Source organism: Pseudomonas sp. LF-5 (genome assembly GCF_037626295.1).
Lineage (GTDB): Bacteria > Pseudomonadota > Gammaproteobacteria > Pseudomonadales > Pseudomonadaceae > Aquipseudomonas > Aquipseudomonas monsensis.
In genome coordinates, this window is record NZ_JARKMT010000008.1 from 1 (window position 1) to 113,123 (window position 113,123).

Below are 113,123 nucleotides of genomic sequence, written 5' to 3' on the forward strand. Positions count from 1 at the left end.
AACCAGGCAAGCCGCATCCCGTTTGAAATCTGTCGAAAAATATCGTCTAGTCAAATGCCACCTCTTCGCTGGGCGTAGATTACCGCCCTTTAAGGGTGTCCAGAATCATTAAGCCAGATCACAGCCCCGCTCCTCACCTAAAGAGTGCGATTTCCCCCTCCCTACGCTAACCTGCGGCCATGTTTTACGAGGTCGACTATGCACATTCATATTCTGGGTATCTGCGGGACTTTCATGGGCTCGATGGCTGTGCTGGCCAAAGAGCTGGGCCATCACGTGACCGGCTCCGATGCCAACGTCTATCCGCCGATGAGCACGCAGCTTGAAGCACAAGGCATTCAACTGACGCAAGGCTATGACCCGGCCCAACTCGATCCGGCACCGGATCTGGTGGTGATCGGCAACGCCATGTCCCGCGGCAACCCGGCGGTGGAATATGTGCTGAACAAAGGCCTGCCATACGTATCCGGCCCGCAGTGGCTGGCTGATCACGTGCTGCAAGGTCGCTGGGTCTTGGCGGTGGCCGGTACGCACGGCAAGACCACCACCAGCAGCATGCTCGCCTGGGTCCTGGAACACGCCGGCATGAGCCCGGGGTTCCTCATCGGTGGCGTGCCGCAAAACTTCTCGGTGTCGGCCCGCCTGGGCGGTACGCCGTTCTTCGTGATCGAGGCCGACGAGTACGACAGCGCCTTCTTCGACAAACGTTCGAAATTCGTCCACTACCGCCCGCGCACCGCGATCCTTAATAACCTTGAGTTCGATCACGCGGACATCTTCCCGGATCTTGCGGCGATCGAGCGGCAGTTCCACCATTTGGTGCGAACCATTCCGAGCGAAGGCCTGGTCATCCACCCGACCACCGAACCGGCCTTGCAGCGCGTGATCGAAATGGGTTGCTGGACCCCGGTGCAGACCACCGGTGCCGGCGGTCAGTGGCAGGTCAAACTGCTCAGCGAAGACGGTTCGGCGTTTGAAGTGATGTTTGAAGGTGTGTCGCAAGGCACCGTCGAATGGGAGCTGACCGGTCAGCACAACGTCGCCAATGCCTTGGCCGCGTTGGCGGCGGCACGGCACGTTGGCGTGGTTCCATCAATGGGCATCGCCGGGTTGAGCGCGTTCAAGAACGTCAAACGCCGCATGGAGAAAGTCGCCGAGGTGCGCGGCATCACCATCTATGACGATTTCGCCCACCACCCAACCGCCATCGCCACCACCCTCGACGGTCTGCGCAAGCGCATCGGCGACGCACCGCTGATCGCGATCATCGAGCCGCGCTCCAACTCGATGAAGCTCGGCGCGCACCGTGACGGTCTGCCTGACAGCGTGGTCGATGCCGATCAGGTGATCTGGTACGCCCCGGCCAACCTGGGTTGGGATCTGGCGGGCACCGCCGCACTGTGCACGGTGCCGTCGATTGTCAGCGATTCCCTCGAAGGCATCATCGAACGAGTGAAGAGCCAGGCCCAGCCCGGCACTCACGTGGTGATCATGAGCAACGGCGGCTTCGGCGGCCTGCACGGCAAACTCGCCGAGGCGCTGAAATGAACACTCTTTCCCAGGATGGCGGCCCGGAACGCATCACGCTGGCCATGACCGGCGCCTCTGGCGCGCAGTACGGTTTGCGCCTGCTCGATTGCCTGGTGCGCGAAGATCGCGAGGTGCACTTCCTGATCTCCAAGGCCGCGCAACTGGTGATGGCCACCGAGACCGATGTCACGCTGCCACCCAAGCCGCAGATGATGCAGGCGTTCCTCACCGAATATACCGGCGCGGCTGCCGGGCAGATTCGCGTGTATGGCAAGGAAGACTGGATGTCGCCGGTGGCCTCGGGCTCTGGCGCACCGGCGGCGATGGTGGTGGTGCCGTGTTCCACCGGTACGCTGTCGGCGATTGCCACGGGCGCCTGCAACAACCTGATCGAGCGCGCTGCCGATGTCACATTGAAAGAGCGTCGCCAGTTGATTCTGGTGCCGCGCGAGGCGCCGTATTCGAGCATTCATCTGGAGCACATGCTCAAGCTGTCGAACATGGGCGTAACCATTCTTCCTGCGTCGCCGGGCTTCTACCACCAGCCGCAGACCATCGACGACCTGATCGATTTCGTCGTCGCACGGATTCTCAATCTGTTGGGCATTCCGCAGGACATGCTGCCGCGCTGGGGCGAGCATCATCTGAGCAGCGATGAATAAGCTGCTGGCAATTGTGCTGGCGCTGCAACTGACCGGGTGCGCCACTGTGCGCACGCTGGATGCGGCCAAGCCGGGGGCGCCGGTGGTGTATTCCGGCACGCGCCTGGATTTGTACGCGCTGAATGGCGGGTGTTGTGCGATGGATCGCTTCGGCGCTGAGGCGCCGAGTTATCCGGGGGTGGACCTGCCGGCGAGTGCGTTGCTCGATACGTTGTTGTTGCCGTTGTCGTTGCTCACCGTGATCGGCGTGAGTTTTCAGGCGACTGGCGGATTGTAGGGGAGTGCTGCGCACTTCATCGCCAGCCTGCTGGCGATAGCGATTTCAGGTTACTTGCCCAATTTGCGTAGCTCATCCGACTCGATCACCCGCACCCCATCCTGCTCTTCCAGCGCCAGGCGCCACATCGCCCGGGCCAGCTGGCAGGCTTCGATGCCGCGGTATTTGCCTGGAATCAGTTTGGAAAACGGCGCGGCGAGTTGTTCGCCCAGACGCGGTTCGGCGCGATCACCCAATAACAGCGATGGCCGGCAAATGGTCAGCTGTGGCCAGTCTTGCGCACGCAACGCCTGCTCCATTTCACCTTTGACCCGGTTATAGAACACCGACGATTTCGGATCCGCGCCAATCGCGCTGATCACGATCAGGTGCCGCGCACCCATCTCCCGCGCGCGTTTGGCGAACGCCACGACCATGTCCAGATCTACCGCGCGAAACGCTGCTTCCGAGCCGGCCTGTTTGATGGTGGTGCCGAGGCAGCAATAGGCGATGTCGACGCGGCCACTGAGTTGCGGCAGAAACGCCTGCGGATCGCCCACCGGGTTTTCCAGGTGTGGATGTTCGGCCAAGGGTCGACGGGAAGGGGCGAGCACGCGTGAAATCGTTGGCTCGTTGAGCAAACGGTCGAGTAGATGTTCACCGGTCAAACCGGTGGCTCCGGCAAGCAATACGTGCTGAGGCGTCAAGTACATGGTGTCTCTCCCTTGATACTGTTCAGCTTAGTTGCTCTTTGTAGCTCCGTCGTTCAACGCAGCACTTTGCAATGCTTTTCTTGCTTGCTGTTTGCGCAGCAGTTGCCAGTGTGACAGCACGGCTTTCGGCGCCCAGATCTGTGGCTCCGAGGCTTCGAAATTGTCCGCCAGTTCGCGTTCGGCGACGGTGGCCCTGGCGAGTTTGAAGGCTTGCTCCAGATCGTCGGTCTGGTTCAGCGCCTGGGCGAACAGCGCGTCGCCGAAGTAGGTGAAGTTGGCTTCTTCCGAGCAGCCGAAGGACACCCGGTCGGCGCGCGACGCGGTCATGATCAGCGTGTGTTCGTCCTTGAGGGCGGGAATGAAACCGCCGGAGTAACACGACGAGATCACGATGATCTTGTCGCGGTTTTTCAGCGGTGCCAGCACGGCGCTGAGTTCGTCGGCGGGCAGGTCGGCCAGCTCCATGCGCGGCTGGTCGAGCACCAGTTCATGCTCGGCGGTGCCGTGGCTGGTCAGGTAGATGAACAGCAAGTCTTCCGGGCCGCTGCGTTCGGCCAGTGTCTGCGCGGCGCGGCGCAGGTTCTCACGGGTGGCCATCGGTCGGTCGCCGAGATGGTCGCGGTGGTTGACCAGGCGGATCTGACCGTAGGCGCCGAAACGTGTGTTGAGCATGTTGGCCACGTAGTCTGATTCGCGCAGAAACACGCTTTGCTTGCCATCGCCGCCGAGGGTCAACGTGTACAACTCGACCGCTGGGGTCGAAGCGGGGATGGCGGCCAGCGCGTCATCGAGCAGACGTCCCTGGGCGAGCAAGCCGAGTTCAAGGGTATCGGGCAGCAACTTGCCATCGGCATCGCGCACGCGCTGGCCGTTGATCCAGGTGCCGCTCATCACGGTGCCATCGGTGAGCACCAGGGTGCCACGTCCCGCATAGCTGTCGTTGTCGAAGCCGCCGATGTAGAAACTGCCGTCGGACAGGTTCAAGCGCCCCTGACCGCTGAAGCGCCAGTCGCTGAACGCACCGATGTAGTGGCTGCCGTCGGCACCGATCAGTTCGCCCTTGCCGGTCAGCGCGCCTTCCTTGAACTGGCCGAGCCAGACATCGCCGTCAGCGTTTTCGTAACGACCTTTGCCGTGCAGTTGATTGTTCTTGAAGCCGCCGACATAGATGTCGCCGTCGGCACTGTTGAAGGTGCCATTGCCCTCCAGCTGACCATTGACGAAGTGGCCACTGAACGAATTGCCGCTGGCATCGCCGCGCTGGCCTTCGCCGTTGGGCTTGCCGTGGGCGAACTGGCCTTGATAGGAACTGCCGTCGTCCATTTCCAGGCGGCCGAGCCCCGAATATTGATCGGCCTTGAACTCGCCACGGTAGGTCATGGCGTTTTCTTTCAGCGTACCTTCGCCGTCGCGCCGGCCCTGTTTGAAACCGCCGGTGTAGCTGCTGGCATTGGTGGTCAGGCTGCCCTGGCCATCGAACAATCCCTGCTGGAACTGACCGCGATAAACCTCGCCATTGCTGCCGTGCCATTCGCCCTGGCCATGCCACTGGCCCTTGTCGAACTGCCCGGCGTACCAACTGCCGTTGGGATAGTCGACGCGGCCCTGACCTTGCAGCAAGCCATCGACCAGCTCACCGCGATAGCGCCCGCCGTCCGGCAGACGCGCATCCGGCGGCAACAGCGATTCGCCGTCGCCGCAAGCGGCCAGCAACAGAGTCAAGGCAAGGGGGGCAAGAGTCGCGAGTGAGCGCATAGCGGGATCCGGGCAATTAGGCGACCGAGTATGCCGCAGCTGTGTGACCTAATGCAGCCGGTAAAACAGTGTTGACGCGAAACAGCGTGCGCTGCTTCGCATCCAGAACCATCAGACGAAGCAGAGCGACAGTGGCTCGGCGATATAGGCCGGTTTGTCCGAGCCTTCTATCTCCAGTGTCGCGGTGGCCTTGAGCAGCCACTGGCCGGGTTTTTTCTCGGTCACTTCGCCCAGATCGACCTTCAGGCGGACCTTCGAATTGACTTTCACCGGCTGGATGAAGCGCACGCTGTCCAGACCGTAGTTGACCACCATCTTCACGCCTTGCGGCAGGATCAGGATGTCTTCCATCAATTTGGGGATCAGCGACAACGACAGGAAGCCGTGGGCAATGGTGCTGCCAAATGGCGTTTGCGCGGCTTTGACCGGGTCGACGTGAATGAACTGATAATCACCGGTGGCTTCGGCGAACAGGTTGATGCGTTCCTGATCGATAGTGAGCCATTCGGAACGTCCGAGTTCCTTGCCGACATAATCTTTGAGCTCTGCAACGGGAACATAGGGCATTGAGACTCTCCTTGGGTTCATCGGTTTTATAGTTTTTCAGGTGGGGGATTTGACCGCCCTGCGAACCACTGTAGATCATCATGGCGATTTGCTCCGGTCAACCGACCATGCTTTTGGCGAATGCCGATCCATAGCGCAGGCGTGCTTATAATGCTCGGCGCTTTTTGTCGGAGATGTCAGATGTTGTTACGTGGCCTGACCCTGCTGGTGCTGTTTCAATTGCTCGGCACGGCGCTCAATCACTTGCTGTTGCCGGTGCTGCCGGGGCCGATCATCGGCCTGCTGTTGCTGCTGGTGTTCCTGATCGTTCGCGGGGAAGTCGGCGAGCCGTTGAACCTCGCGGCCGGCAGTCTGTTGCGCTATCTGCCCTTGCTGCTGGTGCCGCCAGCCGTGGGTGTGATGGTGTACGCCTCGGCAATTGCCGCGGATTTCTGGGCGATTGTCGGCGCACTGGTGGTGTCGCTGATTCTGTCGATGGCCTTCGCCGGGGTCTTGATGCAGCGTCTGGTCCGGCGTCATGTACCGCCATCGGAGGAATCCTGATGCTCTTCGACTGGCACGGCGCCTGGGCGTCGGTGATTCACCATCCGCTGTTCGGCATCGGCATCACCCTCGGTGCTTATCAACTGGTGCTGGCGGCGTTCGAGAAAACCCGCTGGATCTTTCTGCAACCGGTGCTGGTCTCCATGCTGTTGGTGATTGGGGTGCTGGTCAGTTGCGGCCTGACTTACGCCGAGTACCGCAAGAGCACTGAGATCCTCAGCATTCTGCTGGGCCCGGCGACAGTGGCGCTGGCGGTGCCGCTGTATCTCAACCTCAAACGCATCCGCCAATTGTTCTGGCCGATTTTTACTACGCTGGTGATAGGTGGTGTGGTCGCGACGGGCATGGGCGTGTTGCTCGGCTGGTGGTTCGGCGCCGAGCACATGATCCTGATGACCATGGCGCCGAAGTCGGTGACCTCGCCGATTGCCATGCTGGTGGCCGAGCAGATCGGTGGCGTCGCGGCGCTGGCGGCGGTGTTCGTGCTGATCACCGGGGTGATCGGCGCGATCTTCGGCCCGGCACTGTTGACCCGCCTTGGCGTACACAGCCCCGAGGCGCGCGGCATGGCGTTGGGCATGACAGCCCACGCCGTCGGCACCTCGGTGGCGTTGCAGGAAAGTGATGAGTGCGGCGCCTTCGCGGCGCTGGCAATGAGTCTGATGGGCGTGGCCACGGCGGTGTTCCTGCCGTTGGCGGTGTCGATGGTGGTCTAAGGAAATGTCTATGAGCCTGCCGCTTTTTCCGCTGAACACAGTGCTGTTTCCCGGTTGCAATCTCGACTTGCAGATCTTCGAGGCGCGCTACCTGGACATGATCGGTCGTTGCATGAAACAGGGCGGCGGCTTCGGCGTGGTGTGCATCCTCGACGGCAGCGAAGTCGGCCTCGCGCCGCAGGGTTTTGCGCTGGTCGGCTGCGAAGCGCTGATCACCGATTTCCAGCAGCAGGACAACGGGCTGTTGGGGATTCGCGTGCAGGGCGGGCGCCGCTTCCATGTGCTGCGCACCGAAGTGCAGCGCGACCAATTGATTCTCGCTGACGTCGAGTGGCTGGACGACGAGCCGGAGCAACCCTTGCAGGAAGAAGACGCCGACCTGGTGGCGCTGCTCAAGGCCCTGGCCGAGCATCCGATGGTCGAGGCGTTGAACATGGGCACCGACGCGCCTGGTCAGCAGTCACTGGCCAATCAGTTGGCCTACCTGTTGCCCTTTGCCGAAGAAGACAAGATCGACCTGCTGCAACTGGATGATCCGCAACAGCGCCTGGATGCCATTCAGGCACTGCTGGATGAGTTGCAAGGTGAGTTATTCGCCTGAGCTGCGCATCAGGCGATCAGTGCGCGGTTTATCACCAGGTCTTGCGGTTTGATGCGATAGCTCAAGTCGCTGTCGATGCCCCAGTAGTCCTTGCTCGCGTTGTAATAGATATGACCGCTTTTTTCGGCGGTGGAGCCGATGTTCAAGACGAACACCTGCGAAGCCAGTTCGTGGCGTTCCCGGTGTTGCCGGATGTCCTCCAGCAGCGCCGCCAGCGTGGCATAGCCCCGGGCTTCGATGACGTAGAGCTGCAACACTTCGAACAGCAGCGACACTTCATAAATGTTCCCGGATGACGTCGCCACACTGATGGACTCCACGGGGGTTTCTTCGTCGATGTCGGGCAATTCGATCAACACGCTGGCGACATGCAGTTCATTGCCACTGAGGCGGATATCGCTGCGGGTGACCGTTTCGGTCATCCGTGTGCTGTAGAACGTCCAGGTCGACGCGTTGGCGGTCCTGGCCTGAGCGCCGGGGGTCGACAGGCTGATGATCGCGTTGCTCGACGGATAGACGTCGTAGATTGAGCTTTGACCCTGTAGGGCGTACTTGCCCTTATGCTGCGTTGAATTGATGTCGACCTTGCCGGGATGCACGGGCAGCAGATGGCGTTCAGTCACCTGTGGACGGTTGAACAGATAGCGGCCATGCCGCGGTTTCAGACACTCCGGTGCTGGCCGTGACTGGTAACCGGGGGCTGCGGAATCTGCGATATAGGAAAGGGCTGGCGGCACGAGGCGATACGATTCGCCATCCTTGAACACCAGCACTACGTCATGCCGGGTTTCGATGCCGGCGGCCATGCGTCCACCACCGACGTCGGTTTTATTGTCGGATCGCTCGCCCACCACATTCGATAGAAAAACAGCTTTTGCTAGCAGTTGCAGCCGGATCGTGAAAGCGCTGTAGGTGAGGTAAGAAAACCCCGATACGCCCTTGTTGCTGTCAACGCTGTAAGTGATGCCGAGGCCAAGCAACTCGGTACTGTTGTAGTCGAGGTGAATGACGCTGGACGTTCTGGCCGTGCCGTGTGGCACGCTGAAGTCTACTCTGCGGTTGTTGCGCGACATGAAGTAATGTTGCGGTTGCGCAGCCTTGGGCTGTAGAACACCGCCGTTGATGATGCAGGGGGCCGGCGGGCGGCTGCCGTTGACGGTCACGATGACTTCCGTCGTGTGGGGTAACAGGTCCTGCAGCAGCGCCGGCAGGACCGGCAATAGCTCGTAACCATCAGACGTGATGAAACGCAGCAGGTTGTTGATCACCTGACGTTGACCATTGAGCGTTCTGTAGACGTTCTCGATGGTCAGGGTGTGCTCCGGCAGCTCGCCGTCTGCGCCCCGTCGTGAAGTGATGACCAGCGAGGTGCCGACAATTCGCCATTGTTGAATGTTCTCTGCTGGCCAGCCGAGTTCGATGTGACTGATCTGTTGACCGTTTTCGACAATCGTCGCCTCGATGGACGTCTCGGCGATGTAGTAGCGATCGGTCCCCGCGCCGCCGTCGACGTTGACCTGCGCACCGCGAATGACCAACTTGTCGTCGCCTGCTCCGGCGGTCACGGTGTCGTAGCCATTGGCAACGATGACATTGGCGCGATCATCGCCTGTCACCTTGCTCGAACCCTGCCGCAGGGTCGAGATGTTCTCGATGTCCTTGATCTGCGCCACGCTGATATCGGCGATTTGCGGGTCGCCACTGCGCAGTGCGACCTCTCCGCTGGGCAAGTGGACGTCATGGCCGACAAAGCGGGTTTCACGCCTGGGCCGTGCCCCTTCGAACGCCAGCAGGTCGGTGCCTGAACTGCCATCAAGGATGCTGGTGCGTGCTGGCCGCACCGCTCTGTCGAACTCGGTCTCGGCGACCTCGAAGAGGAAGGTGTCGTCCTTGTCACCACCGGTCAGGTTTTTGGCGTCGGTGCGATAGGTAAAGTAGTTGGGTTTGTTTTTCACCCCGACCACCCGGTCGTAACCGTCATCCAGGCGCCACAACACGCCTTTCCCGTCGCCGGCCTCACCGCTGACGACGCGCTCGAGGCTGGGTGGCAAACCGTCGCGCGCATCAATGTGGTCATCGCTGGAAACTACCACCGGCTCGTTCTCGATTTTGAACGGTTGTTCGCCGGCGCTCGCGTCCCACTGGTGGCGCCATACGTTGATCGGGCGTAACTGGACATTGAAGCTGCCGTTCACCACGTGTTCGATATAGTTTTTATAGGCTCCCTGCAACAGGGCGGTGGCCGAGGCCTGCTGTTGCTGGCGGTGGTCGCCGGTGGCCTTGGCGATCCTGAACCGGTCCATCACGTCCTGATCCAGCTCTTGATGGGTGAAGGCAAACCAGCCCGAACGCAGACGCTCATGGAAACCCAGCTCGATGTAGTCATCAATGTCATCGACAACCCGCGCGGCGCGGTAGATTTCCGCACCCAGTACCAGTACGGCTGCCGCGGCCAGGCCAAGGGGGCCGGCAACGCTGCCGAAACCGGCGAGCGCCGCCAGGCCCAGGGCGATGCTGATTCCCGCACCGGCCACGCTGAGTCCGCCGCTGACGTAGTGATCCTGCGCTGCCTTGCCTGTCGTGCCCGCCGCCGCGTTAAAAGCCTTGACCGCACCAATGATGTCGAAGGGCAGCGTGATGGCGCTGGCAAACAGGCCCGCGCCGCGACTCAGGGTCTTGCCGATGCTGGTGGCGGGAAACCGGTTGAACACCGTCGCGCCACTTTGGAACATTGCCTCGCCACCCTTGCTCAAGCCCCGCTCGATGATCAGCGAGCCGATTTCACTGCTGATGCCGCCGGCATTGAACGCGGCTTCGCCGAGATCGCCGACCTTGATCGCCTCGGTAATCCCGATCAGGCCGCTGTAGATGCCGTAGGCCTGCAGACCGACGCCGGCACCGCTTTGCAAATAACTTTTGCTGCGGTTGACCCAGCCCGGCATGTGCTCAAGGGAATCGACGCGATGGATGTCGATTTTTTGTGCCGAGCCCAGCAGTTTGTCGAAGCGCGCCATCGGGTTGCCAGGTGCAAGAGGCGTGGAGGCAATGAACAGCGGTGCGGCAGTGGGTGAGCGTTTGCAGGCAATCTCGAAAAACAGGGTGGCGACTTTGCTGCTGTCGGGGTTGTCCGTGGATTTGATGCGCGATTCGACCTGAGCCGGATCGAAACCCAGCGCATCGAGAAAGGTTTTGTCGGCGGCCTCCAGGTGGGCATTGGCGCCACTGATGTGTTCGCCATTCACTGTCGCGCCCATGGCTTGCAGTTCCACGCGGCTGATCGTGAACTCGCCGATGCGCAGCGGCCCCAGGCGTTTGTCGAGCGTCTTGAGTGCAAGAGGCGCAGGGTTCTGCACAGGGCGGGCGGGCGGCGGTGTCAGCGGTGGTGCGCTGGGGACGATTTCAACCTGTCGCGAGACCGGCGCATGGTGGTTGGCCGAAGTACTGATCGGCGTGATGTGAATGACTGCATCGAGGGTGGGTTCCACTGATGCTGTAATAAGTTTCGCCATTATTTAATCCTTTAAAAACAGGCGTGGTCGGACACCGGTGTTGGAATCGGTATTCCGTTGGGAAAAATTGTAGTGTGAATATAAAGGTTGAAAGTTGAGCGGTGCAGTTAGTTGGTTTCTTGATATTTAAATAAGATGTTAGTTCTGCTGTGGTCGTATGTCATAGGGTGGTCGTCATGAAGTCTGCCCTCAGTATCGAGTTGTTTAAATTTCGGGCCAGACGATGTCATCGGCAAATTCATTTTTATTGCCTGAAAGCCGAAGTATTGGATCACCCAAGGCCTCGACCTTGTCGATCAACGCGTCATACTGGTTTTTATTGGACGTGCCGAAGTGGGTCGATTCTTCTATGAAATCCGCACGGTCTCCCGCCGCCTGATCAATGTCTTTGACCTTGGCCGCTTTCGTCATTTCCGTGTTCAACAACCAGACCCGCTCTGCTTCGATACCCTTGGTGGTGACAGACACCAGACCTTCGTACTCGTCATCGGGAAACCAGCTGGCAGTGTCCTCAACCTTCGAGTTGAACAGATGATTTTCTTCGTGCGGCACGACCTCCAGACCTCGGGTATCCAGTACGTAAAGAAACATGACCGTCTGTTTTGTCCGGGTCGCAATGTAATCGCGGTCATGATCCCAGGCTACCGGGCTATCGGGATCATCCGACCACTCAGCAGATTCACTGCTGTCGGAATCACTGTCGCTGGCGTCGGATTTCAGTTTGCCCGGGTGTTTGTTCGTCTGGCTGTTGTAGAGCAGGTATTCGGGATCGGGCGCACTGGCGTAACCGATGCCCTCCTTGAGACTGAACGTGGAGCTGATCGGTTTTTCGGTCGAGGCGCCGGGGCTGTGGCGGTAGCGAGGCAGCATGGTGTCGTCTCTGGCGATCTCGAAGGGCGTGCGATCATCGCCTCTGAACATTGCCGGGACATCGGTGCGGTACAGGCAATTGTTCTTGTTGCGCCGATAACCTGCTTTCGCCAGGAGTGCCTCGCGCACGGCATCGGTCATGCTGGTTTCGGGGTCATACCAGGGGTGTCGGGCGCCGCGTTTCAGGTTCAGTTCATTGACCATGTCGCGGGCGAGGGCGTCGAGACGCTGCGGACTGCCAGGGTCTTCAACCAGGCGTTTGTGTGATTCGGCCCACTGCGGGATTTTCAGTTCTGTACGCAAGTCTCGTTGCAGGCGAGACAACTGACTGGGCAACAGGTTGTAAGACTGCAACCACTTCTGGCGTTGATCCGCACTCAAGGTCGGATGCAACTGACTCAGGGCGTTTTGCAGCAGATCGGTGACGGGGTTTTCGGACTTCGTCGGCTTGAACTGTTTTGCTGGCAAACCAGAGGCCTGAGCCATTTCGCTGGCAGTGTCTGCGGGACGTTTCAGGGGGGACTGGCGTTGCTCGGTCAGGCGCCAGGTAGGCTCTTCGGGATTTTTGTAGAGGATCGGGCCGGAAGGTGTTCGTTCGGTGAGCATTTTCAGCCGATAAACCCCGAGGGTTTCATCCAGGCCGGCGTGCGCGGTGTGCACCTCACCGTCATGCTCGACATCGACGAATTTGCGTCCGACCACGTAGCGAAAACCCTCGCCGTCAGCAGCTTGCATGCCGCGCAGGAGAGGTGTGGCGCTCCAGTATCGGTCCACCGGACTGTTGGCCGTTGCCTGGCCGGCGTTCCGGTTGGGGAGCGCAGTCACTTCAACCGTCGGCGGCAGGGCGTGACTCACACTCTGCTCTGGATGACGGGGCCGAAACGGGTTTGTCGTGTCTGGCGTGCCAAAGGGCCTTGATGCAAGAGGGATCGAAGTGCCTGGCGGGTTGTCGGAGCGATGCGCTATTGGTGTTGTTGTCTCTGTACTTTGCGAAGTTGAAGTCGAATGTTTGCGCGGTATTTTAGGACTCATGGAATGCTCATTATTAATAGGTGTTTAAATTTATTAATGGTTAATGCGTTCAGTTGCTGTTCTGTTCAAGTAATTTTTCTTCGGGGTGGAGTCAGTGTCATGCTTTTTAATTTAATGGATTTTTGCACTGGTGAAGTGTTGGTTGTGAAGATGTTTAATTTAAATATGTAACTTGGTTTTTTGTTTAATGCGCAGCAGCCACTCACTTGAGTCAATCAAGAGCAACTGTCAGAACGGAGCGGGGGGGAGTGCGGCGCCACTCCCGGCGTCAATGCGCAGAGAGTGGCGAGAGAGGGGCTATCAGTAGGCGTAACGCAACATCGTATGCGGCAAATGGCGCAGGACGAAGAGGCTGAACAGCAGCACCAGTGCCGGAATGATCAGCCACCAGATTTTGTACGGCATCGCACCGAGGGGAGCCTTGCGCTGGCTCAGCCACAGACTTGCCGCACACACGCAGCTCGCCAGCATCGCGCCAGCGAGAATGTCCGTCGGCCAGTGCGCGCCCAGATAAACCCGTGAAAGGGCAATCGCCAGCGCAGGAATGCAGCCGAGTAGCAGCCAGGTCAGGCGCAGTCGGGGCGGTTGTCCACGTCCGGCAAGGACGGCCAGAGTCAGAAACAATGCAAACGAGCCGGAGGCATGGCCGCTGGGCATGCTGTAGCTGGTGATCGGGTCAGTCAGCACCTCCGGGCGTACACGGGCGAAGAATAGCTTGGTCGCGGTGTTGGCCAGAGCGGTGCAGAGCAACGTGCCGCCGGTGAACAGCGCCTGTCGCCATTGCCGGCACAGCAACAGCAGCACGGTCAGCAGGGTGCTGAACATCAGCATGTTGCGGAATTCGCCGATGAGGGTGAGCGTCACCGCGATTTCATCCAGCATCGGCTGACGATGCTCCTGCACCAGGGTCATCACCCCTTGATCGAGCGCATTCAGATAGGGATAGCCGATGAACAGGCCGATCAGAATCAGCAGGCTCATGCTGCTGATCCAGAGGGTTGCCCGGCGGTGACGGCGCAGACTGCTGTTCACACTGAGGCCAACCATGACCGCGATGCTGGCGGCGACAATGCCCGCTTCCAGCCAGAAGCCTTCGGGCAGCGGCAAGCGGATGGCCGCACCGGTGGCCCAGCCCGGCAGCAGGTAAACCAGGCTCCACCCGGCGGCGGCCAGCAGGCTGACGGCGGCAAAACGCGGGAACGGCATATCGCACATGCCGGCCACCATCGGCAGCATCGGCCGCAACGGACCGATAAAGCGGCCGACCAACAGGCTGGCGATACCGTAGCGCTGGAAATAGGTTTCCGCCCCGGCCATCCATTCCGGGTGGTGGCGCAGCCCCGGCAGGCGTCGGATGTTCTGGTGGAAATGCCGGCCAAGGAAGTACGAGATTGCATCGCCGAGAATCCCGCCGAGAAAACCCAGCAACAGGGTTTCGCTCAACGACAGCGCGCCGCTGCCGGCCAGTACGGCGACAGCAAACAGTAACACCGTGCCAGGGACGATCAGTCCGGCGATCGCCAGGCATTCCACAAGGGCCACGATAAACACCGCTGCGGCCAGCCACTGGGGATTGGCCGCCAGCCAACCGGTCACGCTATCGAGCCATGGGCCCATACAAAAAACTCCATCAAATATTCAATCGGCTCGCTGGGGGAGTGAGCCTGCTCGCGAAGAGGGTGTGTCAGTTGAATCTCTTTTGGCTGACCCTCTGCTTTCGCGAACAGGCTCGCGCCCGCAGGGAATTCCTTTTAGTTCAGACCTGCTTCTGACCCCGACAGCAGGAAATAGTCGCGCCCTTCGACCTGACCCCGGCGCAGCGGGTTCCGTGTGCACCATTGCGCATAGCTGGCGTCGACGAAGCGGTACATCAGGTGTTCGTCGCGGCCATGGGGGATGCCCAGTCGCGTCGTCTGAATGATGTGGGTCGGTGTCGGTCCAGTGTCTTCCACCAGGAGCATTTCATGATCGAAACGCCTGGCGTCCCACACCGGTACCTTCAGGCCAAGAGCCTTGCACAGCAATGTCTGCCCGGCGCAGAGTTTTTGTGACGGGCGCGGACGACCCTGTGCATCCGGATTGTTCAGCAGCATCTGCGCCAGGCTCGACTGCCCGCTGATGTCATCGACCCACGGATACGCCGATTTGATCAGCACGGCATTGCCCGGCCCTTGCGCGCTGAAATTCAGTGAGTCGCCGCCACGGGCGTAATACATATAGATGTGGCCGCCATCCAGAAACAAAGCCTTACGCTTTTCTGTGTAACCGAGGGATGCGTGACTGCCTTTTTCCGCGCAGTAATACGCTTCGGTTTCGATAATCCGCGCACTCAGCCACAGACTGCCGACACGATGACGGATGACTTTGCCGAGCAGATCCTTTGCCAGCACTTGGGCGTCTCGGTCGAAAAAAGCGTCCGGGAGCCCCAGCGGCAGGCTTTCGGCGTGGTTGCGAGCGGTCAGGTTGGACATGGCAGGCAAGGTTTATCCAGGCTGAAGAGGTCGTAATGATAACAATGCGCGGCTTAACTACGGCTTAACGTCGGTGATTCGCCGTTCATTTCGACCATCCGCCCGTCACCGCTGTTAGTCCCGGGACGCGACAGCTATAATCTGCCGCTTTCCTCTTTGCCAAGACCCCAGCAGACCATGACTGAGTCCGTTCTTGACTACATGACCCGATTGGGTCGCGCCGCCCGCGAAGCCTCCCGGGTCATCGGCCGTGCCAGCACTGCGCAGAAAAACCGCGCCTTGCAGGCTGCTGCCAATGCTTTGGACGCCGCTCGTGCCGAGCTGGCTGCAGCCAATGAGCAGGATCTGGCCGCCGGTCGCGCCAATGGTCTGGAGCCGGCATTGCTGGAACGCCTGGAACTGACTCCGGCGCGCATCGACGGCATGATCGTCGGCTTGCGCCAGGTCGCTGCACTGCCGGACCCGGTCGGCGCGATCCGTGACATGAGCTTCCGTCCGTCGGGCATTCAGGTCGGCAAGATGCGCGTGCCGCTGGGCGTGATCGGGATCATCTACGAATCCCGTCCCAACGTGACCATTGATGCCGCGAGCCTGTGCCTGAAGTCGGGCAACGCGACCATCCTGCGCGGTGGTTCTGAGGCGATTCATTCCAATCGGGCGATCGCCGCGTGCATCCAGCGCGGTCTGGCCGAGGCCGAACTGCCGGCAGCGGTGGTGCAAGTGGTCGAAACCACCGACCGTGCCGCGGTCGGCGCAATGATCACCATGCCCGAGTACGTCGACGTGATCGTGCCGCGTGGTGGCCGTGGTCTGATCGAGCGCATCAGCCGCGATGCGCGCGTGCCGGTGATCAAGCACCTGGACGGCATCTGCCACGTTTACGTCAGCCAGCACGCCGACCTGGCGAAAGCCCAGCGCATCGCGTTCAACGCCAAGACCTATCGCTACGGGATTTGCGGGGCGATGGAGACGTTGCTGGTCGATCAAACGGTTGCAAAGGATTTTCTGCCGTCGATGGCGGCGCAGTTCCGCGAAAAAGGCGTCGAACTGCGTGGCTGCGAGCGCACCCGGGCAATCATCGACGCCGTGCCGGCCAGCGAAGACGACTGGAGCACCGAATACCTGGCGCCGATCCTGTCGATCCGCGTGGTCGACGGCCTGGCTCAGGCCATCGAACACATCAACCATTACGGCTCCCATCACACCGATTCGATTGTCAGCGAAAACCTCGCTGACACCCGCCGGTTCGTGGCGGAAGTCGACTCGGCGTCGGTGATGATCAACACCCCGACGTGCTTCGCCGATGGATTTGAATACGGATTGGGTGCCGAGATCGGCATTTCTACTGATAAGCTGCACGCCCGCGGCCCGGTGGGCCTTGAAGGACTGACCTGCGAGAAGTACATCGTGGTCGGTGATGGCCAGTTGCGCGGCCAGGCGACGGTCTGACTTGACCGACCTCGACCTGACAGCGCCGCAAACCGGCAGCGAGTCTCGCCCGCGACGCATCGGCGTCCTCGGCGGCACATTCGACCCGGTGCACATCGGGCATTTGCGCGGCGGGCTGGAAGTCGCCGAAGCGCTGGCGCTTGACGAGTTGCGCTTGACGCCCAGCGCGCGGCCGCCGCATCGCGATACCCCGCAGGTGTCGGCGCAGGATCGGCTGGCGATGGTCGAGTGCGCGGTGGCCGGAGTGCCGCCGCTGGTGGTGGACGCCCGCGAATTGCAGCGGGACAAGCCGTCCTACACTATTGATACCCTGGAGTTGATGCGCGCCGAAATGCCCGCCGAGACCCAGGTTTTTCTGCTTTTGGGCTGGGACGCATTTTGCGGCCTGCCCACTTGGCACCGCTGGGAAGAGTTGCTCCAGCATTGCCATATCCTGGTGCTACAGCGCCCGGACGCCGACAGCGAACCGCCGGATGCCTTGCGCAACCTGCTGGCAGCGCGTTCGGTGAGCGACCCGCTGGCCCTCAAAGGGCCGAGTGGACAGATTGCATTCGTCTGGCAGACACCGCTCGCGGTTTCCGCCACCCAGATCCGTCAACTGCTGGCCAGCGGTAAGTCGGTACGTTTCCTGGTGCCCGACGCGGTCCTGGCCTACATCGATGCGCACGGTCTGTACCGTGCGTCGAACTGAACAAGGCGTGCTTCACGGATACGAATCCACGTGTCGCCAAGCCGCCGAATATATGAGCAAAACGAGTTTTATATGACTGACAAAGACCAAACCAAAGTTAAGCGCAAAGGCACGTTCAAGAGCGCTCCGCTGCCAGAAGCGGTCAACACCAACGAGCCGCTCAAGGGTGACGAGCTGGTCAAGATCGCTGTAGCCGCTCTGGAAGACGTCAAGGCGCAGGACATCCAGGTTATCGATGTTCGCGACAAGCAGAGCATCACCGACTACATGATCATCGCCACCGGTACGTCCAATCGCCAGATCAACGCGATGCTGGACAAGGTCCGTGAAGAAGTCAAAAAGCAGGGCGCCAAGCCGCTGGGCGAAGAAGGCAAGGGCGACAGCGACTGGGTACTGCTCGACCTCGATCTGGTCATCGTGCACATGATGACCGCCTCGGCGCGTCAGTTCTACGACCTGGAGCGCCTGTGGGCCGGTGCCGAGCAAAGCCGTGCGGCAGACGCCAAGCACCACAGCCCGGAAAACACCCACGAGCATTTCACCAAGCTCAACAAAGACCAGTTCTAAGGGATTGCTGTGCGACTGCGACTGATCGCCGTCGGTTCACGCATGCCCAAGTGGGTGGAAGAAGGCTGGCATGAATATGCCAAGCGTCTTCCGTCCGAGCTGGCGCTGGAACTGGTGGAAATTCCGCTCAATACCCGTGGCAAGAATGCCGACGTGGCCCGATTCATCCGTCAGGAAGGCGAAGCCATGCTGGCCAAGGTCGGGCAGAACGAGCGGATTGTCACGCTTGAAGTCCACGGCAAACCCTGGAGCACCGAGCAACTGGCGGTCGAACTCGACCGTTGGCGGCTGGATTCGCGCACGGTCAATTTCATGGTCGGTGGCCCGGAAGGGCTGGCACCGGAAGTCTGTGCCCGCGCGGACCAGCGCTGGTCGTTGTCGCCGCTGACGTTGCCGCACCCGCTGGTGCGGATTCTGATCGGCGAACAGTTGTACCGTGCCTGGACCGTGCTGTCCGGTCACCCTTACCACAAGTAAGCCTGCCCTCATGTCTCAGCCGATCCGCATCAAGGACCACGAAAAGGACGCACGCCTGGTGCGTAGCCGCGTCGTGTTCGGGGCCGTTGCGGTCATGCTGTTGATCTGCGTATTGATTGCGCGGCTGTACTACTTGCAGGTGATTCAGTACGAGTACCACTCGACGCTGTCGGAAAACAACCGTGTCCATGTGCAGCCGATTCCGCCGACCCGTGGCCTGATTTTCGACCGCAACGGTGTGGTGGTGGCGGACAACCGTCCCAGCTTCAGCCTGAGCATGACCCGCGAGCGTTCCGGCGACTGGCAGCAAGTGCTCGACGTGATCGTCGAGGTGCTGCAGCTGACGCCCGATGACCGGGTGATCTTCGAAAAACGCATGCGTCAGGGGCGCCGGCCGTTCGAGCCGGTGCCGATCCTGTTCGAGCTGACTGAAGAGCAGATTGCCCGGATCGCGGTGAATCAGTTCCGCCTGCCGGGTGTGGAAGTGGTCGCGCAACTGGTCCGTCACTATCCGCAGGGTGCGCACTTTGCGCATTCGGTGGGGTACATGGGGCGGATCAACGAGAAAGAGCTGAAGACCCTCGATCCGGTCAACTACAGCGGCACGCACCATATCGGCAAGACCGGCATCGAACGCTTCTACGAGCCGGAATTGCACGGCCAGGTGGGTTACGAAGAGGTCGAGACCAACGCCCGTGGCCGCGTCCTGCGCGTGCTCAAGCGCACCGATCCGATTCCTGGCAAAGACATTGTCCTCAGCCTCGACATCAAATTGCAGGAAGCGGCCGAGGCCGCGCTGGGCGGGCGTCGTGGTGCCGTGGTGGCCCTCGATCCGCGCACCGGCGAAGTGCTGGCGATGGTCAGCCAGCCGAGCTTCGACCCGAACCTGTTCGTCACCGGCATCAGCTTCAAGGCTTACGCCGAGTTGCGCGATTCCATCGACCGGCCGCTGTTCAACCGGGTCTTGCGCGGCCTGTACCCGCCGGGTTCGACGATCAAACCGGCGGTGGCGATTGCCGGTCTCGACTCCGGTGTGGTGACGGCCTCGAGCCGGGTGTTCGATCCGGGCTACTACATGCTGCCCAACTACGACCACAAATACCGCAACTGGAACCGCACCGGGGACGGCTTCGTCGACCTCGATACGGCGATCATGCGGTCCAACGACACCTACTTCTATGACCTGGCGCACAAGCTCGGGATTGATCGGTTGTCGTCCTACATGAACAAGTTCGGCATCGGCCAGAAGGTCTCGCTGGACATGTTCGAAGAATCCCCCGGCCTGATGCCGTCCCGCGAATGGAAGCGTGCGACCCGCAAACAGGCGTGGTTCCCCGGCGAAACCCTGATTCTCGGGATCGGCCAGGGCTATATGCAATCGACCCCGCTGCAACTGGCCCAGGCCACGGCGCTGGTCGCCAACAAAGGTGTGTGGAACCGTCCACACCTGGCCAAATCCCTCGAAGGGGTGAAACCGGTGGACACCAACCCGATGCCGGACATTGTTCTGCGCGACCCGTCGGACTGGACCAAGGTCAATCACGGCATGCAGCAAGTGATGCACGGCGCCCGTGGCACCGCGCGCAAAGCGGCGATCGGCGCGCAATACCGCATCGCCGGCAAATCGGGTACCGCTCAGGTGGTCGCAATCAAGCAGGGCGAGAAGTACGACCGCTCCAAGGTTCAGGAGCGCCACCGCGACCATGCCTTGTTCGTCGGTTTTGCCCCGGCCGATGATCCGCGAATCGTCGTCTCGGTGATGGTCGAGAACGGTGAGTCCGGCTCCGGCGTCGCTGCGCCCGTGGTGCGTCAGGTCATGGACGCCTGGCTGCTCGATCAGGACGGACGCTTGAAGGCCGAATACGCCAGTCCAATCAGTGCGGAGGCTACGGCCCGTGATGAATAATTTTGATCGCATGCTCTCCAGTGAGGATGTGATGCGTCGCCGAGCGACGTTGCTGCAAAGACTGCATATCGACGGCCCGCTGTTGATCCTGTTGCTGATCCTCGCGGCCGGCAGCCTGTTCGTGCTGTATTCGGCCAGCGGCAAGAGCTGGGACCTGCTGGCCAAACAGGCGACATCGTTCGGCATCGGCCTGGTGTCGATGATCGTCATTGCCCAGTTCGAGCCACGGTTCATGGCGCGTTGGGTGCCCCTCGGTTATGTGGTCGGGGTGGTGCTGCTGATGGTGGTGGACATCATGGGCCACAACGCCATGGGGGCGACCCGCTGGATCAACATTCCCGGGGTGATCCGCTTCCAGCCGTCGGAATTCATGAAGATCCTGATGCCGGCGACCATCGCCTGGTACCTGTCCAAGCGCACGTTGCCGCCACAACTCAAGCATGTCGGGATCAGCCTGATGCTGATCGGCGTGCCGTTCGTCCTGATCGTGCGCCAGCCTGACCTTGGTACGTCGCTGCTGATTCTCGCCGGCGGGGCGTTCGTGCTGTTCATGGGCGGGTTGCGCTGGCGCTGGATTCTCAGCGTGCTGGCGGCGGCCGTACCGGTGGCCGTCGCCATGTGGTTTTTCATCATGCACGACTACCAGAAGCAGCGAATCCTGACCTTCCTCGACCCGGAAAGCGATCCACTGGGCACTGGCTGGAACATCATTCAATCGAAAGCCGCCATCGGCTCCGGTGGCGTGTTCGGCAAGGGCTGGTTGCTCGGCACCCAGTCGCACCTGGACTTCCTGCCGGAAAGCCACACCGACTTCATCATTGCCGTACTCGGCGAGGAGTTCGGTCTGGTCGGTATCTGCGTGCTGTTGCTGATCTATTTATTGCTGATCGGCCGGGGGCTGGTGATCACCGCTCAGGCGCAGACACTGTTCGGCAAATTGCTCGCCGGTGCGTTGACCATGACGTTTTTTGTTTACGTTTTCGTCAACATCGGTATGGTCAGTGGCCTGTTGCCGGTCGTGGGGGTGCCGTTGCCGTTCATTAGCTACGGCGGAACTTCGCTGGTGACGCTGCTGTCAGCGTTTGGGGTTTTGATGTCGATCCATACCCATCGCAAGTGGATCGCACAGGTTTGAATAAGGTGAAGAGTTCAATGCAAGTTATGCGTGGCTGGGCGACTCGATGCGCGCCGCTGGTTGGCCTGATGGGCCTGCTGGGCAGCGTGCAGGAAGCGCTGGCCGGCGAATACGAAGGCTCGCCGCAGGTGGCCGAATTCGTGGGTGAAATGACCCGCGACTATGGTTTCGCCGGTGAACAGCTGATGGGGGTGTTCCGCGAGGCAGAGCGCAAGCAGTCGATTCTTGACGCGATCTCCAAGCCCGCCGAGCGGGTCAAGCAGTGGAAAGAATACCGCCCGATGTTCATCACCGACGCGCGCATTGCCCGGGGCGTGGACTTCTGGCGTCAACACGAGGCGACGCTGGCTCGCGCTGAACAGGAATACGGTGTGCCGGCACAGGTCATCGTGTCGATCATCGGCGTCGAGACCTTTTTCGGACGCAATACCGGTAATTTCCGGGTGATCGATGCCTTGTCCACCCTCGGTTTCGACTATCCTCCCCGTGCCGAATTTTTCCGCAAGGAACTGCGTGAGTTCCTGCTGCTGGCGCGTGAAGAACAGGTCGATCCCCTGACCCTCAAAGGCTCGTACGCCGGGGCGATGGGATTGCCGCAATTCATGCCGAGCAGCTTCCGCGCCTATGCGGTGGATTTCGATGGTGACGGCCATATCAATATCTGGAATAACCCGGATGATGCGATCGGTAGCGTCGCCAGCTATTTCAAGCGCCATGGCTGGGTGGCCGGGGAACCGGTGGTCAGCCGGGCCGATGTGCGTGGCGAGCAGGTCGACGAAGGCCTGACCACCGGCATCGAACCGACGAAGACCGTCGGAGAGTTGCGGGCGCTGGGCTGGTCAAGTCATGATGCGCTGCGCGATGATATGCCGGTTACTGCATTTCGCCTCGAAGGCGACAACGGCCCTGAATACTGGATGGGCCTGAAGAATTTCTACGCGATCACGCGTTATAACCGCAGCGTGATGTACGCCATGGCCGTACATCAACTGTCTGAAGAGCTGGTAAAAGCACGGGGCGTCAAGTAATGCGGGCATTGCCTAACAATAAACCCCTGAAGCTGGTGGCATTCGCTGCGTTGGCGGTGCTGGTCGCCAGTTGTTCGACCAGCCGTTCCCCGACTCAGAAAACCTCGAATACTGCAGTGCGGGCGCAGCCTGGCCTGGACATCAACCGTGCGCACAAAGACGGCGCGCCGTGGTGGGACGTCGATGTGTCGCGCATTCCTGATGCCACGCCGACCCTGCACACCGGTCCGTACAAGGCCAACCCGTACACGGTGCTGGGCAAGACGTACTTCCCGTTGCAGGAATCCAAGACTTACGTCGCCTCGGGCACCGCGTCGTGGTACGGCACCAAGTTTCATGGCCAGAACACCGCCAACGGCGAAGTGTATGACCTGTACGGCATGAGTGCCGCGCACAAGACTCTGCCACTGCCAAGTTACGTTCGGGTGACCAACCTGGACAACAACAAGAGCGTGATCCTGCGGGTCAACGACCGTGGGCCGTTCTATTCGGACCGGATCATCGACTTGTCCTACGCCGCCGCCAAGAAGCTCGGTTATGCCGAAATCGGCACCGCGCGGGTCAAGGTCGAGGGCATCGACCCGCAGCAGTGGTGGGCCGCCAAGGGCCGTCCGGCGCCGCTGATGCTCAACGAGCCGCAAGTCGCGCAAACTAGCGCGCCGACCATCACGGCTTCGGCCGGTACCGTCGAGCAATGGACCCCGCCGCCGCAGCAACACGCCGCGGCCGTCGTGCCGGTTCAGCTTGATGCAAAAAAAAACGCTTCTGCACCAGCGTCTGGCCAGTATCTGCAGGTGGGCGCGTTCGCCAACCCGGACGCTGCAGAACTCCTGAGGTCGAAGCTCAGCGGGATGGTGAGCGCTCCGGTGTTCATCAGCTCGATCGTGCGCAATCAGCAGACTCTGCACCGGGTACGCCTGGGGCCGATCGGTTCGCCGGGTGAAATTGCCCAGGTGCAGAACAGTGTGCGCCTGGCCAACCTTGGTTCGCCAAGTGTGGTCAGCGAGTAATACGTAGACTTGATTGACGGTTCACTTGCGGTATTGGGGGGTGAACCAGGTTGTTGGCTCGTCGAAGAACAAAAGCCCGGCAAGGGTGACTGGAGTGAGCAACTGAACACGCGATGGCCCGTTAGAAGGCTGTCTGAATAGTTTTGCCTTCGGGCAAGTTTCCATTAGCGATTTCGAGAGACGGATGAACATCACCACCTTTGCCAAACGCCTGTGTCTGCTAGTCCCGCTGCTCCTCTCGCCAGCCGCCTTCGCGGCCGAGATGATGCCGTCGCCACCACAACTGGCTGCCAAGGCCTACGTTCTGATGGATGCCAGCAGCGGCAACGTGCTGGTCGAAAACAATGGCGACCAGCGTCTGCCACCGGCCAGCCTGACCAAACTGATGACCGCGTACATCGCTACGCTGGAAATCCGTCGCGGCCAGATCGGTGAAAACGATCCGGTGACCGTCAGCGAAAACGCCTGGCGCACCGGCGGTTCGCGGATGTTCATCAAGGTCGGTTCGCAAGTCACCGTCAGCGACCTGCTGCACGGCATCATCATCCAGTCCGGCAACGACGCCAGCGTCGCACTGTCCGAGCACATCGCCGGCAGCGAAGACGCCTTCGCCGACCTGATGAACAAGACGGTCACCGACTTGGGCATGACCAATACCCACTTCATGAACCCGACCGGTCTGCCAAATCCTGAGCACTACTCGTCGGCTCACGACATGGCGATCCTCGCTCGCGCGATCATCCACGAAGACCCGGCTCACTACGCGATCTACTCGCAGAAAGAGTTCTTCTGGAACGGCATCAAGCAGCCTAACCGCAACCTGTTGCTGTGGCGCGACAAGACCGTTGACGGTCTGAAAACCGGTCACACCGACGAAGCCGGCTACTGCATGGTGTCCTCGGCTGTACGTGACGGCCAGCGTCTGATCGCCGTGGTGTTCGGCACCAACAGCGAAGTGGCCCGCGCCGCCGAGACCCAGAAGCTGCTGACTTATGGTTTCCGCTTCTTCGAAACCCAGACCTTCTATCAGAAGGGCACCGAACTGGCTCAGGCCCCGGTGTGGAAAGGCACCACCAATCAAGTCAAGGCCGGCCTGGCTGAAGACCTGACCATGACTCTGCCAAAAGGCCAGCTGAAGAAGCTCGCTGCCAGCATGACCATGAACCCGCAACTGACCGCGCCAATCGCCAAGGGCGACGTGATCGGTAAAGTCGAAGTCAAACTGGAAGACAAGGTGGTGCACAGCGCTGACCTGATCGCTCTGGATGGCGTCGAGGAGGGTGGTATCTTCCGCCGCATGTGGGATAGCATCCGTCTATTCTTCTACGGCTTGTTCAACTGATTTGTGTTGACCTGCATGGCCCCGCCCCGATCCGGTGCGGGGCCATGTGCGTTACCACGGCTTGCGCTCTAGAGGCCGTTACGCCATGACCGATACCGAAGTAAAGGCGCCAAAGATCGAATTTCCCCAGACCGATTATCCGATTAAGGTGATCAGCGACACGGGCGTCGGCAACAAAGACAAGATCATCGACATCGTCAAGAAACACGCGACCATCAATGATGAGCGCATCGACGAGCGTCAAAGCAGCAATGGCAAATACACCACCATCCAGTTGCACATCGTCGCGACCGATCAGGATCAGCTGTACAACATCAACAGCGAACTGCGGGCTTCCGGTTTCGTGCACATGGTGTTGTGATGCCGGGCACGCTGGGCTTTCGCGAACTTGGCCAGATGGCTTACGAGCCGGTCTGGCATGCCATGCAACGCTTCACCAACGAACGCGGCAGCAATGCCGCCGACGAAATCTGGCTGGTCGAGCACCCTCCGGTGTTCACCCAGGGCCAGGCCGGCAAGGCTGAACATTTGCTGCTGCCGGGCGATATCCCGGTGGTGCAGGTCGATCGCGGCGGGCAGGTGACTTATCATGGTCCCGGCCAACTGGTGGCCTACCTGCTGCTGGACGTGCGCAAGCTGGGTTTCGGCGTACGCGATCTCGTCACGCGCATGGAACAGTGCCTGATCGAACTGCTGGCCAGCTACGGCGTGACCGCCGCAGCCAAGCCGGATGCTCCCGGCGTCTACGTCGACGGAGCGAAAATCGCTTCTCTGGGTTTGCGGATTCGCCACGGTTGTTCCTTTCATGGCCTGGCCCTGAACGTGGATATGAACCTGGAACCGTTTCGACGGATTAATCCCTGCGGCTATGCCGGGCTGGCGATGACCCAGCTGAGCGATCACGCAGGATCGATTGAATTTGCCGAGGTAAGTGCCCGGCTGCGCGCGCAGCTCGTCAAACACCTCGACTATGCTGAGCAGACGACCCTGACGGGCGGAATCGACTGATATGACTACTGATGCAGTGCAAACCATGATCCCGACGCTCGACGTGACCGAGCGCCCGGCCCCGCGTCCCAAGGTTGAAGCCGGCGTCAAGCTGCGCGGCGCCGAGAAGGTTGCACGCATCCCGGTAAAGATCATTCCGACCACCGAGCTGCCGAAGAAACCTGACTGGATTCGTGTGCGCATCCCGGTTTCCCCGGAAGTCGACCGAATCAAGAGCCTGCTGCGCAAGCACAAGCTGCACAGCGTCTGCGAAGAGGCATCCTGCCCGAACCTGGGCGAGTGCTTCTCCGGCGGCACCGCGACCTTCATGATCATGGGCGACATCTGCACCCGTCGCTGCCCGTTCTGCGACGTGGGCCACGGTCGTCCGAAGCCACTGGACGTCAACGAGCCGGAAAGCCTGGCCATCGCCATTGCCGACCTCAAGCTCAAGTACGTGGTGATCACTTCGGTTGACCGCGATGACCTGCGTGACGGCGGTGCCCAGCACTTTGCCGACTGCATCCGCGAAATCCGCAAGCTGTCGCCGAACGTGCAACTGGAAACCCTGGTCCCGGACTACCGTGGCCGCATGGACATCGCCCTGGAAATCACTGCTGCCGAGCCGCCGGATGTGTTCAACCACAACCTGGAAACCGTGCCGCGCCTGTACAAGGCTGCGCGTCCGGGTTCGGACTACCAGTGGTCGCTGACCCTGCTGCAACGCTTCAAGCAGATGATGCCGCACATTCCGACCAAATCCGGCCTGATGCTGGGCCTGGGCGAGACGGACGAGGAAGTCATCGAAGTCATGAAGCGCATGCGCGAACACGACATCGACATGCTGACCCTCGGTCAGTACCTGCAACCGTCGCGCAGCCACTTGCCGGTGCAGCGTTTCGTGCATCCGGACACCTTCGCCTGGTTCGCCGAGGAAGGCTACAAGATGGGCTTCAAGAACGTCGCTTCCGGCCCGCTGGTACGTTCGTCGTACCATGCCGACGAGCAGGCGAAACTGGTCAAGGCCGAGCTGCTCGGTTCCTGATTCTGCGCTGAAGGCTGCATCAAATACCCGCTTCGGCGGGTATTTTTGTTTGGGTTGTTAACCTCTGAACCTTGTGGCGAGGGAGTTGGCTCGCGCTGGAGTGCGCAGCCGTCCCGAAGATCTTGGTGGCGCTGCGCAACCCGGCAGGAGCCAGCGCCCTCGCCACGAATTATTGAGTGAGCTCACCTCTTTTGTTTGTCTCTTTACCTGACTACTGTGTCCGCAAGACTTTACACAGGGAGACCCATGGATGACTGTTCGACCGACACATACCCTCGTTGCGCACAGACCGGTGCCGGCGCTGCCATCTGAGGGGCTGATTGGCGTGATCGCCCCCGCAGGGCCTGGTGCGCTGAACACCGAAAAAGCCGTGCAGTGGATGCGCGCCCGTGGTTATGCATTGAAGGTGTTTCCCGGGGTCTACGAGAAGGACGGCTATCTGGCCGGCAGTGACGACGTACGCCTCAATGACCTGCACGCTGCATTCGCCGACCCCGAGGTCGACGCGATCATCTGCCTGCGCGGTGGCTACGGCACGCCGCGTCTGCTGGACCGGATCGACTACGACCTGCTGAGCCGCCATGCCAAGCCGTTTGTCGGCTACAGCGACATCACCGCGCTGCATCTGGCGATCAGCCGTTATGCCGGCTTTGTGACCTTCCATGGCCCGCTGCTCAATGCCGACCTGTTGGGTGACAAGGAGCCACCGACCGTCACGTCATTCTTCGCCATGCTGCGCGGTCAGGTGAAGGCGGGGAGTGTGCTGAGTCATCCGGTGGCCTATCCATTGACCACTGTCGAGCCGGGTATTGCTCATGGGCGGCTGCTGGGCGGTAATCTGGCGATGATTGCCTCAACGCTGGGTACGCCATACGAAATCGACGTGGAGGGCGTGATTCTGTTGATCGAGGACGTCAACGAGCCGCTGTACAGGATCGACCGTTTGCTCACGCAAATGCGTCTGGCCGGCAAATTGGCCCGATTGCGTGGGGTACTGGTCGGTGACGTCGCTGGCGTGGATAGCGACGCGTTGAACCGCCTGCTCAAGCAGACTTTTGAACCGTTGCGAATCCCGGTGCTGTCCGGTTGGCGCAGCGGGCATTGTGATCCGAACCTGACACTGCCGATGGGGGCGCTGGTGAGGCTGGATGCGGGGAAGAAGGAGTTGATGTTGGAGCAGGATGTGGTCACCCGATAATGTGTGGGTGAAGCAAACAGATCGCAGCCCTCGGCAGCGCCTGCACGGTAAACATCAATCCCGTGCAGGCGCTGCCGAAGGCTGCGATCTTTTGATTTTGCTTTACTGCGTGCGCAGGCTCTCGAGCAACTTGTGCGTCGGATACCCGTCCGCCGGCCAGCCAAACGACTGCTGGGCACTGCGGATGGCCTTGCGCGTGTTGGCGCCGATGATGCCGTCCGCCGTTCCGGCATCGTAGTTACGCGCGCTCAGCAGGTTTTGCAGCTCGATGCGTTCGGTGCGGCTCAGCGGCAGGTCATCCTTGGGCCAGGTGCCATTGATCAGGCCGCCACCGTCGAAGCGCTCGGACAACAGGCTCACCGCCAGAGCATAGGACGACGAGTTGTTGTACTTGAGGATCGCCCGGAAGTTGTCGAGGATCAGGAACGCCGGGCCACGATAGCCTGCCGGCAGCAGCAGGGCCGCGGACAGCTGTTCCGAACCGGCTGGCGCCTGACCGCCATTGGGCAGGATTACCCCCAGTTGACGCCATTCGGCAACGCTCTTGCGAATCGCGCCATCGGCCAGGGTGTAATTGAAACCGCTTGGCAGTTGCACTTCAAAGCCCCACGGCTGACCACGCTGCCAGCCGGAACTTTGCAGATAGTGCGCGGTGGAGGCCAGGGCATCGGCCGGACTGCCCCAGATATCGCGGCGACCGTCACCGTCGAAATCCACCGCATGGGTGTTGTAGGTGGTCGGAATGAATTGGGTCTGCCCCATCGCTCCGGCCCACGAACCCAGCATCTTCTCTGGAGTGATATCGCCTTGTTGCAGGATCTGCAGGGCGGCGATCAATTGTGCATGGGCAAATGCCGGGCGACGGCCTTCGTAGGCCAGGGTGGCCAGCGAGTTGATCACCGACTTGTTGCCCTGGAACTGACCGAAATTGCTTTCCATCCCCCACACCGACACCAGTGCCTGGCGGTCGACGCCGTAACGCTGTTCGATGCTCTGCAGAATGTCGGCGTACTGGCTGATCAGCGCCTGGCCCTTGCGCACCCGCAGCGGCGATAAGGCGCCGTCGAGGTATTCCCACACTGGCCGTGAGAACTCCGGCTGACTGCGGTCGGCTTTGATCACGCTGGCATCGAAGCTGACATTGGCGAACGCGCGATCGAACAGGTCGGCGCGAATACCGGCGGCCAGCGCATCCTTGCGAAAACCCGCCTGCCATTCGGCAAAGGTCTGGGTCGGCTGGAGATCGAGAGGGTCGGCGGACGGCACTACCGGCGGGATGATCGCTGGGGCCGTGGCGACTGGGGCGGCTTGCAGGGGTTGCGCGTCGGCGGCGGTGGGTTTTTCCGCACAGGCGACAAGCAGAATGAAGCTGGAGGCAGCGATCAGCTGGCGAACGGGCCAACGACGGGAAAGACTAAAGGGCATGCACAGTTCCAGAGGATACGGATCAGGTGCAGACCTTAACATGACCAGGGGGTGCTGCGCTTCAGGCGGCCAGAAAGTAAGAAGCCTCCCAGTTGTCAGACTGGAAGGCTTCGCGGCGGTAGCTGCCTTTACCCTTGGCTGGTCGTTCCTGGCGGCTGCGGAACAGGGGTTGGGCGACGATGGATTTGGCCTTGTTCGGGCCATGTTTCGATGGCTTTTTGCTCATGAGGGCTCTCTCGAGTGAGTGGGTTTTGCGCGGCAAATAATCTGCCGATGTTGGGCGTCTGTCCAGTTCCTGTTATGTGGGAATGTGTTGACGCTTTCGCGAGCAGGCTCGCTCCCACATTTGGAATGCATTTCAATGTGGGAGCGAGCCAGCTCGCGAATGGTCGTTATGCGGTAGGACAGGTTATTCGGCGGGAAGTGTCAGGCGTTGGCCAGCCATCAACAACGCCAACCGGCTCAGGCTCATCCACGGCGAACCGGCAGCCTGGCCCTTGATCTGTGCATCTATACGCTGGGCTTCGAGTAGCAACTGCGCCCAACGTGGCGCCGAGTAGCGTTGCAGGGCCTTGCTCATCAGTGGTTTGCGCTTGTCCCAGACCGGGGGCTTCGCCTGACTGAAGCACTTGTCCAGCGGCGTGCCCTGGCTGTATTGCAACGAGATATTGGCCAGCAGTCGCAGTTCCCGCGCCAGCGCCCAGAGAATCACCGGTGGCTCGACCCCTTCACCGCGCAGGCCTTCGAGCATACGCAAGGCGTGAGCCGGTTCGCCATTGAGTACGGCATCGGTCAGGCCGAACACGTCGAATCGGGCACTGTCGGCCACAGCGGCCTGCACGGTTTCGACGGTGATCTGCCCACCTTCGGCCATCAGCTTGAGCTTTTCGATTTCCTGTGCGGCGGCGAGCAGGTTGCCCTCGACGCGTGCGGCAATCAGTTCGACCGCGTCCTGACTCGCCGACAAGCCGGCCTGCGACAGGCGCTGACGAATCCAGCTCGGCAACTGGTTGGCGTCCACCGGCCAGATCTGGATGAATTGAGTCTGCTGACCTTCGACCAGCGCCTTGCCCCACTTGGTTTTCTGCGCGCTGCCATCGAGCTTGGGCAGGCTGATCAGCAGCACCGTGTCTTCCGCAGGGCGCGAGCAGTATTCGATCAGCGCGGCAGCGCCCTTGTCACCGGGTTTGCCCGAAGGCAGGCGCAGTTCCAGCAGGCGTTTCTCGGCGAACAGCGACATGCTGGCACCGGCCTGCAACAACGTGCCCCAATCGAAATTGGCGTCGGCAGCGAATACCTGGCGTTCGTCGAAACCTTGCTGGCGGGCCGCACTGCGGATGGCGTCGGCAGCCTCCTGACACAACAGCGGGTCATCGCCGCTGATGATGTAAACGGGCGCAAGCGTGCCTTGCAGGTGTTTGCCGAGTTGAGCGGGAGCGAGCTTCATGGGAAATACCGAACGGGGCGCCTGAGCGCCCCGATCCTCTTACTGCTGCGGTATTTCGAGCGGCGACTGACGCGGGGTTTCCGCTTCAGCCTTTTGCGCGGCTTCCAGCGCATCGGCTTCAGCCTTGGCCCGTGCGTTGGCGGCTTGTTGCAGTTGCTGCAGTTGAGCCGACGTCAGCTGTTGCAGACGCAGCATCATGCGCTGAATCAGCTCGCGACGGGTTTCACTACGCGCTTCGTTGGCTTCCTGATCGGAGCCGACGAGGTTGTTGCCGTCGTGGATAAATACCTTCTGCACTTCAAGCTTGTCGCTCAACAGCGAAAGGTTCTTGTCGCCACGGATGTCGTAGCTCAGCACCGTGCTGACCTGATACTCGCCCGTACGACCGGCGCCGGCGTAGCTGAGGATGCGTTGGCTTTCCTGCTCGTCAGCCAGGTACAGCTTGTACGGTGCACCGCTGTAAACCTTGACGCCACTGGACTCCAGCGTCTGACGCAGCTGGGTGACGGTCTCGCCATAAGCGTTGCGGGCGCTCAGGTCGAGCTCCTTGAGCGTCAGTTCATTGGTGCCGGTACCGCGCAGCTGGAAACCACAGGCGCTCAACAGGACGGCAAGGCCCATCACCAGCAGATTGCGTTTGATCATTGTGTTGCTCCCCTTGAAACCATGTGGGCCGACCGTGCGGCCCGAAAGGTTTTACTTGGCGCCGGACAACACCGGCGCCCGATCCAATTAGCTGGCGACGATATTGACCAGTTTCCCGGGCACTACGATCACTTTACGAATAGTCAGGCCGTCGACGAAACGCAGTACGTTTTCGTTGGCGCGGGCTGCCGCTTCCACTTCTTCGCGCGTCGCGCTGGCCGGCATGTCGATCTGCCCGCGCAGTTTGCCGTTGACCTGGATAACCAGGGTCAGGCTGTCCTGCACCAGTGCGCTCTCGTCCACAACCGGCCAGTCGGCGTCGATCACTGCGTCGGCGTGACCCAGTTGTTTCCACAGTTCGTGGCTGATGTGTGGCGTGATCGGTGCCAGCAGCAGCGTCACGGCTTCCAGGCCTTCGTGAATCAGCGCGCGATCCTGTTCGGTGCCTTGTGCGGCTTTTTCCAGCACGTTCATCAGCGTCATCACCTGAGCGATGGCGGTGTTGAATTTGTGATTCTGGCCGACGTCATGGCTGGCCTGTTTGATGGCCAGGTGAGTCGCGCGGCGCACGGCTTTCTGCTCATCGTTCAGGCTGGCGACGTCCAGTTTGCCCGGCAGGCCCTGAGTGACGTGGGCTTGCGCCAGACGCCAGACGCGCTTGAGGAAACGGTGCGAGCCTTCAACGCCGGAGTCGGACCATTCGGCGCTCATGTCTGGCGGCGAAGCGAACATCATGAACAGGCGGCAGGTGTCTGCGCCGAACTGATCGATCATCGACTGCGGGTCGACGCCGTTGTTCTTCGACTTGGCCATTTTCTCGGTGCCACCGATTTCCACCGGCAGGCCGTCGGATTTCAGTTTGGCACTGATGACCTTGGCTTTGCTGTCGCGTTCGAGCTCGACGTCGGCCGGGTTGAACCAGGTGTAGGCGCCATTGGCTTCGCGACGATAATAAGTCTCGGCGATCACCATGCCCTGGGTCAGCAGGTTCTTGAACGGTTCGTTGGAACTCACCAGGCCTTCGTCGCGCATCAGTTTGTGGAAGAAGCGCGCGTACAGCAGGTGGAGAATGGCGTGTTCGATACCGCCGATGTACTGGTCGACCGGCAGCCAGTGATCGGCTGCGGATTTTTCCACCAGACCGCCTTCGAAGTGCGGCGAGGCGTAACGGGCGTAGTACCACGAGGACTCGACGAACGTGTCCATCGTGTCGGTTTCACGCTTGGCCGGCTGGCCGCATTTCGGGCAGCTGCACTCGTAGAACTCGGGCATGCGTGCCAGCGGCGAACCGGCGCCGTCCGGCACCACGTCTTCCGGCAGTACGACGGGCAGTTGATCTTCCGGCACGGGTACGTCACCGCAAGCATCGCAGTGGATGATCGGGATCGGGCAGCCCCAGTAGCGCTGACGGCTGATGCCCCAGTCGCGCAGGCGGAACTGAGTGCGCGAGGCGCCGAGGTTCTTCTTGATCAGTGCGACTTCCATGGCGTCGAAGGCGCCCGCGAAGTCCAGGCCGTCGAACTCGCCGGAGTTGATCAGCGTGCCGTGCTCGCCGTAGGCGTCCTGCCACGGCGCCGGGTTGGTGTCACCGGAGCTGGTGCGTACCACCGACTTCACCGGCAGGTTGTACTTGTGGGCGAATTCAAAATCACGCTCGTCGTGAGCCGGTACTGCCATGACGGCGCCATCGCCGTAGTGCATCAGTACATAGTTGGCTACCCATACCGGCAGTTTTTCGCCGGTCAGCGGGTGCTCGACGAACAGGCCGGTCGGCAGGCCTTTCTTCTCTTGGGTGGCGACGTCGGCTTCAGCCACGCTGCCGCCCTTGCATTCGGCGATGAACGCTTGCAGCTCAGGGTTGTTCTGCGCTGCGAGGCTGGCCAGGTGGTGTTCGGCAGCCACGGCAACGTAGGTCGCGCCCATCAGGGTGTCCGGACGGGTGGTAAAGACTTTGAGGGTGCCTTCTTCGCCGATCGAGTCGACGTTGTACGGGAACTGCACCTCCATGCCGCGGGATTTGCCGATCCAGTTGCGCTGCATGGTCTTGACCTGTTCCGGCCAGCCCGTCAGTTCGTCGAGGCTCTCCAGCAGCTCATCCGCGTAAGCGGTGATCTTGAAGTAGTACATCGGGATTTCGCGCTTTTCGATCAGCGCGCCGGAGCGCCAGCCGCGACCGTCGATCACCTGTTCGTTGGCCAGAACGGTCTGGTCGATCGGGTCCCAGTTCACGGTGCCGTTTTTACGGTAGATCACGCCTTTTTCGAACAGGCGAGTGAACAGCCATTGTTCCCAGCGGTAGTAATCCGGTTTGCAGGTGGTCACTTCACGGGACCAGTCCACGGCCAGGCCCAGGCTACGCAGCTGGGACTTCATGTAGGCAATGTTTTCGTAGGTCCACTTGGCGGGGGCCACGTTGTTCTTCATCGCGGCGTTTTCTGCCGGCATGCCGAAAGCGTCCCAACCCATTGGTTGCAGAACATTCTTGCCTTGCATGCGCTGATAGCGGGAGATCACGTCGCCGATGGTGTAGTTGCGCACGTGCCCCATGTGTAGCTTGCCGCTGGGGTAAGGGAACATCGACAGGCAGTAGTAGGTTTCCTTGCCTGGCTGTTCACTGACTTCAAAGGACTTTTGCTCGTCCCAGAACGACTGGGCGGCGGCTTCGATTTCACGGGGCTGATATTGTTCGTGCATGGCTACTTTTGTACTGGATAGGGGTGGCCTAATCCTCTTCAACGCAGGTTCCGGGGTGGCCCGGACGAGCTGGAAGTGGAATTACAGGAAGCGCCGTAGCATACATGACCGCGCTCGGCCTAGGGAAACCCTGATTACAGCTGTTTGGTCCGGCAAAACCGTGGCGAGGGCCGTTGGTCGCGGCGTGCAGCCGGTTTGTACAGCGAAGCTAAGCTCTAAGTGGGGAGTGAGTCTTATCTTCAATGAGGTGAGGGATGGTGGAGCAACGGAAAAAAAACGTAACGAAACCCGAGTTGTACGAAAGGCTGATCGACCGTCTGGGTGTGGCCCTGGACACTTTGAAAACCGCTGACCGGCTGCGCGATGAGCGCCCCCTGGAACTGGAATTGCGTGGCTTGAGCCCCGCCGAGTTCAAACTGGTCAAGGCCTATCTGGATCGCAGTGAACGTGAAACGCATGGATGCCTGTCACAAGCAGTGAAGCAACTCGATGCAGCACATTCGGCCAAGGTCATCTGGCTCAAGGACAAGGCACCCCGCAGAGAGACCGACAAGGTTCGTTCTCTGCAGGCCAAGTAAGCGCATGGCAGGTCAAGAACCGGATCTTTTTCAACAGGATCCCACCTATTGGTTGTAACGCTCTATTAACACTTTTAGGCTTCGGGCATCTGTGGAGATGCCCGATGCCTTTTCGTTATTTCATCAAACAACTTTTATTGCCGCCCGGCATCCTTTTGCTGCTGTTGCTGGCCGCGTGGTGGCTGCGCCGCTCGCGGCCGCGCCTGGCTGGCGTGTGTTTCGCCATTGGCTTTGGTGGAATGTGGCTGATGAGCCTGCCGGTGGTCGTGCAGTGGGGCGCCAAGGCGCTGGAGCGCGAACCGCCGCTGGCCCGTGGAGAATGGGCAACGCTGGCGCAGCGGGCCGATGCGATCGTGGTGCTCGGTTCCGGGCGCGAGCGCGGTGATCTGGCCTGGGGAGAGGATCAGCCGACCGGCGTGGGGCTTGAGCGTCAGCGTTATGCCGCGCGACTGGCCAAGGCGTCCGGGTTGCCGATTCTGACCACGGGTGGCTTGCATTACGGTACGCCGCCGACCGAGGCGAAGTTGATGGCGGATTCGCTGCGCGACGACTTTGGCGTGACGGTGCGTTGGCAGGAAGGTGAGAGCCGCACTACGTGGGAAAACGCGAAGTTCACCGCCGATATCTTGCTGCCGCAGGGGATCAAGCGTGTGGTGATCGTGACACAGGCCTGGCACATGCCGCGGTCGGTGTGGAGTTTTCAGCAGGCGGGATTTGAAGTGGTGCCAGCGCCGGTCGGTTTTCTCGGGACCGATAACGCCAGGCCGTTTGGTGGCTGGCTGCCGGAGTTCAAGTCGATCTGGCAGAGCGGGCAATTGCTGAACGAAGCGGTAGGGCAGGTGGGGTATTCGCTGTTTTACCGCTGAAGATCAAAAGATCACAGCCTGCGGCAGCTGCAACAGGGAAAATACAAGTCCTGTGTAGGCGTTGCCGCAGGCTGCGATCGTTTGCTTTAGAGCGTTTTCGACATCCGGCTGGCCATCAGTGCCCAGCCAAACAACAGCAAGCACACGATGATCAATGGCCACGAACGCCATTGCAGGTACGGCGTCAGGTTGTGCATCGGCACCACTTCACCGTACAGAATGCCCTGTTCAAACTGCGGAATCTGCTCGGTGATCTGCCCGAACGGGTTGATCAGGCCGGTCACGCCGTTGTTGGTCGCGCGGATCATCCAGCGCCCGGCCTCGAGTGCACGCATCTGCGCCATCTGCAAATGCTGCAACGGGCCAATCGAGGTGCCGAACCAGGTGTCGTTGCTGATCGTCAGCAGCAGATCGCTGCGCGCTGACAGGCTGGCGGCAAATTCCGGATACACCACTTCGTAGCAGATAAACGGTGCGATTTGATAACCCTTGGCCTGTAACAACGCCTGATCGGCCGGGCCGCGGGCAAAGTCGGACATCGGCAGGTCGAAGAATGCGATCAGCCCGCGCAGTACATCCTGCAACGGCACGTATTCGCCGAAGGGCACCAGTTTCTGCTTCAGATACGTGCCATCGCCTTCGCCGACCACGGTGATGCCGTTGAAGAAGCGTTTTTCATGACGAACGGTTTCGCGGATCGGTACGCCAGTGATCAGCGCCGATTTACGCTCGGCGGCGAAGGTGCCCATCATGGTCAGGTAGCCCTCGGCGGACTCCTTCAATACCGGCACGGCGGTCTCCGGCCAGATCAGCAGATCCACCGGTTTCGAGCGGAAACTCAGGTCGCGGTACAGGGCCAACTGCGCATTGAGTTCGGCCGGGTCCCATTTCATGCTTTGTGCGACGTTGCCCTGAATCGCGGCAACGCTCAATGGTGCGCCGGACGGGCTGGTCCAGGCATGACCTTTGAGCGCAATGCCGGCCACCCATGGCCCAACCAACAGCACCAGACCGGCAGCGATAAAGCCTTTGCGCCTGGTTTGCAGCAGGCGTGAAGCGTTATAGATCAGCGCCGCTGTCAGTGCCAGAACGAACGACACCAGCCACATCCCGCCAACTGGAGCGAGCCCGGCCAAGGGGCCGTCGAGCTGGCTGTAACCCGAGTACAGCCATGGGAAACCGGTGAGGAACCAGCCGCGAAACGCTTCCTGGCCCACCCACAACGCAGCAAATGCCAAGGCATCGGCCACCGGTGCTTCATTGCGGCGCAACCAGCGCGCCCACAACCAGGCCGGCAGGGCAAAGAACCAGGCGATCGCGGCGGTAAACAGCAGCATCAGGAACCCCGCCAACAGCACCGAAGCACCACCGAAATGGTGGATGCTGTAATAGATCCAGCTGGTGCCGGCGCCGAACAGGCCGAAACCGAAGCACCAGCCGCGGCCCAGTGCCTGGCGCGGGCTCAGCTCGCGCAAACCGGCATAGAACAGGCCGACCGCCAGCAAGGCCAGCGGCCAGATGTTGAAAGGTGCCAGAGCGAGGGTGGTGATTGCACCGGCCGCCACGGCCAGCAGGTTACCGGGCCAGCCGGGGCGGGTTGTCCAGCGCATTTCAGTCCTTAGATTTCTTACCGGGCGATAGGGGTCAGTCGCAGCAAATGAATCCGACGGCTGTCGGCGTTCAGGATGCGGAAACGATAGGCGCCGATTTCAGTGATTTCATTGCGTTTTGGCAAGTGCCCGAATGCGCTCATCACCAGGCCGCCGACGGTGTCGAACTCGTCATCGGAAAACTCGCTGTCGAAGAACTCGTTGAAGTTCTCGATCGGCGTCAGCGCCTTGATCAGGAAGTCACCGCTGGGCAGCGGCTTGATGTAGCTGTCTTCTTCGACGTCGTGCTCGTCTTCGATGTCGCCGACGATCTGTTCCAGCACGTCTTCAATGGTCACCAGACCGGCCACGCCGCCGTACTCGTCGATGACGATGGCCATGTGGTTGTGGTTGGCGCGGAATTCACGCAGCAACACGTTCAGACGCTTGGACTCCGGCACGAAAGTGGCCGGGCGCAGCAGGTCCTTGATGTTGAAGCTGTCGCCGTTCTCCTTGAGGATCAGCGGCAGCAGGTCCTTGGCCAGCAGCACGCCCATCACGTCGTCATGGCTTTCACCGATGACGGGATAGCGCGAGTGGGCCGAGTCGACCACGGCCGGGAGGAATTCACGGGGTGTCTGGTTCGCCTTGATGCTGATCATCTGCGAACGCGGGACCATGATGTCGCGCACTTGCAGGTCAGCCACCTGGATGGCGCCTTCGACGATGGCCAGCGCTTCGCTGTCCAGCAGTTTGTTCTGATGTGCATCGCGCAGCAGCTCAAGCAGCTCCTGACGGTTCTTCGGCTCGTGGGCAAAAGCCTGGGTCAGTTTACCCAGCCATGACTTCTGCCCGTTGCTCGATCGATCTTCGCTCATAGCGATTACTCTGAATCCTTTGTTGTAACGATAGGGGATGTTTCGGTTTCGTCGTCCGCGTACGGATCGGGATAGCCCAGTTCGGCAAGCAACTCGCGTTCCAGTGCTTCCATTTCTTCGGCTTCGTCGTCATCTATATGGTCGTAACCGAGTAGATGCAAGCAGCCGTGAATGACCAGATGTGCCCAGTGTGCTTTAAGTTCCTTGCCCTGTTCGGCGGCTTCGCGCTCGACCACCGCCACGCAGATCACCAGATCGCCGAGCAGCGGGATGTCGAGAAACTCGTCGGGCACTTCGGCCGGGAACGACAGGACGTTGGTCGCGTAATCCTTGTGGCGCCAGGTGTGATTGAGCTCGCGGCCTTCTTCCTCGTCGACCAGACGAATGGTCATTTCCGAGTCGGCGGTGCGCTGGCGCAGGGCCAGTTCGCACCATCGGCGGAAGTCGGCTTCACTCGGTGCGCTCGCTTCGGTAGCGATTTGCAGGTCTAGCTCAAGCATCGCGCGAGGTTTCCTTGGCGGCTTCGGTGCGGGTCTCGAAGCGCTCGTAGGCTTCGACGATCCGCTGCACCAATGGATGGCGCACGACGTCTTTAGGCTGGAAGTGCGTGAAGCTGATGCCCGGTACGTCCTTGAGCACTTCGATCACATGATGCAGGCCGGACTTGGTGCCACGCGGCAGGTCGACCTGAGTGATGTCGCCAGTGATGACCGCAGTCGAGCCGAAACCGATCCGCGTCAGAAACATCTTCATCTGTTCGACGGTGGTGTTCTGGCTTTCGTCGAGAATGATGAAGCTGTTGTTCAGCGTGCGGCCGCGCATATAGGCCAGCGGCGCAACTTCGATCACCTGACGCTCGATCAGCTTGGCCACGTATTCGAAGCCGAGCATTTCGTAGAGTGCGTCGTAGAGCGGGCGCAGGTACGGGTCGATCTTCTGTGCGAGGTCCCCGGGCAGGAAGCCAAGTTTTTCACCGGCCTCGACTGCCGGACGCACCAGCAGGATGCGGCGGATCTGCTCGCGCTCCAGCGCATCGACGGCGCACGCCACGGCCAGATAGGTCTTGCCGGTACCGGCCGGACCGATGCCGAAATTGATGTCGTTGCCGAGGATTTCCTTCACGTAGCGCAACTGATTCAAGCCACGTGGGCGAATCATGCCTTTCTTGGTGCGCAGGGCAACGGAGGCTTCGGCTGGGGCGTGATTGTCCAGCTCGACGACGGCTGATTCCTGCAGGAACAGGTGCACGAGATCCGGCGACAGCTCGGTACCCTTGGTTTCCCGGTACAGGCGGCGCAGCAGATTTTCCGCAGACGTGGTGTGCTTGGGGTCGCCGATCAGTTCGAACTGGTTTCCGCGGTTGCGGATCTCGATGGCCAGGCGCTGTTCGATCAAGCGCAAATGCTCGTCGAATTGCCCGCACAGATTGGCGAAGCGGCGAGCCTCAAAGGGCTCGAGGATAAAACGATGTGGTTCTATGGGTGCGTTCAAGGTCGTATTTAGCCGCCCTGGGGCAATTAAGATGAAATCAAGGATAACGCCAGAGGCCTGGGTGCGAAAGCTCTTAAATTGATGAGCACAATCTCAGTAACAGTGCAGTCCACTGTGGGAGCTGGCTTGCCAGCGATAGCGGTGCAACAGGCGACATATTTGTCGGGGCTGATGGCCTTATCGCTGGCAAGCCAGCTCCCACAGGATTCTCTGTGTTCCTGATATTTTTTTACTGGATCAGCGAGCCGCGCAGCGAGTGCGGTTGTGCCGCGTCGATGTGCACATCGGCAAACTGCCCGATCAGGGTCGGATTGTCGCAGCGGAAGTTGACGATTCGATTATTCTCGGTGCGCCCTTGCAGCTCGCCAGGGTCTTTCTTCGAATAGTCGGTCACGAGAATGCGCTGGATCGAACCGACCATTTGTCGGCTGATCTCGAAGCCTTGCTGATTCAGGCGGTGCTGCAAGGCGTTCAGGCGTTCTTTCTTCAGCTCTTCCGGAGTGTCATCGGCCAGATCGGCTGCCGGAGTGCCCGGGCGCTGGCTGTAGACGAACGAGTAGGAGAAGTCGAAGCCGACATCGGCAATCAGCTTCATCGTCTGTTCGAAATCTTTCTCGGTTTCGCCGGGGAAACCGACGATAAAGTCCGAACTGATGCAGATGCCCGGCACGGCGGCGCGCAGTTTGCGCAGCTTGGACTTGTATTCCAGTGCGGTGTGGTTGCGCTTCATTGCCGCGAGAATCCGGTCCGAACCCGATTGCACCGGCAAGTGCAGGTGTTTGACCAGTTCCGGCACTTCGGCGTGGGCCTGGATCAGGCTGTCGGAGAACTCCAGCGGGTGTGAAGTGGTGTAGCGGATGCGGTCGATGCCATCGACGGCGGCGACCACACGGATCAATTCCGCCAGATCGGCCAGGCGCCCGTCATGGGTCAGGCCGCGATAGCCGTTGACGTTCTGCCCGAGCAGGGTCACTTCCCGCACGCCGTTTTCGGCGAGGTGGATGATCTCGGCGATCACATCGTCGAACGGCCGGCTGACTTCTTCGCCACGGGTGTAAGGCACCACGCAGAACGTGCAGTACTTGCTGCAGCCTTCCATGACCGACACGTAGGCGCTAGGGCCGTCGATGCGCGGCTCGGGCAGGTGGTCGAATTTTTCGATTTCCGGGAACGAGACGTCGACTTGCGGCAACTTGCTGCTGCGTGCGGCGTCGATCATTTCCGGCAGACGGTGCAGGGTCTGCGGGCCGAACACCACGTCGACGTAAGGGGCGCGATCACGGATCGCCGCGCCTTCCTGGCTGGCCACGCAACCGCCAACGGCGATCACCATGTCCGGGTTGGCCAGTTTCAGTTCACGCCAGCGGCCGAGCTGCGAGTACACCCGATCCTGGGCGCGTTCGCGGATCGAGCAGGTGTTGAGCAGAATCACGTCGGCGTCTTCGGCACGCGCGGTGACTTCCAGGGCCTGGTGTTCGCCCAGCAGATCGACCATGCGCGAGCTGTCGTACTCGTTCATCTGGCAACCGTGGGTTTCGATGTAAAGCTTCTTGGCCATGGAGTAGGGTCGTCACGTGATTCAAAGAACCGCGCATTATAGGGAACAAGCCCTCAGGTTCCTACCGCTGCGCGTCCGGTGGCTATGCTATAGTTTGCGCCCTCATTTTTATCCCCGATGTTATCCCCCCGCCATGACCAAACGCGAAGCTCCAATCTATAAGGTGATTTTCCTCAACCAGGGCCAGGTGTTCGAAATGTACGCCAAGCAGATCTATCAAAGTGATCTGTGGGGTTTTCTGGAAGTGGAAGAGTTCGTCTTTGGCGAGCGCACGCAAGTGGTCGTCGATCCGAGCGAAGAGAAGCTCAAGGCGCAGTTCGAAGGCGTAGTGCGCAGTTTTGTGCCGATGCATTCGATTGTGCGCATCGACGAGGTGGAACGTCTGGGCACCCCGAAAATCAGCGAAGCCCGTGGCGCGGTCGGCAATGTGATGCCGTTCCCGATGCCGATGCCTGAGAAGTAAAACCGGATCTGGATTTGAAATGATTTGTGGCGAGGGGATTTATCCCCGTTCGGCTGCGAAGCACTCGCAAGTCCATTCAGCAAGGTGTGTCAGACAGAACCGGATTGCAGGGTTTGGGGCTGCTTCGCAACCCATCGGGGATAAATCCCCTCGCCACAGTTAATCACCACACTATCAAGGCAATGGCGAGAAAGGCGTACGCCCATCGGCGTTCTGCAGTTCCATCAGGTATTTACGGAAAATTTGCCCGAGCACCTGGGTCGCGGTTTCGAGGTCCTCGCGGGACATTTTTTCCGAGACTTCGTCGGCCGTGTCCAGCGCATCTTCGGCGCCGTTGACCGCCGCCATCTTCAGCACGATGTACGCCTGAATGTTGTTGGCCTGCACGCCTTCGCCGTGGAAGAACATGGTGCCGAGCTTGAACTGCGCCTGAGCGTGGCCTTGCAGCGAGGCTTTCTCGAAGTAGCTCAAGGCTTGATTGAGGTCGCGCGGCGCATTCTTGCCGTCGTAGTAGAACTCACCCAACTCGTATTGCGCTTGCGCATCCCCTTCGTCCGCCGCTTTCTGGCAGGCGGCCAGTGCCTGCGTGACATCTTGCGGCTGAGTATTGAGGGTGCAACGACCCATCGCCGGGATCAACAACGAGTTGCCGCCTGCTTGTGCATGCGCGAGCAGGGGCTGAAGGAGCAACAGGCAGCCCAAGGCAAGGGTGCGGCCGGTGCGGTTCATGGGAATCGACTTACCTCTGAAGGGCACGCGGACCCATCGAGGGATCCAATAAGCGCGCATTATGAAATAAGCAGGGCCAACCTTACAAAGTCTTTACTCGTTTTTCTGCTGCGCGGGGAATATATCGCCCACTTTGTGGAGGAATCTTGGCAGAAGCATCGGAAAAACCGTCTGGATGTAGGTGAAAGCTGACGCTGGCGATGGCCAACGTCAGCGGTACGGCGATTACTTCAGGGCAGCGAAGGCGCGCTCGGCAGCGTCCAGGGTGATTTTCAGCTCGGCTTCACCGTGGGCGATCGAGGTGAAACCGGCTTCGAATGCACTTGGCGCCAGGTACACACCGCCTTCCAGCATCAGGTGGAAGAAGCGCCCGAACAGGGCCGCGTCGCTGGCCATCACGTCTTCGAAGGTGACGATGTCGTCGGCACCGCTGAAGTACAGACCGAACATGCCGCCGGCCTGCGTGGTCACGAACGGAATGCCCGCCGCATCGGCGCGTTGTTGCAAGCCATCGAGCAGGCGCGTGGTGTAGTCGGTCAGTTCATCGTGGAAACCCGGACGGCTGATCAGACGCAACGTGGTCAAACCCGCTGCCATTGCCAGCGGGTTACCCGACAACGTGCCGGCCTGGTACACCGGGCCCAGCGGCGCGATGCGTTCCATGATTTCACGCTTGCCGCCAAAGCAGCCGACCGGCATGCCGCCGCCGATGATCTTGCCGAACGTGGTCAGGTCAGGATTGACCCCGTAGTACGCCTGGGCACCGCCGAGGGCAACGCGGAAACCGGTCATCACTTCGTCGAAAATCAGCACCACGCCATGCTTGTCGCACAGCGCGCGCAGGCCTTCGAGGAAACCCGGCGCCGGCGGTACGCAGTTCATGTTGCCCGCCACTGGCTCGACGATGATGCACGCCACGTCCTGGCCAACTTCAGCGAGCATCTTCTCAACCGCGTCGATGTCGTTGAACGGCAGGGTCAGGGTGTGTTTGGCGAACGCTGCCGGGACACCGGCCGAACTCGGCACGCCCTGGGTCAGTGCGCCGGAGCCGGCCTTGACCAGCAGGCTGTCGGAGTGACCGTGGTAGCAGCCTTCGAACTTGATGATGCTGTCGCGGCCGGTGTAACCACGGGCCAGACGGATCGCGCTCATGGTCGCTTCGGTGCCGGAGCTGACCATGCGCACCATGTCCATCGACGGCACCAGCGAGCAGACCAGATCGGCCATCTCGGTTTCCATCGCGGTCGGCGCGCCGTAGGACAGGCCGTGTTGCAGCTGATTGCGCACGGCGTCGAGCACGTCCGGGTGGCTGTGGCCGAGGATCATCGGGCCCCACGAACCGACGTAATCGACATAACGCTTGTCGTCTTCGTCAGTGACGTAGGCGCCTTCGGCGTGCTTGAAGAACAACGGTGTGCCGCCCACGCTCTTGAACGCACGAACCGGCGAATTCACGCCACCGGGAATGTGTTTCTGGGCATTGGCAAACAGGGTTTCGGAACGAGACATGATCGGGCTCTCAAATCAGATTTTCAGAAGTTCGTTGAAGGCGCGGGCGCGGCGGGTCACTTCGGCAGTGCTTTGGGCACCGAACAAGCCGTGGACCACCGCCAGCAGGTCGACACCGTGGGCCACCAGCGGCGCGGCGTTGTCGAGGGTGATGCCGCCAATCGCGCAGACCGGCAGATGCAGCGTGCGCTTGGCCTCGTCGAGCAGATCGAGGCTGCAGCTCGGCGCGCCGGGCTTGGTGTTGGAATTGAAGAAGCGGCCGAAGGCGACATAACTCGCACCTTCTTTGGCGGCTTGTTCGGCCAGTGCGAGTTGCGCGTGGCAGGTCGAACCGATGATGGCTTTGGAGCCGAGCAGGGCGCGGGTCGGCGATAGCGGGCCGTCGGTCTGGCCCAGGTGCACGCCAACGTTCAGGCGCGCGGCCAGTTCGGCGTCATCGTTGATGATCAGCTGCGTTTTGTAGCGCTCGCACAGGTTGCGCAGCGCTTCGGCCTCGCGCAGACGGCGGGCCTCGTCGCTGCTCTTGTCGCGGTATTGCAGCAGGGTGACGCCGCCTTCCAGCGCCGCCTCCACGTAGGACAGAAACTTGCCGGCCAGCAATTCGCTGTCGGTAATGGCATACAGGCCACGTAGTTTCATCAGGCAGACCTCACGACGTTACGAGCAGAAATCCAGCGGCAGGCGGCGCGGCACGAACTGGCCTTTGCCCAGTTGTTCGGCATCGCGCAGGGTGCGCCAGGTGTAATCCAGTGCCGTGCGTACGGCGCTGGCGAGGTGTTCGCCTTGGGCCAGGCGACCGGCGATAGCGCTGGCCAGCGTGCAGCCGGAACCGTGATAGCTGCCTGGCAAACGCTGGCAATAGAAGGTTTCGCGCAGGCCGTCACGGCTGTACAGGCGATTGTGGATTTCAGTTTCGTCGCCATGGCCGCCGGTGATCAGCAGGTTTTTGACGAACGGCAGGAGTTTTTCCGCACACTCGTCTGCAGTGCCTTCGGGCAGTTCAGCGAGGATGCGCGCTTCAGGAAGATTGGGGGTGGCGATGATCGACAGCGGCAGCAGACGCTCGCGCATCGCATAACCGACCTCGTCCTTGCCCAGGCGTCCGCCGCCGCCGGCGCGCAGCACCGGGTCGCAGACCACCGGCAGGTGCGGGTGCGCCGAAAGCAGTTCGACTACGGTGTCGACCATTTCCAGCGAACCGAGCATGCCCAGTTTGACCGCCGCGACTTCGGAGTCGTTGAGCACGGCATTGGCCTGGGCCAGTACCCACTCACGGTCGAGGACGCGGAAGTCAGTGACGTTGACGGTGTCTTGCACGGTCAGGGCGGTGACGGCCGGAGCCGCATGGCAACCCTGCGCGAGCAAGGCTTCGATATCTGCCTGCAAGCCGGCGCCACCACTGGGGTCGTGGCCGGAGAGACAGAGGACAACGGGGCGGGAGCTGTAGATATTCATGGTGCGCGAGCTTACCACCAAACCTGATTTTGGGGTTCAGTCCTGTCAGTGGTTCCTCGCCACACAGGTATTCACCACATCCGCTGTTGCAGGTAGTTGACCAACTCAACAGCTCTAGCCCGCGACTTTGCTCTGAAACGCCCGTTCTAGAGCCTTTGTAGGAAAAATTTCGATGGTGCTTAATGGCCATCAACGGCTATGCTAGTCTGGATCCAAACCAATAACGGGTAATACCGGTTTTACGTCTACTCAAAGGGAATGGGGGGCTTCCTGACGCAACCGGACGAGCCACGCTGGGGCTTCAATGCGCTATTTGCTGATATTGCTGTTCTGCTTGCCCCTCCTCGCAAGCGCCGTCGAATTCGACGAAAACACTCAGAGCCTTCCCCTGGGTCGCTCCTTGCAAGTGTTCGAAGACCCGAGTGGTCAGGCGAGCATCGCCGACGTCCGCGCTCAAGCGGCGGCGGGCAATTTCAAACTCCACGATAAAGCCACGCTCAACGCCGGTTACTCGCGTTCGGCGTTCTGGCTGAAGATCGACCTGCATTACCGTCCGGCCAATCCCGCCGCGCAACGCACCTGGCTGCTGGAGCTGGCGTACCCGCCGCTTGATCATCTTGATCTGTATATGGCCGATGCCAATGGCGACTATCGCCTGATCCGACAGACCGGTGATGCGTTGCCGTTCGCCAGTCGCGAGATCCGTCAGAACAACTACCTGTTCGACCTTGAGTTCAAGCCCGATCAACAACGCTCGGTGTACCTGCGCCTGGCCAGCGAAGGCTCGATCCAGGCGCCGGTAACGTTGTGGTCGAGCACCGCGTACCTCGAAGACCAACCGGTGCGCCTGTACGTACTGGGCATCATTTATGGCGTGTTGCTGGGGATGCTGGTCTACAACCTGTTCATCTACCTGAGCGTGCGCGACACCAGCTACCTCTATTACATCTTCTACATCGCCTCGTTCGGCCTGTATCAACTGTCGGTGAACGGGGCGGCGGTCGAGTATTTCTGGCCGGACAATCCGTGGTGGGCCAACGCCGCCACGCCGTTTTTCATCGGCTGTGCGGGGCTGTTCGGCAGTCAGTTCGCACGCAGCTTCCTGCAGACGAAAAACCACAGCCGCTGGCTGGATCGCGTACTGATCGGCCTGATCGCATTCAGTGCGCTGGTCGTGGGTTTGTCGCTGATGACCAGTTACGCCCTGTCGTTGCGGTTGGCGACCCTGCTGGCGCTGACGTTTACCGTGGTGATTTTCGCCGCGGGGATTCTGGCCTGGTGGCGCGGCCTGCGGGTGGCGCGTTATTTCATCATTGCCTGGTCGGCGTTTCTGCTCGGCGGCATCATCAATACGCTGATGGTGCTGGGCCTGCTGCCGAACGTGTTCCTGACTATGTACGCCAGCCAGATCGGCTCGGCCATCGAAGTGGCGCTGCTGTCGCTGGCGCTGGCCGACCGCATCAACGCGATGCGCGAGCAGCAGGCGCAGACCCTGTTCGACGCCGGGCAGAAGCTCGAAGTGCTCAACCAGCAATTGGCCCACAGCAACAAGCTCAAGGACGAATTCCTCGCGACCCTGACCCACGAACTGCGCACGCCGATGAACGGCGTGATCGGTTCGCTGGAACTGATGCAGACCGTTGAACTGGATCCGGAACTGGAGCAATACCAGCAGACCGCCGCCGGTTCCGCCCGCGACATGATGCGCATGGTCAACGGCATCCTCACCCTCACCGAACTGCAGGCCGGCAAGCTCAAGGCGACGCCGGACAGTTTCAGCCTGCGCGGGGTGGTCGAGGCGTTGCGGGTGCAGTTCGACGGCAACGCGGCGAGCAAGTCGCTGGACTTCAAGGTCGAGGTGCTGCCGACCCTGCCGGACCGTTTGCACGGCGACAGCGTGAAACTGGCGCAATGCCTGGAATGCCTGCTCGACAACGCGATCAAGTTCACCCGCGTCGGCGGTCTGGCCCTGCGCGTGACCGGCAAGCCTGCGTCGGACAATCGTCTGGCGCTGTCGTTTGCGGTGATTGACACCGGCATCGGTTTTACCGACCTGGGCGAGGCAACCCTGTATCAGCGTTTCTTCCAGCTCGACGGGTCAATGACACGCGAGTACGGCGGATTGGGCGTCGGCCTGGCGATCTGCCGGCAACTGGTGGAATTGCTCGGCGGTAAACTCACGCATCGTTCCGAACCCGGTCGCGGCAGCCGCTTCCAGCTCGATGTCGAGTTCGAACTGCCGGCGGTCGAGGCGGCGCCAACACCCCAGCCATCGCGCGATTGTGTGCGTGAACCGCAGGACTGCACAGTGCTGCTGGTGGATGACAACAGCGTCAACCAACTGGTGATGCGCGGCATGTTGCTCAAGCTCGGTTTCCGCGTGCGTACTGCCGATAATGGTGCGGCGGCGCTGGATTGCCTGCAGCGCGAAAGCTTCGACGCGGTGCTGATCGATTGCCAGTTGCCCGCACAGGATGGCGCGGCGCTGGCTTGCCAGATCCACGCCTTGCCAGGTTGCGCCAGTCTGCCGGTATTCATGCTGGCGCTGAGCGCCGATCGCGAGCTGTGCGCCAGCGGAGCGCCGATCGACTACCTGAGCAAACCGGTGAAATTCGAGGATTTGCAGTCCGCGCTGGAGCGCCGGGTGTTGTGTTGTTGATAGGGTAAAAGCGCCGCCAGTTCGGCGGATATGACACTTTGATGGGACGTGGGGCAGTGCTTAACTGGTTCTCTGGCTGACCAAAGGAGCCCCGTCATGAACCTGCATCAGTTCGCCGAAACCCACGAAGTCACCAACCAGCCGCCGTCGCTGGACGGCACCAACCTGTACCGCATCGACCTGCCGTTGCAGGAATGGTCGCGCAGGTTCGGCGCCGGGTGGGCCGAGTCGCGGATTGATGCCTACGGCGCGCTGGCCGGGGGGGCGCTGATGGAGGCCGGGTTCCTCGCCAATCAGAACAAACCGGTATTCACCAGTCATGATCGCTATGGCCATCGCATTGATCTGGTCGAGTTTCATCCCGCTTATCACGAACTGATGCGCACCGCGATCGAGCACGGTCTGACCTCCTTGCCGTGGGCGCATCCGCAGGACGGCGCCCACGTTGCCCGCGCCTCGATGAGCTATCTGCACAGCCAGGCCGAAGCCGGCAGCGGTTGCCCGTTGACCATGACTTTCGCCAGCGTTCCGGCGCTGCGCCTGCAACCGGATCTGGCCGAGCAGTGGCTACCGAAAATCCTTGCCACCGAATACGACCCCCGCAACGTCGGCATGGCGCACAAGGCCGGCGTGACCATCGGCATGGCGATGACCGAGAAGCAGGGCGGCACCGACGTGCGCGCCAACACCACCAAGGCCTATCCGGTCGGCGCCAGCGGTCCGGGCCAGGCGTATGAACTGGTCGGGCACAAGTGGTTCTGCTCGGCGCCAATGTGCGATGCGTTCCTGACGCTGGCGCAGACCGACAAGGGCCTGACCTGCTTCCTGCTGCCACGCCATCGCCCGGACGACACGCGCAATCAGTTCTATATCCAGCGCCTGAAAAACAAACTCGGCAACCAGTCCAACGCCTCCAGCGAAGTGGAGTTCCGTGGCGCCCTGGCGTGGATGGTCGGTGAAGAAGGGCGCGGGGTGCCGACCATCATCGAGATGGTGGCAATGACCCGTTTCGATTGCATGGTCGGCTCCAGCGCGTTGATGCGTCAGGCGCTGACCCAGGCCAGCCATCACTGCGCGCACCGCAAGGTCGGCGGCAAGTTGCTCAGCGAGCAACCGTTGATGCAGAACGTGCTCGCCGACCTGGCCCTGGAAAGCGAAGCTGCGCTGGCCCTGAGCCTGCGCATGGGCAAGGCCCTGGATCATCTGGATGATCGCCACGAAGCGCAATTCGCCCGGCTGGTGACGGCGGTGGGCAAATACTGGATCTGCAAACGTGCCCCGGGAATGATCAACGAAGCGGCCGAATGCATGGGCGGCGCGGGGTACGTCGAGGAGAGCATCCTGCCGCGCCTGTACCGCGAGGCGCCGGTGAACTCGACGTGGGAAGGTTCGGGCAACGTGCAGTGCCTCGACGTTTTGCGCGCACTGTCTAAAGAGCCGGGCGTTCTCGATGTGTTGTTCAGGGAGTTGGGCGATGGCCACGGTGACAAACGTTTGGCCGCGCATATTCAGCAGTTGCAGGCACAGTTCAAGGACACCCGCGATATTCAGTATCGGGCTCGGCAATTGACCGAGGACATTGCCCTTGGGTTGCAGGCCAAACTGCTGCTGGAAGCCGGGAATTCGGCGGTGAGTGATGCGTTTATTGCCAGTCGGTTGAGTGGCGGCGGCCGGGTCTACGGCGCGTTGCCCCATGGGCTGGATGTCGAAGCGATCGTCGCCCGCTCGACCCCCCTGGGCTTCTGACCCCAAACTCCACAAAACCCTGTGGGAGCCGGCTTGCCAGCGATGGCGGCCTGATAGTCAACATTGATGTCGAATGTGAAGGCCTCATCGCTGGCAAGCCAGCTCCCACAGGGATTCGCGTTGTCTGAAAGATTTGGGTACAGCCACAACGCCACTGTTCCCGTGAGACCACGATGCAGGCAAGATGAAGCTCTGCAAGTCAGAACACAGGAAGCTGATCGTGACCGAAGCGTTTATTGTCGTTCAAACCGCCGAACAAGCCGTGGATCGTCTGGCCGAGTTGCATGAGCGGGCCACCACTGCGCTGAACTCGGCGCTCAAGCGTTACCTCAAGGATCGCGTCGAGCCCGACGCCGAACAGCGTGCCCTGTTTCGTTATCCCGAACTGCGTCTGACCTATCACTGTCAGGGCGAAGTGCCGCAGACCACTCGCGCTTACGCCAAAGTGCAGTTGCCAGGCACCTACAGCGTCACCGTCACCCACCCGGCGGCGTTCCGCAAATACCTGCTGGAACAACTGGTGCCGCTGATGCACGACTTCACCGTGACCGTGGAAGTCGGTGTCAGCCAACAGAACATTCCGTACCCGTACGTGGTCGAGCAGGGCGATGAACTGGCCGGCTCCGGCGTCACCGCCGCCGTGCTGGCGCGGGTGTTCCCGAGCACCGACCTGTCCGCCGCCACCGATGGCATCGCCGACGGTCTCTACGACTGGGAAAACACCGATCCGCTGCCACTGGCGCTGTTCGACGCCGCGCGGGTCGACTTTTCCCTGCGCCGTCTGGTGCACTACACCGGCAGCGACTGGCGCCATGTGCAGCCGTGGATCCTGCTGACCAACTACCACCGCTACGTCGACCAGTTCATCGTCCACGGCCTGGAGCAACTGCGCAAAGACCCGCGTTTCGTGCGCATGGTCCTGCCGGGCAACGTGATCATCGAGAAGAGCATGGATCACGGAGAAGCCTCGGCGATTGCTGCCGGTGTGGTCTGGCACCGCTACCAGATGCCGGCCTATCACCTGATCGCCAGCGATGGCCACGGCGTGACCCTGGTGAATATCGGCGTCGGCCCGTCCAACGCCAAGAACATCACCGACCACCTGGCGGTGCTGCGTCCGCATTGCTGGCTGATGATCGGCCACTGCGGTGGCCTGCGTCAGTCGCAGACCATCGGCGACTATGTGCTGGCGCACGCCTACATGCGTCGCGACGGGATTCTTGACCGCGTGGTGCCGCCGAACATTCCGATTCCGGCTCTGGCTGAAGTGCAACTGGCGCTGCAGCAAGCGGCGGCCAACGTCACCGGCGAGAAGGGCGATGACCTGAAGAAACGCCTGCGCACCGGCACCGTGCTGACCTACGACGACCGTAACTGGGAATTGCGCTGGGCTCAGGAACGACCGTTGATCAACCTGTCCCGCGCCGTGGCCGTGGACATGGAAAGCGGCACCATCGCCGCCCAGGGTTATCGCCTGCGGGTGCCATATGGCACGTTGCTGTGTGTGTCGGACAAACCGCTGCACAGTGAAATCAAACTGCCGGGTTCGGCCAACGCGTTCTACGAGCGTGCGGTCAGCCAGCACTTGAAGATCGGCATCGAGGCGGTGGATCTGCTGCGCACCGAACTCAACTCGCTGCACTCGCGCAAACTGCGCAGCTTCGACGAGCCGCCGTTCCGTTAACGGTTAGTCGTGGTCATTTGGCGGTCGGGGCACTAGCATTGTCAGCCCTGATCGCTAAATGTTTGCTCTCTTATGTCCCGTCCCCCGCGTCCACCTTCTCGCCGTCCTGGTGCGAAGCCTCAGTCTTCTTCCCCGCGCCGTGTTGCCAAGGCACCACCGGCCGAGCCGAAGCTGATCCTGTTCAACAAGCCGTTCGATGTGCTGACGCAGTTCAGTGACGAAGGCGGGCGGGCGACGCTCAAGGATTTCATCGAGGTGCCCGGCATCTACCCGGCCGGGCGGCTTGATCGCGACAGTGAAGGTTTGTTGCTGCTGACCAACGATGGCCAGTTGCAGGCGCGGATTGCCGATCCGAAACACAAGTTGCCGAAGACGTACTGGGTACAGGTCGAAGGCGTGCCCACGGCCGAGCAATTGCAGCGTTTGCGTGACGGCGTTGAGTTGAACGACGGCATGACCCTGCCTGCCGAAGCACGGCAACTGGATGAACCCGAGTTGTGGCCGCGCAATCCACCGGTACGCTTTCGCGCGACTATCCCGACTTCATGGCTGGAACTGGTGATTCGCGAAGGGCGCAATCGTCAGGTACGGCGGATGACCGCTGCGGTCGGGCTGCCGACGTTGCGGCTGGTGCGCGTCAGGATTGGTGACTGGACGATCGACGGACTCGATCAGGGGCAATGGAAAGAAGTGCCGCCGCGCCTATAACGCGCCGGACTCGATCAGGCCGATCACTACACTCTTGATGATGAACGCGGCCACGCCCAGGCCCAGCACGAAGAACAGAATGAACGAGCCGAAACGCCCGGCCTTGGACTTCTTCGCCAGATCCCAGACGATGAATCCCATGAAAATGATCAGGATGCTGACCAGGCCAGTCATCATCCACTCTTCGAATACTGCTGGATCCATCGGGTCTCTCCGGCGCGCATGGGGCTAAAAGGGCGCGGCGAGTATACGCCAAGGTGTGTGGGGTGGCATTGATCTGGGTCTGATCCGAACCTGTTGCCCTCACCCTAGCCCTCTCCCAGAGGGAGAGGGGACTGACCGTGCGATGCTCACCAGTTACACCGACCTGCTCTTGCGTCTGTGAATCCATAATCGACGCGAAGGTTCAGGTCGATGGATGATGCCAGACACTTCGGTTGGCTCCCTCTCCCTTTGGGAGGGAGAGTGGACTGACCGTGCGATGCTCACGAATTACACCGACCTGCTCTTGCGTCTGTGAATCCATAATCGACTCGAAGGTTCAGGTCGATGGATGATGCCAAGACACCTCGGTCGGCTCCCTCTCCCTCTGGGAGAGGGCTGGGGTGAGGGGCTTTTGATTAGCTGCGCAGATGCGTCAGTGGCAGTTCAGTGCTGTTGAGCACCTGATTCAGCACGAAGCTTGAGCGCACGCTGGTCACGCCTTCAATCCGGGTCAGGTGCCCCAGCAACAGCTTTTGATAGTGATCCATGTCCGGCACCACCACCTTCAACTGGTAATCCGCATCGACGCCGGTCACCAGGCTGCACTCCAGCACCTGCGGCAAGGTGCGAATCGCCGCCTCGAAATTCTCGAAACGCTCCGGTGTATGCCGGTCCATGCCGATCAACACATAGGCGGTCAGGCTCAGGCCAAGCATTTTGCGATCAAGCAGGGCGACCTGACGGGAGATGTAGCCATCGTCTTCCAACTGTTTGACCCGACGCGAGCAGGGCGAGGGCGACAGACCGATACGCTCGGCCAGTTCCTGGTTGGAGATGCGGGCGTCGCGCTGCAATTCCGCCAAAATGCTCAGGTCGTAACGGTCGAGTTTGCTCATCAATCTGTCCTTGGTTGTAACTATTGCGGCGGATTATCTATCCAGGGTTAAAAATTGCGCAAGTGGTGTTTATTTGAGCAATCTTCGCAATCCTCTGTCGCGGCCTCGGGCCTATGCTTATCACCAGAATCACTGCTCGGTAACACAGTCCACAGCGGCCCGCCCAAACAGGCCCGCCGCGGCCGCCACCCCCCACCGGGGTTGTGCCGGTCCCCGAGCTGCACACTGTCCAGAAGACGGCGTGAGGTGAGCCGACGTCAAAAGCGTCGAGCCAGGACGAAGTTCTCTAGAAGGGAGGCCGACGGGTCTCCCTTTTTTCTTGGCTGCGATTTTTATGCCTCGCTGTACGGTCATCCTCAATAAATAAGTTTCGTGACTGATAACCTGTCGCAGAACCCGGTGTGTGTATTCCCGGTCTTAGCTACAAGCCCTCTTAATACCCGCAGTGAGGAAGAGCATGAAGTCGCGCATCTGGCGTCTGGCCGGTGTTGGTTTGCTGTGTGTGAGCGTCAGTGCGCAAGCGCTTGCCGACGAGCCACAGAATCGTGGCCCCGAGAATAACGGGCACGGTGGCGAGCATCAGGGCAATCAAGGGCGTGGCGGTGAGCGTCAGCCCCACGGCCAGAACAATCCGCCGCCGCAAAACCAGCCGCGGCCGCAGAACAACGAAATCATTCGGGGCGATAACAGCCGCCAGTTCGAACACAACGGCCAGCAGCGCAACAATGGTCAGTGGCAGAACCAGAACCGTGCGCCCAATCAGCCGGCTCCGGTGCATCAGGCGCCACCGCCGCCGTCGAACACGCTGCCGATCCAGCCACGGCCCGACACCGTGCGCCAGACCCAGGAGCCACGTCAGGGTTACTACCGCGACGAGCGTCCGCAAAATGGTTACCACAACCAGCAATGGCAAACCGGCAACCGGGGCAACGATAATCGCTGGCCCGGCCGTCCGGACGGGCATGGCAACGGTTGGGGCCCAGGTCCGCAATACCGCCCGGGGCATGTGATCGACCGCTTCCCGGATCGCGAATTCCGCGTGCCGTATCGCGGTCAGGATTACTTCTATTCCGGCGGCTACTGGTATCGCCCGCAAGGCCCGCGCTACATCGTCGTGCAGCCGCCGCGAGGGATCCGCACCCACTATCTGCCGGACTACGCCCGTGAAGTGTGGATCGGCGGTGCGCTGCTGTTCCTCGCGGCCGGTTCCTACTATGCGTATGAGGAAGCCAGTCAGGATTACGTGGTGGTCGAGCCGCCGGTGCAGCAACCACCGCAGCCGCAATCCCAGGGGTATGACGTCGAGGCCTATCCGGCCAATGGTCAGTCACCGGAGCAGGTGCAGCAGGACGGCTACCAGTGCTACCAGTACGCGGTGCAGCAAAGCGGTTTCGATCCGCGTACCGCGACGTACCAACCGGCGCCTGAAGTGGTGCAGGCTTACCGCCAGGCTCAGGGCAATTGCCTGAGTAGTCGCGGTTATCAGGTCCAGTAAGAGCAGCTACGAGCTGCAAGTTTCCAGCTACAAGCTTGAAGCTTGCGGCTCGTGGCTTGAAGCTGCTTTTATCGGGTCAGCGTGCACCAGCACCTCGGCTCGCGGGTAGGCGGCGTGAATCGCATCGGCCGCCTGATCGCTGATGCCGTGGGCCACTGACAACGTCAGCTCCCCCGGCAACTCCAGGTGCAACTGCACGAACCAGTGGTTGCCCGAAATCCGCGTGCGCAAGTCATGCGCGCCCAACACGCCGGGTACGCCGCAGGCCAGTTCGAGCATGTGTTGGCTGACATCCGTCGGCAGCTCTTCATCCATCAGCACCGAAAAACTTTCCCGGGCGATCTGGATCGCACTCCACAAAATGTACGCGGCAATCCCCAGACCGAACCACGCATCCAGTTGATGAAAGCCCATGCCGGCGAGGATCAGCGCGAGCAGAATGCTGCCGTTGAGCAACAGGTCCGAGCGGTAGTGCAGCGAGTCGGCGCGCACGGCGTTGGAGCCGGTCTCCTTGATCACCCGATGTTGCAGCGTCAGCAATGCGGCAGTCAGCAACAGCGAGAACACGATCACGCCGATGCTCAGCCACGGTGCGCCCAGTGGCTCCGGTTGCTTGATCCGCTCGTAGGCTTGAAAGGCGATCAACACCGCACTGCCGCCGATGAACAGCGCCTGCGCCATGCCCGCCAGCGATTCGGCCTTGCCGTGGCCGTAACGGTGATCGTCATCGGCCGGGCGCAGCGCGTAATGCACCGCCAGCAGATTGAGCAGCGAGGTGACGCCATCCAGCGCCGAGTCGGTGAGGCCGGCGAGCATGCTCACCGATCCGCTGAGCCACCAGGCGATGGCTTTGGCGATGATCAGCGTGCAGGCCACCGCCACCGAGGCGCGGGTTGCCAACCGCAGCAGGCGGGCGTGTTCGGGGCTGGAGGTCATGAGTGCAGAGGTTCCATGTGGATTAGGCGGCAGGTTGCAGGCCCAACATCGCCAGTTGCTGCGTGCTGCCCTTGTGCTGGATCAGCCGTGGATCGTCCAGCGGCAAGTGGCGGCCCAGTTCAGTTTCGAGAATAGCCTGCAACTTGAGGTTATTGACCTGACCGTCCGGGCCAATGGCTTGTTTCAACTTGGCCGGATCGACCTGGGCCGTGTGGCCTGGTTCGAAATAGATCGCGCCGGTGGTGAAGTCGACCGCGAACGCGATCAGGCCGGGAATGACGTAGAACAGCAGACCCAAGGCGTCGAGCACGGCAATCGCCGGGTCAATCTTGCCGTCGATCTGGCCGCGACGGTCCGGGTAGAAAATCGATCCGCAAGCGGTGATTTGGGTGAGCAGGGTGGCGACCAGTACACCGCCGATCAGGCGAGAAGGTAAGCGCATGGAAAATCTCCTGAGTCATCTGTTAACGAAGCTTCGTCTTGTGAAGTTAAGACCCTGACGAACACCTCGCAGTTCGCCGTTATACTCGCGGCTCTGTTTGGGAGCCAGCATGATTTCTTTGCCGATTGATGAAGTTTTACCCGCCCTGCGTGAAGCCTTGGCGACACGCCACGAAGCTGTGCTCGAAGCACCGCCCGGCGCCGGTAAAACCACCCGCGTGCCCTTGGCCTTGCTCAATGAGGCGTGGCTGGCCGGGCAGACCATTCTCATGCTCGAACCGCGCCGTCTCGCCGCGCGTGCGGCGGCTGAAAGGCTGGCCAGCGAACTGGGCGAGAAGGTCGGTGAAACCGTCGGTTATCGCATCCGCCTCGACAGTAAGGTCGGCCCCGACACCCGTATCGAAGTGGTCACCGAAGGCATTCTCACCCGGCGCCTGCAGGACGATCCGGCACTGGAAGGCGTGGGCCTGCTGATCTTCGACGAGTTCCACGAACGCAGCCTCGATGCCGATCTGGCATTGGCCCTGAGTTTGAACGGCCGCGAACTGTTCCGAGCTGAACAGCCGCTGAAGATTTTGCTGATGTCCGCCACGCTGGAGGGCGAGCGCCTGTCCGGGTTGCTCGATGACGCGCCGATCCTGCGCAGTGAAGGGCGCATGTTCCCGGTGACCATGCGCTGGGGGCGGCCGTTCCAGCCCGGCGAATACATCGACCAGCGCGTGACCCAGACCGTCCTCGAAGCCTTGCACGATGAGACCGGCAGCCTGCTGGTGTTCCTTCCGGGGCAGGCGGAAATCCGTCGCGTGCATCAGCAGTTGAGTGATGCCATTGGCGAGCGCAGCGATGTTTTGCTGTGCCCGTTGCACGGTGAACTGGACCTGAATGCCCAGCGCGCCGCCATCGACCCGGCCCCGGCGGGCAAGCGCAAAGTGGTGCTGGCGACCAACATCGCCGAGACCAGTCTGACCATCAATGGCGTGCGCGTGGTGATTGATGCCGGGCTGGCGCGGGTGCCGCGTTTCGATCCCGGTAGCGGCATGACCCGACTCGACACGCAGCGCATTTCCAAGGCCAGTGCCACACAGCGCGCAGGACGGGCGGGGCGTCTGGAGCCGGGGGTGTGTTATCGCTTGTGGTCGCAGGATCAGCACGAGCAACTCGCCGCTTACGGCAGTGCGGAAATCCTCTCGGCGGATCTGGCCAGCCTTGCCCTGCAGCTTGGTCGCTGGGGCGTGACCCCGGGCGAACTGGTCTGGCTGGATGTTCCGCCGGCGGCAGCGTATGCCCAGGCGCAGGATCTGTTGCAGCGCTTGGGTGCACTTGAAGGTGAAGCGCTGACTGCCCACGGTCAGGCCATGGCCGAGCTGCCGGCACATCCGCGCATCGCCCATCTGTTGCTGCGCGGTCAGGCGCTGGGGCTGGCGAACATGGCGTGCGACGTCGCGGCGCTGCTCGGCGAGCGCGATATTCTGCGGGGTGCCGGCGCAGATCTGCACAGCCGATTGCTCCTGCTCTGCGGTGAGGAGCGCGCGGCGCGCGGTGCTCAGGGGGGCGTGCAACGGGCGCGGCAACTGGCGCGACAATATCGTGGTTACTTGCGCGGCAAGGTCAGCGCGCCGGTCAGCGATCCTGATCATCCGCGCTGGCTCGGTGCGCTGCTGGCGCTGGCCTACCCGGACCGCGTCGCCCAACAGCGTCGCGCCGGTGGCGCGGAATATCGTCTGGCCAATGGGCGCGCTGCGCTGTTCGCCGAAGCCGACAGCCTGATGAAGGAGTCGTGGATTGTGATTGCCGACCTCGGCAGCCGACAGGGCCAGCGCGAGGAACGGATTTATCTGGCGGCTGATTTCGATCCGGCGCTGTTCGACTCAGTGTTGGCCGAACAGGTGAGCTGTGTCGATCAACTGGACTGGGACGAGCGCGAAGGTGTGTTGCGCGCCGAGCGCCAGCGCAAGGTCGGCGAACTGGTCCTCAGCCGTGAACCGTTGACCGGTCTCGACGAAGCGGCGCGCAGTCAGGCGCTGGTCAATCTGGTGCGACGCAAAGGTCTGGAACTGCTGCCGTGGACGCCGGAGCTGCGTCAGTGGCAGGCGCGGGTCGCTTTGCTGCGGCAATTGGACCTCGACGCTCAGGTCGAAAGCCAATGGCCGGATGTCAGCGATGCGACGTTGCTGAACTCGCTTGAGCATTGGTTAATGCCTTACTTGGGCAAGGTCTCGCGGCTCAGTCATTTCGCCAATCTGGACCTGTCGAGCATCGTGCGCAATCTGCTGCCGTGGCCGTTGCCGCAGAAGCTTGATGAGCTGGCGCCACATCACCTCAGCGTGCCGTCGGGATCGTCGGTACGCCTGGATTACAGCGAGTCACCGCCGATTCTTGCCGTGCGTTTGCAGGAGCTGTTCGGCCTCGCCGAGACGCCGCGAATTGCCGGCGGGCGGCAAGTGGTCAAGTTGCACCTGTTGTCGCCGGCGCGGCGGCCGGTGCAGGTGACACAGGATCTGGCGAATTTCTGGCGCAGCACGTACGCCGAGGTGAAGAAGGATTTGAAAGGGCGGTATCCGAAGCACTATTGGCCGGATGATCCGTTGGTGGCCGAGGCCACCGCGCGGGCGAAACCCCGGGGCACTTGAGCCGGGGCTGCGCCAACACGGTTCGCCGCCTCAGGCGCCCACGGCCGCGGTGCTCGAAGGTCCTCGGGCGAAACGTGTAGCCGAGGTCTGCAACAGCAGCGCGACGCTCAGTGTCACCAGCAGGAACGGGAGCAGCCAGGCATTGTCGATCATGGCCAGTTGCAGGCTGAGGATCAGCAGCAGAACCGGCGTCGCCAGGGCATTCGCCCGGCTGACATACAACCCCACCGCGGCCTCGCTGTAGCGGCAGGCAATGGCGACGCGGATATGCACCCGCGCGCCACCGAACGCCATGCCCAGGATCAGCAGGCTCAGTGCCTTGAGAAGCAGATTGTCCGGCATCAGCAACCACATCAATGTGGCGATCAGCGCCAGTGCAATCAGGCCTGACAGATAGGCCGTCAGATTACGTCCGGTATTGGCGATGATCACCAGCACGCCGATCAGCGCCATGCCCAGACCGAACACGGCATCGAGCACCCCCAGTTCAAACAGGGCCCAGCCGTGGCTCGCCACATACACCGGCAGCATGAAATTGAATGCCCCGAGGATTGGCCAGATCAGTACCATCGGCACAAACAGCGTCAGTGGCAGTCTGGTCGCAGCTGTGACTTCGACAGTGGTCTGCACCGCCGAGGGCTGACTGTGACGGGTAAAGCAAATCGCGGCGACCATGAAGAAGCCGGCGCTGAGCACCAGCGAGAAACCCATGCCGCTCAGAATCGGCATCAAACCTGCCGCCAGTAAAGGTCCGGTCATCAGTGCGGCCTGACTGGTCGCCGTGGTCGCACCGCTGATCCGCCGCACTCTGGTTTCATCCATGCCCCTTTGAATCTGGGCGAACCACATATCCAGGCTGGCCTCCAGCGACATGATCATCAGCCAGGCAAACAGATTGGTGATCAGCAGGCCGAGGGTGAAATCCCGCGACACGCCCGATATCAGGGCCAGCCCGGCCAGCCCCAGCACAAACCAGCTGCTCATCTGCCGTCCGTTCATACGCAGCGACAGCCGCTTGATCATCGCTGGCGTGATGAACGCCGGAATGAACGAGCAGAAAATCGCCAGCGCCAAAGGCAGGTATCCGCCTTCGTCCTGGTTGAGGATGGTCCAGGTCAGCGAGACCATCAGTGCACCGGAAAACAACCGATAAACCGTCGAGCAGAACAGGAACATGACCAGTTCTTTTGCAGCGTTGCGGGTGACGGCGGATTTTTCGTTCATGTAATCGATCCTTGCTCTTGGGCACGCGGCGATTCTTCAATTGAATGGCGAACGTCGGCGCCCGCACCGGCGTTGAGCCAGTGCGGGCAACCGATGTCGGTTCGAGCGGGTGTCAGACCAGAGTGCGCATCACTTTGAGGGTTTTTTCGATGTCTTCGGGCGAGTTGATGATCCCGGCCGAGAAGCGCACCGTCGAATGCCGATAAGGCGTGGCACTGGCAATGATCTTCTGTTCCTTGAGCTTGGCGACGATCTCCTTGGGGCTGCGATCCTTGACATCGCAGCAGACAAAACCTGCGGAGAACTGTGCAGAGCGCGGTGTGTGCAAATACACGTTGGGCAGCTTCGCCAGGCCTTCCTTCAACTGGCCATTGAGTTGCGCGATGCGATCGGCAATGCGCTTGCGCCCGATCTGCTGGATGAACTTGAACGCCTCGATCATCGCCCACTGGTTTTCAAACGCAAGGAAACCGCCGGGACTGACCCAGGCTGCCTGCGTCTGCCCCTGTGGATCGCGTTGCTCGCGCCAAGCGTTGGCGGGTTCTGCGGCCATGATCGTGGGAATGGTCGGCGTGATGTGTGCCCATTGACCTTCACGCGCCCAGACCAGGCCGGTACCGTGCGGCCCGAGTATCCATTTATGCGTGCCGGCGCTGAAAAAGTCGCAACCCAGGCTCGCCACTTGCGCCTCGGAGCAGCCGAAGCCATGTACACCGTCGATCACGTAGATGATTCTGTCCGCCTCGGCCCGATCGCGATTGACCCGCGCCACCAGTTCGCCAATTTCCCGAGCCGGCAACCGTACGCCGGTGCCGGAATGCACCCAGGTCATCGCCAGAATGCGCGTGTGCGGCTTGATGGCCTTTTCAATGCGCGCGACGATCGCGTCGACGCTGACATCGTCCGGCCCCTGGTAGAGGTCGATTCGGCGAATGCTGCCGCCCCACTTGACTACCGCCAGACGCATCGCCTCGTCGTGGGTGTACCACTCGTGGTTGGTGGTCAGGATTTCCTGGTGGGGTGCAAGCTTCAGGCCGTTGTAGACCATCGACAGGCCCTGCGTGGTGCTGGTGGTCAGGGCGATGTCCTCGGCACGTCCGCCGGTATAGTCGGCAGCCGCAGCGCAGACCTTGCGCCAGACCATGTCCTGCGGTGAGGCGAACATGTTGTCTTCGAGATAGGTGTACGGGTTTTCGTCGAACGCCTGCCGGTGGCGCGCCATTGCCTCGCGCACAGGCCTGGGGTTTGAGGCAAGAAAGAAGTTGGAAATGTGCACGAATTCCGGCGCCAGATTGAACTGCGCCCGCACGGATGCCCAGTCATTGGGGTTCAGTGCTGTTACTACGTTATCCGGAGCAGGCTGGTTACTCGCCTGTGCCCCTCCTGCCACGCCTGCCATCATGCTGCCTCCCACCAGGGTCGCCCCCATGGCGGCCCCCACGAACTCACGTCTTCCCAGACTCATACCCATTCCCTGTCGATTCATATTGAAGTGCGCGCAGAACGCGCAAACACAGTATTGAAAATTCGCTGTCCATAGAGGCCGACGGCCAGACCGAGCACGATCAGCACCACTGCCATGACCTTACTCGCCGGTACGCTCTCGTGAAAGATCAGTACCGAACCGAGCATGCCGAAAATCGGCACCAGCAACGACAGGGGCGCGACCGTCGAAACCGGGTAGGTTTTGAGCAGCGAGTTCCAGATCCAGTAAGCGAACAGCGTGTTCGGGTAGACCTGAAACAGGATCGACAACACGGCGGTTGCATCGACCTGGTTGACGAACGTGGTGTAGCCGGCGCTGCCGTTCACCGCGTAGTCGAGTGCGAACAGCGGGATCGGTGCAAAGGCACTGGACCAGACCAGAAACCCGAAGACCTCCTTGGTGCTGGCCTTCTTGTTGATGATATTGGCGACGCTCCAGGAGGCCGCGCCCACCAGCACCAGCAATACCCCGGGCAGACTGACCGTGCCATCGCTGATCATGATGATGCACAACAATCCGCCCAGTGCGATCAACATGCCCAGTACCTGAAAGCGGGTGAGCGCTTCCTTGAACACCCAGCCGCCGAGCAGGATCGTGAAGAACGCGCTGAATTGCAGCACCAGCGACGCGATGCCCGCCGAGAGCCCGGCCTTGATGCCCAGGTTGACGATGCCCCACAGGCCGATGCCGAACACCAGCCCGTAACCGATGATGTAGCGCCATGGCACGTTTGGTTTGCGAATGAAAAAGATCGCCGGTAACGCACAGAGACTGAAGCGGATGCCCGCGAGAATGAACGGATCGACGGTGGCCAGTCCCAGTTTGATCACCGAGAAGTTGACACCCCAGATTGCCGTTATCAGTACAGCCAATACTACGTGCAGTGGTTTCATTGTTGAGTCGCCTTCATGAGGATGGGCCGGATCATGCGACCGATGTCAGGTTTTCTGCGAGGTATACCCGGGAAAACAGAGTTTGCATCCAGGCCTTGGTCTGTAGCGGGTCCGCGGTCTTGACGATGCCTGCCAGAGGGGCTTCGAACGCCGAATAGGTCACATGGCCCGGTAACAGCGCACCGGTCTGCAGCTCGTTCCATTGCACAACCAATGGGCTGGCGCGAAAGTCCTCCGCGCCTTCCAGACCTTGATAAATGCGCTGGTGGTGGGTGTGCCCGGGGAACACAAACCAGCCATAACCCAGATCTGGCTGCTGTGCGCTGAGCGGCACTTTGTCCACCAGTCCTTCGACATGAATGCGCAGCTCCAGCGATGGCAGGTGGATACCGGTCGCCAGCTCGTAAGTCGCGACTACATCGGCGCCGCCGACGCGGTTGCCGACTTCGAGGAATACCGGGTCGTCACCCTCCATGATGGCCTCGAGATGGAAGGCGCCGTTGCGGATCTGCACCGCATCCAGAACGGCACTGACCCACATTTGCATCGGCGTGGTGGTTTCCAGGTGCCACGAGCCCAATGGATGGCCGCGCTCCATGTAATCCAGGCAGGTGCCGACATATTGGCTCGAGAGCATGGTGAGAATTCGCCCGTCCTGCACCAGACCGTCGAAGTGGCGGATGGGCCCGCTGATAAATTCTTCAACCTGAAATTCATCAATGTTCAGGGACAGATCGCTGATCTTGCGACTGATCTCGTCAAATGCGCGTGCAGGCTGCTGATGAATGCTGACGTCCATGCTCGACGCGCCGCTGTGCGGCTTGAGCACGGTGGCTCCCTGCCACGGCACCTGGCCGTTGAGCGCCAGGTAGCGATCAAGCGGCATGAACTGCGGCACCCGCAGATTTCCCGCTGCAACGGCGGCCTTCATGTCCAGCTTGTTGCGCGCCAGATTCACCGCCGCCAGCGAAGCGCCTTCGACGTTCAGCGCCTCGCGCAAGCGTGCCGCGTCGAGCAATTCGTACTCGGACATCGAGATGATCCGGTCAAATGACTGTGGAAACTGCGCCAGCCATTGCAGGGCCTCTTCGCAGGCACTGGCCTCTCCCGGGCGAATCACGCGCTGGCAGCGCAGGTCGCTCGGCAGCGTATCGATCGCCGCTTGTTTGCCCAGATAAGTGACATCGTGCAGGTCATGATTGATGCCACGGTGGTACTCGATGCGCGGGTAGGGCACCCGGTGAAGAATGAGAATTTTCATGCAAACGGTCTCGCAGCGAAAAGGGCAGGGATCAGGACGCAACTTTCAACAGCAACTCGGGCGCCAGGCAGCGCTCCAGAACCAACAACCATTGCTCGCGCAGCACCCGCACCAGATCGCGGATATCAACCGATGGGGCGTGCAGCGCGACACAGGCCTGGGCGACGAAGTCGCTGTTGTCTCGGGGGGTGGCATGGATCAACCGTGGCTCGCCGGCGATCCAGGTGCTTTCGAGCAGGGCGATGTCGTCCCTGGACAGCGCCAGTTCCTCTGCCGCCCGTGTCAGTGTGTCGCGGACCAGCGCCTGTACATCGCCTAGCGTGGTCACGTCGATCGTCACATCGTGCGGCACACCGAACATCACCGTCGCGGCGCTGCAGGTGGCGGCAGGCAGTTCTTCCGGCACAGGCCCGGCGAATACCGAGTCAACCCATGCCGCGTACAGGTCAAGCCCATGGACGGCGTGCGCCAGGGTCCAGATCTTCATACCGCCAGGACGCCGGTTTGGCTCGATCACCGCTGTCTGGTCGCCGCTATCGCTGAGTTTGATCTCGTTGTGAAACGGCCCGATGCGTTGGCCGACCAGTCGGTTGACCTGCTCGCCGGCATTGCGAATGGCCAGTCGCTCCTGTTCACTGAGGCGCGCCGGCAGAATTTGCGCGACCTCAACCGGATAGCGCCCGCTGGCACTGACTTTTTCAGTGACAAACCACAGTTTGCCCAAGCCGTCATAAGAGAACTCGCGGGTGAATGTGATGAAAGCTTCGGCCAGCACACCGCCGTCCAGATAAGGTGCCACTTCCGTGAACGCCTGCTCACAGTCGCCACCCGCTGAAACCACCACCACACCACGATTGTTGCCCTCACACGCAGGCTTGATCACGAAGCTGCCTTGCTGACGCGCTGCAAAATTGCGTACGTCGTGCAAACCGTCGATCCGCACGAAATCCGGCAGTGTCACCCCCAACTGGTTCAACTGCGTACGGACGCGATCTTCGGCGGTGCGGTACGCCAGTTTGTCAAAGGCCGCCAGTGCCAGTGCGGCATCGTCTACCGGCAAGCCGAGGCGCTCCAGCAGCGCCGCGCCACTGGCGACCGCGTTGTCGGAAAAGACCAGCCCGGCGCTGATCCGGCCCGCATCGTCGCCCAGCAGATTCAGTGCCTGATCGACGAAGTCGGGGTGCAGTGGATCGGCATCGATCACACGATCGCTGATGGTCCGGTCATGGTCCTGAGGGTTGGCTCTGATCAGCCAGGTCTGCGCGCCCCACTGTTGGCGGGCGTAGTCTCGCAGGTGCAGCACATCGCCGATCCGGCTCAGGTTGTAGTCCACTATCAGTAATACAGGCGCTCGCAACGGCATGTTTGTTTCTTCCTCATCCGTGGGGGTAGTCATCGGCAGCAGTCTTGTTCAGGCGATCGCCCGGGTTGTTATTAATGGCTGTCGGGCTGATAGCGGATATCCAGCGCGGTCGCGCTGATAGTGGCCAGACGTTCAAGCTCGGTTGCGCGGTTGGCGCGCTCGAACGTCCACAACAATTGCCCGAGGAACACTTCACGGGCGTGTGCTGGAATCACATCGCCGGCCTTGAGCAGCACGTGCTGCACCACCGGGGCCAGCGGCAATGGGTTAAGCGTCACTGAACTCAAGGTTCCCGGCTCGGCGAAGTACACCCGAAAGAACGTTGCTACGGACTGTGCACTGGTACCGTCCGCCTGCCACTCGAACTGCGCCAGATGCCGCACGAGATCCTCGCGCAGCGCAGTGTCGTCCTGGCTGGCGAGCAGCAGGTCGAGCCACAGTGAAAGCATGCTGTGTCCGTGGGTTACCGCTTCGACGCTGTGCGAGATCAGGCTGCCGCCGACGCGCGGGTTGATTTCGATCAGGTCCCAGTGCTGCCCCGAAAAGCGTGCCTCCACGTGGTAGCAACCCCACTTCAGCGCCATGCAAGCCAATACATCCTTCAGCCATTGCAGTCCTGCGGCGATCTGCGCCTGATCAAGGCTGGCCGGTGGCGTGGTGCAACTGTCTTCAAGCACCGTCGCGGCGGTCTCGGTCACTTCGTATTTCTCATGGATGGCCACGACATGCGCCTGACCATCGACCAGCAATGTCTCGAAACTGAATTCATGACCGGCGATGTAATCCTCGGCCATGAACGTCAGCCCGTCGTTGAACGCCGAGGCATATACCGTGTCTTCGGCCGAGGCCAGACGCAGGTCCTCAAGGGCATTCCACGTAGTGTCTTTGCGCATGGGAAAGGCTGCGTAGGAGGCGATCCCATGAACCGGTTTGATGAAATAACGCTGATCCTGCGCCTTGAGCCGTTCCAGCACGGACTCGGTCAGGGCATAGGCGTTAGCGTGCGACAGGCCTTTTTCGGCCAGTCGGTTACGGACATTGAGCTTGTTGCGCAGGGCCAATGCCTGCCCGGCGTCCATGTCGTAAGTGCCAAGCGAAGCGTTGGCAGCAGCCATCAGGTGGCGATAGCCTTCCCACACGCTGATGCAGCAACTGACCTGTTCACCAGACTTGCGCAGAGTCTCAAGGGCGGTCTGCACATCCTCCAGCTTCAACTGGTGGGAGTCGGTGGTGTAGAGCCGGTCCGCCCAGGCATGAATCTGCTCCAGGCGTTCCGGTATATGTTCTGGAAGCGGCAATGAAGACAGCACGAAACACCGGAGCTTTCGTCGATGAAGCTCCTGCTTCAGGTCTTCCAGGAAAGAAAAGCCGCAGTGGCTCAGGATCAGAACACCGGGTCGATTTGAATTCATTGCCTGCTCCATGGCTTAAGCAGCCTTGTCTTGCGGCTTGGCCAGGGTGTTGAGGTACAGCTTGTTGAAGAACATCGCGAGAATCGTCTGATGCTCCTCGAGGTATTTTTTCAGTGCTGCGATGTCCTGCTCGTCCTTGATCAGGAAGCGCAGGGCCGCCCAGACTTCACCCGGGTGGTCATCATTGATGTCGGTGTGCGAGTGGGATACCTGACCGGCGATGTTGGTTTCGCCCACCGAGGATTTGAGCGCTTCAAGTTTACGGGGCTCGAGTTTCACGTTGACGTACTCGACCAGGTAGGAATAAGCGACGACGCCAAGCGGCCCTTCATGATCCAGCAGGTAGGAAAAGAAACCGACCAGCAGTTTGGTCTCCAGGTACGGTTCGGTGGCGAGGAACTCCTCACGGCTGACGCCGATACGGGTCAGGTCGGCGATGAACAGCTCGTCATGCAGCATTTCCTCTTGCTCGTAGTGAGCCCAGATCTGTGCTGCTGCAGGGCTGATCTTGGCCACTTCCGCCAGCGCCTTGGATTCAGCCACCCGCAGCAGGCGGATGCGCCATGCGGTTTCAATCAGGTGGCGCTTGTAGTACTCGCTGTTAACGTCCTTGCCTTCCAGATGCGCGGCCTCAGGAACGGTGGCGAACCATTGCTCTACTTGGCCGTCGATGATCTTGTCGATCTCTGCACGCAGGCCAGCCGAGCCGGCAGCGCTGAGGAACGGGGTGGTATCACCATAGCCAACATTTTTTACACGGTTAAGCATGAATAAGTCCTTTTTAGTTTATTTGAAACGCTTTGATTGAAACCGCAGTTAAACGCCAACGCTTAGCCAATTATTTCAATGGCTACTTTTCCTTTTAACAGGCACTGACAGGCCAGCCGGTATTCTTCACCGCTGTAACCCAACACCTCGATAAAAGCCTCTTCATCGTCATCGCGAGGACTTACCGCCTCGAAACCTGATGTAATCCTGATCAAACAAGCACCGCACGCCCCGATACGACAGCCCAGCGGGATGATGTTCTTGCCGTCACGTTCATATTCGATATCCGTGAACGGGGCGTTGGTTGGTAACTCGAACTCAATTTTATTCGCTGTAGTAGAAGTAACGGTTAGTGTGTGAAACCCTTCCATACATGCCTCATTTAATTGTTTAAGTTCGTGTGGCAGGCACACAGTTTCACGCCAAAGCCCGGCAGGCCATGGAAAGCAGTTTTAAATACTCAAGAAGTTAGCGAGAAGTCATTTGCAGATATAACCAGTACAACAACGCTGTACCACTGAACGCTGCGCCCAACAGGCAAACAGCGACCCAGCCAAAGTGGGCGTAAGTGTAAGTTGCCGCAATGGCACCGAGACCGCTGCCCACGGAGTAGAAGGTCATGTAGGCGCCGACCAGGCGGCTTTGCGCATCCGGCCGGGCGGCGAAAATCAGGCTCTGGTTGGTCACGTGCACGGCCTGCACTGCAAAGTCCAGCAAGACCACGCCGATGACCATGGCCAGCAATGAGCTTTCAACAAACGCGGTGGGTAACCAGGACACGGTCAATAGCACCAGCGCAATGCCTGTGGTGCGATTGCCCAAACCCTGGTCGGCCAGTCGGCCGGCCCGTGCAGCGGCCAGTGCGCCTGCAACCCCTGCCAGACCGAACAAGCCAATCTGAGTGTGGGAAAGTGACAGTGGCGGCGCACTTAGCGGCAGGACCATGGCGGTCCACAATACGCTGAATGCAGCGAATATCAGCAGGGCGAAGGTTCCCCTGACGCGCAGCGTCGGTTCGGTCAGATACAACTGCAAGACCGAGCGCAGTAACTGCAGATAACTGCCTTTGGCCGGTGGCTTGGTCGACGCCGGCATGGTGCGATAGAGCACCAGCGCCATGCTGATCATCAAGGCTGCCGAGACAAAATAGACCCCGCGCCAGCCCGCCAGATCGGCCACCGCGCCAGAGACGAAGCGCGCCAGCAAAATGCCCAGCACGACACCACTGGTCACCGTGCCAATGGCTTCGCCGCGTTGTTCGGGACTGGCCAGTGTCGCCGCGTAGGCAACCACCACTTGCACGACCACCGCCATCAGTCCGACCAGCACCATCGCGCCGAGCAGCATGCCCCATTCCTGTGCCAGTCCGACGGCACACAATGCCGCGGCCGACAGCAGCATCTGCGTGAGGATCAGTCCCTTGCGATTGAGCAGATCGCCCAAGGGGACGATGAACAACAGACCGACTGCGTAACCGGCCTGAGTGGCCGTGACCACCACACCGATGGTGCCGGGCGATACCGACAGACTGGCTGCCATCGACTCCAGCAGTGGTTGCGCGAAGTAGACGTTTGCCACGGCCATGGCGCAGGTAATTGCAAAGAGAAATGTCTGGTAACGACTTAGGCCAGGTGTGGTTGCATGCTCCTGAGGGGACTGAACAGTGCCGCCACCGGCTGATTTTTCGGCTTCGACGTCCATAATCGAAGGCTTTCGAGGGTTCAGCATCATCATTCCATCCTTGGGAATAACTGGTTTTTAAACAAAACCGATGCGTTGATTTTTATCAAAACTGGTTTTAATCTACAACTAGTTTTTCAAAATATTTTCTTCTGACGTTAGAACAGTTCTGACGCACTTTATTAATCAACACTGGAGACTCATGGCTAGGCAGCAGCTACTGGCACAAAGCGAATGCCCTGTGGCCCGGACACTTGAAGCTATCGGTGATCGTTGGGTTTTGATGATCATCCGTGACGCCTTCGATGACGTCCGTCGTTTCAGCGAATTTCAAAAGCGCCTGGGCCTGGCGAAAAACGTCCTCACGGTGAAACTCAAACGGTTGGTCGAGCTCGGTGTCTTCGAGGTGCAGCCTGCATCCGACGGCACCGCCTACAAGGAGTATGTGCTGACCGAGATGGGGCGTTCGGTGTTTCCGATCGTGATCAGCATGCGTCAGTGGGGCGAGCGCTTCCTGTTCAGCAAGGGCGAGAGCTATTCGATACTGCTGGACAACGAGCACGCCGAGCAGATCGAGATCATTGAGGTGCGGTCGAGGGCGGGCAAGGTATTGGGCCCGGCCGATTGCCATCGGCGTGTGGTCAAGCGCCGCAGTTGAATGTTCGCCATGGCCCGTGCGGGTCAGGCGCCAGCCTTGCGTGTCAGTTGTTCGCGGCAATAATCGGCGAACAACTGCGCCGGTTTGGTCAGTTGCCCACGTTTGAGCCACGCCGCTACCAGGCCTGAACCGGTGACATCTTCGACAATGTCGACGCACACCACTTTCTTGCCGTCATAGGTGCATTCCGAGTGCGGCTTCGTCACCAGCACCGAGAAGCCGAACCCCTGGCCGACCATGCCGCGGACCATTTCGATCGACGGTGAGCTGAACTCGATGCGCGGGGTCAGGCCGAGTTCTTCGAACAGGCTGACGAAGTAGGTCCGGCTCGGCTGCACATCGAGCAGGATCATCGGCTCCAGACACAAGTCCCGCAGCGACACTTGCTTGTATTCGGCGAAGCGGTGATCGGCCGGCAGCAGTGCATAAGGGCGCTGCGCCGGCATCAAGGGTTCGGTCTGAATGGTCGCGTCGAGTTCGTGTTCGTACAAGATGACCAGATCGAACGCACCCGATGTCAGGCCCTGCACCAGTTCCTGTTGTTCACCGTCGCGGATGCGGATTTTCACCCCCGGATACAGGGCGCAAAACCCGGCGATCAATTGCGGCAGGTACAGCGGCGCGACGGTTTCGAAGCAGCCGATGTCGATCTGTCCGGCGACAATGTCGTTGTCGGCCAGGGCGTTCTGTTCGAACTCTTTGGCCATGCGCAGCAGTTCCTGCGCCTTGCGCAGAAAGCGTGCGCCGCTGGGCGTCAGGGACACGCCCTGGGCGTGATGGCGGATCAGCAGTTGCACGGCGAAGCTGTCTTCCAGTGCCTTGATCGCGGTGGAAATGGCCGGTTGGGCTATGTACAGCTTGCGCGACGCCTCGGCAACGCTGCCGCATTCGACGGTGGTGATGAAGTATTTGAGCTGACGCAAATTGTAGGCGGCCACGGCAAACCTCTGGACGAGCGGACTCGACTTCCAAGCAATTTGTGCGCCGCCACGTCCGCTGCGCGACGATGTGTTTATCTTTCAACCATAGCCATCTGGCCCGCGTTTGGGGCAAGTCATTGCCCAGTGTTTTTATTGCCTGCGAAGATATTTTTACTGGTTTTAGCCCGCACCGCCCTGAGCGACCATCAATGCACAATTAAAGCCCAGGGAGCATCCGAACGTGTTCGAGCTTGCAGAGTGGCAGCGCCGCGCCGTTGCATTGAAGTTTCCCGATCAAGCCGTGATCGACGGCCAACCCTGCGCCGCACAATCGGGGCAGACCTTCGCCGCGATGAATCCCGCTACCGGGCAGTTGCTGGCCAATGTCGCGGCCTGTGGCGAGGCGGACGTCGATGCGGCGGTGCGCAATGCACGACAGGTGTTCGAGGCCGGTACCTGGTCACAACGCCCACCGGCGGAGCGCAAACAGGTGCTTCTGAAACTGGCCGATCTGCTGCTGAACCACCGCGAAGAACTGGCCCTGCTCGATTCGCTGAACATGGGCAAACCGGTGATGGATGCCTACACCATCGACGTGCCGGGCGCTGCCGGGGTGTTTCGCTGGTACGCCGAAAGCATCGACAAACTCTACGATCAGATTGCCCCCGCCGCGTCCAGCGTGCTGGCGACCATTACCCGTGAAGCGCTGGGGGTGGTCGCCGCGGTGGTGCCGTGGAATTTTCCGCTGGACATGGCCGCGTGGAAACTCGCGCCGGCGCTGGCGGCGGGCAATTCGGTGATTCTCAAACCGGCGGAGCAATCACCGTTTTCGGCGTTGCGTCTGGCCGAACTGGCACTGGAGGCCGGACTGCCGGCAGGTGTGCTCAACGTGTTGCCGGGGCTGGGTGAACAGACCGGCAAGGCGTTGGGCCTGCACCCGGATGTCGATTGTCTGGTGTTCACCGGCTCGACGCAGGTCGGCAAATATTTCATGCAGTATTCGGCGCAGTCCAACCTCAAACAGGTCTGGCTGGAGTGCGGCGGCAAGAGTGCCAACCTGGTGTTCGCCGATTGCCGCGATCTGGATCTGGCAGCGGAGAAAGCCGCGTTCGGGATCTTTTTCAATCAGGGTGAAGTGTGTTCGGCCAACTCGCGTCTGTTGGTTGAACGCGCTATTCACGATGAGTTTGTCGAGCGCCTGAAGGCCCAGGCCGAGCGCTGGCTGCCAGGGGATCCACTTGACCCGCAAAGCCGTGCCGGAGCCATCGTCGATCACCGGCAGACGACGAGCATCCTGCGCGCCATTCACGACGCCGCCCAGTCGGGGGCGACCTTGGTCTGTGGCGGTCAGCAACGGCGTTTAAACGGCTCGGACAACTTCATCGAACCGACGATTTTTACCGGCGTCAGCGCCGACATGCCGCTGTTTCGTGAAGAGGTGTTCGGCCCGGTGCTGGCGGTGGTGCCGTTCGACGATGAAGACGAAGCGGTGCGTCTGGCCAATGACAGTGTCTACGCGCTGGCGGCGTCGCTGTGGACGGATGATCTGCATCGCGCGCACCGCGTGGCCCGACGACTGCGAGCGGGCACGGTGTCAGTCAATACCGTCGATGCACTGGACGTGACCGTGCCGTTTGGCGGCGGCAAGCAATCGGGCTTTGGTCGCGACCTGTCGCTGCACTCGTTCGACAAATACACCCAGCTCAAGACCACCTGGTTTCAGTTGCGCTGAAACCGCGTGGCCCCTGTCGCGAGCAGGCTCACTCCTACAATTGACCGTGCGCCTCTGTAGGAGTGAGCCTGCTCGCGATGACTTAGGTACATTCAGCGAAAATTTCCGCTTTGCACCCACCCCGTGCATCCCCGCCAACGTCGCCCCTCAGCGGTGCGCACTACCCAGTTTTTTCATCATTTGCTGCCAACAATTTCCTGATTTTCCTCACCGCGCACATGGGCCACCATCCCTCTCGTCAGCCCAGGCCTTCACGCCAGAGTCCAGCAGAGACCGCAGCGTGCATTGGCATCTTTGGCGCTGGCCGTACTGCCCATGACAAAACTAAATCAACAGCGTCGGGAGTGCTCCATGATCAAGTCCTTGTGTATCCGTCTCACTCATCCTCTGGTGATCACCGCCCTGGCCGCCACGGTCGCGACCAGCGCCCACGCCGGCACCTTGTCCATTGGCCACACCACGTGGGTCGGCTACGGCACGCTCTACCTGGCGCGGGATCTGGGCTACTTCAAGGAGAACGGTCTGACCGTCGAATTGCCAGTGGTCGAAGAAGCCTCGATGTACATGGCCGCCCAGGCATCCGGGCAGTTGTCCGGCTCCGCCTCGACCATTGACGAGGTGCTCAAGTACCGCCCGCAGTTCTGCTTCAAGGCCGTTGCGGCGCTGGATGACAGCCACGGTGGCGATGGCGTGCTGGTCGGCAAGGACGTCAAATCCCTGCAGGAACTCAAGGGCCAGGCCGTGGCCGTCAACGAAGGCTCGACCTCGCAGTTCTGGCTCTCGTACCTGCTGAAAAAGAACGGTATGAAAATGAGCGACATCACCGTGCAGAACATGACCGCGGACGATGCCGCCACCGCGTTCATCGCCGGGCGGGTGCCCGCCGCCGTAACCTGGGAACCACACCTGTCGATGGTCCGCGACAAACAGCAGGGCAAGGTGCTGATCGACAGCAGCAGTACCCCCGGCGTAATCGTCGATGTGGTGGCGCTGAACTGCAGCGTCATCGAGAAACAGCCGCAAGACGTCAAAGCGCTGGTGGCAGGTTTGTACAAGGCGGTGCAATACACCAAAGATCATCCCGAAGACGCTTACAGGATCATGGCCAAAGGTGTCGGTGGTTATCTGTCCGATCCCAAGGAACTGGCCGCCGCTGCCCAAGGTGTACGTTTCTACGATCAGGCGATGAGCGAGAAATTGCTCGGCGCACCGGGCAAGCCGGGCGACAGCGCAGCGCTGATCAAACTGGCCAACGAAACCGCCAGCGAATTGCAGGGTAAACCTTACAACGTCAGCAACGACGATCTGGTCGACAACCGTTTTGTCAGCCCGCTCTAGGAGGTCTGCAATGTTCAAGCGCAATTCGTGGCTGAGCCGCTGCCTCACGCCGAAGACCGGTTTGCCGGTGCCGGTGGTGTGGAGCGCCAGCGGGCTGGCCTGGGTGTTGTTGATCGGTCTGTGGGCCGGGTTGTCCTACGGCGGTATCGTCCCGGGCATGTTCTTGCCGACGCCGGGGGCAGTGGTGGAAGCGGCTGTGCGCCTGAGCCGTGACGGCACCCTCGGCACCCACGTGTGGGCCAGTGTCGAAGTGGTGATGGTCGGCTTCATTCTGTCGTCGCTGGTGGCGGTGCCGCTGGGGTTACTGATGGGCAGCTTCCGCATCGTCCAGGCGTTCCTCGAACCGATGGTCAACTTCATTCGTTACCTGCCGGTGACTTCGTTCGTGCCGCTGTTCATCCTGTGGATCGGCATCGGTCTGGAGCAGCGGGTGTCGGTGATCATCTTCGGTGTGTTCTTTCAGCAACTGGTGATGATCGCGGACGTGTCCAAAGGCATTTCCAAGGACCTGATCAACGCTTCGTACACCCTCGGTTCCAATCGCCGCGACGCGGTGCTGCACGTCATCGCGCCGGCATCGGTGCCCGGCGTGCTCGATACCTTGCGCGTGACCATGGGCTGGGCCTGGACTTACCTGGTGGTGGCTGAACTGGTCGCCGCTTCCAGTGGGTTGGGCTATCTGAGTCTGAAGGCCATGCGCGGTTTTCAGGTCGACGTGATTTTCCTCGCCATCGCGATCATCGGCCTGCTGGGGCTGGTCACCGATCAACTGTTCCGTTTTCTCCGCTTGAGGGTTGCCGCATGGGCTCAGTGACTGCTGCCAATCATCGTTTTATCGAACCGGTCGCGAGCCCGGCGCAAGCGGCGCCGCGCTTGCAGGTGGACAAAGTCAGCCTGCGCTACAGCAAGCCTGGTGGCGGCACGTTCACTGCGCTTGAGGCAGTGTCGTTCGAGGTGCCGGATCAGCAGTTCGCCGTGCTGGTCGGGCCGTCGGGGTGTGGCAAGTCGAGTCTGTTGTACCTGACCGCCGGTCTGGCCGAGCCGACGTCCGGTGAGATCTACGTCGGCGGTCAGCAAGTGCAGGGCCCCGGCGCAGATCGCGGCATGGTGTTCCAGAGCTACACGCTGTTTCCGTGGCTGACGGTGCGCCAGAACGTCGAGTTCGGCCTCAAGCGGCGCGGTGTGCCGGCGGCGCGGCGCAAGGAGATTGTCGATTACTACGTCAACGAGGTCGGCCTGAGCGGGTTCGCCGACAACTACGCCAAGCAGCTGTCGGGCGGCATGATGCAGCGGGTGGCGATCGCCCGGGCGCTGGCCAACGATCCGCAGATCCTGCTGATGGACGAGCCGTTCGGCGCCCTCGACAGCCAGACCCGTCTGCAGATGCAGCAACTGTTGCTGCGGGTCTGGGGCAACAGCAAGAAGACCGTGCTGTTCGTCACGCATGACATCGACGAGGCGATTCTGCTCGGCGACCGGGTGTACGTGATGGGGGCCAAACCGGGGCGGATCAAACAGATCCTCGATGTGCCGATCGAACGCCCGCGTTCGCTGGACATGGTCATGGAGCGCTCGTTCATCGACATGAAGCGGCAGATCTTCGGGCTGCTGCATGACGATCTGGAAGAGGTCCACTGAAACGCGAGGCATCCCGTCCCTGTGGGAGCAGCTAGCTCCCACAGGGGGCCGATTACGCGAATGCGAAAACCGTTTTGACCCAGCCCTGCAATGTGTATTTCTGGTAGATGGTCTCGGGCACATCGACATACGGATCGGTGATGAAACGCTCGGGAATCACCGGGTTGGCCTCGTCGATCACCAGGATGTTGGCCGGATTGTAGAAGTCGTAATCGACCACGCTGCGGTTGGTGGTGATGACTTTTTTGCGCGAGGCCATGGCTTCGAAGAAACGGAAGCTCAAGCCGGCCTGGCCGGGTTTGGCGATGTCCAGAATGATCCGCGAGCGCTTTACCAGCTCCCCCACGGATTCCAGCGACATACGTTGCTCGAAAAAGGTGATGCCCGGGTGCGCACCGGGGATCGGTTTGCACTGCACCAGAAACTTGTAATCGGTGACGCCGAGTCGATCGAACTCCCGCGCCAGCCCTTCCAGGGCCGGCACTCGATCCTTGCCGGCCATCACCACGAACGCCGAATAGTCGCCGGGCGCACCGTCCGCGACGTAGTCCTCGTAAATGAAGTTGTAGTGCTTTTTCAGGCCGTAACTCTGGGCATTCCCCGGATCGAACGAAAACACCTCGTCATAACCGGCCAGTGCTTCGCGGGTCATTGGCCAGCGGCTGAAACTGTCGTAGAGGTAGGCGATCTTGCGGTCGGCCACATTCAGGCCGGCGGCCAATTGCTGCGGATCGATTTGCGCCGGGTTGATGATCAGCGCAACGTCAAAGCGCGCAGCCTTGCCGAGGGCTTTTTTGAACTGACGCAACTGGGCCCAGCGCTTGAGCGGGCGGCGCAGGATCTTTGGTGCCCGGTCAAAGCGGTTGGACAGTGACGAGGTGTCGATGAAACACACGTCGTGCTCGGTCATCAGGTAGTCGGCCAGTTTGCCGGCGTAACCGCCGATGTCCTTGCACACCAGTAAGATTTTCATGGGCGTTCCGTGTCGTGAATGCGTGAGCTGAAGCAGAGGGCGCGTTGGTCGCCACTAGGGCGTGGCAGGCAGCAGGAAGCGCGCAATCACCGGCAGATGATCGGAGATGCGCAACGTATCGTCCTGGCGCACCCTTGCTTCGACCCGTTTGATTTTCGGGCTGTAAAACAGATAGTCGACCGTGCGGTCCGGGCCATTCAGGCCCGGGTCGTTGGGATAGTGGGTCAGCCATTGCGCGCGGTCGATGCCGCTGGCCTCGTTGTTGGTCGGGATCATCGGGTATTTGTCCCACAGCAGGTGCAGTTCGCTGTCGGCGGAGTAGGGCGTGCGCTGCTCCGCCGGCAAGCGCCGGTATTGGCCGAGGGGCAACAGGTTGAAGTCGCCGCCGATCAGCCACGCCAGGCCCTGGCTTTCATACTTGTCGAGCACCTTGGCCACGGCCGTCACCTGGGTCTGCAAGGTGTCATCCGGTTGGCTGGCACGTTCCAGATGGGTATTGAACACGGTCAGTTGTCCGCCATCGCTCAGGGGCAGTCGGGTGACGAGCAGCGCGTCTTTGGGCTGGAACTGGCGGCTGATGAAGTTGGCCTCGGTGACCGGCAATTGCAGGCGTTCGGCGTGTTCGATGCGGTAGCGGCTCAGGGTTGCCAGTTGTCGGCCGACGCTGCCGAAAATGTGCCGGTCAGGCACGAAATCGGCCTTCCAGTCGAAGGCGCTGGTGCTGCATGGATACAGGTCGGCAACCCGCTCCTGCAACAGCTTGAGCTGATCCTGATAATCGCTGGCCTTGGCGCCGTCATCCAGTTCCTGCAGCAGCACCACATCGGGCTGCTCATCGCGGATCACCCGCGCCACTTCATCGAGGCTGAACGCCATGTCTTCCAGGGTCGGCGCATCATCGTCGCCCTGGGCCAGATCATTCCAGAACACGTAGCGCTTGCCGGCCAGGTACTGAACGTTCCACGTCATGACTTTCAGGGCCTGGCCGGGCACCAGCGTCGGCGCACTGGTGGTGCAGCTGACCGGCAGGGTTTCCCGGGCGTCGGGGCGCCAGGTCAGGCTGAACATCAGTGCGGCGGCCAGCGCGAGGGCGAGCAACACAAAGAACAGGGTGTAGCGCAGCAGACGGGTCATGGCTCGGCTTATAGCGTTACAGAAAGTGGCCCCGAGCATACCTGACGGCAGCCTCGAAGCCCAAGCGCAGAGCGGTCAGACCGCCCCGTCACGTTTGTCAGGCAATTCACTGATCAGCATGAACAGGCGAAACAGCACCACGCTGGTGAACAGTTGCAGGAAGCTGTGAGCGCTGTCGATCAACACGGCGATCAGCGGATTCTGCGGCTCGGGATACACCGCCAGCGTCGCGCCCTTGAGCAGCCACAGTGGCGTCATCACGCACAGGATGCACAGCAGGATTCGCCAGAAGTGCCCACGGGTCAGGCGCAGGCTTTCCTTCATGGCCTGCAACGGCCCCAGGCCGCGCAGGACCAGCAGGTATTCACCGAACGCGAGCATGACCATCAGGATCAGGCCTGGCAGGAAATACAGCGACAGGCCCAACAGAATCAGCAGCGTGTTCAACGCGGTCAGCACGGCGAAGCGCGGCCAGAGGGTCGCGGCCATCGCCAGCAGATCCCGGTTGCGCGGCGCCTCGCCACGGCTGCGTGCATCGAGAAACAGAATCAGGGCGGCGGTGTACAGCGGATAGACCAACAGACCGACAATGACGTTGATCGCCGAGAAATTGTCCGGGCCGGTGGCGTGATCGACGACCTGTTGCAGAACCGCTTCGAAAATCACCAGCGGCAGGCACAACTGCACGATGCTGCCCAAATGACGTTTGAAAAAATACAGGGAGTCGCGCAGTACTTCGAAGGCATTCATCAGTCGGTATCGCAGGTCAAAAACAGTGGCTCACTTTAACCGATGATGGCGGGTGCGGCACAAACGTAAACATTCGGTAAAGGTCATTGAAACATCCTGTCACTGTCTCCATTACGGGAGAGCACTTCGCCCACAGTGGGCGAGGGCAACGTTATCCCCGGCAATCTACGAGGTCGCCATGAACAGCGAAGAGCAAACCCTGATCGATGGACTGTTTTCCCGGCTGCAACAAGCCGAAACGGAGGCAGCCCCGCGCGACGCCCAGGCCGAGGCGCGGATCAAGGAACACCTGACCCGCCAGCCAGCGGCAGGTTATTTCATGACCCAGGCGATTCTGGTGCAAGAGGCGGCGCTCAAGAGCCTCGACGAGCAGAACAAGCAACTGACCCAACAAGTCCAGCAATTGCAGGCTGAGCTGCAAGCAGCCAAGACGCAAAGCGCGGCCCCCGCGCCAAGCGGTGGCGGCGGGTTCCTGTCCAGCATCTTCGGCGGCAGCCCGCGTCCGGCACCGACCCCAAGTGCTCCGGCCTCGACGGGCGGCTGGCGTGAGCCGGCACCGCAGCAGAATTTTGGTGCAGCACCGCCACAACAGAACTATGCCGCGCCACCGCCTAATTACGCGCAGCCAGCCGCCCCGGCAGCAGCGGGCAGCAGTTTCCTCGGTGGCGCGCTGAAAACCGCTGCCGGCGTGGCCGGCGGTGTGATGCTGGCGCAGGGCATCAGCAGCCTGTTCCATCACAACCAGCAGCCCGAAGAAATCGTTGAAGTGATCAAGGAAGAGCCGGCGCAAGTGGCTGACCATAGCAACAATGGCTGGAATGATGACCAGCGTGTGGCCGATAACGGCTTCTCGGGCACTGACCAGGGCGGGTTCACCGACACCGACTACAGCGACGACAACTCGTCGTTCTTCGATGACGATGATTCGTTCGTCTGACCCAAACCTTGCAGGTTGACATCGAACTGTGGCGAGGGGATTCATCCCCGTTGGGCAGCGTAGCGGCCCCGGTTTCTTGGGCCTGCTGTGCAGTCCAACGGGGATGAATCCCCTCGCCACATTCACCGCTCGTCAGTAGCACCATGGCGCCTGTGGGTGATTATTCGCTGAACATTCCTCTTGGCTGGCATACTGAGCGCCTTTTTCGGGCCCGGCGCCTGATCCCGCTTCGTGCGCTATGCGCCCACAGGAATCCCGGTGAAAAAAATCGCAGTGTTCGCCGACGTGCAGAACCTCTACTACACCGTGCGTCAGGCCTATGGTTGCCACTTCAACTACGCCGCATTGTGGGCGGACATCAGCAAGGACGGGCAGATCGTCGAAGCCTATGCCTACGCGATCGACCGTGGCGACAGCAAGCAGCAGCAGTTCCAGCAGATCCTGCGCAACCTCGGTTTCACCGTGAAGCTCAAGCCCTACATCCAGCGCAGCGACGGCTCGGCCAAGGGCGACTGGGACGTGGGCATCACCCTCGACATCATGGACGCCGCCGACCACGTCGACGAAATCGTCCTGGCCTCGGGTGATGGCGATTTCGACATGCTGCTCGAACGCATCATCAGCAAGCATGGCGTGCAAGCGGTCGCCTATGGTGTGCCCGGCCTGACGGCCAACTCGCTGATCCGCGCCGCCAGCCGTTACGTGCCGATCGAAGGCGCGCTGTTGTTGAAGAACTGAGCCGCTACTGAAGAATTGATTTGAACGGAGTACAACCCGGTTTGGAACGCATTGCAGTCATCGACTTTGAAACCACCGGCCTGTCGCCGAACAGCAGCTGTCGCGCCACGGAAATCGCCGTGGTCATGCTGGAAAACGGGCGCATCGTCGAGCGTTACCAGAGCCTGATGAACGCCGGCGTGCGCGTCCCGGCCTTCATCGAACAACTGACCGGCATCAGCAACGCCATGCTGCGCAACGCGCCCTCGGCGGAAAGGGTCATGGAAGAGGTCAACGAGTTCGTCGGCTGCACGCCGCTGGTCGCACACAACGCCTCGTTCGACCAGAAGTTCTGGGACTTCGAACTGGGGCGGATCAAACGTACCCGTCTGCAGAACTTTGCCTGCTCGCTGTTGCTGGCCCGGCGCCTGATGCCGGCAGCGCCAAATCACAAACTCGGCACCCTGACCACCTTCGCCCGCCTGCCGCACACCGGTCAGGCGCACAGGGCGATGGCGGATGCCGAGATGGCGGCGAACCTGATGGCGCATCTGGCTGAAGAACTGCGGCACAAGCATGGCGTGCGTGAGTTGAACCACGACCTGCTGTGCAAATTGCAGAAAGTCCCGGCTGCCAAAGTCAGCGAGCACTTGCAACGCTACCGCTGAGGCAGAGCCCAACACAAAATCCTTGTAGGAGTTGGCCCGAGCTATTTACCGTTGCTGTCGATGTGGCCGAGTGGCACGCGCTTCTCGATCGCGCTCGACAACACAATCGAAGTCTTGCTGAAGCCGAACTTCGCCACCCGGTTGATCAACTCCTCCAGCTCCGTCATCGAACCCACCGCGGCCTTCATCATCACGCACGGATCGCCGGTCACTCGAAAACACTCGGTCAGTTGCGGGATTTTCACCAGTTCGTCGTAGACCTTCTGACTGCCGTTCTGGTGCAGGCGCAATTCGATCATGCACTGGATCGGCAAGCCGATTTTCGACAGGTCGATGTTCGCCTGATACCCAGTGATCACTCCGGCCGCCTCAAGCTTGGCCACACGCTCGGCCACCGCCGGCGGCGAGAGGTTCACTTTGCGCGCCAGTTCGGCGTAGGACGCCCGACCGTTTTCCAACAGGGCGCTGAGCAGCATGCGGTCGTATCTGTCCAAGGCCGGACTCCTTAAATTGCCAGACTTTCGAAATCACGGTTTATCCCGTAGATCTCCGTTCTTTCAAAAGTGTACCGGCGCGATAAACAGGTTTTGTAGCTTATTTTTGCCTGCGTGCCTTTCTAGAATAATCCATCCCCTGACGCTGACTTTCGAGTTGCCCATGCCTGCCTTGCGCCGTTTTTCCTTGCCGTTGATCGCCGCGTTCTTTGCGCTCTATGTGATTTGGGGATCGACCTATCTGGTGATCCGTCTCGGCGTTGAATACTGGCCACCGCTGATGCTCGGTGGCGTGCGGTTCGTGATTGCCGGCAGCCTGATGTACGCCTTCCTGCGCTGGCGCGGGGCGCCGGCGCCGACCTGGGCGCAGTGGAAAGCCGCGGGGATCATCGGGATTTTGCTGCTCAGCTTCGGTAACGGTGCGGTGAGTGTGGCCGAACATAGCGGGGTGGCGTCCGGTGTGGCGGCACTGGCGGTGGCGACGGTGCCCTTGTTCACGTTGCTCTGTGGCTATTTCTGGGGGGCGCGCAATACTCGCCTGGAGTGGGCCGGGGTGGCGCTGGGGATTGTCGGCATCGCCATGCTCAACATGGGCTCCAACCTGCAATCGAGTCCGATGGGCGCGGCGCTGTTGATTTTCGCGGCGGCGACCTGGGCCTTTGGCTCGGTGTGGAGCAAACACCTGCCGCTGCCTCAAGGCGCGATGGCCAGTGCCGTGGAGATGCTGGTGGGTGGCGTGGTGCTGCTGATCGGCAGCGCGGCGAGTGGCGAGCACCTGCAAGCCGTGCCGCCTCTCGAAGGCTGGCTGGCGCTGGCGTATCTGATTTTCTTCGGCTCGATCATCGCCTTCAATTCCTACATGTACTTGCTCAAGCATGTGCGTCCGGCGGCGGCCACCAGTTATGCCTACGTCAACCCGGCGGTGGCGGTGTTGCTGGGGATCGTGTTCGTCGGCGAGACCATTGGCATTGAAGAAGCGCTGGCGATGCTGGTGATCATCAGCGCCGTGGTGCTGATCGGTCTGCCGCAGTGGCGGCGGCCGGCGCAGCCGCTCGTCGCGCAGCCGCCGAAGACAGCCGTGCCAGCAGAACAGCGCGTGAATTAGGGTAAACTGCGCGCCATTGCACACTCGTGTCGCACAACTGCGCTGAATTTTCCTACGGTATTCCCATGACTTTCGCCACCCTTGGCCTGATCGAACCCTTGCTGCGCTCCCTCGAGACGCTCGGCTACCAGACCCCGACGCCGGTTCAGGCGCAAGCCATTCCGGCCGTGCTGGCTGGTCGCGACCTGATGGCTGCGGCCCAGACCGGCACCGGCAAGACCGCCGGTTTCGCCTTGCCGCTGCTGCAGTTGCTGGCCATGGAAGGACCGAAAGTGGCCGCTAATTCGGCTCGTGCACTGATTCTGGTGCCGACCCGCGAGCTGGCGGAGCAGGTTCATGAGTCGGTGCGCCAATACGCTGAAAATCTGCCATTGCGCACTTATGCGGTGTACGGCGGCGTCAGCATCAACCCGCAGATGATGAAGCTGCGCGGCGGCGTTGACGTGCTTGTCGCCACGCCTGGTCGTCTGATCGACCTGTTCCGCCAGAACGCGTTGAAACTCGATCAGTTGCAAACCCTGGTGCTGGATGAAGCCGACCGCATGCTCGATCTGGGCTTCTCCGAAGAACTGGCGAATATTTACCGCATGCTGCCGAAGAAGCGCCAGACGTTGCTGTTCTCCGCGACTTTCTCCGATGACATCCGTCTGCTGGCCGGACAGATGCTCAACGATCCGCTGAGCATCGAAGTCAGCCCGCGCAACGTCGCGGCCAACACCGTCAAGCAGTGGGTGGTGACGGTGGACAAGAAACGCAAGCCGGAACTGTTCGTGCACCTGATGCGCAAGAACAAGTGGAAGCAGGTGCTGGTGTTTGCCAAGACCCGCAATGGTGTGGACGCGCTGGTGGAAAAACTCCAGGGCCTCGGTGTCAACGCCGACGGTATCCATGGCGACAAGCCGCAGGCCACCCGTCAGCGTGCGCTGGACCGTTTCAAACTCAGTGAAGTGCAGATCCTGGTGGCGACCGACGTGGCTGCCCGTGGTCTGGACATCGAAGACTTGCCGCTGGTGGTCAACTTCGATCTGCCGATCGTGGCCGAGGATTACATCCACCGTATCGGTCGCACCGGTCGTGCGGGTTCGACTGGCGAGGCGATTTCGCTGGTGTGTGCCGATGAAGTGAACCTGCTGTCGGCGATCGAGATGCTCACGCGTCAGACGTTGAAGCGTCAGAACGAGCCGGACTTCGAACCGGAACACCGCGTGCCGGACACCGATGCCAGCGGTCAGGTGATCAAGAAGCCGAAGAAACCGAAAAAGCCGAAGGCGTCCGGCGGCGGTGGCGGCAAGCGTAATCTCGGCAAGTGGGTCGACAGCGGTGAGACGTCGGCGCCGGAGCCTTCGATCAAGCCTGTGCGTAAAGTGCCGGTGTTTAACACCGGACCTCGTAAGCGTAAACCTTAAAGTCAAAAGCCCCTCACCCTAACCCTCTCCCGGAGGGAGAGGGGACTGATTGGGGGATGCGTTAATGTTGTGCCGACCTGAAAGAGCTTTGCCGAATTCATAATCGACTCGGTGTTTCAGGTTGATGAGGGTGAGGGGGCTGATTGGGGGATGCGTTAATGTTGTGCCGACCTGAAAGAGCTTTGCCGAATCCATAATCGACTCGGTGTTTCAGGTTGATGTATGGCGCCGGACACCTCGGTCGGCCCCCTCTCCCTCTGGGAGAGGGCTGGGGTGAGGGTTCAGGCAGACGCCTCGGACTTGAGCCACTGCACGACCCCCAACCCCGCAGCCCGCCCGCTGGCAAAACACCCCGTCAGCAGATAGCCGCCCGTCGGCGCTTCCCAATCGAGCATCTCCCCCGCGCAAAACACCCCCGGCAACGCCTTGAGCATCAATCGCTCATCCAGCGCCTCGAACGTCACGCCACCGGCGCTGCTGATCGCTTCGTCCAGCGGACGGGGTTTCACCAAAGTCAGCGGCAATGCCTTGATCGCCCGGGCCAGCAGCGCCGGATCGGCAAAGGTGGCGGCGTCAGTCAGTTCACGCAACAACGCCGCTTTTACCCCGTCGATCCCGACCTGACTGTGCAGATGTTTGGCCATCGAGCGCGAACCGCGCGGCTTGCTCAAGGCCGCCTGCAATTTATCCACAGGCCGGCCCGGCAGCAGATCAATGTGCACAGTCGCAGCACCCTGCGCGTTGATCGCCTCACGAATGGGGGCTGACAGCGCGTAGATCAGGCTGCCTTCAACGCCCGTCGCAGTGATCACGCATTCTCCCAGGCGCGGGATGTCGTCGTTCAAACCGATGGCGACGTTTTTCAGCGGTGCGCCGGCGAATTTGCTGACAAGCAATTCGCTCCAGGCCTGCACCTCGAAGCCACAATTGCTCGGCTGCAACGGCGCCAGTCCTACGCCTTTTTGCTCCAAGGGCAGCATCCACGCGCCATCCGAACCGAGCCGCGACCAACTGCCGCCGCCGAGGGCGAGCAGGGTCGCATCGGTTTTGACGGTGATTTCGCCTTCGGGACTGGCGATACGCAGTGCGCCTTGCGCATCCCAGCCGAGCCAGCGGTGGCGGGTGTGGATAACCACGCCGCTGTCGCGCAGGCGTTTGAGCCAGGCGCGCAGCAATGGCGCGGCTTTCATGTCAGTGGGGAACACCCGGCCGGAGCTGCCGATGAAGGTTTCGATGCCCAGTTCATGAATCCAGCGGCACAACGCATCGGCGTCGAAGGCGCGCAGCAACGGCGCAATCTGCGGTGCGCGTTCGGCATAGCGCGAGAGAAACGCCGGGTAGGCTTCGGAATGGGTGATGTTCATGCCACCGACCCCGGCCAGCAGGAACTTGCGACCGACCGAGGGCATGCCGTCGTACAGATCGACACGCACGCCGGCCTGGCTCAGCACTTCGGCGGCCATCAGGCCGGCAGGGCCACCGCCGATGATGGCGACGTGAGCGGGGAGGCGGGCAGAAGTCTGGGTCATGGCGTGCGCTGCGGTATGGCGGGATAAGGCGCGCATTCTAACAGCGCAGATCCCTTGTAGGAGTGAGCCTGCTCGCGATAGCGGTGGATCAGTCGACTCTGAGTTGAAGGGGCTGACGCGATCGCGAGCAGGCTCACTCCTGAAAGGATTTGGGGTAGTTCAAGATGTTGGTCAAAAAACAACCAGCGCGCTGTAAGCCATGCTTGCTGTGGTCTGTAGTCCCTTTCACTCAGGTTATCCACAGGCCGTTCCACAGCCATTGTGGGTAACGCAGCACAACTCAATGACAGCCGTGTGACTGCCAGACTCGTTGCGCGCTGTGATGCAGGATGCCGTGGCGGCGGGCGAGGGCGTGTCGATCCTTGCTGTAACCGCCGCCAATCACACCGACCACCGGGATGTCGCGACCCAGGCAATGGCGCATCACGCGTTCATCGCGGGCGGCGACCCCTTCGTCGGTCAGTTGCAGGTATCCGAGGGCATCGTCCTTGTGCACGTCGACGCCGGCGTCGTACAGCACCAGGTCCGGTTGGTACAGCGGCAGCAGATAGTTGAGTGCGTCATCCACAACCTGCAGATAGTCGGCATCGCCCATGCCTTTGGGCAGCGGAATGTCCCAATCGCTTTCGGCCTTGCGTGCAGGAAAGTTCTTCTCGCAGTGCAGGGAAACGGTAATCGCCTCCGGCGTGTCGTGGAGAATCCGCGCGGTGCCATCGCCCTGGTGCACGTCGCAGTCAAAGATCAGCACGCGATTGACCCGACCGCTTTGCAGCAGGTAATGACTGATGATCGCCAGGTCATTGAAGATGCAGAAACCGGCCGGGTAATCGTAATGGGCGTGATGGGTGCCGCCGGCCAGGTGACAGGCCAGGCCATGTTCCAGGGCTTTCTCCGCCGCCAGAATCGAGCCGCCCACCGCACGCACGGTGCGTCGCGCCAGGGCTTCGTTCCACGGCAGGCCAAGACGCCGCTGGTCTTCGCGGGACAACTCGCCGCTCATGTAGCGTTCGATATAGCGACGGTCATGGGCGAGGGCGAGGATGTCGTTGGGGCAGATCTGCGGGCGCAGCAGATCGGCGTCGCGGGTCAGGCCACTGTCGACGAGGTGATCGCGCAGCAGCCGAAACTTGTCCATCGGGAAGCGGTGGTCCGCCGGGAATTCGGGGCTGTAGTCGTCGTGGTAGATCAGCGGCAGTGGCATGGCGATTTCATGTAGGAAACGTTTGTAAGAGTGAAGGATCCTACCAGCGATGTAGACTTGCGGCATGGAAACGGAGGGGCACGATGGAGCCGATACTGGAACTGCAAAGCGCACGCCTGCTGATGCGACAGTGGCAGGACGAAGATTTGCCGGCATTTGCGGCGATGTGTGCCGATCCGCAAGTGATGCGTTATTTTCCGGCAGCGCTGAGCCGTCTGGAAAGTGCGGCACTGATAGGCCGCGTGCGCGGGCATTTTGCCGAGCACGGTTTTGGCTTGTGGGCGCTGGAGCGCAAGGACAGCGGCGAATTCATCGGTTTCACCGGGCTCGGTGTGGTCGGTTTCGATGCGCCGTTTACGCCTGCGGTGGAAATCGGCTGGCGGCTGGCCAAGGAGCACTGGGGGCTGGGTTATGCCAGTGAGGCGGCGTGGACGGCTCTGCGCTGCGGCTTTGACCGGCTGGCGCTGAAAGAGATCGTGTCTTTCACCGCGCAATCCAATCTGCCCTCGGAGAAGGTCATGCAGGCAATCGGCATGCATCACGCGCCGGAGGATGATTTCGATCACCCCAAACTTGCCGCCGATCATCCGCTACGACGACATGTGCTGTATCGCATCACCCGGGAGCAATGGCTGCAGACCTTGCGTGGCTAAGCCGACACGGACGTTTACAATGGCGCGACAGTGGCTCGCGCCAGAACCTGAATTGCCCGCCGCAGCCAAGACTGCGCGGCATAGCTTTGTGTGAGGAGAGTCTGAATGAGCCAAGTGTTGGAAGATCTGGTCGACTTGCTGACCCTGGAACCGATCGAAGAAAACCTGTTCCGCGGCCGTAGCCAGGATCTGGGTTTCCGTCAGTTGTTCGGGGGTCAGGTACTCGGTCAGTCGCTGTCGGCGGCCAGTCAGACCGTTGAAGAGGCGCGTCACGTGCATTCGATGCACGGCTACTTCCTGCGTCCGGGCGATGCCAAGTTGCCGGTGGTGTATTCGGTTGATCGCGTGCGCGATGGCGGCAGCTTCAGCACTCGCCGGGTGACCGCGATCCAGAAGGGCCATCCGATCTTCACCTGCAGCGCCTCGTTTCAGTACGACGAAGCAGGCTTCGAGCACCAGAGCCAGATGCCGGTGGTGGTCGGCCCGGAGAACCTGCCGTCGGAGCTGGAACTGACCCAACAGCGCGCACACCTGATTCCGGAACACATGCGCGAAAAACTGCTGTGCCCGAAACCGATCGAAGTGCGCCCGGTCACCGAAAAAGACCCGTACAACCCGCAGCCGGCCGATCCGGTGAAATACGTGTGGTTCCGCGCCGACGGTGCGCTGGCCGATATTCCGGCGCTGCACAAATACCTGCTGGCCTACGCCTCGGACTTCGGCCTGTTGACCACCTCGATGCTGCCGCACGGTAAATCGGTCTGGCAGAAAGACATGCAGGTCGCCAGCCTCGATCACGCGCTGTGGTTCCACAACGACTTGCGCGCCGATGACTGGTTGCTCTACGCGATGGACAGTCCGTGGGCCGGCAACTCCCGTGGTTTTTCCCGTGGCAGCGTTTACAACCGCGCCGGTCAACTGGTGGCGTCGGTCACTCAGGAAGGCTTGATTCGTCACCGTAAGGACTGGGCATGAGCCTGAGCGATGTGAAGCACTGGGTGTTCGACATGGACGGCACGCTGACCGTCGCCGTGCATGACTTTGCGGCGATCCGCGTGGCGCTGGCGATTCCGCCGCAGGACGACATCCTCACTCATCTTGCGGCATTGCCGGCAGATGAAGCGGCGGCCAAACACGCCTGGTTGCTGGAGCACGAGCGTGATCTGGCGCTGGGCTCGACCCCCGCCACTGGCGCTGTGGAACTGGTGCGCGACCTGCACTCGCGTGGTTATCGCCTCGGCATCCTCACCCGGAACGCGCGCGAGTTGGCGCATGTGACGCTTGAGGCGATTGGTCTTGCCGACTGCTTTGCGGCGGAGGATGTACTGGGTCGCGACGAGGCGCCGCCGAAGCCGCATCCGGGTGGTTTGCTCAAGCTGGCAGACGCCTGGAAAGTGCCTGCCAGCGAGATGGTCATGGTCGGTGATTACCGCTTTGACCTGGATTGCGGCAGGGCCGCCGGGGCGCGGACGGTGCTGGTGAATCTGCCGGATAACCCGTGGCCGGAATTGACCGACTGGCATGCGCAGGATTGTGTCGAGTTGCGGCGGATGCTTCTGGCCTGAAATCCTGGGTGCTTAGCGGGCCTCATCGCGAGCAGGCTCACTCCTGCAATTGGAATGCGTTCCCCGGTAGGCGTGAGCCTGGTCGCGATGGCGTCAGATCAATCAGCGCAAAACTTATTCGAACAATGCCTTTTGCCCCTCCGGCGAGGTCAACATTCCATCGCCGTTATGCCCAACTCCGGGCACTTCAACCAGCCGCTGATTCACCCCTTCCGGATGGCGCCGCAGCAGATAGCCGAAAAACAACTTGCCGCGCTCCAGACGATAAGCCCCTTGCGCCTCGGCTTCGCACCCCTTGTCCAGCGCCGGATGCTGCGGATCAATGTCCTGCTGGCCGAGCAGATACGTCACTTCACGCTTGATGTAACTGCTTTCAAGCTGCAGCGGCGTTTGCCCGCCGGCGTACACCGGCATGTCTGACAGACCGTATTTCCAGCGATTGAAGCCCACGCACTTGGCATGATCGAACGCCACCGGCCGCTGTTCATTGAAATACGCATACGACGAAGGATTGGCAACCACGTAGCGCAAGCGGATGCCGTTGGCCTTCAGCGCAGGCTGGTCTTTGGCGAGCAGGGCATACCGCTGCACCACCTGGCCGCCGCCGGAATGGCCGAACATCACGATCTGCTTCACGTCCGGGAACTGTTTGCGGTCAGCGAGGCGGGCGACGATTTCATCGAGTGCGGCATAGGCGCTCAACGGATTCGGGCCTGTGGATAACCCGCCGCCCATCCACTCGTTACCCTTCCAGCGCAACAACGTCGCGGGCAACGAATACAGGGCCACATCACTTTCGTTGAGAAACTGCGGGGCGATCACCAGCGTGTGCGCGGTTTGCCCCGCCAGCTCGGTCGCGCGCTCGGCGCTTTTGCGATAGGTCTCGGCGTTGCGCAAGCGACCATGAATGACGATCAGCACACGCTCGATCTTCTCCGGCGCAGGGCCGATGCCCACCGCCATTTCCCCGGCCTTGAGTTGCAGGCGACCGGGGCTGATGGCATCGACGCCGGCCGCGTGGGCGGTGCTGCCAATGATCAGTAATGCCAAAAGCCATTTATGCATTTACAGGTTTTTCGCTGCGAAGGTGTCGCACTGGCCGACCTGGCCCTGCGCGAATCCGGTTTTGAACCAGCGCACCCTTTGCGCCGACGTACCGTGAGTAAACGAGTCCGGCACCACACGGCCCTGACCCTGTTGCTGCAGGCGATCATCACCGATGGCGTTGGCGGCGTTCAAGGCTTCCTCGATGTCGCCGGGCTCCAGCCAGTTCAAACGTTTTTGCGCGTTATACGCCCAGACTCCGGCCAGGCAGTCGGCTTGCAGCTCCTGGCGCACCAGCAAACCGCCGGCACCTTCCATCTGCCGGCCCTGCTGACGGGCTGTCTGAATTTTCGCCGAGACGCCAAGAAGCGTCTGCACATGGTGTCCGACTTCGTGAGCGATGACGTAGGCCTGGGCGAAGTCGCCGGCGGCCTTGAAGCGTTGCGCCATTTCCTGGAAGAACGCCATGTCGAGATAGACCTTCTGATCGGCCGGGCAATAGAACGGGCCGGTGGCGGAGGTTGCCAGGCCGCAGGCGGAGTTGACCCGATTGCTGAACAGCACCAGGGTCGGGTCCTTATATTGCCGACCGGCCTGTTGGAAAATCGCGCCCCAGGTGTCTTCGGTATCGCCGAGGATCGAGCGCACGAACTCGGCCTGTTCGTCATTGGCCGGAGGCGCCTGCCGGGTCTGTGAGGAGGGTGCCGTTTGCTGGCCCGTTTGCCCGGTAAGCTGGCCGAGGATCTGCAACGGGTCCTGACCGGTGATCCAGCCGATGCCGACGATCAGCAGAATGGCCCCGAGGCTCAGGCCTTTGCCGCCACCAAAACCCATGCCGCCGCCACCGCCGGCATCATCACCACGGGCATCGACGACGTTGTCACTGCGTCGGCCTTTTTTCCATAGCATGTGGGAATCCTCTTTTTTCCGGTGGAGAGCTTCGGGGGTGATGAACGCTTCGTGGTGAAGAACGTTACGTGGTGTTGAGTGTTGCTGGTGTGTGAGTGTGGCGCCAGTCCGGCTATCCGTCTATTCGTGGACACGCGGGCCTGTGTATGACGAGCTGGCACGGGAGTAATTCAATCCGGACGCTGGCATCGCTGCAAAATAGTTCGGACGATGCCAATCGACTCATCAGTTCCAGATTTCTTATTCCTTTGTATATATTTTAGAATCAGCAAAATTTCATTGGGATGTCATCATGGCCGGCAGTCAGATCGAACGGGTTTTCAGCGTGCTGGAAAGTCTTACCGGCGAGCCCCGCGGGTTGCCGCTGCAGACGTTGTCCGAGCAGATCGACATCCCGAAAAGTGCCACGCACCGTTTGCTCGCCGAACTGGTGCGCCTGGGGTATGTGCGGCAGAACCCCGAGACCCTGCGCTATCACTTGTCGACCAGACTGGTGGCGATGGGCTTTCGCCACCTCTCCAGCAGCGGTGCCGACATTGTGCAGCCGGTGCTGGATCGGCTCGCTCAGGAAACCGGCGAGCTGGTGCGTCTGGGTGTCATCGACGGTGAACGCCAGACCTGGATCGCCAAGGCGCAGGGCGCGCGCACCGGTCTGCGTTACGACCCTGACATGGGCCGTGACGCGCCACTGTTCTACACCGCATCCGGCCACGCCTGGCTTGCGAGCATGAGTGATGCCGAGGCCTTGTCGCGGGTTGAACGGCAGGCCGCGCAGGTGCCCGTGGATATCGGGCCGAATGCGCCACGTTCCAATATCGAATTGCTCGAGCGTCTGCGGCTGACGCGCGAGCAGGGCTATGCCTGCGTCGAGGAGAGTTCGGCAGTGGGCACTTCGGCGATTGCCGCCGTGGTGCGGCATCCCGCGGATGCTCGGGTGATCGGCGTGTTGAGCATTGCCGGGCCGAGTGCGCGGATGCCCGGGGCAAGGTTGCATGAGCTGGCGCCGCTGCTGTTGAAATTCACCGAGGAGTTGTCGGCAGCCAGCCTGGCCTCGGAACTGTTCATCTGACGACAAAGCGAACCCATCCCCTGTAGGCGCTGTCGAGTTAAACGCGAGATCAGGATCAAAGATCGCAGTGGTGCCGGCGCCTAAAGAGATATCGTGCAAAGCTGTGCGCTGTTCGCACACTTTTATGGTTGAAGGCTGTCGGAATCTGGAACCGGGTTCTAGATTGTTGCTTGAGGCTTTTCCTCAGTGTGTTTTTCTTCAGAGATCGCCAATGACCGTCAGCACCCCGCTTTCCGGAGTCAACCAGCCCTTTAAAGGGATCTTGCTGATTGTGGTGGCGACCTTCCTGTTCTCCAGCCATGACGCGTTGTCGAAATACCTGTCAGGTTTCTATCCGATCGTGATGGTGGTGTGGGCACGGTATGTGGTGCACACCTTGCTGATGGCGGGGATTTTTCTGCCGCAGTCCGGGTTGCGGGTGCTGCGCACGAAAAAGCCGTTATGGCAGCTGGCACGCGCGCTTTGCCTGCTCGGCACCAGTCTGTTTTTCACCACGGCGCTGCTGTACATCCCGCTTGCCGAGGCCACGGCGGTTAACTTTCTGGCGCCGGTACTGGTGACGGCCTTGTCGGTACCGCTGCTGAAAGAGCGGGTGACGCGTGGCCAGTGGATCGCGGTGATTTGTGGTTTTATCGGCGTGCTGATCATTGTTCACCCCGGCGGCGAACTGTTCACGCCGGCAGTGTTGCTGCCGTTCTGTTCGGCGCTGTTTTTCTGCTTTTACCAACTGCTGACCCGCAAACTCGCCGAAGTGGACAGCCCGACCACCAGCAACTTCTTTGCCGGGCTCTGTAACACTTTGGTGATGAGTGCGCTGGTGCCGTTCTTCTGGCAGGTGCCGACGTTGACCCACGCCGGGCTGATGCTCGCGCTGGGCAGTTGCGGGATGACGGCGCATCTGTTTCTGACCCAGGCTTTCCGCCATGCTGCACCGGCATTGCTGGCGCCGTTCGGTTATTGCCAGATCGTGTTTGCGGGATTGTTGGGCTGGCTGCTGTTCAATCACACACCGAGCCTGTTGACGGTGATCGGGATCGCGGTGATCTGTTGCAGCGGACTGGCGGCAGCGTGGCAGCAAAGCCGCCGCTGATGAATGACAAAAAAAACTGTAGGAGCGAGCCTGCTCGCGATAGCGGTGCACCAGTCGATAAAGATGTTGACTGACACAAAGCCATCGCGAGCAGGCTCGCTCCTTGGGGTATCTGGTGCAGGCGTTTTATTCGGTGATGGTTGGAATCTTGCGCGGTGCCATGAAGTACATCCACGTCAGCGCAATGAAATACATCGCCGGAATCAGGGTGAACAGCACGGTGTAGTTGTTATTCGTGACGGTGAGGATGTGCCCGACGATCTGGGTCATGAACATCCCGCCAATCGCCGCGCACATGCCGCCGAACCCGAACACCGTGCTCATCATGTGCTTGGGCGTGTAATCCATCACCAGGCTCCAGATGTTTGCGGTCCAGGCCTGATGCGCACCGATGGCCAGGGAAATCGCCGCCACCGCCACCCACAGATTGCTCGAACCGGCGGCCATGATCACGCCGATGATGCAGCAGGCAAACAGGAACATCGACAGCAGCCGCGCCTTGATCGAATTCATCCCGCGACCGATCAGGAACGACGACAGGATGCCGCCACCGACGCTGCCGAAGTCGGCCGTGACGTAGATGATGATCAGTGGAATACCCATCTGGGTCACGTTGATGCCCAGATTGTATTGCTGATTGAGAAACGGTGGCAGCCAGTACAGGTAGAACCAGAACACCGGAGCGGTCAGCGAGTAGGCGAGGGCGAAGGCCCAGGTGCCGCGCATGCGCAGGATTTTCGAGAACGGCACACGGGCCTGTTCCGGTTCGACTTCCTGCTGGATGTAATCGAGTTCGGATTGCTTCACGCTCGGATGATCTTCCGGGTTGAAATACTTCAAGCCCCAGAACAGCAACCAGATCGCGCCCAGCGCCGCCATGCACATGAACGCAGCCTGCCAGCCCCACACGTGGAGGATCAGTGGCAGCAGCATCGGCGTGAACATCGCACCGACGTTGGTGCCGGCGTTGAAGATGCCGGTGGCCACGGCACGTTCACCGGCCGGGAACCACAGGCGCGTGGTTTTCACGCAGGCCGGATAGTTCGCCGCTTCGGTCAGGCCGAGGATGAACCGGCAGACCATGAAGCCAACGGCAGAAGTCGCCAGGCCGTGGGCGCCGGTGGCCAGGCTCCAGAGCAGCACGGCGCAGAAGAACACACGCTTGACGCCGACCCGGTCGATCAGCCGGCCTTGCAGGACGAAGCCGATGGCGTAGCCGACCTGAAACCAGAAGTTGATGTTGGCGTAGTCCATCGCCGTCCAGCTCATTTCCTTGGCGAGGATCGGCTGCATGACACCGAGGGCGGCGCGGTCGATGTAGTTCAGGGTGGTGGCGAAAAACACCAGGGCCAGCATGCCCCAGCGGGTCTTGCCGACAGCCATGGCGCCGCGGATCTTGTCGCCGATGCCACCCGTGGCAGTGCTCATGGCCGGGGCCATGCGGGAAGTCTGTGAAGGAATCATGTGTTCCACCCGTTTTTGGATTTGTTATTTGGTGTGCTTTTTTTTTTGCACGCTGCGACCGGCGGTTCAGATCCGGACTCAATGTGCAGCCGATGTTGGGCAGTGGACGAAAAATCGTCAATTCGCCAAACCGCCATTGTGTTCGATAATCGCACGCAAAACTAACCGGGTAGTACACTTTAAATTGCTGCCGAAAAGGATGCAGCCAATAATTTCCCCCAATATAAAAACCATCCTGCGCAGGAGCCCCCGAAGGCTGCGATCTTTGCTTTTGAGGATCAAGGAATCGCGACCTTCGGCAGCACCTGCACAAAGAACGGCGCAGTCCGGGAGTTGAAACATGCAGCGTTCGATAGCCACCGTTTCCTTGAGCGGTACCCTGCCGGAAAAGCTCGAAGCCATTGCCGCCGCCGGATTCGACGGCGTGGAGATTTTCGAAAACGACCTGCTGTATTACGACGGCAGCCCGCGGGAAATCCGGCAGATGTGCGCCGATCTCGGCATCGCCATCACTTTGTTTCAGCCGTTCCGCGATTTCGAGGGCTGCCGCCGGGATCGGCTGGCGCGCAACCTGGAACGGGCCGAACGCAAGTTCGACCTGATGCAGGAGCTGGGCACCGATCTGGTATTGGTGTGCAGCAACGCCTCGGCCGACAGCGTCGGCGATCAGCAGACACTCGTCGACGACCTGCGCCTGCTGGCTGAACACGCCGGCGCGCGTGGCTTGCGCATCGGTTACGAGGCGCTGGCCTGGGGGCGTCACGTCAATACGTATCAACAGGTCTGGGACATCGTGCGTCAGGCCGATCACCCGAGCCTCGGCGTGCTGCTCGACAGTTTTCATACCTTGTCGCTGAAGGGCGATCCCCGCGCGATTGCCGACATTCCCGGCGACAAGATCTTCTTTGTGCAAATGGCCGACGCGCCGATTCTCGCGATGGATGTCCTGGAGTGGAGCCGGCACTTCCGCTGCTTCCCCGGACAGGGCGAATTCGATCTGCCGGGTTTCCTCGCGCCGATCATCCAGAGTGGTTATACCGGGCCGTTGTCGCTGGAAATCTTCAATGACGGCTTCCGCGCCGCGCCGCCACGGGCCAATGCCGCAGACGGTTTGCGTTCCTTGCTGTATCTGGAAGAAAAGACCCGCCAGCGTCTGGAGCAGGATGCGGCACCAGCGGCCAACCGCGAGATTCTGTTCGAAACGCCGAAGGCCAGCGAGTACAACGGAATCGAGTTTCTCGAGTTCGCGGTGGACGAAGCACTCGGTGCCAAACTGACCCACTGGCTGGAACGCCTCGGTTTCGCCAAGGCCGGGCAGCACCGTTCCAAGAGCGTCAGCCTGCTGCGTCAGGGCGATATCAACCTGATCCTCAATGCCGAGCCGTATTCATTCGGCCACAGCTTTTTTGAGGCCCATGGTCCGTCGCTGTGCGCCACCGCCGTCCGGGTCAAGGACAGCGCCAGTGCGCTGGCGCGTGCTGTCGCCTACAAGGGTCAGCCCTATCGCGGACTGGTCGGCCCCAACGAACTGGAACTGGCCGCCGTGCGTGCTCCGGACGGCAGCCTGATTTATCTGGTGGATGAAGCGGCGGATGTCTATGGCACGGATTTCAACCTGCTGCCGGACGCCCGGGCCCGCGGCGGTCTCAAGCGCATCGACCACATGGCCATGGCGCTGCCGGCGGACAGCCTCGACAGTTGGGTGCTGTTCTACAAGAGCCTGCTGGATTTCGAGGCCGATGACGAAGTGGTGCTGCCTGATCCCTACGGTCTGGTGAAGAGCCGCGCGCTGCGCAGCCGTGACAGTTCGATTCGTCTGCCGCTGAATATCTCGGAGAATCGCAACACCGCGATCTCCCACGCCCTGTCGAGTTATCGCGGCTCCGGTGTGCATCACATCGCTTTCGATTGTGACGATATCTTCGCTGAAGTCAGTCGTGCCAAAGAGGCCGGCGTACCGTTGCTGGACATTCCCCTCAACTATTACGACGACCTCGCCGCCCGCTTTGATTTCGATGACGAGTTCCTCAGCGAACTGGCGTACTACAACGTGCTTTACGATCGCGATGCTCAGGGCGGTGAGCTGTTTCACGTGTACACCGAGCCTTTCGAAGGGCGGTTCTTCTTCGAGATCATCCAGCGCAAGAACGGCTATGCCGGTTATGGCGCGGCGAACGTCGCGGTGCGTCTGGCGGCGATGGCCAAATCACGCAGCGGCGCAGTCCGTCAGGCGAAGTTGTAGGAAATTCGTAAACGCGGGATTAAACGCGGGCCTCGCGGCTTCCTTCACTGGGCCGCGCGGCCCATAATCGCCGCCTGTGCAGTGATGGCCGTGAGCCCGCAATGACGATGAATACAGAACTTTCCGCAGCTGCTGTCGGTTCCGCCGAAGAGCCGCGCAAGAGTCGCAAAAACAACCCGGAAAAGACCCGCGAGAACATCTTGCAGGAGGCGATCGTCGAGTTCGTCCAGCAAGGCTTGTCCGGCGCCCGCGTCGATGCGATCGCCGAGCGCATCCATACCTCCAAACGCATGATCTATTACTACTTCGGCAGTAAGGAGCAGCTGTACGTCGAGGTGCTGGAGAAGCTTTACGGCGATATCCGCAACACTGAAAACCGCCTGCACCTGGCCGAGCTGCCGCCGGTGGTAGCGATTCGGCGGCTGGTGGAATTCACGTTCGACCATCACGATCACAACGTCGATTTCGTGCGGATCGTCTGCATCGAAAATATCCACAACGCCGAGTTCGTGAAGCGTTCCGACGCGATCAAGGCGATGAACAACACCATCCTCGATTCGCTGGGCGAGATTCTGCGCCGTGGCGCCGAGGAGGGCGTATTCCGCAAAGGGCTCAATGCGCTGGATGTGCATCTGCTGATCAGTTCGTTCTGCTTCTATCGCGTGTCGAACCGGCACACGTTTGGTGAGATCTTTCAGATCGATCTGCCGGATGAAGCCATCAAGCAGCGGCATCGCGAGATGATTTGCGAGTCGGTTCTGCGCTACCTGCAAGCCTGACGCAATCCCCTTGTCGGAGTGTGCCTGCTCGCGATAGCGGTGTGTCAGGCAACTAATGTGTTGGCTGAAAGGACGCCATCGCGAGCAGGCTCACTCCCACAGGGAAACAAGTTGCTTCAGCCATTCATGCTTTGAAAATGCGCGAGCATTCGCTGCGCATCCGGCACCACACCGCTGAACAATTCAAACGCCTTCACTGCCTGAAATACCGCCATGTTGCCGCCATCCAGCGTGCGGCACCCCAGCGCGCGGGCGTTGCGCAGCAATTCGGTTTCCAGCGGAAAGTACACGATCTCCGCCACCCACAACGCCTTGCGCAACAGCTCCACCGGCACCGGCATGCCCGGCAGTTTGGCCATGCCCATCGGGGTGGTGTTCACCAGCCCGTCAGCCTGCTCCAGCGTCCCCGGCAGATCCTGCCCGGCCACGGCCCGACCAGCGCCGAAATGCTCGTTGAGGTTATTGGCCAGGCACTCGGCGCGTTCCTTGTCGACGTCGAAAATGCTCAGGCGCTGTACGCCCTCGCTCAGCAGGGCATGGGCCACTGCGGCGCCGGCACCTCCGGCGCCCATTTGCACCACGCGTTCACGGGCGGCGTCCTTCAAGCCTCGGCGAAAGCCTTCGGCAAAGCCCAGGCAATCGGTGTTGTGGCCGACCCGTTTGCCGTCCTTCAGCACGACGGTGTTCACCGCGCCGATGCCCCGGGCTTCCGGCGACAACTCATCGAGCAGCGGGATAATCGCCTGCTTGCACGGGAAGGTGATGTTCAGCCCGGTATAGTTCATCCGCTCGGCCGCCAGCAGCAGTTCGGGCAGGGCGTTGCTGTCGATGTGCAACTGGTCGAGGTCGATCAACCGGTAGAGATAACGCAGGCCTTGCGCATCGCCCTCATGCTCATGCAGCGCGGGGGTACGCGAGGCCTGGATGCCCGCACCGATCAGTCCGGCCAGTATTGCCGGTTTGCAGGTCATGCTGCGCGCCCCTTCAGTCGTTGGCTGAAGTGTTCCAGGGCGAGGCGATAGCCATGGCTGCCGAAGCCGCACATCACTGCCGTGGCGATGGCCGACACGAACGAGTGATGACGGAACGGTTCGCGCGCGTGGACGTTGGACAGGTGCACTTCGATCACCGGCAATTCACTGGCGACCAGCGCATCGCGAATCGCTACCGAGGTGTGCGTCCACGCCGCCGGATTGATCACGATCCCGGCGCAACGTCCGCGTGCCGCGTGAATCCAGTCGAGCAGTTCGCCTTCGTGATTGGTCTGGCGGAATTCCACAGCCAGGCCGAAGTCTTCGGCGGCGCGTCCGCAGAGAGCAGAAATATCCGCCAGGGTTTCGTGGCCGTAAGTCGCCGGTTCACGGGTGCCGAGCAGGTTCAGGTTCGGGCCGTTGAGCACCAGAACGATAGGGGGCATGGGGCAGAACTCCACTTATTGTTTTTGGCTTGCGCCGAGGGGCTCGGCGTGTGGAGGTAAAATGTACCAGATGGTTACTCTGGTCAATTCAACAGTATTGCGCCCGACGTTTTATGTTCGGTGATCGCACACATCAAAAGATCACAGCCACAAAAAAGCCGTCATCACGACGGCTTTTTCGTATCGCATCGGCCATTAGCGCCGGGTCAGCAAGACACCTGATTCCATGTGATGCGTCCACGGAAACTGGTCGAACAGCGCGCACCGGGTAATGCGGTGCGTGTCGTGCAACTGGGCGATGTTGGCCGCCAGGGTTTCCGGGTTGCAGGAGATGTACAGGATGTTGTCGAAACGCCGTGTCAGTTCGCAGGTGTCCGGGTCCATGCCGGCGCGCGGCGGGTCGACGAACACGCTGCCGAATTCGTAGCTCTTCAGGTCGATGCCGTGCAAGCGACGGAACGGGCGCACTTCGTTGAGCGCTTCGGTCAGTTCTTCGGCGGACAGGCGCACCAGCGTGACGTTATCCACAGCGTTTTCGCTGAGGTTGCTTAGCGCGGCGTTGACCGAGGTCTTGCTGATTTCGGTGGCCAGCACTTTGCGCACGCGGGTGGCCAGCGGCAGGGTGAAGTTGCCGTTGCCGCAGTACAGCTCCAGCAGATCGTCGCTGCGATCACCCAGCGCCTCATACGCCCAGTTCAGCATCTTCTGGTTCACCGTGCCGTTCGGCTGGGTGAACGCGCCTTCCGGTTGGCGGTAGCTGAAAGTGCGGCCGCCGACCTCGAGTTTCTCCACCACGTAATCGTGGCCGATGACTTCGCGTTTGCCTTTGGAGCGACCGATGATGCTGACGCCCAGATCTGCCGACAGTTGTGTTGCCGCCGCGTGCCAGTGCGCGTCCAGCGGACGGTGGTAGCACAGGGTGATCATCGCATCGCCGGCCAGAGTGGTCAGAAACTCCACCTGAAACAGCTTGTGGCTCAGCGCCGAACTGGCCTGCCAGGCGGCCTTGAGCTGTGGCATCAACTGGTTGATGCGCAGGCTGGCGATCGGGAATTCCTCGATCAGGATCGGCGTGCGTTTGTCGTCCTGGGAGAACATCGCGTAGTGGCGCTCGCCGGCCTCGCGCCACAGGCGGAATTCAGCGCGCAGGCGGAAGTTCTGCAGCGGCGAGTCGAACACCGTCGGTGCAGGCGCATCGAACGGAGCGAGCAGGTCACGCAAACGCGCAACCTTGTCTTCGAGCTGAGTGGCGTAGGCCTGGGAATCGAATGTCATGCGTTGAACCAACCCAACTTGATCACGAACAGAATCGACAGAATCACCAGCGCCGGGTTCAGCTCACGGGCACGGCCCGACAGCAGCTTGATCGCGGTCCAGGAGATGAAACCGAAGGCGATGCCGTTGGCGATCGAGTAAGTGAACGGCATCGCCAGCGCGGTCACGACAACCGGGGCGGCTACGGTGATGTCTTCCCAGTCTATTTCCGCCAGGCCCGAAGTCATCAGCACGGCGACGAACAGCAGGGCCGGTGCGGTGGCGAACGCCGGAACGCTGGCGGCCAGTGGCGAGAAGAACAGCGCCAGCAGGAACAGAATGGCCACGACGATGGCCGTCAGGCCGGTACGACCGCCCGCACTCACGCCAGCAGCGGATTCGATGTAGCTGGTGGTGGTCGAGGTGCCCAGCAGCGAGCCGGCCATGGCGGCGGTGCTGTCGGCGATCAGCGCACGCCCCATCTTCGGCATGTGGCCGTCCTTGCCCATCAGGCCTGCGCGCTTGGCGACGCCGATCAGGGTCCCGGAGTTGTCGAACAGGTCGACGAACAGGAAGGCGAAGATCACGCTGACCAGACCGATGTCCAGCGCGCCTTTGATGTCCAGTTGCAGGAAGGTCGGGGCCAGCGACGGTGGCATCGAGGTCACGCCGCCGAACGGGGTGACACCCATGGCGATGGACGCGATGGTCACCGCGAGAATGCCGATCAACACCGCACCACGCACTTTCAGCGCTTCGAGGGCAACGATCAGGGCGAAGCCGAGGGTGGCGAGGATCGGCGCCGGTTGTTTCAAGTCACCAAGGCCGACCATGGTCGCCGGGTTGCTGACCACGATACCGGCGTTGTGCAGGGCGATCAGCGCCAGGAACAGGCCGATACCGGCGGCAATCGCCGAGCGCAGGGGCAGCGGGATGCTGTTGATGATCCATTCACGGATGCGGAAGATCGACAGCAGGAAGAACAGCACCGCGGAAATGAACACCGCGCCCAGCGCCACTTGCCAGGTGTGGCCCATGTGCAGCACCACGGTATACGTGAAGAAGGCGTTCAGACCCATGCCCGGGGCGAGGGCGATCGGGTAGTTGGCGATCAGGCCCATGACCGTCGAACCAATGGCCGCAGCCAGACAGGTGGCGACGAACACCGCACCTTTGTCCATGCCGGTCTCGCCGAGAATGCTCGGGTTGACGAATAGAATGTAGGCCATGGCCAGGAAAGTCGTGACGCCCGCGAGAATCTCGGTCCGCACGTTGGTGTTGTGTGCCTTGAGTTGAAACAGCCTTTCCAGCATGTCTGCTCCCCGTGGCGCGCATGGCGCCGTGAATGTATCGACCTCAACAGCAAAGCACAGACCGTCGCAAGCGCCTGGGAATTTGTGGTGGGCCGGAAAAAGCCGCGCATCATACCAGCAGCGTGAGGAATATGGCGGTTGTTGGTGTCGATCGTCGGCGAAGTTTTGCCCCGGGGCCAACTGCGCCATACTGCGCGCTGATTTTGGGGGGATGGGGATCGTATGAGCACGCACTGGGTAAAGGCTTTCTGGCTGATGGCGGTTTTGCTGGGCACGGCGTCTGGCGCCGGGGCGGCATCGGCGCCACCGCTGACGCAGTTGAAGGTATTGAAAGTCGAATCGCCGAACTGCGGTTTCGAAGACATTGCCGAGGGGCAGGAGCAAACGCGCTGTGATCACAGTGGATCGAACATCAAGGTCTACGTGCTGGAAGTCGGTTATGGTCGCGAGCCCCATGTCGCGCTCGACGGTTTTGAGGTGAACGGCACGCGCACTCCGGTTTGCGCATTTGATAACGGCAATCTCACCGAATGCACCGTAGGTCGCAAAACCGTGGGCTACCTGTATGTCTTTGACCTGGCCGGCAAGCAGGATGGCATCTTTACCTTCAGCAACACCTCGATCAACGCACCGGGCAACACGCTGGCCACCCAGCTTTACATCAAGTAACGGCTGTCTCTGAACAGGTCCGGGCAAAGCTGACTACGCTTTAAAGACCCTTCAGTGGAAAGCGCCCATGACTTTTAGAGCCCTGATTACCCTCGCCGAGGGCATCGATGATCTGCAAAGCGTCACCCTGATCGACGTGCTGCGCCGCGCCGGCATCGAAGTGATGGCGGCCAGCATCGAGGGCCGCCGTATGCTCACCTGCGCCCGCGGCACCCGACTGACCGCCGACGGCATGCTGGTCGATGTGCTGGCGCAACTATTCGATCTGATCGTCCTGCCCGGCGGCGCCATTGGCGCACAGCACCTGGCGGCGCATCAGCCGTTGCAACAACTGCTCAAGGACCAGGCCAGCGCCGGACGCCTGTTCGCTGCCATCGGCGAATCCCCGGCCATTGCCCTGCAAGCCTCGGGTGTCTTACGCCAACGCCGCATGACCTGCCTGCCGAGTGCCAGCCATCAACTGTCGGGCTGTACGTTTGTTGATCAACCGGTGGTGGTCGACGGCAATTGCATTACCGCCCAGGGCTCCGGCGGCGCACTGGCGTTTGCCCTGACCCTGGTTGAGCAACTTGGCGGCAAGGCGTTACGGGCGAAGGTGGCGGGGGAGTTGTTGGCCTGAATAACGTCAGACCTTCACCTCTTCCACCGGCACGTGCATCCGGTCGCGGTTGGCCAGGGTCGGGAACAGTTTGATCCACGTGCCTGTCACCACCAGCGTGCCGATCCCGCCCATCACCACGGCGGGTACGGTGCCGAACCAGTGCGCAGTGAGGCCGGATTCGAATTCGCCCAACTGGTTCGAAGCACCGATGAACAGGCCGTTCACCGCGCTGACCCGGCCGCGCATTTCGTCCGGGGTTTCCAGCTGCACGAAGGAAGCACGGATCACCATGCTGATCATGTCTGCAGCGCCCAGCACGACCAGCACCGCCAGCGAGAACCAGAACGACGTCGACAGGCCAAAGGCAATGGTCGCGACGCCGAACACGCCGACGGCGGTGAACATCACTCGGCCGACATTGCGTTCGACGGCAAACCGGGCGAGGAACAGCGACATCAACAACGCGCCGACGGCGGGTGCCGAACGCAGTAACCCCAGGCCCCACGGGCCAGTGAGCAGGATGTCTTTGGCGAACACCGGCAGCAGCGCGGTGGCCCCGCCGAGCAACACGGCGAACAGGTCCAGCGAAATCGCCCCGAGGATGTCCGGTCGGCTACGGATGAAACGAATGCCCGCCAGCAGCGAATCCAGCGTGGCCTTGCCCTTGTTGAGCGGCGTATGCCGTGCGGGCAGGTTGAGCATCAGCGAGCAGGCGATGACATAGAGCAGCACCGTCGGCCCATAGACCCAGACACTGCCGAACGCGTAGAGCAAGCCGCCCAGGGCCGGGGCGACGATGGTTGCCGATTGCTGCGCCGACTGTGCTGCCGCGACCGCACGCGGAAAGAGTGCGCTGGGCACGATGCTCGGCAACAGTGCCTGAGTGGTCGGCAGCTCGAAGGACCGTGCAGCACCGAGCAGGAAAGCGAGGATAAAGATCATCTCCCGAGTGACGTGATCGGTGGCACTGCCGATCGCCAGCGCCAGGGCGATCAGCGCTTGCAGCGACTGACAGAGCGCCGCCACTTTGCGTCGGTCGTAGCGGTCGGCGACATGCCCGGTGTGCAGCATGAACAGCACCCGCGGGGCAAATTCGACGAGCCCGACCAGGCCCAGATCGAGAACGTTGCCGGTCAGTTGATAGAGGTTCCAGCCAATGGCGACGGTGAGCATCTGGAAGCCGCTGGCGGTGAAGATCCGGGCGAGCCAGAACGCAAGGAAAGGACGATGGTGACGTAACAGCAGGGGCGCTTGGCTGGGCATCTGAAGGCAGGTCTGGTTCGAGGGTGAATCGCGAGGTTATCACCACTCTGTAACAGGAAGTTGCCATGACAAAAAATTTAGTTAGCCAGACAACGATCTCCTCTCAATAACACCGCAACCCTGTGGCGAGGGGATTTATCCCCGCTCGGCTGCGCAGCAGTCGTAAACAGATGCGTGCGCGGCGGCAGCGCAGCCCAACGGGGATAAATCCCCTCGCCACAGGACTTCTGTCTCTCTGAAGAATCTGTTCGAGAGCATTGCCGTGGTGCTGAGGCAACTTGTCACGCGGCAAACGACCACGCAGTTCATCGGCAAAAATGGGACTACTCTTTTAACGTTGCTTGATCCAGATCAAGACCTCAGACGGAATTGATCCGGTGGCCTGTTGGCCAGACTCCCTGCGTTGCGATGGTTGTTAAAAAAGAACGAATCAGAATTCGCCGCACTCCATATCCGTGGGGGCAGTAGGTGCAAGGGCCAAAAGCCCCGACGCCGGTATTACCTGACAGAGGAAGACTTATGTTCGGTTTAGAGGCACTCGATCTCGCCCGAATTCAGTTCGCGTTCACCATCTCGTTCCATATCCTGTTCCCGGCCATCACCATTGGCCTGGCGAGTTACCTTGCGGTGCTCGAAGGCCTGTGGCTGAAAACCCACAACGACACCTACCGTGATCTCTACCATTTCTGGTCGAAAATCTTTGCCGTCAACTTCGGCATGGGGGTGGTGTCCGGGTTGGTCATGGCTTACCAGTTCGGCACCAACTGGAGTCGTTTCTCGGACTTCGCCGGTTCCGTCACCGGGCCCTTGCTGACTTATGAAGTGCTCACGGCCTTCTTCCTCGAGGCCGGTTTCCTCGGCGTGATGCTGTTCGGCTGGAACAAGGTCGGGCGCGGTCTGCACTTCTTCTCCACCGTGATGGTGGCGATCGGCACGCTGATCTCGACCTTCTGGATTCTTGCCTCCAACAGCTGGATGCAGACCCCGCAGGGCTTCGAGATCGTCAACGGCCAGGTGATTCCCACCGACTGGCTGGCCATCATCTTCAACCCGTCGTTCCCCTATCGCCTGATGCACATGGCAACCGCAGCGTTTGTTGCCACGGCGTTCTTCGTGGGCTCGTCGGCGGCCTGGCACCTGCTGCGCGGCAAGGACAATCCGGCAATCCGCACCATGCTGTCGATGGCGATGTGGATGGCGTTGATCGTTGCACCGATCCAGGCGGTCATCGGTGACTTCCACGGCCTCAACACTCTTGAGCATCAGCCGGCGAAAATCGCCGCGATTGAAGGTCACTGGGAAAACAAAGGCGACGAAGCGACACCCCTGATTCTGTTCGGCTGGCCGGACATGAAAGAAGAGAAGACCAAATTTGCCGTGGAAATCCCCTACCTCGGCAGCCTGATCCTGACCCACTCGCTGGACAAACAGGTGCCGGCACTCAAGGAGTTCCCGCCTGAGGACCGGCCCAACTCGACCATCGTGTTCTGGTCGTTCCGGATCATGGTCGGCCTCGGTTTCCTGATGATCTTCACCGGTCTGTGGAGTCTGTGGCTACGCAAACGCGACACGCTCTACACCTCGCGGCCGTTCCTGTACCTGGCGTTGTGGATGGGGCCTTCCGGTCTGATCGCGATCCTGGCGGGCTGGTTCACCACCGAGATCGGCCGCCAGCCGTGGGTGGTCTACGGCCTGATGCGCACGGCGGACGCTTCGTCGAATCACAGCTTCATGCAGATGAGCATCACCCTGATCATGTTCGTGCTGGTGTACTTCGCACTGTTCGGTGCAGGGCTTGGCTACATGATGCGCCTGGTGCGCAAAGGGCCGAAAACCGACGAAGGCAAGGAAACCAACGACGGTGGTCCTGGCCAGAAACGCACACCGGCGCGGCCGTTGTCTGCGGCTGATGATGAAGGCACCGACGCTGACCAGGCGCGCAGCCTGGAAAAGGAGATTTGACTCATGGGTATTGATCTTCCGCTGATCTGGGCCGTGATCATCATCTTCGGCATCATGATGTACGTGGTCATGGACGGCTTCGACCTGGGGATCGGCATTCTCTTCCCGTTCATCCCGGGCAAGACTGATCGTGACGTGATGATGAACACTGTCGCCCCGGTCTGGGACGGTAACGAGACCTGGCTGGTGCTGGGCGGCGCGGCGCTGTTCGGCGCGTTCCCACTGGCTTATTCGGTGGTGTTGTCGGCACTTTATCTGCCGCTGATCTTCATGCTGATCGGCCTGATTTTCCGCGGTGTGGCCTTCGAGTTCCGCTTCAAGGCCAAGGACGACAAACGGCATCTGTGGGACAAGGCCTTTATCGGCGGCTCGGTGGCGGCGACGTTCTTTCAGGGCGTGGCGCTGGGGGCGTTCATTGATGGCTTGCCGGTGGTCAATCGCCAGTTCGCCGGCGGTTCACTGGACTGGCTGACACCGTTCACGCTGTTCTGCGGCGCCGCGCTGGTGGTGGCGTACGCCTTGCTCGGCTGCACCTGGCTGATCATGAAAACCGAGGGCAAGTTGCAGGAACAGATGCACGATCTGGCGCGCCCGCTGGCCTTCGTGCTGCTGGCGGTGATCGGTGTCGTCAGCCTCTGGACGCCGCTGGCCCATCCGGAAATCGCCACGCGCTGGTTCAGCATGCCGAACCTGTTCTGGTTCATGCCGGTGCCGATTCTGGTGTTGGTGACAATGTACGGGCTGATCCGTGCCGTGGCGCGCAACGCCAACTACATGCCGTTCCTGCTGACCCTGGTGCTGATCTTCCTCGGCTACAGCGGTCTGGGCATCAGCCTGTGGCCGAACATCGTGCCGCCGTCGATCTCGATCTGGGACGCCGCCGCACCGCCGCAAAGCCAGGGCTTCATGCTGGTAGGCACGCTGTTCATCATCCCGTTCATCCTGGGTTACACCTTCTGGAGCTACTACGTGTTCCGCGGCAAGGTCACCCATGAAGACGGCTATCACTAGCACCTGTGGGATCTGGCTTGCCCGCGATGGTGTCGTCACTGGCGCCATCGACCTGACTGAGGATCGCAACAATGACCGGCAAACATTCGCTGCACGACATTGAACAAGCCGAAAAAAAACCGCTGTGGCAGCGGCTCGGCTGGCTGGCCCTGATCTGGCTCGGCAGTGTGGGCGTGCTGTTTATCGCCGCCAGCCTGATGCGCATGTTCATGAACGCAGCAGGCCTGACGACGCACTGAAGCACTCCGTCCCGGCGCCTTCGGGTACGGATTTGAAACCCTCCATCTGGAGGGTTTTTTTTTGCCTCGGGTTTATTTGCGGGCTTTGAGGATGACGAATTTCGGCGTGGCCGCGACTTGCTCGACGCCGCGGAACAGCCGCGCCAGTTTGCTGTGATAACCCAGGTGACGATTGCCGACGATGTACAGCGCTCCGCCGACCACCAGCGCCTCGCGGGCCTGCTGGAACATGCGCCAGGCGAGGAAATCGCCGACCACCTGCTGCTGATGGAACGGTGGGTTGCACAGCACCACGTCCAGCGATTGCGCCGCTTGCCCGGCCAGGCCATCACCGGCCCGGACGGTCACGTCGCGATCGCCGAGGGCCGCATGCCAGTTTTCCGCAGCTGATTGCACTGCCATGAACGATTCATCGACCAGCGTGTAATGTGCCTCGGGGTTTTGCAGGGCGCTGGCAATTGCCAGCACACCGTTACCGCAGCCCAGGTCGGCGACTTGCGCACTGCCGAGGTTCTTGGGCAGATGCGGTAGGAAGGCGCGGGTGCCGATGTCGAGACCTTCGCGGCAGAACACGTTGGCGTGGTTGAGCAATTCGATCGCCGGTTCCTCGAGGCGGTAGCGCGACGGGTAGGGCGAGCTCGCCGGGACTTTCGCTTCTGGCGTCGCGATCAGCAGGCGAGCCTTTTTCACTGCCAGTGAGGCTTGCACCGGACCGATGTAGCGTTCCAGCAGATCGCCAGCGGCGCGTGGCAAGTGCTTGACCATCGCCGCAGCAATAACCTGCGCACCCGGCGCCAGTTGTCCTTGCAGGCGGATCAATTGTTCTTCGAGCAGTGCCAGGGTTTTCGGTACGCGGATCAGCACGCGATCAAACGGCCCGACCAGCGGTTCACTCGCCGGGATGCCGCGAATGGCGTCGAACGCCTGGCCATTGCGCAGCAGATTCTTCTCCAGTCCCTGAAAGCCCAGAAACGAATCGCCGCTGCTGACCACATCGACGTTGCCCAGCAGGCTGGCCGCCAGCGCACCGAAACTGTCATTGAGCACCAGTACCCGGGTGTCGGCCGTCGGCTGCTGCGCAGCCAGATGATTGAGCAGGTATTCGTCGGCGGCATCGAAGGCTTGCAGCGGTTCGTTCTGCTGTTCGGGCTGGCGGATCAGGTCGAGTTGGGCGAAAGGCGTATCGAGCAAAGGCATGGGGCGGGGACTCAGGGTAATCGGGGGATGTCCCGCTGCCTGTACCGTGCGGCGGAACCGACCGAGTGAACTGCAGTGCGAACAGCTCGCCTTATCACTCGGAAAGGTCACAAATGGTACGTTTTTTTCTCTGGAAATACTCGCAGGTTTTAATTTTGGTGCAAGGTGTCGGGTCTAGATGATGCCGGCTCTGGCGGCCGCTATGACGGCAGAAATTTTGTTGCAGACATGGAGTTTCTCGATCACGTTTTGCACGTGATAGTTCACCGTGCGCTCGCTCAGGCTGAGGATTTTCGAAATCTCATAGGCCGTTTTGCCTCCGGCGGATAATTGCAGAACCTCCAGTTCCCGTGGGGACAGGCGCGGTTGGCTAGGTTTGGCGGGCCGTGTGGGGAGTGTCCGAGCGAACAACTCACTCAGGTGGCTGGTGGCATAGAACATGTAGCCAAAATGCTCATACAGCTCGAGCGGGCTGATCGGGCAATGCTTTCGGGCCAGGCTGAGGATGCTGCACAAGCCACTCTCCTCGTGGTGAAACGCTTGAGACCAGCCATGTTGCAGGCCATATTGCTGCAGCGCACCCCACAACTCCGGGGTATCTTTATATACCGCTTTATCCCAGACGATGGGCATCATTGAATGATTGCAGTGTGCTATTACCGGGTCGATTTTCTTGTATTCGTTCAATTCATATTGCAGGTTCCATTCTTGAGGGTAGTTGTTGATTTGCAAAGGATTAAGATGCATTTCCCGTTGGGGCGAAGTAACTGAAACTGCACAGAAGTTAAACCCGAGGTTTTCGGCGAATCTCAGCAAGATGGGATAGGCCGTATCTATTTCCTTTGCGAAAGTCAGTTGCTTTAACTGCGACTCCTTCCACGTTTCCATTACAAGTTCTCCATGATTGTAGCGGGGGTGCGAATGGATCCAAAAATCCGGCACGCTCCGGAGTGTAGGACGTTTCTTACGGCAGGTAATAAATTATTTTGGTCTTGAAAGTGAAAAAGTATTCATTAAGCGTTCTTAGCGACGGATGAGTTCTGATATTTAAATCGTCATCTTAAGGGTGTCGTTATCGCTCCGCTGCGAACCGTCCAAATAATTTTAATTATTTCTAATGTGGGTGCAGTGGCGAATACCATTAGCAATCATCGGTGTTTAGACCGGCGGTTTTGCGGGACACTGGCGGCAATCGTTCAATGGAGCGCCCCATGACCGCCACTGCAGAGAAATACACCACACAGACCCTGCTTGATGTACGGCCCTTGACCCCAAGCCTGTTCACCTTGCGTACCAGCCGCGATGCAGGCTTTCGCTTTCGGGCGGGGCAGTTCGCCAGGCTGGGGGTGAACAAGGCTGACGGCAGCATCGTCTGGCGTGCTTATTCGATGGTGTCGTCACCGTTCGACGAGTTTCTCGAGTTCTTTTCCATTGTGGTCCCGGGTGGCGAGTTCACCAGCGAACTGAGCCGCTTGCAGGCGGGGGACACGTTGCTGGTCGACCGTCAGGCATTCGGTTATCTGACCCTGGATCGTTTCAGCGACGGGCGGGATTTGTGGCTGTTGGCCACTGGCACAGGCGTGGCGCCGTTTCTGTCGATCCTGCAGGACTTCGAGGTCTGGGAGAAATTCGAGCGCATTATTCTGGTGTACAGCGTGCGCGAGGCACGGGAACTGGCCTACCAGCCATTGCTGGCCGAACTGGCGCAGCGCGATTACCTCAGCGAGTACGCGCACAAGTTGCAGTTCATCCCGACGGTGACCCGTGAAGCGCACCCCGGTGCGTTGAGCGGACGCATCACCACGCTGATCGAAAACGGTGAGCTGGAGCGTGCAGCCGGCGTGGAAATCTCGCCCGAGCATTCGCGGGTGATGCTGTGCGGCAATCCGCAAATGATCGACGACACGCGCGCGCTGTTGAAAAAGCGCCACATGAGTCTTGCCCTGAGCCGCCGGCCGGGCCAGGTGGCGGTGGAAAACTACTGGTAAACAAACGGCGCCCGAAGGCGCCGTCTGTTTGTCGTGCAGGGTTCAGGGCCGGTTGTTCTGGGCCTTGAGCAGATCGCGGATCTCGCCGAGCAATTCCTCTTCCTTGGTCGGAACCGGTGGCAGCGTCGGGGCCACGGCCTCTTCGCGCTTGAGGCGATTGATGGCTTTGACGCCCATGAAAATCGCGAACGCGACGATCATGAAGTCGAGAATGCTCTGGATGAATTTGCCGTAGGCCATCACGACCGCAGGGGCGCTGCCCTCGGCGGCCTTGAGCGTTATGGCGAGATCGCTGAAGTCCACCCCGCCGATCAACAAGCCGATCGGCGGCATGATCACGTCACCGACAAACGACGAAACAATCTTGCCGAAGGCTGCACCGATGATGATACCGACGGCCATGTCGACCACATTGCCTTTGACCGCGAAGGCCTTGAACTCACTTAGCACGCCCATAGGTTATTTCCTTGTTACAGATGAGTTTGGTGTACGCAGTGTAAATCAGCAAAACGCGTCCTGCGCGAAACACCTTCTTACAATGCCCGTTTTTATCGACACATTAATCGACGAATAGTTTGCAAAGTGCCACTAATCGCGCGCGAAATACGCCGTAACTCGCTGATCGGGAAGCTAAATTTCTCAATCATCGAGTTACGAACTTTCTATTTATGTTTGCCGGTTTTGCCCTCTAGCCTCTGATTGGCGCACCTGGATGCGCCCAAAAAACCAGAGGAACCTGATATGAATCCCACGCTTGGCTTAGGGGCATTTCCCCATCGCCGTACTCTTGGTGTACTCACCGCCAGCCTGTTGACCTTCTCCGTACACGCCGCGCCCCTGACCCGGGACAACGGTGCGGCGGTGGGCGACAACCAGAACTCGCAAACCGCCGGAGCCAATGGCCCGGTGCTGCTGCAGGATGTGCAATTGATCCAGAAGCTGCAGCGGTTCGACCGCGAGCGAATCCCCGAGCGCGTGGTGCATGCCCGCGGTACCGGCGCCCATGGCACCTTCACGGTGACCAATGATCTGAGCGACCTGAGCAAGGCCAAGGTGTTCGCCGCCGGCCAGAGCACCCCGGTGTTCGTGCGTTTTTCCGCCGTGGTGCACGGCAACCACTCCCCCGAAACCCTGCGTGATCCGCGCGGTTTCGCCACCAAGTTCTATACCGCCGATGGTAACTGGGATCTGGTCGGCAACAATTTTCCGACGTTCTTCATTCGCGATGCGATCAAATTCCCGGATATGGTGCATGCGTTCAAGCCCGATCCGCGCACCAATCTGGATGACGACTCGCGTCGTTTCGACTTCTTCTCCCATGTGCCGGAAGCGACGCGCACCCTGACCGAGCTGTATTCAAATTCGGGAACGCCGGCCAGTTATCGCGAGATGGACGGTAACGGTGTACATGCCTACAAGTTGATCAATGCCAAAGGCGAAGTGCATTACGTCAAGTTCCACTGGAAGAGTTTGCAGGGGATCAATAACCTCACGCCGAAAGAAGTCAGCAAAGTTCAGGGTCAGGATTACAGTCATATGACCAACGATCTTGTAACTAACATTAATAAAGGTAACTTCCCTAAATGGGACTTGTACATTCAAGTGCTGAAACCACAAGATTTGTCCAAGTTTGATTTTGACCCGCTGGATGCAACCAAGATCTGGCCGGGTATTGCAGAGCGGAAAGTTGGACAAATGGTGTTGAACCGTAATCCGGCTAATGTGTTTCAGGAAACTGAACAAGTAGCGATGGCACCGGCCAATGTTGTGCCGGGAATCGAACCTTCGGAAGATCGCTTATTGCAAGGTCGCGTATTCTCTTATGCCGATACTCAGATGTATCGCCTGGGTGCCAATGCGCTGCAACTGCCGATCAACGCCCCTAAAGTTGCGGTCAATAACGGCAATCAGGATGGTGCGATGAACTTCGGCGCAACGCAGTCTGGCGTGAATTACCAGCCGAGCCGTCTGCAACCGCGCGAAGAGCCGCGAGACGCCCGTTACAGCCAGTTGGCACTGTCGGGCAGCACCCAGCAGGCGAAGATCCAGCGCGAGCAGAACTTCAAGCAGGCCGGCGATCTGTACCGTTCCTTCAACAAGCAGGAGCGTCAGGACCTGATCGACAATTTCGGCGGCTCCCTGGCCACCACCGATGACGAGAGCAAGCACATCATTCTGTCCTTCCTTTATAAGGCCGATCCGGAATACGGCACCGGCGTGACCAAAGTGGCCAAGGGTGACCTGGGCCGGGTCAAGGCACTGGCGGCGAAACTGGTCGACTGATCCCGACGCCATGCAATGCGGGGCCTGATTCAGGCCCCGTTCTACCCAAGGAGAGCGTTTATGCGTCCTTATCTTTTACTGTTGCTCGGATGCCTGTCCTTCGCAGCGCAGGCCGAACAGAGCCCCGAGGCGATCAAGGCACAACTGCAGGACTACTATTTTGATGCCGCCCGCCGCGGTGATGTGCCGATGCTCGACACCTTCATCGAGTCCGGCTATTCCCTCGATACCCGCGACAGCAAGGGCTACACCGCGTTGATTCTGGCGGCGTATCACGGCCAGGGCGCGGCAGTAGACCGCTTGCTGGCGGCGGGCGCTGATGCCTGCGCGCAGGACCAGCGTGGCAACACGGCGCTGATGGGCGCAATTTTCAAAGGCGAGATCCAGATCGCCCGGCGATTGATGGCCACCGATTGCAATGCCGACCAGCGCAATGGCGCCGGACAGACTGCGGCGATGTACGCCGGGCTGTTCAAGCGCGTCGAATTGCTCGACGCGCTCAAGGCCAAAGGGGCCGACCTCAATGCCGAAGACCCGCTGGGCAACAGCGCCGCGCGTCTGGCCAGTGGCGAGATCCGTACTGCCGCGCCGCGCTGAGCTGCGGCGTCTGCGTTATCATCGCGGTTTTGCTCCGGGGGTTCAGATGGCCAAGGCCAAGCGCATGTATGGCTGCACCGAATGCGGCGCAACATTTCCCAAATGGGCCGGGCAGTGCGGTGAATGCGGTGCCTGGAACACCCTGACCGAAACCATGATCGAAAGCGGCGGGGCGACAGCGCCGACCGGGCGCACCGGCTGGGCTGGACAACAGGCGCAGATCAAGACCCTGGCCGAAGTCAGCATCGAAGAGATTCCGCGTTTTTCCACCGCCTCCGGTGAACTGGATCGCGTGCTGGGTGGCGGTCTGGTCGACGGTTCCGTGGTGCTGATCGGTGGTGATCCCGGTATCGGCAAGTCGACGATTCTGTTGCAGACCCTGTGCAATCTCGCCAAGAGCATGCCGGCGCTGTACGTCACCGGCGAAGAGTCCCAGCAACA

General features: G+C 60.8%; 106 protein-coding genes (1 of these 106 running past the window's edge). 54 read left to right on the forward strand and 52 right to left on the reverse strand.

Features of this window, described 5'->3' with window-relative positions; genetic code table 11:
• The first annotated feature begins 198 nt into the window (after positions 1-198).
• The 3 genes from mpl to PseuLF5_RS20585 are packed head-to-tail and all read left to right on the forward strand — an operon-like array spanning position 199 to position 2,469.
• Complete coding sequence (gene mpl, locus PseuLF5_RS20575) at positions 199-1,548, forward strand: UDP-N-acetylmuramate:L-alanyl-gamma-D-glutamyl-meso-diaminopimelate ligase (RefSeq protein ID WP_267801445.1); 1,350 nt, start codon at positions 199-201, stop codon at positions 1,546-1,548.
• Entirely contained in the window at positions 1,545-2,192 is a 648-nt protein-coding gene (ubiX, locus tag PseuLF5_RS20580) for a flavin prenyltransferase UbiX (protein ID WP_102354554.1), read from the forward strand. The genes mpl and ubiX overlap by 4 nt, the downstream gene beginning before the upstream one ends.
• Positions 2,185-2,469 (forward strand): YceK/YidQ family lipoprotein, encoded by a 285-nt coding sequence (locus tag PseuLF5_RS20585; RefSeq protein WP_340134616.1) that lies wholly within the window; start codon positions 2,185-2,187, stop codon positions 2,467-2,469. The genes ubiX and PseuLF5_RS20585 overlap by 8 nt, the downstream gene beginning before the upstream one ends.
• 50 nt (positions 2,470-2,519) lie before the next feature.
• On the opposite strand, the gene PseuLF5_RS20590 is transcribed toward PseuLF5_RS20585, so the two are convergent.
• The 3 genes from PseuLF5_RS20590 to PseuLF5_RS20600 form a co-directional block, all read right to left on the reverse strand.
• Positions 2,520-3,161 (reverse strand): oxidoreductase, encoded by a 642-nt coding sequence (locus tag PseuLF5_RS20590; RefSeq protein ID WP_123463805.1) that lies wholly within the window; start codon positions 3,159-3,161, stop codon positions 2,520-2,522.
• A gap of 27 nt (positions 3,162-3,188) precedes the next feature.
• Positions 3,189-4,916 (reverse strand): C13 family peptidase, encoded by a 1,728-nt coding sequence (locus PseuLF5_RS20595; RefSeq protein ID WP_340134619.1) that lies wholly within the window; start codon positions 4,914-4,916, stop codon positions 3,189-3,191.
• 111 nt (positions 4,917-5,027) lie between these two features.
• The gene (locus PseuLF5_RS20600; protein ID WP_007909575.1) at positions 5,028-5,483 is read right to left on the reverse strand and encodes a MaoC family dehydratase; all 456 of its coding nucleotides are present in this window, start codon (positions 5,481-5,483) and stop codon (positions 5,028-5,030) included.
• Between the two features lie 180 nt (positions 5,484-5,663).
• Between PseuLF5_RS20600 and PseuLF5_RS20605 the strand changes: the two genes are divergently transcribed.
• Genes PseuLF5_RS20605 through PseuLF5_RS20615 form a run of 3 tightly spaced genes read left to right on the forward strand, consistent with a single transcriptional unit; the run spans position 5,664 to position 7,343 of the window.
• Entirely contained in the window at positions 5,664-6,026 is a 363-nt protein-coding gene (locus PseuLF5_RS20605; protein ID WP_123463810.1) for a CidA/LrgA family protein, read from the forward strand.
• Entirely contained in the window at positions 6,026-6,742 is a 717-nt protein-coding gene (locus PseuLF5_RS20610; RefSeq protein ID WP_123463812.1) for an LrgB family protein, read from the forward strand. Before PseuLF5_RS20605 ends, PseuLF5_RS20610 begins: the two co-directional genes overlap by 1 nt.
• A gap of 10 nt (positions 6,743-6,752) precedes the next feature.
• A complete protein-coding gene (locus PseuLF5_RS20615) occupies positions 6,753-7,343 on the forward strand; it encodes an LON peptidase substrate-binding domain-containing protein (RefSeq protein WP_123463814.1) in 591 nt (196 codons plus the stop codon).
• 8 nt (positions 7,344-7,351) lie between these two features.
• On the opposite strand, the gene PseuLF5_RS20620 is transcribed toward PseuLF5_RS20615, so the two are convergent.
• The 4 genes from PseuLF5_RS20620 to PseuLF5_RS20635 form a co-directional block, all read right to left on the reverse strand.
• Complete coding sequence (locus PseuLF5_RS20620; protein ID WP_340134623.1) at positions 7,352-10,852, reverse strand: calcium-binding protein; 3,501 nt, start codon at positions 10,850-10,852, stop codon at positions 7,352-7,354.
• A gap of 204 nt (positions 10,853-11,056) precedes the next feature.
• Positions 11,057-12,577 (reverse strand): hypothetical protein, encoded by a 1,521-nt coding sequence (locus tag PseuLF5_RS20625; protein ID WP_340134625.1) that lies wholly within the window; start codon positions 12,575-12,577, stop codon positions 11,057-11,059.
• Between the two features lie 477 nt (positions 12,578-13,054).
• A complete protein-coding gene (locus PseuLF5_RS20630) occupies positions 13,055-14,371 on the reverse strand; it encodes a bifunctional DedA family/phosphatase PAP2 family protein (protein WP_340134627.1) in 1,317 nt (438 codons plus the stop codon).
• Positions 14,372-14,505: 134 nt separating this feature from the next.
• Positions 14,506-15,225, reverse strand: a complete 720-nt coding sequence (locus tag PseuLF5_RS20635) for a DNA-3-methyladenine glycosylase (RefSeq protein ID WP_123463822.1) — start codon at positions 15,223-15,225, stop codon at positions 14,506-14,508.
• A 177-nt stretch (positions 15,226-15,402) separates the two neighbouring features.
• On the opposite strand from PseuLF5_RS20635, the gene PseuLF5_RS20640 reads away from it, so the two are divergent.
• The 13 genes from PseuLF5_RS20640 (at position 15,403) to PseuLF5_RS20700 (ending at position 28,060) form a co-directional block, all read left to right on the forward strand.
• The gene (locus PseuLF5_RS20640) at positions 15,403-16,674 is read left to right on the forward strand and encodes a glutamate-5-semialdehyde dehydrogenase (RefSeq protein WP_222834227.1); all 1,272 of its coding nucleotides are present in this window, start codon (positions 15,403-15,405) and stop codon (positions 16,672-16,674) included.
• The gene (nadD, locus tag PseuLF5_RS20645) at positions 16,643-17,365 is read left to right on the forward strand and encodes a nicotinate-nucleotide adenylyltransferase (protein WP_123463826.1); all 723 of its coding nucleotides are present in this window, start codon (positions 16,643-16,645) and stop codon (positions 17,363-17,365) included. The genes PseuLF5_RS20640 and nadD overlap by 32 nt, the downstream gene beginning before the upstream one ends.
• A 72-nt stretch (positions 17,366-17,437) precedes the next feature.
• The gene (gene rsfS / locus PseuLF5_RS20650) at positions 17,438-17,932 is read left to right on the forward strand and encodes a ribosome silencing factor (RefSeq protein WP_123463828.1); all 495 of its coding nucleotides are present in this window, start codon (positions 17,438-17,440) and stop codon (positions 17,930-17,932) included.
• Positions 17,933-17,941: 9 nt separating this feature from the next.
• On the forward strand, positions 17,942-18,409 hold the full coding sequence (rlmH, locus tag PseuLF5_RS20655) for a 23S rRNA (pseudouridine(1915)-N(3))-methyltransferase RlmH (protein WP_009051038.1): 468 nt from the start codon (positions 17,942-17,944) through the stop codon (positions 18,407-18,409).
• Between the two features lie 10 nt (positions 18,410-18,419).
• Positions 18,420-20,315, forward strand: coding sequence for a penicillin-binding protein 2 (gene mrdA, locus PseuLF5_RS20660; RefSeq protein WP_128615292.1), 1,896 nt, complete (start codon positions 18,420-18,422; stop codon positions 20,313-20,315).
• A gap of 31 nt (positions 20,316-20,346) precedes the next feature.
• On the forward strand, positions 20,347-21,450 hold the full coding sequence (rodA, locus tag PseuLF5_RS20665) for a rod shape-determining protein RodA (protein ID WP_185015778.1): 1,104 nt from the start codon (positions 20,347-20,349) through the stop codon (positions 21,448-21,450).
• Between the two features lie 17 nt (positions 21,451-21,467).
• Positions 21,468-22,478 (forward strand): lytic murein transglycosylase B, encoded by a 1,011-nt coding sequence (gene mltB / locus PseuLF5_RS20670; protein WP_123463833.1) that lies wholly within the window; start codon positions 21,468-21,470, stop codon positions 22,476-22,478.
• The gene (locus tag PseuLF5_RS20675; RefSeq protein ID WP_128615293.1) at positions 22,478-23,488 is read left to right on the forward strand and encodes a septal ring lytic transglycosylase RlpA family protein; all 1,011 of its coding nucleotides are present in this window, start codon (positions 22,478-22,480) and stop codon (positions 23,486-23,488) included. The genes mltB and PseuLF5_RS20675 overlap by 1 nt, the downstream gene beginning before the upstream one ends.
• A gap of 184 nt (positions 23,489-23,672) precedes the next feature.
• Complete coding sequence (locus tag PseuLF5_RS20680; RefSeq protein ID WP_123463836.1) at positions 23,673-24,830, forward strand: D-alanyl-D-alanine carboxypeptidase family protein; 1,158 nt, start codon at positions 23,673-23,675, stop codon at positions 24,828-24,830.
• 85 nt (positions 24,831-24,915) lie between these two features.
• Positions 24,916-25,191, forward strand: a complete 276-nt coding sequence (locus PseuLF5_RS20685; protein ID WP_027612895.1) for a DUF493 domain-containing protein — start codon at positions 24,916-24,918, stop codon at positions 25,189-25,191.
• Positions 25,191-25,838, forward strand: a complete 648-nt coding sequence (gene lipB, locus PseuLF5_RS20690; RefSeq protein WP_025108695.1) for a lipoyl(octanoyl) transferase LipB — start codon at positions 25,191-25,193, stop codon at positions 25,836-25,838. Before PseuLF5_RS20685 ends, lipB begins: the two co-directional genes overlap by 1 nt.
• Positions 25,839-25,863: 25 nt before the next feature.
• Positions 25,864-26,862 carry a lipoyl synthase gene (lipA, locus tag PseuLF5_RS20695; RefSeq protein WP_160768663.1) on the forward strand — a complete coding sequence of 333 codons (999 nt, stop codon included), beginning with the start codon at positions 25,864-25,866 and terminating at the stop codon, positions 26,860-26,862.
• 250 nt (positions 26,863-27,112) lie between these two features.
• Positions 27,113-28,060 carry a S66 peptidase family protein gene (locus tag PseuLF5_RS20700; protein ID WP_128615295.1) on the forward strand — a complete coding sequence of 316 codons (948 nt, stop codon included), beginning with the start codon at positions 27,113-27,115 and terminating at the stop codon, positions 28,058-28,060.
• A 102-nt stretch (positions 28,061-28,162) separates the two neighbouring features.
• On the opposite strand, the gene PseuLF5_RS20705 is transcribed toward PseuLF5_RS20700, so the two are convergent.
• The 5 genes from PseuLF5_RS20705 to leuS all read right to left on the reverse strand — a co-directional run bounded on the left by PseuLF5_RS20705 (position 28,163) and on the right by leuS (position 34,271).
• Positions 28,163-29,485: a lytic murein transglycosylase gene (locus PseuLF5_RS20705; RefSeq protein ID WP_123463840.1), complete on the reverse strand. Its 1,323-nt coding sequence runs from the start codon at positions 29,483-29,485 to the stop codon at positions 28,163-28,165.
• Between the two features lie 61 nt (positions 29,486-29,546).
• Positions 29,547-29,711, reverse strand: a complete 165-nt coding sequence (gene arfA, locus PseuLF5_RS20710) for an alternative ribosome rescue factor ArfA (protein ID WP_128615297.1) — start codon at positions 29,709-29,711, stop codon at positions 29,547-29,549.
• Between the two features lie 183 nt (positions 29,712-29,894).
• A complete protein-coding gene (gene holA, locus PseuLF5_RS20715; protein WP_123463841.1) occupies positions 29,895-30,932 on the reverse strand; it encodes a DNA polymerase III subunit delta in 1,038 nt (345 codons plus the stop codon).
• 39 nt (positions 30,933-30,971) lie between these two features.
• Positions 30,972-31,577 carry an LPS-assembly lipoprotein LptE gene (locus tag PseuLF5_RS20720; RefSeq protein ID WP_340134637.1) on the reverse strand — a complete coding sequence of 202 codons (606 nt, stop codon included), beginning with the start codon at positions 31,575-31,577 and terminating at the stop codon, positions 30,972-30,974.
• 87 nt (positions 31,578-31,664) lie between these two features.
• Positions 31,665-34,271 (reverse strand): leucine--tRNA ligase, encoded by a 2,607-nt coding sequence (gene leuS / locus PseuLF5_RS20725; protein WP_340134639.1) that lies wholly within the window; start codon positions 34,269-34,271, stop codon positions 31,665-31,667.
• A 254-nt stretch (positions 34,272-34,525) separates the two neighbouring features.
• Here leuS and PseuLF5_RS20730 point away from each other — a divergent pair, with 254 nt between their 5' ends.
• Entirely contained in the window at positions 34,526-34,849 is a 324-nt protein-coding gene (locus PseuLF5_RS20730; protein ID WP_123463844.1) for a hypothetical protein, read from the forward strand.
• Between the two features lie 104 nt (positions 34,850-34,953).
• Positions 34,954-35,715: a YdcF family protein gene (locus tag PseuLF5_RS20735; protein ID WP_123463845.1), complete on the forward strand. Its 762-nt coding sequence runs from the start codon at positions 34,954-34,956 to the stop codon at positions 35,713-35,715.
• 86 nt (positions 35,716-35,801) lie between these two features.
• Here the strand turns inward: PseuLF5_RS20735 and lnt are convergent, their stop codons facing one another.
• The 5 genes from lnt to miaB all read right to left on the reverse strand — a co-directional run bounded on the left by lnt (position 35,802) and on the right by miaB (position 41,231).
• Positions 35,802-37,325: an apolipoprotein N-acyltransferase gene (gene lnt / locus PseuLF5_RS20740; protein ID WP_340134642.1), complete on the reverse strand. Its 1,524-nt coding sequence runs from the start codon at positions 37,323-37,325 to the stop codon at positions 35,802-35,804.
• 17 nt (positions 37,326-37,342) lie between these two features.
• Entirely contained in the window at positions 37,343-38,182 is an 840-nt protein-coding gene (locus PseuLF5_RS20745; protein ID WP_027612886.1) for an HlyC/CorC family transporter, read from the reverse strand.
• A 5-nt stretch (positions 38,183-38,187) separates the two neighbouring features.
• On the reverse strand, positions 38,188-38,682 hold the full coding sequence (gene ybeY, locus PseuLF5_RS20750) for an rRNA maturation RNase YbeY (protein ID WP_123463847.1): 495 nt from the start codon (positions 38,680-38,682) through the stop codon (positions 38,188-38,190).
• On the reverse strand, positions 38,675-39,673 hold the full coding sequence (locus PseuLF5_RS20755) for a PhoH family protein (protein ID WP_340134645.1): 999 nt from the start codon (positions 39,671-39,673) through the stop codon (positions 38,675-38,677). The genes ybeY and PseuLF5_RS20755 overlap by 8 nt, the downstream gene beginning before the upstream one ends.
• A 229-nt stretch (positions 39,674-39,902) precedes the next feature.
• Positions 39,903-41,231, reverse strand: a complete 1,329-nt coding sequence (gene miaB / locus PseuLF5_RS20760) for a tRNA (N6-isopentenyl adenosine(37)-C2)-methylthiotransferase MiaB (protein ID WP_007960557.1) — start codon at positions 41,229-41,231, stop codon at positions 39,903-39,905.
• Positions 41,232-41,364: 133 nt separating this feature from the next.
• On the opposite strand from miaB, the gene PseuLF5_RS20765 reads away from it, so the two are divergent.
• The gene (locus PseuLF5_RS20765; RefSeq protein WP_003185742.1) at positions 41,365-41,694 is read left to right on the forward strand and encodes a DUF1820 family protein; all 330 of its coding nucleotides are present in this window, start codon (positions 41,365-41,367) and stop codon (positions 41,692-41,694) included.
• A gap of 174 nt (positions 41,695-41,868) precedes the next feature.
• On the opposite strand, the gene PseuLF5_RS20770 is transcribed toward PseuLF5_RS20765, so the two are convergent.
• The 4 genes from PseuLF5_RS20770 to PseuLF5_RS20785 all read right to left on the reverse strand — a co-directional run bounded on the left by PseuLF5_RS20770 (position 41,869) and on the right by PseuLF5_RS20785 (position 45,387).
• Positions 41,869-42,423 (reverse strand): tetratricopeptide repeat protein, encoded by a 555-nt coding sequence (locus PseuLF5_RS20770; RefSeq protein WP_047296791.1) that lies wholly within the window; start codon positions 42,421-42,423, stop codon positions 41,869-41,871.
• A gap of 225 nt (positions 42,424-42,648) precedes the next feature.
• Positions 42,649-43,932, reverse strand: coding sequence for a glutamate-1-semialdehyde 2,1-aminomutase (gene hemL, locus PseuLF5_RS20775; RefSeq protein WP_123463851.1), 1,284 nt, complete (start codon positions 43,930-43,932; stop codon positions 42,649-42,651).
• Between the two features lie 15 nt (positions 43,933-43,947).
• Positions 43,948-44,571, reverse strand: a complete 624-nt coding sequence (thiE, locus tag PseuLF5_RS20780) for a thiamine phosphate synthase (protein ID WP_123463853.1) — start codon at positions 44,569-44,571, stop codon at positions 43,948-43,950.
• Between the two features lie 18 nt (positions 44,572-44,589).
• The gene (locus tag PseuLF5_RS20785; RefSeq protein WP_123464146.1) at positions 44,590-45,387 is read right to left on the reverse strand and encodes a hydroxymethylpyrimidine/phosphomethylpyrimidine kinase; all 798 of its coding nucleotides are present in this window, start codon (positions 45,385-45,387) and stop codon (positions 44,590-44,592) included.
• 304 nt (positions 45,388-45,691) lie between these two features.
• Between PseuLF5_RS20785 and PseuLF5_RS20790 the strand changes: the two genes are divergently transcribed.
• The 4 genes from PseuLF5_RS20790 (at position 45,692) to PseuLF5_RS20805 (ending at position 52,184) form a co-directional block, all read left to right on the forward strand.
• Entirely contained in the window at positions 45,692-48,046 is a 2,355-nt protein-coding gene (locus PseuLF5_RS20790) for a 7TM diverse intracellular signaling domain-containing protein (protein WP_340134649.1), read from the forward strand.
• A 96-nt stretch (positions 48,047-48,142) separates the two neighbouring features.
• Positions 48,143-49,792, forward strand: coding sequence for an acyl-CoA dehydrogenase family protein (locus PseuLF5_RS20795; RefSeq protein ID WP_340134651.1), 1,650 nt, complete (start codon positions 48,143-48,145; stop codon positions 49,790-49,792).
• Between the two features lie 184 nt (positions 49,793-49,976).
• Complete coding sequence (gene amn / locus PseuLF5_RS20800) at positions 49,977-51,476, forward strand: AMP nucleosidase (protein ID WP_177490631.1); 1,500 nt, start codon at positions 49,977-49,979, stop codon at positions 51,474-51,476.
• Positions 51,477-51,548: 72 nt separating this feature from the next.
• Complete coding sequence (locus PseuLF5_RS20805; protein WP_123463859.1) at positions 51,549-52,184, forward strand: pseudouridine synthase; 636 nt, start codon at positions 51,549-51,551, stop codon at positions 52,182-52,184.
• On the opposite strand, the gene PseuLF5_RS20810 is transcribed toward PseuLF5_RS20805, so the two are convergent.
• Positions 52,179-52,388, reverse strand: coding sequence for a DUF2788 domain-containing protein (locus PseuLF5_RS20810; protein WP_003228500.1), 210 nt, complete (start codon positions 52,386-52,388; stop codon positions 52,179-52,181). The genes PseuLF5_RS20805 and PseuLF5_RS20810 overlap by 6 nt on opposite strands.
• 416 nt (positions 52,389-52,804) lie before the next feature.
• Complete coding sequence (locus PseuLF5_RS20815; RefSeq protein WP_007909658.1) at positions 52,805-53,284, reverse strand: Lrp/AsnC family transcriptional regulator; 480 nt, start codon at positions 53,282-53,284, stop codon at positions 52,805-52,807.
• Positions 53,285-53,741: 457 nt separating this feature from the next.
• On the opposite strand from PseuLF5_RS20815, the gene PseuLF5_RS20820 reads away from it, so the two are divergent.
• Positions 53,742-54,779, forward strand: a complete 1,038-nt coding sequence (locus PseuLF5_RS20820) for a DUF6515 family protein (protein WP_186748014.1) — start codon at positions 53,742-53,744, stop codon at positions 54,777-54,779.
• 27 nt (positions 54,780-54,806) lie between these two features.
• Here PseuLF5_RS20820 and PseuLF5_RS20825 read toward each other — a convergent pair whose 3' ends face one another.
• Together PseuLF5_RS20825 and PseuLF5_RS20830 are read right to left on the reverse strand one after the other, a co-directional pair.
• Complete coding sequence (locus PseuLF5_RS20825) at positions 54,807-55,715, reverse strand: cation diffusion facilitator family transporter (protein WP_128615582.1); 909 nt, start codon at positions 55,713-55,715, stop codon at positions 54,807-54,809.
• Between the two features lie 22 nt (positions 55,716-55,737).
• Positions 55,738-56,157 (reverse strand): polyribonucleotide nucleotidyltransferase, encoded by a 420-nt coding sequence (locus tag PseuLF5_RS20830; RefSeq protein ID WP_123463874.1) that lies wholly within the window; start codon positions 56,155-56,157, stop codon positions 55,738-55,740.
• Between the two features lie 109 nt (positions 56,158-56,266).
• On the opposite strand from PseuLF5_RS20830, the gene hrpB reads away from it, so the two are divergent.
• Entirely contained in the window at positions 56,267-58,786 is a 2,520-nt protein-coding gene (hrpB, locus tag PseuLF5_RS20835; RefSeq protein ID WP_340134657.1) for an ATP-dependent helicase HrpB, read from the forward strand.
• Positions 58,787-58,816: 30 nt separating this feature from the next.
• Here hrpB and PseuLF5_RS20840 read toward each other — a convergent pair whose 3' ends face one another.
• The 9 genes from PseuLF5_RS20840 to PseuLF5_RS20880 all read right to left on the reverse strand — a co-directional run bounded on the left by PseuLF5_RS20840 (position 58,817) and on the right by PseuLF5_RS20880 (position 68,924).
• Positions 58,817-60,010 (reverse strand): hypothetical protein, encoded by a 1,194-nt coding sequence (locus tag PseuLF5_RS20840; RefSeq protein ID WP_186748017.1) that lies wholly within the window; start codon positions 60,008-60,010, stop codon positions 58,817-58,819.
• A gap of 112 nt (positions 60,011-60,122) precedes the next feature.
• On the reverse strand, positions 60,123-61,475 hold the full coding sequence (locus tag PseuLF5_RS20845) for an aminotransferase class V-fold PLP-dependent enzyme (protein WP_259741306.1): 1,353 nt from the start codon (positions 61,473-61,475) through the stop codon (positions 60,123-60,125).
• 17 nt (positions 61,476-61,492) lie between these two features.
• Positions 61,493-62,389 (reverse strand): EamA family transporter, encoded by an 897-nt coding sequence (locus tag PseuLF5_RS20850; protein WP_123463880.1) that lies wholly within the window; start codon positions 62,387-62,389, stop codon positions 61,493-61,495.
• Positions 62,390-62,420: 31 nt separating this feature from the next.
• Complete coding sequence (locus PseuLF5_RS20855; RefSeq protein ID WP_186748018.1) at positions 62,421-63,650, reverse strand: ATP-grasp domain-containing protein; 1,230 nt, start codon at positions 63,648-63,650, stop codon at positions 62,421-62,423.
• 31 nt (positions 63,651-63,681) lie between these two features.
• On the reverse strand, positions 63,682-65,013 hold the full coding sequence (locus PseuLF5_RS20860; RefSeq protein ID WP_340134661.1) for an ATP-grasp domain-containing protein: 1,332 nt from the start codon (positions 65,011-65,013) through the stop codon (positions 63,682-63,684).
• A gap of 71 nt (positions 65,014-65,084) precedes the next feature.
• The gene (locus tag PseuLF5_RS20865) at positions 65,085-66,311 is read right to left on the reverse strand and encodes an ATP-grasp domain-containing protein (protein WP_256591662.1); all 1,227 of its coding nucleotides are present in this window, start codon (positions 66,309-66,311) and stop codon (positions 65,085-65,087) included.
• A 129-nt stretch (positions 66,312-66,440) separates the two neighbouring features.
• Complete coding sequence (locus PseuLF5_RS20870; protein ID WP_123463887.1) at positions 66,441-67,193, reverse strand: hypothetical protein; 753 nt, start codon at positions 67,191-67,193, stop codon at positions 66,441-66,443.
• Positions 67,194-67,255: 62 nt separating this feature from the next.
• Complete coding sequence (locus PseuLF5_RS20875) at positions 67,256-67,564, reverse strand: 2Fe-2S iron-sulfur cluster binding domain-containing protein (RefSeq protein ID WP_186748021.1); 309 nt, start codon at positions 67,562-67,564, stop codon at positions 67,256-67,258.
• A 97-nt stretch (positions 67,565-67,661) separates the two neighbouring features.
• The gene (locus PseuLF5_RS20880; RefSeq protein WP_409202048.1) at positions 67,662-68,924 is read right to left on the reverse strand and encodes an MFS transporter; all 1,263 of its coding nucleotides are present in this window, start codon (positions 68,922-68,924) and stop codon (positions 67,662-67,664) included.
• A gap of 151 nt (positions 68,925-69,075) precedes the next feature.
• On the opposite strand from PseuLF5_RS20880, the gene PseuLF5_RS20885 reads away from it, so the two are divergent.
• Positions 69,076-69,531 (forward strand): winged helix-turn-helix transcriptional regulator, encoded by a 456-nt coding sequence (locus PseuLF5_RS20885; protein ID WP_123463893.1) that lies wholly within the window; start codon positions 69,076-69,078, stop codon positions 69,529-69,531.
• Positions 69,532-69,554: 23 nt separating this feature from the next.
• Here PseuLF5_RS20885 and PseuLF5_RS20890 read toward each other — a convergent pair whose 3' ends face one another.
• Positions 69,555-70,469 carry a LysR family transcriptional regulator gene (locus PseuLF5_RS20890; protein WP_123463895.1) on the reverse strand — a complete coding sequence of 305 codons (915 nt, stop codon included), beginning with the start codon at positions 70,467-70,469 and terminating at the stop codon, positions 69,555-69,557.
• Between the two features lie 223 nt (positions 70,470-70,692).
• Here PseuLF5_RS20890 and PseuLF5_RS20895 point away from each other — a divergent pair, with 223 nt between their 5' ends.
• From PseuLF5_RS20895 to PseuLF5_RS20910, 4 genes are all read left to right on the forward strand, one after another.
• Complete coding sequence (locus tag PseuLF5_RS20895; protein ID WP_340134669.1) at positions 70,693-72,183, forward strand: aldehyde dehydrogenase; 1,491 nt, start codon at positions 70,693-70,695, stop codon at positions 72,181-72,183.
• 351 nt (positions 72,184-72,534) lie between these two features.
• Positions 72,535-73,521 (forward strand): ABC transporter substrate-binding protein, encoded by a 987-nt coding sequence (locus PseuLF5_RS20900; protein ID WP_340134671.1) that lies wholly within the window; start codon positions 72,535-72,537, stop codon positions 73,519-73,521.
• A 10-nt stretch (positions 73,522-73,531) separates the two neighbouring features.
• Positions 73,532-74,335, forward strand: coding sequence for an ABC transporter permease (locus PseuLF5_RS20905; protein ID WP_123463901.1), 804 nt, complete (start codon positions 73,532-73,534; stop codon positions 74,333-74,335).
• A complete protein-coding gene (locus PseuLF5_RS20910; RefSeq protein ID WP_128615970.1) occupies positions 74,323-75,159 on the forward strand; it encodes an ABC transporter ATP-binding protein in 837 nt (278 codons plus the stop codon). The genes PseuLF5_RS20905 and PseuLF5_RS20910 overlap by 13 nt, the downstream gene beginning before the upstream one ends.
• A gap of 52 nt (positions 75,160-75,211) precedes the next feature.
• Here PseuLF5_RS20910 and PseuLF5_RS20915 read toward each other — a convergent pair whose 3' ends face one another.
• The 3 genes from PseuLF5_RS20915 to PseuLF5_RS20925 form a co-directional block, all read right to left on the reverse strand.
• Complete coding sequence (locus PseuLF5_RS20915) at positions 75,212-76,132, reverse strand: hypothetical protein (RefSeq protein WP_340134673.1); 921 nt, start codon at positions 76,130-76,132, stop codon at positions 75,212-75,214.
• 54 nt (positions 76,133-76,186) lie between these two features.
• On the reverse strand, positions 76,187-77,266 hold the full coding sequence (locus PseuLF5_RS20920) for an endonuclease/exonuclease/phosphatase family protein (RefSeq protein WP_340134675.1): 1,080 nt from the start codon (positions 77,264-77,266) through the stop codon (positions 76,187-76,189).
• 75 nt (positions 77,267-77,341) lie between these two features.
• Positions 77,342-78,016: a YciC family protein gene (locus tag PseuLF5_RS20925; RefSeq protein WP_123463908.1), complete on the reverse strand. Its 675-nt coding sequence runs from the start codon at positions 78,014-78,016 to the stop codon at positions 77,342-77,344.
• A 178-nt stretch (positions 78,017-78,194) separates the two neighbouring features.
• Here PseuLF5_RS20925 and PseuLF5_RS20930 point away from each other — a divergent pair, with 178 nt between their 5' ends.
• The 3 genes from PseuLF5_RS20930 (at position 78,195) to PseuLF5_RS20940 (ending at position 80,338) form a co-directional block, all read left to right on the forward strand.
• A complete protein-coding gene (locus PseuLF5_RS20930; RefSeq protein WP_340134678.1) occupies positions 78,195-78,953 on the forward strand; it encodes a DUF2076 domain-containing protein in 759 nt (252 codons plus the stop codon).
• Between the two features lie 258 nt (positions 78,954-79,211).
• Entirely contained in the window at positions 79,212-79,691 is a 480-nt protein-coding gene (locus PseuLF5_RS20935) for a LabA-like NYN domain-containing protein (protein WP_007949802.1), read from the forward strand.
• 41 nt (positions 79,692-79,732) lie between these two features.
• Positions 79,733-80,338: a 3'-5' exonuclease gene (locus tag PseuLF5_RS20940; protein ID WP_222834244.1), complete on the forward strand. Its 606-nt coding sequence runs from the start codon at positions 79,733-79,735 to the stop codon at positions 80,336-80,338.
• A 41-nt stretch (positions 80,339-80,379) separates the two neighbouring features.
• Here PseuLF5_RS20940 and PseuLF5_RS20945 read toward each other — a convergent pair whose 3' ends face one another.
• A complete protein-coding gene (locus PseuLF5_RS20945; protein WP_340134681.1) occupies positions 80,380-80,832 on the reverse strand; it encodes an Lrp/AsnC family transcriptional regulator in 453 nt (150 codons plus the stop codon).
• Positions 80,833-80,995: 163 nt separating this feature from the next.
• Here PseuLF5_RS20945 and yedA point away from each other — a divergent pair, with 163 nt between their 5' ends.
• Together yedA and PseuLF5_RS20955 are read left to right on the forward strand one after the other, a co-directional pair.
• Positions 80,996-81,937 (forward strand): drug/metabolite exporter YedA, encoded by a 942-nt coding sequence (yedA, locus tag PseuLF5_RS20950; RefSeq protein ID WP_340134683.1) that lies wholly within the window; start codon positions 80,996-80,998, stop codon positions 81,935-81,937.
• A gap of 65 nt (positions 81,938-82,002) precedes the next feature.
• Complete coding sequence (locus PseuLF5_RS20955) at positions 82,003-83,343, forward strand: DEAD/DEAH box helicase (RefSeq protein WP_123463918.1); 1,341 nt, start codon at positions 82,003-82,005, stop codon at positions 83,341-83,343.
• A gap of 281 nt (positions 83,344-83,624) precedes the next feature.
• Here PseuLF5_RS20955 and PseuLF5_RS20960 read toward each other — a convergent pair whose 3' ends face one another.
• Together PseuLF5_RS20960 and PseuLF5_RS20965 are read right to left on the reverse strand one after the other, a co-directional pair.
• Positions 83,625-84,872, reverse strand: coding sequence for a TIGR03862 family flavoprotein (locus tag PseuLF5_RS20960; protein ID WP_340134685.1), 1,248 nt, complete (start codon positions 84,870-84,872; stop codon positions 83,625-83,627).
• Between the two features lie 280 nt (positions 84,873-85,152).
• Positions 85,153-86,073, reverse strand: a complete 921-nt coding sequence (locus PseuLF5_RS20965) for a histone deacetylase family protein (protein WP_123463922.1) — start codon at positions 86,071-86,073, stop codon at positions 85,153-85,155.
• Positions 86,074-86,156: 83 nt separating this feature from the next.
• Here PseuLF5_RS20965 and PseuLF5_RS20970 point away from each other — a divergent pair, with 83 nt between their 5' ends.
• From PseuLF5_RS20970 to PseuLF5_RS20980, 3 genes are all read left to right on the forward strand, one after another.
• Positions 86,157-86,726, forward strand: coding sequence for a GNAT family N-acetyltransferase (locus PseuLF5_RS20970; RefSeq protein WP_340134687.1), 570 nt, complete (start codon positions 86,157-86,159; stop codon positions 86,724-86,726).
• Between the two features lie 105 nt (positions 86,727-86,831).
• Positions 86,832-87,701, forward strand: coding sequence for an acyl-CoA thioesterase II (tesB, locus tag PseuLF5_RS20975; protein ID WP_003228466.1), 870 nt, complete (start codon positions 86,832-86,834; stop codon positions 87,699-87,701).
• Positions 87,698-88,291, forward strand: coding sequence for an HAD family hydrolase (locus tag PseuLF5_RS20980; RefSeq protein WP_340134690.1), 594 nt, complete (start codon positions 87,698-87,700; stop codon positions 88,289-88,291). The genes tesB and PseuLF5_RS20980 overlap by 4 nt, the downstream gene beginning before the upstream one ends.
• Before the next feature lie 114 nt (positions 88,292-88,405).
• Here PseuLF5_RS20980 and PseuLF5_RS20985 read toward each other — a convergent pair whose 3' ends face one another.
• Together PseuLF5_RS20985 and ypfJ are read right to left on the reverse strand one after the other, a co-directional pair.
• Positions 88,406-89,356, reverse strand: coding sequence for an alpha/beta fold hydrolase (locus tag PseuLF5_RS20985; protein ID WP_123463928.1), 951 nt, complete (start codon positions 89,354-89,356; stop codon positions 88,406-88,408).
• Positions 89,357-90,244 (reverse strand): KPN_02809 family neutral zinc metallopeptidase, encoded by an 888-nt coding sequence (ypfJ, locus tag PseuLF5_RS20990; protein ID WP_128616124.1) that lies wholly within the window; start codon positions 90,242-90,244, stop codon positions 89,357-89,359. It lies immediately after the preceding gene.
• Positions 90,245-90,536: 292 nt separating this feature from the next.
• On the opposite strand from ypfJ, the gene PseuLF5_RS20995 reads away from it, so the two are divergent.
• Positions 90,537-91,313 carry an IclR family transcriptional regulator gene (locus tag PseuLF5_RS20995; RefSeq protein WP_123463932.1) on the forward strand — a complete coding sequence of 259 codons (777 nt, stop codon included), beginning with the start codon at positions 90,537-90,539 and terminating at the stop codon, positions 91,311-91,313.
• Between the two features lie 211 nt (positions 91,314-91,524).
• Entirely contained in the window at positions 91,525-92,403 is an 879-nt protein-coding gene (locus PseuLF5_RS21000) for a DMT family transporter (RefSeq protein ID WP_123463934.1), read from the forward strand.
• A gap of 126 nt (positions 92,404-92,529) precedes the next feature.
• On the opposite strand, the gene PseuLF5_RS21005 is transcribed toward PseuLF5_RS21000, so the two are convergent.
• Positions 92,530-93,867 (reverse strand): MFS transporter, encoded by a 1,338-nt coding sequence (locus PseuLF5_RS21005; RefSeq protein WP_222834249.1) that lies wholly within the window; start codon positions 93,865-93,867, stop codon positions 92,530-92,532.
• Positions 93,868-94,207: 340 nt separating this feature from the next.
• Here PseuLF5_RS21005 and quiC point away from each other — a divergent pair, with 340 nt between their 5' ends.
• On the forward strand, positions 94,208-96,109 hold the full coding sequence (quiC, locus tag PseuLF5_RS21010; RefSeq protein ID WP_128616123.1) for a 3-dehydroshikimate dehydratase QuiC: 1,902 nt from the start codon (positions 94,208-94,210) through the stop codon (positions 96,107-96,109).
• Positions 96,110-96,210: 101 nt separating this feature from the next.
• Positions 96,211-96,888, forward strand: coding sequence for a TetR family transcriptional regulator (locus PseuLF5_RS21015; protein ID WP_123463942.1), 678 nt, complete (start codon positions 96,211-96,213; stop codon positions 96,886-96,888).
• Positions 96,889-97,004: 116 nt separating this feature from the next.
• On the opposite strand, the gene PseuLF5_RS21020 is transcribed toward PseuLF5_RS21015, so the two are convergent.
• The 4 genes from PseuLF5_RS21020 to PseuLF5_RS21035 all read right to left on the reverse strand — a co-directional run bounded on the left by PseuLF5_RS21020 (position 97,005) and on the right by PseuLF5_RS21035 (position 100,872).
• Positions 97,005-97,859 carry a shikimate dehydrogenase gene (locus PseuLF5_RS21020; protein WP_222834252.1) on the reverse strand — a complete coding sequence of 285 codons (855 nt, stop codon included), beginning with the start codon at positions 97,857-97,859 and terminating at the stop codon, positions 97,005-97,007.
• The gene (gene aroQ, locus PseuLF5_RS21025; RefSeq protein ID WP_123463945.1) at positions 97,856-98,305 is read right to left on the reverse strand and encodes a type II 3-dehydroquinate dehydratase; all 450 of its coding nucleotides are present in this window, start codon (positions 98,303-98,305) and stop codon (positions 97,856-97,858) included. The genes PseuLF5_RS21020 and aroQ overlap by 4 nt, the downstream gene beginning before the upstream one ends.
• A 195-nt stretch (positions 98,306-98,500) precedes the next feature.
• The gene (trmA, locus tag PseuLF5_RS21030; RefSeq protein WP_123463947.1) at positions 98,501-99,580 is read right to left on the reverse strand and encodes a tRNA (uridine(54)-C5)-methyltransferase TrmA; all 1,080 of its coding nucleotides are present in this window, start codon (positions 99,578-99,580) and stop codon (positions 98,501-98,503) included.
• On the reverse strand, positions 99,577-100,872 hold the full coding sequence (locus PseuLF5_RS21035) for an NCS2 family permease (RefSeq protein WP_128614312.1): 1,296 nt from the start codon (positions 100,870-100,872) through the stop codon (positions 99,577-99,579). Before PseuLF5_RS21035 ends, trmA begins: the two co-directional genes overlap by 4 nt.
• 222 nt (positions 100,873-101,094) lie before the next feature.
• On the opposite strand from PseuLF5_RS21035, the gene PseuLF5_RS21040 reads away from it, so the two are divergent.
• Complete coding sequence (locus tag PseuLF5_RS21040) at positions 101,095-101,541, forward strand: DUF4879 domain-containing protein (RefSeq protein ID WP_445262423.1); 447 nt, start codon at positions 101,095-101,097, stop codon at positions 101,539-101,541.
• A gap of 67 nt (positions 101,542-101,608) precedes the next feature.
• A complete protein-coding gene (locus PseuLF5_RS21045; protein WP_128614313.1) occupies positions 101,609-102,160 on the forward strand; it encodes a DJ-1 family glyoxalase III in 552 nt (183 codons plus the stop codon).
• Between the two features lie 6 nt (positions 102,161-102,166).
• Here the strand turns inward: PseuLF5_RS21045 and PseuLF5_RS21050 are convergent, their stop codons facing one another.
• Complete coding sequence (locus PseuLF5_RS21050) at positions 102,167-103,405, reverse strand: MFS transporter (protein ID WP_123463955.1); 1,239 nt, start codon at positions 103,403-103,405, stop codon at positions 102,167-102,169.
• Positions 103,406-103,924: 519 nt separating this feature from the next.
• Here PseuLF5_RS21050 and PseuLF5_RS21055 point away from each other — a divergent pair.
• The 3 genes from PseuLF5_RS21055 (at position 103,925) to PseuLF5_RS21065 (ending at position 106,617) form a co-directional block, all read left to right on the forward strand.
• Positions 103,925-105,367, forward strand: coding sequence for a cytochrome ubiquinol oxidase subunit I (locus tag PseuLF5_RS21055; RefSeq protein ID WP_123463957.1), 1,443 nt, complete (start codon positions 103,925-103,927; stop codon positions 105,365-105,367).
• A 3-nt stretch (positions 105,368-105,370) separates the two neighbouring features.
• Complete coding sequence (gene cydB, locus PseuLF5_RS21060) at positions 105,371-106,378, forward strand: cytochrome d ubiquinol oxidase subunit II (protein ID WP_123463959.1); 1,008 nt, start codon at positions 105,371-105,373, stop codon at positions 106,376-106,378.
• A gap of 71 nt (positions 106,379-106,449) precedes the next feature.
• On the forward strand, positions 106,450-106,617 hold the full coding sequence (locus PseuLF5_RS21065; RefSeq protein WP_123464152.1) for a DUF2474 domain-containing protein: 168 nt from the start codon (positions 106,450-106,452) through the stop codon (positions 106,615-106,617).
• Between the two features lie 72 nt (positions 106,618-106,689).
• On the opposite strand, the gene PseuLF5_RS21070 is transcribed toward PseuLF5_RS21065, so the two are convergent.
• Positions 106,690-107,814: a methyltransferase gene (locus PseuLF5_RS21070; protein WP_123463961.1), complete on the reverse strand. Its 1,125-nt coding sequence runs from the start codon at positions 107,812-107,814 to the stop codon at positions 106,690-106,692.
• 174 nt (positions 107,815-107,988) lie between these two features.
• Positions 107,989-108,702, reverse strand: a complete 714-nt coding sequence (locus tag PseuLF5_RS21075) for an autoinducer binding domain-containing protein (protein WP_123463963.1) — start codon at positions 108,700-108,702, stop codon at positions 107,989-107,991.
• Between the two features lie 323 nt (positions 108,703-109,025).
• Between PseuLF5_RS21075 and PseuLF5_RS21080 the strand changes: the two genes are divergently transcribed.
• On the forward strand, positions 109,026-109,802 hold the full coding sequence (locus PseuLF5_RS21080; RefSeq protein WP_340134702.1) for a ferredoxin--NADP reductase: 777 nt from the start codon (positions 109,026-109,028) through the stop codon (positions 109,800-109,802).
• A gap of 42 nt (positions 109,803-109,844) precedes the next feature.
• Here the strand turns inward: PseuLF5_RS21080 and mscL are convergent, their stop codons facing one another.
• Positions 109,845-110,258 carry a large-conductance mechanosensitive channel protein MscL gene (mscL, locus tag PseuLF5_RS21085; RefSeq protein ID WP_128614452.1) on the reverse strand — a complete coding sequence of 138 codons (414 nt, stop codon included), beginning with the start codon at positions 110,256-110,258 and terminating at the stop codon, positions 109,845-109,847.
• Positions 110,259-110,543: 285 nt separating this feature from the next.
• Here mscL and katB point away from each other — a divergent pair, with 285 nt between their 5' ends.
• The 3 genes in view from katB to radA are tightly spaced (at most 60 nt apart) and all read left to right on the forward strand, a layout consistent with a single transcriptional unit that may run on beyond the window.
• Positions 110,544-112,085, forward strand: coding sequence for a catalase KatB (gene katB, locus PseuLF5_RS21090; protein ID WP_123463969.1), 1,542 nt, complete (start codon positions 110,544-110,546; stop codon positions 112,083-112,085).
• 60 nt (positions 112,086-112,145) lie between these two features.
• Entirely contained in the window at positions 112,146-112,682 is a 537-nt protein-coding gene (locus PseuLF5_RS21095) for an ankyrin repeat domain-containing protein (RefSeq protein WP_123463971.1), read from the forward strand.
• A gap of 46 nt (positions 112,683-112,728) precedes the next feature.
• On the forward strand, positions 112,729-113,123 hold the 5' end (the start) of the coding sequence (gene radA / locus PseuLF5_RS21100; RefSeq protein ID WP_340134736.1) for a DNA repair protein RadA. Its footprint extends 973 nt past the window's final position; the window shows 395 of its 1,368 coding nt (coding positions 1-395); its start codon is at positions 112,729-112,731; its stop codon lies off the right edge, out of view.

Bases quoted from the DNA above. Each gene is read 5' to 3' on its own strand.
- PseuLF5_RS21020 (WP_222834252.1), bottom strand. From the start codon at position 97,859: ATGACCTGCAAACCGGCAATACTGGCCGGACTGATCGGTGCGGGCATC.
- PseuLF5_RS20955 (WP_123463918.1), top strand. From the start codon at position 82,003: ATGACTTTCGCCACCCTTGGCCTGATCGAACCCTTGCTGCGCTCCCTC.
- holA (WP_123463841.1), bottom strand. From the start codon at position 30,932: ATGAAGCTCGCTCCCGCTCAACTCGGCAAACACCTGCAAGGCACGCTT.
- PseuLF5_RS20675 (WP_128615293.1), top strand. From the start codon at position 22,478: ATGCGGGCATTGCCTAACAATAAACCCCTGAAGCTGGTGGCATTCGCT.
- PseuLF5_RS20840 (WP_186748017.1), bottom strand. From the start codon at position 60,010: ATGAACGAAAAATCCGCCGTCACCCGCAACGCTGCAAAAGAACTGGTC.
- thiE (WP_123463853.1), bottom strand. From the start codon at position 44,571: ATGAAACTACGTGGCCTGTATGCCATTACCGACAGCGAATTGCTGGCC.
- PseuLF5_RS20705 (WP_123463840.1), bottom strand. From the start codon at position 29,485: ATGCCCTTTAGTCTTTCCCGTCGTTGGCCCGTTCGCCAGCTGATCGCT.
- mpl (WP_267801445.1), top strand. From the start codon at position 199: ATGCACATTCATATTCTGGGTATCTGCGGGACTTTCATGGGCTCGATG.
- PseuLF5_RS20630 (WP_340134627.1), bottom strand. From the start codon at position 14,371: ATGGGCCCATGGCTCGATAGCGTGACCGGTTGGCTGGCGGCCAATCCC.
- PseuLF5_RS20600 (WP_007909575.1), bottom strand. From the start codon at position 5,483: ATGCCCTATGTTCCCGTTGCAGAGCTCAAAGATTATGTCGGCAAGGAA.
- miaB (WP_007960557.1), bottom strand. From the start codon at position 41,231: ATGGCCAAGAAGCTTTACATCGAAACCCACGGTTGCCAGATGAACGAG.
- PseuLF5_RS20680 (WP_123463836.1), top strand. From the start codon at position 23,673: ATGAACATCACCACCTTTGCCAAACGCCTGTGTCTGCTAGTCCCGCTG.
- PseuLF5_RS20825 (WP_128615582.1), bottom strand. From the start codon at position 55,715: ATGACCTCCAGCCCCGAACACGCCCGCCTGCTGCGGTTGGCAACCCGC.
- PseuLF5_RS20735 (WP_123463845.1), top strand. From the start codon at position 34,954: ATGCCTTTTCGTTATTTCATCAAACAACTTTTATTGCCGCCCGGCATC.
- PseuLF5_RS21095 (WP_123463971.1), top strand. From the start codon at position 112,146: ATGCGTCCTTATCTTTTACTGTTGCTCGGATGCCTGTCCTTCGCAGCG.
- PseuLF5_RS20790 (WP_340134649.1), top strand. From the start codon at position 45,692: ATGCGCTATTTGCTGATATTGCTGTTCTGCTTGCCCCTCCTCGCAAGC.
- PseuLF5_RS21035 (WP_128614312.1), bottom strand. From the start codon at position 100,872: ATGCTGGAAAGGCTGTTTCAACTCAAGGCACACAACACCAACGTGCGG.
- PseuLF5_RS20855 (WP_186748018.1), bottom strand. From the start codon at position 63,650: ATGAAAATTCTCATTCTTCACCGGGTGCCCTACCCGCGCATCGAGTAC.
- mltB (WP_123463833.1), top strand. From the start codon at position 21,468: ATGCAAGTTATGCGTGGCTGGGCGACTCGATGCGCGCCGCTGGTTGGC.
- PseuLF5_RS20830 (WP_123463874.1), bottom strand. From the start codon at position 56,157: ATGCGCTTACCTTCTCGCCTGATCGGCGGTGTACTGGTCGCCACCCTG.
- cydB (WP_123463959.1), top strand. From the start codon at position 105,371: ATGGGTATTGATCTTCCGCTGATCTGGGCCGTGATCATCATCTTCGGC.
- PseuLF5_RS20915 (WP_340134673.1), bottom strand. From the start codon at position 76,132: ATGAAAATCTTACTGGTGTGCAAGGACATCGGCGGTTACGCCGGCAAA.
- PseuLF5_RS20985 (WP_123463928.1), bottom strand. From the start codon at position 89,356: ATGCATAAATGGCTTTTGGCATTACTGATCATTGGCAGCACCGCCCAC.
- PseuLF5_RS20785 (WP_123464146.1), bottom strand. From the start codon at position 45,387: ATGAATATCTACAGCTCCCGCCCCGTTGTCCTCTGTCTCTCCGGCCAC.
- PseuLF5_RS20995 (WP_123463932.1), top strand. From the start codon at position 90,537: ATGGCCGGCAGTCAGATCGAACGGGTTTTCAGCGTGCTGGAAAGTCTT.
- PseuLF5_RS20910 (WP_128615970.1), top strand. From the start codon at position 74,323: ATGGGCTCAGTGACTGCTGCCAATCATCGTTTTATCGAACCGGTCGCG.
- PseuLF5_RS20905 (WP_123463901.1), top strand. From the start codon at position 73,532: ATGTTCAAGCGCAATTCGTGGCTGAGCCGCTGCCTCACGCCGAAGACC.
- PseuLF5_RS20610 (WP_123463812.1), top strand. From the start codon at position 6,026: ATGCTCTTCGACTGGCACGGCGCCTGGGCGTCGGTGATTCACCATCCG.
- mscL (WP_128614452.1), bottom strand. From the start codon at position 110,258: ATGGGCGTGCTAAGTGAGTTCAAGGCCTTCGCGGTCAAAGGCAATGTG.
- yedA (WP_340134683.1), top strand. From the start codon at position 80,996: ATGCCTGCCTTGCGCCGTTTTTCCTTGCCGTTGATCGCCGCGTTCTTT.
- PseuLF5_RS20810 (WP_003228500.1), bottom strand. From the start codon at position 52,388: ATGGATCCAGCAGTATTCGAAGAGTGGATGATGACTGGCCTGGTCAGC.
- PseuLF5_RS20925 (WP_123463908.1), bottom strand. From the start codon at position 78,016: ATGAATGCCTTCGAAGTACTGCGCGACTCCCTGTATTTTTTCAAACGT.
- PseuLF5_RS20815 (WP_007909658.1), bottom strand. From the start codon at position 53,284: ATGAGCAAACTCGACCGTTACGACCTGAGCATTTTGGCGGAATTGCAG.
- PseuLF5_RS20880 (WP_409202048.1), bottom strand. From the start codon at position 68,924: ATGATGCTGAACCCTCGAAAGCCTTCGATTATGGACGTCGAAGCCGAA.
- hrpB (WP_340134657.1), top strand. From the start codon at position 56,267: ATGATTTCTTTGCCGATTGATGAAGTTTTACCCGCCCTGCGTGAAGCC.
- ypfJ (WP_128616124.1), bottom strand. From the start codon at position 90,244: ATGCTATGGAAAAAAGGCCGACGCAGTGACAACGTCGTCGATGCCCGT.
- rodA (WP_185015778.1), top strand. From the start codon at position 20,347: ATGCGTCGCCGAGCGACGTTGCTGCAAAGACTGCATATCGACGGCCCG.
- PseuLF5_RS20720 (WP_340134637.1), bottom strand. From the start codon at position 31,577: ATGATCAAACGCAATCTGCTGGTGATGGGCCTTGCCGTCCTGTTGAGC.
- PseuLF5_RS20850 (WP_123463880.1), bottom strand. From the start codon at position 62,389: ATGAAACCACTGCACGTAGTATTGGCTGTACTGATAACGGCAATCTGG.
- PseuLF5_RS21015 (WP_123463942.1), top strand. From the start codon at position 96,211: ATGACGATGAATACAGAACTTTCCGCAGCTGCTGTCGGTTCCGCCGAA.
- PseuLF5_RS21000 (WP_123463934.1), top strand. From the start codon at position 91,525: ATGACCGTCAGCACCCCGCTTTCCGGAGTCAACCAGCCCTTTAAAGGG.
- PseuLF5_RS20605 (WP_123463810.1), top strand. From the start codon at position 5,664: ATGTTGTTACGTGGCCTGACCCTGCTGGTGCTGTTTCAATTGCTCGGC.
- ybeY (WP_123463847.1), bottom strand. From the start codon at position 38,682: ATGCTTGAGCTAGACCTGCAAATCGCTACCGAAGCGAGCGCACCGAGT.
- rsfS (WP_123463828.1), top strand. From the start codon at position 17,438: ATGACTGACAAAGACCAAACCAAAGTTAAGCGCAAAGGCACGTTCAAG.
- PseuLF5_RS20640 (WP_222834227.1), top strand. From the start codon at position 15,403: ATGACTGAGTCCGTTCTTGACTACATGACCCGATTGGGTCGCGCCGCC.
- aroQ (WP_123463945.1), bottom strand. From the start codon at position 98,305: ATGCCCCCTATCGTTCTGGTGCTCAACGGCCCGAACCTGAACCTGCTC.
- PseuLF5_RS20685 (WP_027612895.1), top strand. From the start codon at position 24,916: ATGACCGATACCGAAGTAAAGGCGCCAAAGATCGAATTTCCCCAGACC.
- PseuLF5_RS20620 (WP_340134623.1), bottom strand. From the start codon at position 10,852: ATGGCGAAACTTATTACAGCATCAGTGGAACCCACCCTCGATGCAGTC.
- PseuLF5_RS21080 (WP_340134702.1), top strand. From the start codon at position 109,026: ATGACCGCCACTGCAGAGAAATACACCACACAGACCCTGCTTGATGTA.
- arfA (WP_128615297.1), bottom strand. From the start codon at position 29,711: ATGAGCAAAAAGCCATCGAAACATGGCCCGAACAAGGCCAAATCCATC.
- quiC (WP_128616123.1), top strand. From the start codon at position 94,208: ATGCAGCGTTCGATAGCCACCGTTTCCTTGAGCGGTACCCTGCCGGAA.
- PseuLF5_RS20805 (WP_123463859.1), top strand. From the start codon at position 51,549: ATGTCCCGTCCCCCGCGTCCACCTTCTCGCCGTCCTGGTGCGAAGCCT.
- PseuLF5_RS20980 (WP_340134690.1), top strand. From the start codon at position 87,698: ATGAGCCTGAGCGATGTGAAGCACTGGGTGTTCGACATGGACGGCACG.
- PseuLF5_RS20615 (WP_123463814.1), top strand. From the start codon at position 6,753: ATGAGCCTGCCGCTTTTTCCGCTGAACACAGTGCTGTTTCCCGGTTGC.
- PseuLF5_RS20900 (WP_340134671.1), top strand. From the start codon at position 72,535: ATGATCAAGTCCTTGTGTATCCGTCTCACTCATCCTCTGGTGATCACC.
- PseuLF5_RS20875 (WP_186748021.1), bottom strand. From the start codon at position 67,564: ATGGAAGGGTTTCACACACTAACCGTTACTTCTACTACAGCGAATAAA.
- PseuLF5_RS20870 (WP_123463887.1), bottom strand. From the start codon at position 67,193: ATGCTTAACCGTGTAAAAAATGTTGGCTATGGTGATACCACCCCGTTC.
- PseuLF5_RS21055 (WP_123463957.1), top strand. From the start codon at position 103,925: ATGTTCGGTTTAGAGGCACTCGATCTCGCCCGAATTCAGTTCGCGTTC.
- PseuLF5_RS20700 (WP_128615295.1), top strand. From the start codon at position 27,113: ATGACTGTTCGACCGACACATACCCTCGTTGCGCACAGACCGGTGCCG.
- PseuLF5_RS21065 (WP_123464152.1), top strand. From the start codon at position 106,450: ATGACCGGCAAACATTCGCTGCACGACATTGAACAAGCCGAAAAAAAA.
- PseuLF5_RS20970 (WP_340134687.1), top strand. From the start codon at position 86,157: ATGGAGCCGATACTGGAACTGCAAAGCGCACGCCTGCTGATGCGACAG.
- PseuLF5_RS20770 (WP_047296791.1), bottom strand. From the start codon at position 42,423: ATGAACCGCACCGGCCGCACCCTTGCCTTGGGCTGCCTGTTGCTCCTT.
- nadD (WP_123463826.1), top strand. From the start codon at position 16,643: ATGGCCAGTTGCGCGGCCAGGCGACGGTCTGACTTGACCGACCTCGAC.
- tesB (WP_003228466.1), top strand. From the start codon at position 86,832: ATGAGCCAAGTGTTGGAAGATCTGGTCGACTTGCTGACCCTGGAACCG.
- leuS (WP_340134639.1), bottom strand. From the start codon at position 34,271: ATGCACGAACAATATCAGCCCCGTGAAATCGAAGCCGCCGCCCAGTCG.
- PseuLF5_RS20635 (WP_123463822.1), bottom strand. From the start codon at position 15,225: ATGTCCAACCTGACCGCTCGCAACCACGCCGAAAGCCTGCCGCTGGGG.
- mrdA (WP_128615292.1), top strand. From the start codon at position 18,420: ATGTCTCAGCCGATCCGCATCAAGGACCACGAAAAGGACGCACGCCTG.
- PseuLF5_RS21075 (WP_123463963.1), bottom strand. From the start codon at position 108,702: ATGGAAACGTGGAAGGAGTCGCAGTTAAAGCAACTGACTTTCGCAAAG.
- PseuLF5_RS21005 (WP_222834249.1), bottom strand. From the start codon at position 93,867: ATGATTCCTTCACAGACTTCCCGCATGGCCCCGGCCATGAGCACTGCC.
- trmA (WP_123463947.1), bottom strand. From the start codon at position 99,580: ATGACATTCGATTCCCAGGCCTACGCCACTCAGCTCGAAGACAAGGTT.
- lipB (WP_025108695.1), top strand. From the start codon at position 25,191: ATGCCGGGCACGCTGGGCTTTCGCGAACTTGGCCAGATGGCTTACGAG.
- PseuLF5_RS21045 (WP_128614313.1), top strand. From the start codon at position 101,609: ATGACTTTTAGAGCCCTGATTACCCTCGCCGAGGGCATCGATGATCTG.
- PseuLF5_RS20885 (WP_123463893.1), top strand. From the start codon at position 69,076: ATGGCTAGGCAGCAGCTACTGGCACAAAGCGAATGCCCTGTGGCCCGG.
- ubiX (WP_102354554.1), top strand. From the start codon at position 1,545: ATGAACACTCTTTCCCAGGATGGCGGCCCGGAACGCATCACGCTGGCC.
- PseuLF5_RS21040 (WP_445262423.1), top strand. From the start codon at position 101,095: ATGAGCACGCACTGGGTAAAGGCTTTCTGGCTGATGGCGGTTTTGCTG.
- PseuLF5_RS20960 (WP_340134685.1), bottom strand. From the start codon at position 84,872: ATGACCCAGACTTCTGCCCGCCTCCCCGCTCACGTCGCCATCATCGGC.
- PseuLF5_RS20745 (WP_027612886.1), bottom strand. From the start codon at position 38,182: ATGAGCGAAGATCGATCGAGCAACGGGCAGAAGTCATGGCTGGGTAAA.
- PseuLF5_RS20965 (WP_123463922.1), bottom strand. From the start codon at position 86,073: ATGCCACTGCCGCTGATCTACCACGACGACTACAGCCCCGAATTCCCG.
- hemL (WP_123463851.1), bottom strand. From the start codon at position 43,932: ATGTCTCGTTCCGAAACCCTGTTTGCCAATGCCCAGAAACACATTCCC.
- PseuLF5_RS20595 (WP_340134619.1), bottom strand. From the start codon at position 4,916: ATGCGCTCACTCGCGACTCTTGCCCCCCTTGCCTTGACTCTGTTGCTG.
- PseuLF5_RS20845 (WP_259741306.1), bottom strand. From the start codon at position 61,475: ATGAGTCTGGGAAGACGTGAGTTCGTGGGGGCCGCCATGGGGGCGACC.
- PseuLF5_RS20860 (WP_340134661.1), bottom strand. From the start codon at position 65,013: ATGCCGTTGCGAGCGCCTGTATTACTGATAGTGGACTACAACCTGAGC.
- PseuLF5_RS20920 (WP_340134675.1), bottom strand. From the start codon at position 77,266: ATGACCCGTCTGCTGCGCTACACCCTGTTCTTTGTGTTGCTCGCCCTC.
- PseuLF5_RS20585 (WP_340134616.1), top strand. From the start codon at position 2,185: ATGAATAAGCTGCTGGCAATTGTGCTGGCGCTGCAACTGACCGGGTGC.
- PseuLF5_RS20590 (WP_123463805.1), bottom strand. From the start codon at position 3,161: ATGTACTTGACGCCTCAGCACGTATTGCTTGCCGGAGCCACCGGTTTG.
- lipA (WP_160768663.1), top strand. From the start codon at position 25,864: ATGATCCCGACGCTCGACGTGACCGAGCGCCCGGCCCCGCGTCCCAAG.
- PseuLF5_RS21050 (WP_123463955.1), bottom strand. From the start codon at position 103,405: ATGCCCAGCCAAGCGCCCCTGCTGTTACGTCACCATCGTCCTTTCCTT.
- amn (WP_177490631.1), top strand. From the start codon at position 49,977: ATGAAGCTCTGCAAGTCAGAACACAGGAAGCTGATCGTGACCGAAGCG.
- PseuLF5_RS20730 (WP_123463844.1), top strand. From the start codon at position 34,526: ATGGTGGAGCAACGGAAAAAAAACGTAACGAAACCCGAGTTGTACGAA.
- PseuLF5_RS20820 (WP_186748014.1), top strand. From the start codon at position 53,742: ATGAAGTCGCGCATCTGGCGTCTGGCCGGTGTTGGTTTGCTGTGTGTG.
- PseuLF5_RS20930 (WP_340134678.1), top strand. From the start codon at position 78,195: ATGAACAGCGAAGAGCAAACCCTGATCGATGGACTGTTTTCCCGGCTG.
- PseuLF5_RS20765 (WP_003185742.1), top strand. From the start codon at position 41,365: ATGACCAAACGCGAAGCTCCAATCTATAAGGTGATTTTCCTCAACCAG.
- PseuLF5_RS20795 (WP_340134651.1), top strand. From the start codon at position 48,143: ATGAACCTGCATCAGTTCGCCGAAACCCACGAAGTCACCAACCAGCCG.
- katB (WP_123463969.1), top strand. From the start codon at position 110,544: ATGAATCCCACGCTTGGCTTAGGGGCATTTCCCCATCGCCGTACTCTT.
- PseuLF5_RS21070 (WP_123463961.1), bottom strand. From the start codon at position 107,814: ATGCCTTTGCTCGATACGCCTTTCGCCCAACTCGACCTGATCCGCCAG.
- lnt (WP_340134642.1), bottom strand. From the start codon at position 37,325: ATGCGCTGGACAACCCGCCCCGGCTGGCCCGGTAACCTGCTGGCCGTG.